We start from the raw sequence: 111565 nt of genomic DNA on the forward strand, positions 1-111565 counted from the left end.
GCGCGCTGCCAGCTCTCCAGCGAGGGCGTGGCCGAACCCAGCAGCACCGGCGCCCGCTCCAGCCGGCCGCGGTAGACGGCCAGGTCGCGCGCCGAGTAGCGCGCACCTTCCTGCTGCTTGTAGGAGGGGTCGTGCTCCTCGTCCACCACGATCAGGCCCAGCCGCGGCAGCGAGGCGAACACCGCCAGCCGCGTGCCCAGCACCAGGTCGGCCAGCCCCAGATGCGCCAGCAGCCAGTTCTTCAGGCGCTGCGCCGGGGTCAGGCCGCTGTGCAGCGACACGAGGCGCCGCCCCCTGAAACGCTCGGCGAAGCGGGCCTCCAGCTGCGGCGTGAGGTTGATCTCTGGCACTAGCACCAGCGCCTGCCGTCCCTGCGCCAGCGTGTGCGCCGCGGCCTGCAAATACACCTCGGTCTTGCCGCTGCCGGTGACGCCGTGCAGCAGGAAGGTGCTATCCGCGCCGGCCGTCACGGCCTCGACGGCGGCGCGCTGGTCCTCGGTCAGTGTCGGCTCAAGGCCCGCGTCCGGCACTGCCGGTTTTGCAGTCTCTGCCGATTCGGCCGCCGTGCCCGCGTCCGGGGTCGCGCCCTTTTCTGCCGACTTGCGCAGCTTGGCGATGCGGCGCGCCAGCTTCTCGTCGTCCAGCTTGCGCAACTCGGGCGGCAGCACCGACAGCGCCACCTCGCCCAGGCCGCGCTGGTAGTAGGCCGAGGTGAAAGCCACCAGCTGGCGCCAGGCGGCGGACAGCGGCGGCAGCGAGGACAGTACCTGCGCCACCGGGCGCAGCGCCTCGTCGGGCAGCGGCGCCTGCGCCGGGTCGGCCGGCGGCGCGTCCCATACCACCCCCGGCACCTCGCGCCGGCCCAGCGGCGCGCGCACCAGGCTGCCGGGCGGCAGCGGGCCGCCCAGGTAATCCAGCAGGCCGCCAAGGCCGCTGTACTGCGGCGCCTCGACGGCCACCGCCAGGCGGTGGGTCATGGGATCGGGTTGTGGATAACTTTGTGGGAAAGCTGCGTACCCCAGGTTCACAGCTTGTGTGCAGGTGCCGCGCTCACCGGGCACGAACCTGCAACACGGGGAAATTCATCAATCGCCTCAACGGTTTAGCGTCATTGAGCATCAACGAAACCGCTGGAAATGATGCGCGCGGCGGCTCCAGATCGCAGAGCTGATTCCGTGGACAAGTCAAGCCCTGCGTGTCAAGGACGCCGCCGCACCGGTGCGTCAGGCTTGGGCGCGCAGGCGGCGCGAGTGGGCGTGCACCGTGTCCACCAGCACCTGCACGTGCTCCGGCGGGGTGTACTGGCTGATGCCGTGGCCGAGGTTGAAGACATGGCCGCCATAGCCGCCGTCGGCGCGGCGCGGGGTACCGAAGCTGTCGAGCACGCGCTTGACCTCGGTCTCGATCGCGGCCGGCGGGGCGAACAGCACGTTCGGGTCCAGGTTGCCCTGCAGCGCGACGCGGTCGTCCACGCGGCGGCGCGCCTGGGCCAGGTTCACCGTCCAGTCCACGCCCAGCACGTCGGGCGCGGACTCGCCGCCGAGCATATCCTCCAGCCACAGGCCGCCGCCCTTGGTGAAGACGATGTGCGGGATGCGCTGGCCGTCGTGCTCGCGCTTGAGCTGCTTCAGCACGCGCTGGGTGTAGGCCAGGCTGAACTGTTGGAAGGCGCCGTCGGCGAGCACGCCGCCCCAGCTGTCGAACACCATCACCGCCTGGGCGCCGGCCTCGATCTGCGCATTGAGATAGGCGGCCACCGTGTCGGCATTGAGGGCCAGGATGCGGAGCATCAGGTCCGGGCGCGAATAGAGCATGGACTTGACCAGCCGGTAGTCGTCGCTGCCCGCGCCCTCGACCATGTAGCAGGCCAGCGTCCAGGGGCTGCCGGAGAAGCCGATCAGCGGCACGCGGCCGTTGAGCGCCTTGCGGATCGAGCTGACCGCGTCGAACACGTACTGGAGCTTGGCCATGTCGGGCACTTCCAGCTTCATCACCGCCGCCTCGTCGCGCACCGGGTGGGCGAAGCGCGGCCCCTCCCCGGCGGCGAAGCTCAGCCCCAGGCCCATGGCGTCGGGCACGGTGAGGATGTCGGAGAACAGGATCGCCGCGTCCAGCGCGTAGCGTTCCAGCGGCTGCAGCGTCACCTCGGTGGCGAAGGCCGGGTTGGTGGCCAGGCCCATGAAGCTGCCGGCGCGCGCGCGCGTGGCGCAGTACTCCGGCAGGTAGCGGCCGGCCTGGCGCATCAGCCAGACGGGCGTATGGTCGGTGGGCTGGCGCAGGCAGGCGCGCAGGAAGCTGTCGTTGGCGAGCGGTGCGGTCATCCCCCAATTATCCCGTGCCCTCATGCCCCCTCAGGCGCGCGAACTGCTGAGCTAGCATCGCCCGACAAACCCTTCACGGAGGAACGGATATGCGCTTGCGCTGGCTCCTGGCCTGCTTCATGGCCCTGCTGCTTTCCGGATGCGGCTACAACCAGTTCCAACAGCTCGACGAGCAGACCAACGCGGCCTGGGCCGAGGTGCTCAACCAGTACCAGCGCCGCGCCGACCTCGTGCCCAACCTGGTCAACACGGTCAAGGGCGAGGCCAACTTCGAGCAGGAGACGCTTACGCGCGTCGTCGAGGCCCGGGCCAAGGCCACCAGCGTCCAGGTCACGCCCGAGACGCTGAACGACCCGCAGGCGCTGCAGCGCTTCCAGCAGGCGCAGGGAGAGCTGTCCAGCGCCCTGTCGCGGCTGCTGGTGGTGAGCGAGCGCTATCCGAACCTGCGCGCCAACCAGGGCTTCCAGGACCTGCGCGTGCAGCTCGAAGGCACCGAGAACCGCATCACCGTGGCGCGCAACCGCTACATCAAGGCGGTGCAGGAGTACAACGTGCTCGCCCGCAGCTTCCCGAGCAACCTGACGGCCATGGTCTTCGGCTACAAGCCCAAGGCCAACTTCACGGTCCAGAACGAGGCCGAGATCTCCCGGCCGCCGACGGTGGACTTCGGCACCAACCCGGCGCGCCCGGCCCCGACCGCGCCGACGGCGCCCGCGCTGCCCGCCAGCCCCGCCTCGCGCTGACGCCATGCGCCGCCTGCTCGGGGTCCTGATGACGCTGCTGGCGGCGCTGTGTGCCCTGCTGCCCGGCACGGCCGCGGCGCAGGACGTGCTGCCGGTGCCCGCGCTCAGCGCGCGCGTCATCGACCAGACCAACACCCTCAATGCCGCGCAGCGCCAGGCGCTGGAGTCGCGGCTGGCGGCCTTCGAGAGCCAGCTGGGCACGCAGCTGGTGGTGCTGCTGGTGCCCAGCACCGCGCCGGAGGACATCGCCGCCTACGCGCAGCGCGTGGCCGACACCTGGAAGATCGGCCGCCGCGACGTGGGCGACGGGCTGCTGCTGGTGGTGGCCAAGAACGACCGTCGCGTGCGCATCGAGGTGGCCAAGGCGCTGGAGGGGGCGATTCCCGACCTGGCGGCGCGGCGCATCATCGACCGCGCCATCACGCCGGCCTTCCGCGCCGGCAACTTCGCCGGCGGCTTGCAGGCGGCCACGGACGAGCTGGAAGCCCTGGTGCGCGCCGAGAAGCTGCCCACGCCGGCCTCGGCGCCGGACGGCTGGTCGGTGAGCACTTCCGGGGGCGAGCGCGGCGCCGATTCGGGCCTGCAGTTCGGCGACCTGGCGCTGTTCTTCTTCCTGGGCGTGCCGGTCATCGGCGCGGTGCTGACGGCGATGCTGGGCCGCAAGCTGGGCACGCTGGTCACCGGCGGCGCGGTGGGCGGCCTGGCGTGGCTGTTCAGCGCCAGCGTGCTGCTGGCCCTCGTGGCGGCGGTGGTGGCGCTGGTGCTGGTGGGCGTGCTGGGCATCGGCTCCTCCGGCCGGCGCGGCGGTGGCGGGCGCGGCGGCTGGGGCGGGCCGCCGATCATCTTCCCCGGCGGCGGCTGGGGCGGAGGCGGGGGCGGCTTCGGCGGCGGTGGTGGGGGCGGCTTCCGCTCCGGCGGCGGTGGGGATTTCGGGGGCGGCGGCGCCTCGGGGAGCTGGTGATGAACCGTCTGCTGCGATTGATCAGGCACCGCCTCTTCGACGAAGACGACGCGCGGCGCGCGCTGGGCCACGCGGCGCTGCGGCGCATCGAGGCGCGCGTGCGCGAGAGCGAAGCGACGCACAGCGGCGAGATCCGTGTCGTGGTGGAGGCGGGGCTGCCGCTGTCCTACCTGTGGCGCGGCGCCGCGCCGCGGGAGCGCGCGGTGGCGATGTTCGGCAAGTTGCGCGTGTGGGACACCGAGGCCAACAACGGCGTGCTGATCTACCTGCTGCTGGCCGAGCACGCCATCGAGATCGTGGCCGACCGCGGCATCGACCGGCATGTGGGCGCGGCGCAGTGGCAGCACATCCTGCAAAGCATGCGCGAGCAGTTCCGCGCCGGGCATTTCGAGGACGGGCTGCTGGCGGCGGTGGAGGCGGTGGATGCGCAGTTGCGGCGGCACTTCCCGCTGCAGCCCGGGCAGCTCAATCCCAACGAGCTGCCGGATGCGCCGCTGCGGGTGTGATACGGATCGGACTTGGTTTTTGAATCTGTATTCCGTTCGTCCTGACCCTTCGGTACCTCAGGGCAGGGTCCGGCCGTTGGCTGGATCGAAGGATGAACGGCCCCAGCTGTGAGACAGGCCGCAAGAGCCTCACGGATTCGCACGTCGATACCTCAGTGCGAACGTCTCAGCGTGCCAGCGGTCTCGTGAGCACCGTACCAGCCTGACGGATTCGTCCTTCGATACCTCAGGACGAACGGGTCGTTTCACAAGCAAAGAAGAACTGGAATCAGTGTTCGAAAACTTGATGGGATGCGTATGAAGGGGAGAAAGGGTCAGCCGCCCTGCTCCAGCGCGCGCCGGATGAAGTTCTTCGGCACCGTCGGTTTGGGCACCCGCACGTCGAACCAGCTGCGCACGTCGGCCTCCACCAGGTTGCCGTGCATGAAGTTGTAGATCGCCTTCTTCAGCGCCCGGCCCAGTGCGTCGTGGTCGGTGCCGGTGGGGTCGATGAAGCCCACGTCGTTGCGCGCGAAGGCGCCTTCGGGCAGCGGCTTCAGCTGGATGCCGAAGGCTTCGGGGTTCTGGCCCACCGGCGAATGCACCGTGCAGGCGAAGCGGTGGAAGAAGCCCGAGTGGATGCAGCCGTTCTCGAACAGCTGGCGCACGTACTCCAGCGCGTCCACCGTGTCCTGCACCGTCTGGGTCGGGAAGCCGTACATCAGGTAGGCGTGCACCATCACGCCCGCGTCGGCGAAGGCGCGCGTCACGCGCGCCACCTGCGCCACCGACACGCCCTTGTTCATCAGTTTCAAAAGCCGGTCCGAGGCCACCTCCAGCCCGCCGGAGATGGCGATGCAGCCGCTGTCGGCCAGCAGTTCGGCCAGCTCGGGCGTGAAGGTTTTCTCGAAGCGCACATTGCCCCACCAGGAAATGCGCAGGTCGCGGCGCAGCAGCTCCTGCGCCAGCGCCTTGAGCGCCTTGGGCGGCGCGGCCTCGTCCACGAAGTGGAAACCGGTCTGCCCCGTCTCCTGCACGATGGCTTCGATGCGGTCGGCCAGCACGCTGGCTTCTGCGCCCTCGTAGCGCGCGATGTAGTCCAGGCTCACGTCGCAGAAGCTGCACTTCTTCCAGTAGCAGCCCTGCGCCACGGTGAGCTTGTTCCAGCGCCCGTCGCTCCAGAGCCGGTGCATGGGATTGAGCATGTCCAGCAGCGACAGGTACTGCCCCAGCGGCAGCCCGTCCCAGGTCGGCGTGCCGACCTCGGCGAAAGGGATGTCGGGCTCCACGAAATTCACGTAGCGCACCGCACCCTCCTCGCGCAGGTAGGTGCGCACCAGCCGCTGGCGCGAGCGCCGGCCCTGCAGATGTTCCAGCAGGGCCAGCAGCGGGCGCTCGCCGGCGTCCAGCGTCACGAAATCCACGGCATCGAACAGGCGCGGCTCCTTCAGCTCGCGCAGCTCGGTGTTGACATAGCCGCCGCCCAGCACGATGGCGATGCCCGGCCGTGCCGCCTTGATCACCTGCGCGATGCGCAGCGCGCCGTACACCGAGCCCGGGAACGGCACCGACAGCAGCACCACGTCCGGCCGGTGTTGCTCCAGCGCCTCCAGCGTCAGCTCGCGCAGCGTGTCGTCGATGAGGTTGGGCGGCGCCGCCAGCGCGTCGGCCAGCGGGTCGAAGCGGGCCTGCGCCGCGGCCAGCGACTCGGCGTAGCGCACAAACTCGAAGCGCGCATCGACGGCCTCGCGCAGCACGTCGGCCAGGTCGTCCAGGTACAGCGTCGCCAGGTGCTTGGCGCGGTCCTGCAGCCCCAGCGCGCCGAAGGCCCAGCCCAGCGGGTCGCCCTCGTCGTCCCCGTACACCTCCAGCGCCTGGAAACGCGGCCCCTCGGGCAGGAGGCCGCGTGCGGCGATGCGGTGCGCCAGCGTCGGGTCGCGGCCCTGCAGGAAGGCGATGACCCGGTCCGCCGTGCCGGCGTAGGCCTCGAACTGTTCCAGGAAGGCCGCCACGCGCTGCGTGCGCTCGGCCGCCGGTTGCGCCTCGATCACCGCGCGCAGCCGCCGCAGCCCCGCGCCGGACAGCAGCCGCAGCACGAGCTTCAAGGCCAGGTCGTCCTGCGCCGCCGGGATGCCGCGGCTGCGCAGGAAGCCGGTGAGATAGGCGGTGGAGGGATACGGCGTGTTGAGCTGCGTCATCGGCGGGATGAGCGACAGCACGCGCAGGCCGGGGGCGGCAGCGGTTTCGGGAACAGCGGGCATGGGGCTTCAGGCGGAGCAGCCGGGCGGAAAAGGCCGGCGGCGGAGAAAAACGGCCGCCAGTAAACACGAAGCCCGCCGGGCTTGCGCCGGGCGGGCTTTTGGGAAGCGGGGGCCTGGGGGCCGGGCCGCGAGAGAAGGCTTACTTGCGGCGGAACTTGCGCAGCGCCGCGAGCTGGGCCGCCATGGCGGCGAACTCGCTCTGGGCGGCGGCGAAGTCGATGTCGCTCTTGGCGTTCTTCATCGCTTCCTCGGCCAGGCGCTTGGCCTCGTTGGCCTTGGCCTCGTCGAGGTCATGGCCGCGGATGGCGGTGTCGGCAAGCACCGTGACGCCGTTGGGCTGCACCTCCAGGATGCCGCCGGCGACGAACACGAACTCCTCCTCACCGTTGTCGGCACGCTCGATGCGCACCGCGCCGGGCTTGATGCGGGTGATCAGCGGCGTGTGGCGGGGCAGGATGCCCAGCTCGCCGTTCTCGCCCGGCAGCGCGACGAACTTCGCCTCGCCGGAGAAGATCAGCTCTTCGGCGGAGACGACGTCGACGTGAATGGTTGCCATGTGCGGGGTCCTTGATGCGGAAGGAAAGAAGCTGCTGCGGGGATGAAGCGGCCACCGCCTTCAGCAGAAGGCCGCGGCCGCAACGCGCCGATTACGACAGCTTCTTGGCCTTCTCGAAGGCCTCGTCGATGGTGCCGACCATGTAGAAGGCCTGCTCGGGCAGGTGGTCGCACTCGCCGGCCACGATCATCTTGAAGCCGCGGATGGTTTCCTTCAGCGGCACGTACTTGCCGGGCGAGCCGGTGAAGATCTCGGCCACGTGGAAGGGCTGCGACAGGAAGCGCTGGATCTTGCGCGCGCGGGCCACGGTGAGCTTGTCCTCGGGGGCCAGCTCGTCCATGCCCAGAATGGCGATGATGTCGCGCAGTTCCTTGTAGCGCTGCAGGATGCCCTGCACGGCACGGGTCGTGGTGTAGTGCTCTTCGCCGATGACGTTGGGGTCGATCTGGCGCGAGGTCGAGTCCAGCGGGTCCACGGCCGGGTAGATGCCCAGCGAGGCGATGTCACGCGACAGCACCACGGTGGCGTCCAGGTGGGCGAAGGTGGTGGCCGGCGACGGGTCGGTCAGGTCGTCCGCGGGCACGTACACGGCCTGGATCGAGGTGATCGAGCCCACCTTGGTGGAGGTGATGCGCTCCTGCAGGCGGCCCATTTCCTCGGCCAGCGTCGGCTGGTAGCCCACGGCCGAAGGCATACGGCCCAGCAGCGCGGACACTTCGGTACCGGCCAGCGTGTAGCGGTAGATGTTGTCCACGAAGAACAGCACGTCACGGCCTTCGTCGCGGAACGACTCGGCAATGGTCAGGCCGGTCAGGGCCACGCGCAGACGGTTGCCCGGGGGCTCGTTCATCTGGCCGTAGACCATGGCCACCTTGGACTTGGACAGGTCCTCGTCCACCACCACGCCCGACTCCATCATCTCGTGATAGAAGTCGTTGCCCTCGCGGGTACGCTCACCCACGCCGGCGAACACGGACAGACCCGAGTGCGCCTTGGCGATGTTGTTGATGAGCTCCATCATGTTCACGGTCTTGCCCACGCCGGCGCCGCCGAACAGGCCCACCTTGCCGCCCTTGGCGAACGGGCAGATCAGGTCGATCACCTTGATGCCGGTTTCGAGCAGGTCCTGCGACGGCGACAGCTCGTCGTAGGCCGGGGCCTTGCGGTGGATGGAGGCGGTGAGCTCGGTGCTCACGGGGCCGCGCTCGTCGATGGGCGTGCCCAGCACGTCCATGATGCGGCCCAGCGTGGCCTGGCCCACCGGCACCATGATCGGGTTGTTGGTGTTGGTCACCACCATGCCGCGGCGCAGGCCGTCGGACGAACCCAGGGCGATGGTGCGCACCACGCCGTCGCCGAGCTGCTGCTGCACTTCCAGCGTCAGGGCCGAGCCTTCCATCTTGAGGGCGTCGTACACCTTGGGCATCTGGTCGCGCGGGAACTCCACGTCCACCACGGCGCCGATGCACTGAACGATCTTGCCTTGTGCCATTTGTATTTCCTTGAATTCAACGAATCGGTCAAACCGCGGCGGCGCCGCTCACGATCTCGCTCAGCTCCTTCGTGATCGCGGCCTGGCGGGTCTTGTTGTAGACCAGCTTGAGCTCACCGATCAGGTTGCCGGCGTTGTCGGTGGCGGCCTTCATCGCCACCATGCGTGCGGACTGCTCCGAGGCCATGTTCTCGGCCACGGCCTGGTACACCAGCGCCTCGATGTAGCGCGTGAGCAGCTCGTCGATAACGGTGGCCGCATCGGGCTCGTAGATGTAGTCCCAGCCGCCGGCCTGGCGCTCGGCAGCGGTCTGCTCCAGGCGCGAGGTCGTCAGCGGCAGCAGCTGCTCCACCACGGGCTCCTGCTTCATCGTGTTGATGAACTTGGTGTAGCAGAGGTACACCGCGTCCACCTTGCCCTCGATGAAGGCATCGAGCATGACCTTGACCGGGCCGATGAGCTTCTCGAGCTGCGGCGTGTCGCCGAGCTGGGTGGCGTGCGACACCACCGGAACGCCGACGCGGTTCAGGAAGCTGAAGCCCTTGTTGCCGATCGCAACCGCCTGCACCTTCACGTTCTCGCTCTGCAGATCACGCATCTTGTTCGTGATCGCGCGCAGGACGTTGGTGTTGAGGCCGCCGCACAAGCCCTTGTCGGTCGTCACGACCACGAAGCCCGCAGCCTTCGCGGAGCCTTGCGCGCGCATGTAGGGCGAGCGGTACTCCGGGTTGGCCTGGGACAGGTTGGCCGTGATGTTGCGAATCTTGTCGGCGTACGGGCGCGCAGCGCGCATCCGTTCCTGCGCCTTGCGCATCTTGGAGGCGGCGACCATTTCCATGGCCTTGGTGATCTTCTTGGTGTTCTCCACCGATTTGATCTTGCCGCGTATTTCCTTGCCTACCGCCATGGACTGGCTCCTTCTCGGACTTGTGCTCTGGCGGGACGACTTAAGCGAACGACTTCTTGAACGCGGCCACGGCAGCGGTCAGCTGGGCTTCCGCGTCCTTGTCCATCGCCTTGTCGCTCTCGAGCTTGGCCAGCAGCGGGGCATGGCTGGTCTTGAGGAACTGGTGCAGACCGCTCTCGAAGGCCAGGATCTTCTTGACGTCCACGTCGTCCATGTAGCCCTTGTTCACCGCGAACAGCGTGGCGGCCATCAGGCTGATGGGCAGCGGCTGGTACTGCGGCTGCTTGAGCAGCTCGGTCACGCGGGCACCGCGGTCGAGCTGCTTGCGGGTGGCTTCGTCCAGGTCCGAGGCGAACTGCGCGAACGCGGCCAGCTCACGGTACTGCGCCAGGTCGGTACGGATACCGCCCGAGAGGCCCTTGATCAGCTTGGTCTGGGCGGCACCACCGACGCGCGACACCGAGATACCGGCGTTGATGGCGGGGCGGATACCGGCGTTGAACAGGCTGGTTTCCAGGAAGATCTGGCCGTCGGTGATCGAGATCACGTTGGTCGGCACGAACGCGGACACGTCACCGGCCTGCGTTTCGATCACGGGCAGCGCGGTCAGCGAGCCGGTCTGGCCCTTGACGGCGCCGTTGGTGAACTTCTCGACGTAGTCGGCGTTCACGCGGGCGGCACGCTCCAGCAGGCGGCTGTGGAGATAGAACACGTCGCCGGGGAAGGCTTCGCGGCCCGGCGGGCGGCGCAGCAGCAGCGAGACCTGGCGGTAGGCCACGGCCTGCTTGGACAGGTCGTCATAGACGATCAGGGCGTCCTGGCCGCGGTCGCGGAAGTACTCGCCCATCGTGCAGCCGGAGTAGGCCGACACGTACTGCATGGCGGCGGACTCGGAAGCCGAGGCCGCGACGACGATGGTGTACTCCATCGCACCGTGCTGTTCCAGGGCACGCACCACGTTCTTGATCGACGACGCCTTCTGGCCGATGGCGACGTAGATGCAGGTCATGTTCTGACCCTTCTGGGCGATGATCGCGTCCAGGGCCACGGCGGTCTTGCCGGTCTGGCGGTCACCGATGATCAGCTCGCGCTGGCCGCGGCCCACGGGCACCATCGAGTCGATGGACTTGATGCCCGTCTGCACCGGCTGGCTCACCGACTGGCGCGCGATCACGCCCGGGGCCACCTTCTCGATGACGTCGGTCATCTTGGCGTTGATCGGGCCCTTGCCGTCGATGGGCTGGCCCAGCGCGTTGACCACGCGGCCGATGAGCTCGGGGCCCACGGGCACTTCCAGGATGCGGCCCGTGCACTTGACGGTGTCGCCCTCGGAGATGTGCTCGTACTCGCCCAGGATCACCGCGCCGACGGAGTCGCGCTCGAGGTTCAGCGCCAGGCCGAAGGTCTGCGCGCCGGAGGGGCTGGTGGGGAATTCGAGCATCTCGCCCTGCATCACGTCCGACAGGCCGTGCACGCGCACGATGCCGTCCGTCACCGAGACCACGGTGCCCTGGTTGCGGATGTCCGTCGAGGGCTGCAGGCCCTCGATGCGGCTCTTGATCAGTTCGGAAATTTCTGCGGGATTCAGTTGCATCGTGTTCTCCCAGACTGCCACCTCGGTGGGCGGACAGCGTGGCGGGCGGTGGCTGGCTGCGGGCTGTGCTCGGGGGCGGCGGAAACCCCCGCTGTGCTTAGGCCGTGAGCGCCACCTTCATCTGTTCCAGACGGGCCTTGACCGAGCCGTCATAGACCTCGTCGCCGACCACCACGCGGATGCCGCCGATGAGCGAGGGATCGATCTGCACCGTGGCGTTGAGCTTGCGACCGAAGCGCTTTTCCAGCGCGGCCAGCACCTCGGCGCCCTGCGCCTCGTCGATCGGGAAGGCGCTGTAGACCAGCGCGTCGGAGACCCCGCTGCCGGCGTTGACCAGCGCACGGTACTGCGCCGCCACCTCGGGCAGCGCCACCAGGCGGCCGTTTTCCAGCATGGCGCGCAGCAGGTTCTGCAGCGCCGGCCACAGCGGCGCGGGCAGCGCGCCGGTGATCACGTCGAACACCTGCTGGGTGCTCACGCGCGGGTTTTCGGCGAACTGGCGCACCTGCGGGTCGGCCGTCAGCGTCGCGAGCAGATCCAGCTGCTCGATGGCGCCGCGCTGCTCCGCGGGAGCGATCACCTTGAACAGCGCTTCCGCGTAAGGGCGGGCGATGGTTGCAAGCTCAGCCATGGTCAGAGCTCGCTCTTGAGGCGAGACAGCAGCTCGCCGTGCACTGCGGGATTGACCTCGCGGCGCAGGATGGCCTCGGCACCCTTGACCGCCAGCGCGGCGACCTCGTCGCGCAGTGCCTCGCGGGCACGCACGCTGGCCTGCTCGGCCTCGGCCCGGGCCGCGGCGACGATCTTGGCGGCCTCTTCGTTGGCACGGCCCTTGGCCTCTTCGACCATGGACTGCGCCAGGCGCTCGGCGTCGGCCAGGCGGCGGGCGGCGTCGTCACGCGCTTCGGCCAGCTGGGCCTCGACGCGCTTGTTGGCCGTTGCCAGCTCGGCCTTGGCCTTGTCGGCCGCGGCCAGCCCTTCGGCGACCTTCCGGGCGCGCTCGTCGAGCGCCTTGGTGATCGGCGGCCACACGAACTTCATCGTGAACCACCACAAGATCACGAAGACGACGATCTGCGCCAACAACGTTGCGTTCAGATTCACGGCTCGGACCTCTCTCGTTGAAAGACTACTCGGGGACGGACGAGAAAGAACCGGATCAGGCTGCGATCACGAACGGGTTGGCGAACGCGAACAGCATCGCGATACCGACACCGATCAGGAACGCCGCGTCGATCAGACCAGCCAGCAGGAACATCTTGGTTTGCAGCTCGTTCATCAGCTCGGGCTGACGGGCCGAGGCTTCCAGGTACTTGCCGCCCATCAGGCCGATGCCGATACAGGCACCGATAGCGCCCAGACCGATGATGACGCCGCAGGCCAGAGCGACCAGACCGAGAATGTTTTCCATGACTACTCCTAGAGTTGATTGAGTTGAGGAAAGGGAACGGGAGGGAAAGCCGCCGGTCAGTGCGCGTCGTGCGCCTGGCCCACGTACACCAGCGTCAGCATCATGAAAATGAAGGCCTGCAGCGTGATGATCAGGATGTGGAAGATGGCCCACGCGGAGCCGGCCAGCACGTGACCGATCCACAGCGCCACACCGCCCATGGAGCCGAAGCCCACCGCGCCCATCAGCGCGATCAGCATGAACACCAGTTCGCCGGCAAACATGTTGCCGAACAGTCGCATGCCATGAGAGACCGTCTTGGCGACGAACTCGATCATCTGCATGAGGAAGTTGATCGGCGCCAGCACCACGGCCATGAAGCCATGCGCATGGAACGGGGCGGAGAACAGCTCCTTGATCCAGCCGCCCAGGCCTTTCATCTTGATGTTGTAGTACAGGCACGACAGCAGCACCGTCACCGACAGCGCCAGCGTCGTGGACAGGTCGGCCGTGGGCACCACGCGCATGTAGGCATGGTGCGGGTCATGGCCGGCGGCGCCGTAGATCATTTCCCAGATGCGCGGCACCAGGTCCAGCGGCAGCAGGTCCATCGCGTTCATCAGGAAGATCCACACGAAGGCCGTCAGCGCCAGCGGGGCCACGGCCTTGCGCGACTGCTCGTTGTGCACGATGCCGCGCGCCTGCGTGTCCACCATCTCGACCAGGAATTCCACCGCGGCCTGCAGCCGGCCCGGCACGCCCGAGGTCACGCTCTTGGCCACGCGCCACAGCAGCAGGCAGCCCAGGAAGCCCAGCAGGATCGACCAGAACAGCGAGTCGAGCTTGAGCACCGGGTCCGACAGCGAGAAGTCGGCGATGCCCGACTGCGTGCGCGTCGTCAGGTGCTGCAGGTGGTGCTGGATGTATTCACCCGCGGTAGGTCCGTGTCCTTCGGCAGCCATGTCAGCTTCTCTTTTTCCTTGCTCGCGCCCGGCCCTGCCACAGCAGCGCCAGCCAATTGACCTTCATGCACAGCACCATCGTCACCAGCAGCGCCGGCCAACTCAGGTTGCGCACGACCACCGCCGCCGCCACCAGCATGGCGGCCGCGACACCGATCTTGATGAACTCCCAGAACAGGAACCCGAACACCGCGGTGCCGGGCTGCATGTCCCTGGTCCTGGCGAGGCCGCGGACCATCAACGCCCCCGGCACCACCACGGCCGCCGCGCCATACAGCGCCGACCAGCCGACCGCCCCACGGCCCGTGATCACCGCCGCGAGGACGGCCACCACCAGACCCACCGCGGCCTGAACCGCGACCACCCGCCACGGCGACAGCAGCGGGTACTGTTCGCGCAGGGCCTGGACTTGCTCACGCGTCATGGGCGCGCGCTCGTCCAACTCCTTGTCGTCGTCCGCCCAGCTGTCGCGGAACTCGGGACGCCGGGACCGCTCTTGCATGGCTTCAGACTGTCTCTATGCGCAAAACCGAAGGATTATAGGTGGAAAACCCTTAGCCTCCACTTACAACTCATGCCCCGTCGTCACACTGCGGCATACCTTGCATTGGCTCGCGTATTGAGCCAGCTCAATTCCTGAGCGCATCGGCGCCATGCCGCGCCGCGGCAGTATCCCCGATTGCATGCAGCACGCCCGCGGCGCCCGACAATCGCGCCAATACCCCTCCCGAGCTGCCCGTGGTCTTCGAATTCCTGCGCCGCATCGCGGCTTTTTCACTGCTGCTGGCGCCGCTGCTGGGCGCATCGGCCCAGACCGAAGTGCGCACCGAGCAGTTGCGCGCCGAACTGTTGGCGCACGCGCCCGAGGGCGTGGCCGCGGGCAAGCCGGTGTGGCTGGGCTTGCTGCTGGAGCACGCGCCGCACTGGCACACCTACTGGAAAAACCCGGGCGACTCCGGGTTGCCCACCAGGCTGCAATGGAGCCTGCCCCCGGGTGTGGACGCAGGCGAGATCCAATGGCCCGTGCCGCAGCGGCTGCCCGTGGGGCCGCTGATGAATTTCGGCTACGAGGGCCGCGTGCTGCTGCCGGTGCAAATCCAGGTGCCCGCCGGCTTCGACGCTGCCTCATTGAGCGTGCAACTCCAGGCCGACTGGCTGGTGTGCAAGGAGGTCTGCCTGCCCCAGAGCGGCCGCTTCAGCCTGCAGCTGCCCACGCATGCCGCCACGTCGATCAATGCGGCAGTGTTCGAAGAGGCGCAGCGGCGGCAGCCCCAATCCGTGCCCGGCGCGGCTGCCTCGGCGCGCATCGAGGAGCACCAGCTCGTGCTGGACGTGAAGGGCCTGCCCGCGGCGCTGCACGGCGCGCCGCTGGGCTTCTTCCCCGAGCAGCCCGGCATCATCGACAACGCCGCACCGCAGCAGGCGCGCTGGGACGGCGGCAGCTGGCAGGTGAAGGTGCCGCTGTCTCCCGAGCGCGACCAGAGCCCGCCGCGCATGGACGCCGTGCTGGCCGGCGCGCAGGGCGAGGGCGTGCAGCTGGGCTTCGAGGTCAGCGGCCCCTGGCCCGCGCCGGGCAGCACGCCGCGGCGCACACCGGTTGAGACGGAAACGGTTGCTCCTGCAACGTCGGTGTCCGGCACGCCCTCCCCCGCCTTCGGCCTGGCGCTGCTGCTGGCGCTGGGCGGCGGGATGCTGCTCAACCTCATGCCCTGCGTGTTCCCGGTGCTGTCGCTCAAGCTGCTGGGCTTCGTGGCGCACCACGGGCAGCGCGAGCGCGTGGCCGCGGCGCTGGCCTACACGGCCGGGGTGCTGCTGTCCTTCGTGGCGCTGGCCGCACTGATGCTGGCGCTGCGCGCCGGCGGCGAGCAGCTGGGCTGGGGTTTCCAGTTGCAGTCGCCGGCCTTCGTGACGGCGCTGGCCGTGCTGTTCACGCTCATCGGGCTGAACCTGGCGGGGCAGTTCGAGTTCGGCACGCTGCTGCCTTCGGGCCTGGCCGGGCTGCAGTTGCGCCACCCGCTGCTGGATCATGCGCTCACCGGCGTGCTGGCCGTGGCGGTGGCTTCGCCCTGCACCGCGCCGTTCATGGGGGCCTCGGTGGGCGTGGCGGCCACGCTGCCCACGGCCCAGGCGCTGGCCGTGTTCGGAGCCCTGGGGCTGGGCATGGCGCTGCCGTACCTGGCCGCGGCGGCCTGGCCGGGGCTGACGCGCGCGCTGCCCCGCCCGGGGCCGTGGATGGCGCAGCTGCGCACGCTGCTCGCCTTCCCGATGTTCGCCACCGTGGTGTGGCTGCTGTGGGTGCTGGGCCAGCAGACCGGGCTGGACGGCGCGGTGGCGCTGCTAGGGCTGCTGGTGGCGCTGGCCTTCGCGCTGTGGGCCCTGGCCGGCCCGGCCTTCAGGCACTCGCGGCGCGCGGCGCGCGCCGGCGTGGCGGTGCTGGCCCTGGCCGTGCTGGCGCTGACGCTGCACTGGGCCTTGCCGGCCTGGCGCGAGGCCCCCGCGGCCAACGGCATGGCCGCGGCGTCCACCGAGGGATGGGAAGCCTGGAGCGCCGAGCGCGTGCGCGCGCTGCAGGCCCAGGGCCGCCCGGTGTTCGTGGACTTCACCGCCGCCTGGTGCGTGACCTGCCAGATCAACAAGCGCAGCGCCCTGGCCGATGCGACGCTGCGCGCCGATTTCGAGCTGCACGGCGTGACGCTGCTGCGCGCGGACTGGACGCGGCGCGACGCCGCCATCGGCGCCGAGCTCGCGCGCCTGGGACGCAGCGGCGTGCCCGTCTATGCGCTGTACCCGGCCGGCGGCGGCGCGCCGCAGCTGCTGAGCGAGGTGCTGTCCGTCGCCGAGGTGCGCGCCGCGCTGGCCACACTGCCGGCCAAGCCCTGAGCCTTGCGGCCGGCAGCCGGGCCGGCCCGGCTCAGAGCCGCGCGAAGTTGACCGGCAGCCCCGGCACCGGGACGCGCATCTGCAGCACGCAGCCGGCCCAGGGATCGCGCGCCAGCTCCTCGGCCGGCCGGTGGTCGCGCGCGGTGCTCAGGTACAGCGTGCGCAGGTCCGGCCCACCGAAGCAAGGCATGGTCGGGCACTGCACCGGCAGTACGACCTCCTGGAGCAACTGGCCCGCGGGCGACAGGCGCAGCAGGCGCCGCCCCTCGTACATCGCCACCCAGTACGCCCCCTCGCTGTCCACCGCGGCGCCGTCGGGCCGGCCGCCATAGGGCACGCCGTCCTGGCGCGGCGCGAAGCGGGCGAACACGCGCTGGCGCGACAGGGTGCCCAGGTCCGGATCGAAGTCCAGCGCCCGGATCTCGTGCGCGCGGGTGTCGGTCCAGTACATCGTGTGTCCGTCCGGGCTCCAGGCCAGGCCGTTGCTGGTGGTGATGCCGCCGGCCATGCGCTCCAGCTCACCCTCGGCCCAGCGGTAGAGCGCGGCGCGCGGCTGGCGCTGGTCGTCGATGGTGCCCACCCACAGCCGGCCCTGCGGGTCGGCCTTGCCGTCGTTGAAGCGCTGCTGCGCCGGGTCGTAGGGCGGCTTGCACACGCGATGGCGCTTGCCGGTGTGGGGCTCGAAGCACCACAGGCCGTCACGCATGGCCAGCAGCACCCGGCCGCCCTGCAGCGGCGCGGCGCAGCCGGGCTCGGCTTCCAGGCCCCAGTGATCGTGGCGGCCGCGCGCGGGGTCCCAGCGGTTGAGGCGCCGGCCCGGGATGTCGCACCACCACAGCGCGCCCTCCTCCGGATGCCAGAACGGCGACTCGCCCAGCAGCGAAGGCGGCAATGGCAAGGGCTGGATCTCGAACAGGCGTTCAGCGGACATGGGCCCTCCCCGGACCGGCATTGAGCGAGGTCACGCGCTTCACGACGTCGATACCTCCAGCGCCATGAAGCCCTCGATGGCCTGCCCCGGCGCCACGGCGCGCAGCCCATGCGCCTCGGGCTCGGCCTGCTGGATGGCGTTGTTGAGATGGCTCACGGGCTCGACGCAGAAATGGTCGCGTACCGCCTTGGCGAAGACCACCAGGTAGGGCTGGTCGGAAGTCAGGCGCACGGTGAAATGGCCGTCGCCCACCAGCGCCACGCCGTCCCAGCCTTCGAAGACGTTGTCGTAGTCCATCTGCGTCACGTCGCCGTCGATGGGCTCCTGCGCCACGCGCCGCACCGGCAGCAGCGTCTCGTCCGGCTCCCAGCGCTGCGACACCCTGGCCTGCAGCCAGCAGCCCGGCCGCTTGGTGAAGTAGGGGTGCCAGCCGAAGCCCAGGGGCTGCACGCGGGCGTCGGTGTTGCGCACCGACATGCGCAGGCGCAGCGCCTGCGGCGTCAGCTCGAAGCGCTGGCGCGCCTCGAAATCGAAGGGCCAGTAGGCGTCGGCGCGGTGCGCGTAGCGCAGCTCGGCCTGGGTGGCGTCGGCCGACACCACGTCCCAGGGCCGCTGCCAGCCCACGCCGTGCAGCGAATTGGGCTCGTCCACGTTGGCGGCGAGCTCGTAGTCCTGCCCCTGCCAGTGGAAGCGCCGCTGGCCGATGCGGTTGGAGTACGGCACCAGCGGGAAGCAGGCCGAGGGGCGCGATCCCGCCAGCGTGGCGGGGTCGAAGCTGTGCAGCACCGGCCGCGGGCCGTGCCAGAGACCGGAGATGCAGCCGCCCAGGTCCGGGCGCAGGGCCAGGCGCAGCGCGCCGGCCTGGAGTTCGAGCACTTGAGTCATCAAGGTCCTGTTCTTGTGCGGGTCACTGAAAGGCCGGCCCGGGCGCAGGCGCGGGTCAGGCCGCGGTCGGCTCGGTGCGGGTGCCCGAGCTCAGCGAGTGCACATGCAGCTCGCCGTCGGGCGTGCGCAGCGCCTGCACCACGGCCTGCGCACCGCGCATGAGCAGCCCCAGGTCCGAGGCGACGGCGATGAAGTTGAAGCCCATGGCGCGGAACTGCGTCACCACGTCGGGCGAGGCGCCCACCGTGCCCACGGGGATGCCCAGGCGGCGGCAGCGCTGCGCCGCGTCGCCCATGAGCCGCATCACCTCGGGGTGCATGAGGTTGCCGGCATGGCCCAGATGCGCCGAGAGATCGGCGGGGCCGATGAAGACGGCATCGACACCCTCGACCTGCGCCACCGCTTCCAGCTGCTCCAGCGCCTGCGGCGTTTCCAGCTCCACGATCACGCCCACCGGCGCCGGCGCGGCGCCGGCCGCGCCGTAGCGCGTGGCGCGGCTGAGCGTGGCCATGCTGCGCACGCCCTGGGGCGCGTGGCGCGTGGCGGCCACGGCGCGTCGGGCATCGTCGGCCGACTGCACCAGGGGGAACATCAGCGTGGGCGCGCCGGCATCAAGCACGCGCTTGACCGCCACCGTCTCGTTGGCGGGCACCCGCACCACCGGCGTCATCTTGGTGTTGCCGATGGCCTGCAGCAGGTGCACCAGGTCCATGTAGTCCAGCGGCGCATGCTCCATGTCCACCAGGCCCCAGTCGAAGCCGGCATGCCCCACCGCCTCGGCCACGATCGGGCTGGCGGAGGTGATCCAGGTGCCGATGGGCGGATGAGCGCCGGCGGCCTTGAGCAATTGGCGGAACGAGGTCATTGACGGCTCCTTGTGGCCCGGGTCGGGCAGCGTTGGGAACGAAGGGCAGCCCAGTGTGCGGGCAGGCTCCGGGCCGCTCGATTGGGATGCGCCCGCATCCCCGTGCTCAGTCCAGCGATGCGCACAGGTAGTGCGCGCCCGGCACGGGGTTGTAGTAGTAGGGCGGCACGTCCTCGAAGCCCAGGCTGGCGTAGAGCCCGCGCGCGGCTTCCATCTCGTCGAGCGTGTCGAGCAGGATGCTGGAGTAGCCGGCCTCGGTGGCCCGGTCCATCAGTGCCTGCGCCAGCAGCCGCCCCAGCCCGAAGCGGCGGAACGGCCGGCGCACGTACAGCCGCTTCATCTCGCAGGCGTTGAGAGCGTCGGCCTCGGGCAGCGGGCGCAGCGCGCCACAGCCCGCCAGCGCGCCATCGACGAAGGCCAGCAGCAGCACCCCTTGCGGCGGGGCGTACTCGCCGGGCAGCTCGGCCAGCTCCTGCTCGAAGTTCTGGAAAGAGAGGTCGATGCCCAGGCCCTGGGCGTACTCGCGAAAGATCTCGCGCGTGGCCTGCAGCAGCTCCGGAGAGTCCGGCGTCAGCAGCTCGACCTGCGGCGGCGCCATGGTGCGGGCATTCATGCGTCGCAGCCCGGCAGCGCCGGAAAACAGGATCTCATCAGATTCGGGCGGCATCCATGCAAGGGGTGCAAAGATACCGCGCCGGACGATGCCCTTCCAGCCAAGCCGCAGCGGCGCGCAGGGCGGTCCCCGCTTTGCTGCAACCTGCCCCGCATTGAGCGACGACAAACCTGTAGCATGCCGTAACATCGCTTGATCAATTTCACGGTGATCGGGAGCAAGTCTGGTGAGCTTCGAATCGACCCTCCCCATGGGCGCACCGGAGCTGATGCGGGTCAGCGTGTTCAAGCGCTACCTGGACGAGCTGGCACCGCTCGACGAGTCCGACCCTCACCAGCTGCCCCCCTCACTGCTGCAGGACCTGCGCCGCTTCAAGGAGCATGGCCGCCACACCGAGCCGCTGGAAGTGCTGGCGGCGTCGATGCGCCACCTGCGCAACGTGGCGATGCACCTGCAGGACGGGGAGCGGGTGCTGCCGCTGACCCTGTTCCCGCGCCAGTGCCTGGCCCATTGCCCGCTGTCGCTGCACGAGCTGCTGCAGCTGCCCCTGGACAACTTGCAGGTGCTGCACGTGGAGCCCGCGGTACTGCGCCCGCCCGGTGATCCGCAGCGGGGGCTGGTCAAGGCGCTGCACCTGTACCACCCGCTGCCGCTGCTGAGCTGGGAGTTCGCGATGCGGGGCTCGCGCGAGCAGCTGCTGCCCGAGATCGCCGGCTACGCCGCCTACCGCGCCTCGGCCGTGCTGGACCTGCGGCCGCTGCCCATCCCGACGCCGCTGCGCAACTGCGTGCGCCGCCTGCAGCGCGAGACCACCAGCCTGCGCCAGCTCTCCGAATGGCCCGGGCTGGACCGCGCCGTGGCCTCGCGGCTGCTCAACGCGCTGTACCTGCAGGCCGGGCTGATCGTCAGCCGCTCGCATCCGGCGGCCGACACCGACGGCTGGTTCTGACGGCCATGCCGCAGCGCCGGGCAGCGGCACGGCGCTTCAACGCGAACTCAGCGCCTCCCAGCGCTCCAGCGCGGCCATGAGCTCGTCCTCGATCTGCGCCACGCGCTCGTGCATCTGCGCCGCGCGCTGGGGTTCGCGCACGTAGAGATCGGGGTCGCTGAGCTGCTCGGTGAGCGTCTTCTGCTCGGTCTCCAGGGCGTCGATGCGCGCCGGTAGCGCATCGAGCTCGCGCTGTTCCTTGTAGCCGAGCTTGCGCGGCGGCTTCGGCGCCGCGGCCGGTGCCGCAGCGGGCGCGGGGGCCGGCGCGGCGGCCTTGGGCGCGGCCGCCTCGGCCGCCGCCAGCGAGCGCGCCTTCTGCAGTTTCCAGTCCTCGTAGCCGCCCTCGTACTCGCGCCAGCGCCCCGGCGAGACGTCGCCCTCCCAGGCGATGGTGCTGGTCACCACGTTGTCCAGGAAGCGCCGGTCGTGGCTGACCAGGAACACCGTGCCGGGGTAGGACTGCAGCAGTTCCTCCAGCAGCTCCAGCGTGTCGATGTCGAGATCGTTGGTGGGTTCGTCCAGCACCAGCACGTTGGCCGGCAGCGCAAAGAGGCGCGCCAGCAGCAGCCGGTTGCGCTCGCCGCCCGAGAGCGTGCGCACGGGCGAGTTGGCGCGCGCCGGCGCGAACAGGAAGTCGCCCAGGTAGCTCATCACATGCTTGCGCTGGCCGCCGATCTCCACCCACTCGCTGCCCGGGCTGATGGTGTCGGCCAGCGTCGCGTCCAGGTTGAGCGCGCCGCGCATCTGGTCGAAGTAGGCCACCTGCAGGTTGCTGCCGCGGCGGACGCTGCCGCTCGTCGGTTCCAGCTCGCCCAGGATCAGCTTCAGCAGCGTCGTCTTGCCCACGCCGTTGGGACCGATCAGGCCCACCTTGTCGCCGCGCAGGATGGTGGCCGAGAAATCCTTGATGAGCTCCTTGTCGCCGAAGCGCATGCCCACGCGCTGCAGTTCCGCGACGATCTTGCCGGTGGGCACGCCGGCGTCGAGCTCCAGCCGCACCTGCCCCAGCGACTCGCGGCGCTGCGCGCGCTGTTCGCGCAGTACGTGCAGCCGGTTGACGCGGCTGACGCTGCGCGTGCGCCGCGCCTCCACGCCCTTGCGAATCCACACCTCCTCCTGCGCCAGCAGCTTGTCCGCGCGCGCGCTGGCCAGGGCCTCGGCTTCCAGCTCGCGCGCCTTGGTGCTTTCGAAGGCGGAGAAGTTGCCCGGATAGCTGCGCAGCACGCCGCGATCGAGCTCGACGATGCGCGTGGCCACGGCGTCGATGAAGGCGCGGTCGTGCGAGATCAGCACCAGCGCACCCTTCCAGGCCTTGAGCAGCTCCTGCAGCCACTCGATGGCGTCGAGGTCCAGGTGGTTGGTCGGCTCGTCCAGCAGCAGCACGTCGGGCGCGGCCACCAGCGCCTGCGCCAGCGCCACGCGCTTCCGGGTGCCGCCGGAGAGCGCATCGACCTGCGCCGCAGCGTCCAGGTTGAGGTGCTGCAGGGTCTGCTCGACGCGCTGCTCCCAGGTCCAGCCGCCGAGCTGCTCGATGCGCGTCTGCAGCGCGTCCAGGTCGTCGCCGCTGTCGTGGCGCTCGAAGCGCTCGCGCAGCGCCTTGGCCTCGGCCACGCCCACGCTCACGGCCTCGAACACCGTGGCGCCGGGCTCGAAGGCCGGCTCCTGCGCGACGTAGAAACGGCGCAGGCCCTGCTGCAGCTGCAGCAGGCCGTCGTCAGGCTTGTCCAGCCCGGCCAGGATTTTCAGGAGCGAGGATTTACCGGCACCGTTGCGGCCGATGAGTGCCACGCGCTCGCCGGCTTCCAGCGCGAAGGAGGCGCCGTCGAGCAGCGGCACATGGCCGAAGGCGAGATGGGCATTGGTGAGAGTGAGCAGGGCCATGGGCGGGATTGTCCCCTGCCCGGCCGGCCCCTCAGGCGGCGATGGCCGCTTCCAGCGCGTCGATGAACAGCGCCGGCACGTTGCAGCCGGTCTGGTTCGTGATCTCCTGGAAGCCCGTGGGACTGGTGACGTTGATCTCGGTGAGGCAGTCGCCGATCACGTCCAGCCCCACCAGCAGCAGCCCGCGCGCGGCCAGCACCGGCGCCAGGGTCTCGGCGATCTCGCGGTCGCGCGCGGAAAGCTCCTGCGCCACGCCCTTGCCGCCGGCGGCCAGGTTGCCGCGGATCTCGCTGCCCTGCGGGATGCGCGCCAGGCAGTAGGGCACCGGCTTGCCGCCGATGAGCAGCACGCGCTTGTCGCCCTGCGCGATCTCGGGCAGGTAGCGCTGGACCATCACGGTGCGCGTGCCATGGGCGTTGAGCGTCTCGATGATCGAGCCCAGGTTCAGCCCGTCGGCGCCGACGCGGAAGATGCCCATCCCGCCCATGCCGTCCAGCGGCTTGAGGATGATGTCGCGGTGCTCGTCGTGGAAGGCGCGCACCGCCTGCGCGTCGCGCGTCACCAGCGTGGGGCCGATCAGCGCCGGGAACTCCAGGATCGACAATTTTTCCGGGTGGTCGCGCAAGGCCGCGGGCTTGTTGAACACGCGCGCGCCCTCGCGCTCGGCCTGCTGCAGCAGGTGCGTGGCATAGAAGTACTCGCTGTCGAAGGGCGGGTCCTTGCGCATGAGCACGGCGTGCGCGTCGGCCAGCGCCATCTCGCGCTCGGCCAGCACCTCGAACCAGTCCTTGCCGCTGCTGCCCGTCAGGGCGATGGCGCGGGCGCTGCGCGCCACCACGCGCGCGCCGCGCCGCCACACCAGGTCGGACTGCTCGCAGGCCCAGACCTTGTGGCCGCGCGCGAGGGCCTCGCGCATCATCGAGAAGGTGGTGTCCTTGTAGGTCTTGAAGGTCCCCAGCGGGTCGGCAACGAACAGCAGATCCATGGCGCGCGGGCTCAGCGGAAAGTGGGGCGCCAGTGTTGCACAGCCAGCGCCAGCACCCCGGCGACGAGGCCCCAGAAGGCCGAGGCGATCCCGAACAGCGACAGCCCGCTGGCGGTGACGAGGAAGGTCAGCAGCGCGGCCTCGCGCGTCCTCTCCTCCTGCAGCCCCATCGCCAGCGCACCGCCGATGGTGGACAGCAGCGCCAGCCCCGCCACCGCCAGCACCAGCCCCTTCGGGAAGGCGCCGATCAAGCCCACCACCGCGCCGCCGGCCAGGCCCAGCGTGATGTAGAAAAGGCCCGCCATCACTGCCGCCATGTAGCGCTTGGCCGGGTCGGCATGGGCCTCGCGGCCCATGCAGATCGCCGCCGTGATCGCCGCCAGGTTCAGCGCGTAGCCGCCGAAGGGCGCCAGCAGCAGCGAGGCCAGCCCCGTGACCGTCACCGGCGGCGACACCGGGGTGTCGTAGCCCGCGGCGCGCTGCGCCGCCACGCCGGGCAGGTTCTGCGAGGCCATGGTCACCACGAACAGCGGCAGCGCCAGCCCGACGAGCGCCTGCACGCTGAAGGCCGGCAACGTCCACACCGGCTGCGCCAGCCGCCACTGCACCGCGCCCAGGTTGAGCGTGCCCTGCCCCGCCGCCACCGCCATGCCCGCCAGCAGCACGCCCGGCACCGCATAGCGCGGCCACAGGCGCCGGCCCAGCAGGTAGGCCGCCAGCATGGCACCCACCAGCACGGGACTGGCCTTGAGCGCCAGGCAGGCGTCGAAGCCGAAGCGCGTCAGCACCCCGGCCAGCAGCGCCGCGGCCAGCGCGCGCGGGATGCGGTCCATCACGCGGGCGAAGAAGCCGCTGGCGCCGGCGGCCACGATCAGCAGCGCGCACACCACGAAGGCGCCGATGCCCTCGGCCATGGAAAGCCCGCTGGTGCCCGCGATCAGCGCCGCGCCGGGCGTGCTCCAGGCGGTGAGCACGGGCTGGCGGTACCACAGGCTCAGCCCCGCGCTGGTCAGCCCCATGCCCAGGCCCAGCGCCCACATCCACGAGACGGTCTGCGCCGGCGTGGCGCCCAGCGCCTCGGCGGCATGGAAGACGATCACCACCGAGCTGGTGAAGCCCACGAGCACGGCCACGAAGCCCGCCACCACGGCGGACAGCGACAGGTCCCTCAGCACCACGGCAGCGGGCTCAGATCTCGACCTTGGAGCCCAGCTCCACGATGCGGTTGGCCGGCAGGTTCAGGAAGTCCGCCGCCGCCGAGGCGTTGCGGTGCATGCTGGCGAAGAGCTTTTCCCGCCACATCGCCATGCCCTGCTGGGCCAGCGTCGGGATCACGATGTCGCGGCTCAGGAAGTAGCTGGTGTCCATGTCGTCCAGCGGCACGCCGCGGCCCTTGAGCGCCTGCAGCGCCTCGGGCACGTCCGGGTCGTTCTTGAAGCCGAAGTGCAGCACCACCTGCCAGCAGTCATGGCCCAGCGGGCGCATGCTCGCGCGCTTGTCGAAGCCGATCCAGGGCACGTCGTGGTGCTGCACCGAGACGAACAGGTTGTACTCGTGCAGTACCTTGTTGTGCTTGAGGTTGTGCATCAGCGCGTTGGGCGTGAGGCCCTGCTCGGCCGCCAGGAACACCGCCGTGCCGGGCACGCGCTTGGGCGGACTCATGAACACCGCCTCCAGGAAGCCTTCGAGGTCGATGGCATCGTCGCGCAGCCGCTCGGCCACCAGCGCGCGCCCGCGCCGCCAGGTGGTCATGAGCGTGAACATGCCGACGCCGATGGCCAGCGGAAACCAGCCTCCGCCCACCAGCTTGAGCATGTTGGAGGCGAAGAAGGCCACGTCGATGACGAAGAAGAAGCCCGTGGCGCCCAGGCACAGCCACAGCGGGTAGCGCCAGCCGTAGCGGATGACGAAGAAGGTCATGACGGTGGTGATGGTCATGTCCAGCGTCACGGCGATGCCGTAGGCCGCGGCCAGGCGCGAGGAGGTGCCGAACAGCGCCACCGCCAGCACGATGAACGCGTACAGCCCCCAGTTCACGAAGGGCACGTAGATCTGCCCCGTGTCCTTCACCGAGGTGTGCTTGATGTGCATGCGCGGCAGCAGGCCCATCTGGATCGCCTGCTTGGTCACGGAGAACGCCGCCGTGATCAGCGCCTGCGAGGCGATGACGGTGGCGGCCGTGGCCAGGAACACCAGCGGCAGCCGCGCCCACTCGGGGGCCAGCAGGTAGAACGGGTTCTCGATGGCCTCGGGGTCCGCCAGCACCAGCGCGCCCTGGCCGAAGTAGTTGATCACCAGCGACGGCATCACCAGGCCGTACCAGGCGATGCGGATGGGCCGCTTGCCGAAGTGGCCCAGGTCGGCGTAGAGCGCCTCGCCGCCGGTGACGCACAGCACCACCGCGCCCAGCGCCAGGAAGGCCACCAGCTTGTGCTGCACCCAGAAGCCGACGGCGTAGGCCGGGTTGAGGGCCGCCAGCACGCTGGGATTGCCCAGCAGGTGCGGCAGCCCCAGCGCCACCAGCGTGATGAACCACACCAGCGTGATGGGGCCGAAGAAGCGGCCGATGTCGGCCGTGCCGAAGCGCTGCACCGCGAACAGCCCGGTAAGCACCACCAGCGTGATCGGCACCACGAAGGGATGCAGGTGCTCGGAGGCCACTTCCAGGCCCTCCACCGCCGACAGCACCGAGATCGCCGGCGTGATCACGCCGTCGCCGTAGAAGATGGCCGTGCCGAACATGCCCACCGCCAGCAGCGCCTGGCGCAGCCGCGGGCGCTCGCGCACCGCGTGCGTGGCCAGCGCCAGCATGGCGATCAGGCCGCCCTCGCCGTTGTTGTCCGCGCGCAGGATCAGCAGCACGTACTTCAGCGAGACGATGACCGTCAGCGTCCAGAAGATCAGCGACAGCACGCCCAGCACGTTGTCGGGCGTGGCCTCGACATGGCCGGCGTGGAAGATTTCCTTGAAGGCGTACAGCGGGCTGGTGCCGATGTCGCCATAGACGACACCCAGGGCGGCCAGCGTGAGGGCCGCCAGGGCAGACGGCGAGCGCGAAGAAGAGGAACTCACAGGACAGGACCCCGCTCAGGGGCCCGTTACGCAAAGCCCCTATTGTGGCGCCCGCGCGTTGTGCACCGCACAACGCGCAGCTGCCGGCTCACTCGTAGATCTCGGCGTCGGGGTCCGTGGCCTCGAGCTCGTAGCTGGCCGCCAGCATGGCCAGGCGGCCGATCACGCCGTACATGTAGAAGCGGTTGGGCGCGCTGGCGCCGGGCTTCTCGCCCGGGCGCGGCATGTGGCTGGCCTCGGCGAAGGCCAGCGGCACGAAGGCCGCGCCGGGGGCATTGAGGTTCTCGTCGATGCCGCGCTCGGCATGCACGCGGTAGAAGCCGCCCACCACGTAGCGGTCGAGCATGTACACCACCGGCTCGGCCACCGCGTCATTCATGCGCTCGTAGGTGGGCACGCCCTCCTGGATGATGACCTCGCTGACTTCCTGCCCTTCCTTGATCACGCTCATCTTGTTGCGCGTGCGGCGGTTGAGGTCTTCCAGGTCCTTGGGGTCGCGCACCGTCATGATGCCCATGCCGTAGGTGCCGGCGTCGGCCTTCACCACCACGAAGGGCTTCTCGTTGATGCCGTATTCCTTGTACTTGCGCCGCACCTTGGCCAGCAGCGCCTCGGCGTTGGACTGCACGCAGTCCACGCCCGTGCCGTCGGCGAAGTTGACCTGCCCGCACTGGCTGTACATCGGGTTGATGAGCCAGGGGTCCATGCCCAGCAGCTTGGCGAACTTCTTGGCCACCTCCTCGTAGCTCTGGAAGTGGTTGCTCTTGCGCCGCACCGCCCAGCCCGCGTGCAGCGGCGGCAGCAGGTACTGCTCGTGCAGGTTCTCCAGGATCTTGGGGATGCCGCCGGAGAGGTCGTTGTTGAGCAGGATGGTGCAGGGATCGAAGTCCTTGAGCCCCAGGCGCCGCGGCGTGCGCAGCAGCGGCTCCAGCGTCAGCGTGCCGCCATCGGGCAGCGTCAGCGTGGTGGGCTTGGTGATGGTCTCGTCCAGCGTGCCCAGGCGCACGTTGAGGCCGGCCTGGTTGAAGATCTGCGTCAGGCGCTGGACGTTGCTGAGGTAGAAGCTGTTGCGGGTGTGCTTCTCGGGAATGAGCAGCAGGTTCTTGGCTTCCGGGCAGATCTTCTCGATGGCTGCCATGGCGGCCTGCACGGCCAGCGGCAGCATCTCGTCGGTGAGGTTGTTCCAGCCGCCGGGGAAGAGGTTGGTGTCCACCGGCGCGAGCTTGAAGCCGGCGTTGCGCACGTCCACCGAGGAGTAGAACGGCGGCGTGTGCTCCATCCACTCCAGGCGGAACCAGCGTTCGATGGCCGGCATCGACTCCAGGATGCGCTGTTCCAGCTCGTTGATCGGGCCATTGAGCGCGGTGATGAGATGCGGGACCATGGTGCGGAGTTGTTGTGGACGTCGGAACTGCTGATTCTAGGCAGGCGGCATACCCGGCGGCGCCCACACCGAGCGCGGCGCCGATCAGCCCACCGCCACCTTCCGGGCGCGGTGTACTCCCGGGACGAGACGCTTTCGTGACAGGGGGCCGTCCCGGGCAGCCCGGGGCCGCACCGGCGGCGGTGCCATGCAGGCGCTCGCGCCGCTGCGGCAGGAAAGAAAAAGGCCACCCGCGAGGGGTGGCCCAAGTTCGCTACCGCAACCGCAGCGAAGAGACTGCTCTGGCGCGGGGGCGTGCGCTCGGCGCCGCCGCCCGCGGCTTTCAGGATCAGCGGTTGTACGCCGTCTCGCCGTGCGAGCTGATGTCCAGGCCCTCGCGCTCCTCCTCTTCGGACACGCGCAGGCCGATCACCAGGTCCACCAGCTTGTAGGCCACCACGGCCACCAGAGCCGACCACAGGATGGTCGTGCCCACGGCCTGGGCCTGCACCCACACCTGGGCGCCGATGCCGCCCCACTCGCCGCACTGGTTGCTGACGTAGTTGCAGATGCCCGTGCCGCCCAGGTCGGGCGAGGCGAACACGCCGGTCAGCAGCGCGCCCAGGATGCCGCCCACGCCGTGCACGCCGAACACGTCCAGCGAGTCGTCGGCGCCCAGCATGCGCTTGAGGCCGTTGACGCCCCACAGGCACACGAAGCCCGCCAGCAGGCCGATCACCAGCGCGCCGCCCACGCCCACGAAGCCGCAGGCCGGGGTGATGGCCACCAGGCCGGCCACCGCGCCGGAAGCGGCGCCCAGCATCGAGGCCTTGCCCTTCATCAGCGCCTCGCCGGCGATCCAGCTCAGCGTCGCGGCGGCCGTGGCCACCACCGTGTTGACGAAGGCCAGCGCGGCCACGCCGTTGGCTTCCAGGTTGGAGCCGGCGTTGAAGCCGAACCAGCCCACCCACAGCAGCGAGGCGCCCACCATGGTCAGCGTCAGGCTGTGCGGCGCCATCGACTCGCGGCCGTAGCCCACGCGCTTGCCCACCATGAAGGCGCCCACCAGGCCCGCCACCGCGGCGTTGATGTGCACCACCGTGCCGCCGGCGAAGTCCAGCGCGCCCTTGGCCCACAGCCAGCCCGCGCCGGCCGTCACGGCCGCCAGCGTCTCCTCGCTGGTGATGGCGTCCGGGCCGTCCCAGTACCAGACCATGTGCGCCACGGGCAGGTAGGCGAAGGTGAACCACAGCACCGAGAAGGCCAGCACCGCCGAGAACCTGATGCGCTCGGCGAAGGCGCCCACGATCAGCGCCACCGTGATGGCGGCGAAGGCGCCCTGGAAGCTCACGAAGGTCAGCTCATGCAGCACCACGCCCTTGCTGAAGGTCGCGGCCACCGACTCCGGCGTGACACCCTTGAGGAACAGCTTGTCCAGCGTGCCGATGAACGGATTGCCGCCGGTGAAGGCCGCCGAGTAGCCGTACACCACCCACAGCACGGAGATGAGCGCGAAGACCACGAACACCTGCATCAGCACCGACAGCATGTTCTTGCTGCGCACCAGGCCGCCATAGAACAGCGCCAGGCCGGGGATGACCATCAGGATGACCAGCGCGGTGCAGATGGTCAGGAAGGCGGTGTCGCCCTTGTTGGGCACCGGCGCCGCCGCGCTGGCGGCCTGCGCCACGGCCGTGGCCGCTTCCTGTGCCAGCACGCCGCTGACCGCACCCAGGCCCGCCAGGCCCACGGCCAGGGGAAGAAGAAGTTTTCTCATGGGTTGTCTCGAATGTCTGGGGACGCGCCGCTCGTCGTCAGAGGGCGTCGGGGCCGGTTTCGCCGGTGCGGATGCGCACCACCTGCTCCAGCGGGCACACGAAGATCTTGCCGTCGCCGATCTTGCCGGTGCGCGCCGAGCCTTCGATGGCCTCGATGACGCGCTCAACCACCTCGTCGTCCACCGCCGCCTCGATCTTCACCTTGGGCAGGAAGTCCACCACGTACTCCGCGCCGCGGTAGAGCTCGGTGTGGCCCTTCTGGCGCCCGAAGCCCTTGACCTCCGTCACCGTGATGCCCTGCACGCCGATGGCGCTCAAGGCCTCACGCACCTCGTCGAGCTTGAAGGGCTTGACGATCGCAGTGACCATCTTCATGGCTGTTCCTTTCAGAAGTTGTACTTGACGCCCACCACCAGGGCGGTCTTGCCGGTGAACTTGCCGGAGGGCGTGACGTAGAAGGACTTGTCGGCGTTGGTGCCCACGGCGGTGGCGCTGACCACGAAGCCGCTGAAGTCCTTGGACAGGCCCAGCGAGTAGTCGGTGTAGGAGCCCAGGTCATCGCTGGGGCCCTTGAGCTTCTGGTAGCCCACGTGCGGCACCAGGGTCCAGCCGTCAACGATCTCGAAGCTGCCCGAGAGGTCGATGTAGTGGCTGTTCTTGCTGTCCGGGTTGCCGAAGGTGTCGGTCAGCGCATGCGAGTACTTGGCCGTCACGGGCCCGAAGCTCAGGGCGCCGTAGACCTCGGTGGTGTCCGCCTTCTCGAAGGCCGGGTTGCGGTCGAGCTTGTTGCGCGGGTACCAGTACTGCAGCACGCCCACGTCGTAGCCCAGGCCCTGGGCCAGCGAGCCCTTGTAGCCGCCATAGAGGTCCACCTCGACGCGCGCGTTGCCGGCGTCGTAGCCGTTGATGCGGCCGGTGTCCTTGATCCAGCGGATCGTCGAGCCCCAGATGCCGGCATAGAAGCCGCCGTCGGCGCCCTGCACCCAGTCCGCGCCGCCCTGCACCGCGGGATCGAGCCGGCTCTGCGAGATGCCGCGGTAGCGGTAGTCGGTGACCGCGCCGACGTTGAAGCTCACGTCGGCCCGCGCCGGCACGGCGACCAGTGAGGCCAAGGTGGCTGCGGCAAGGAGTGCTTTTTTGATCATTGAGGTGGCTCCGGAAGGGGACACCGCCATCACTGCACCATCCGTGCCAACACCGCCTGCTGCATTCCCCAGGTGCCCCGGTGTAAGTACGCGTTTCAACTCGCACCAAGCTGGTGAAACAGCGCCCCGAGCCCCCGTTTGGTGCGCCTTGACAAGGGGCGCCTTGCGCTCTTCGTTGCGCCACACAATGACCTTGCGGGGATCAAAGGAGGACGCGGGATGTCGCTGGCCGTACTCAGCAGCCGGGCGCTGGACGCCCTGGAAGCGCCCGAAGTGCGCGTGGAAGTGCATCTGGCCAACGGGCTGCCCAGCTTCACGCTGGTGGGCCTGGCCGACACCGAGGTCAAGGAGGCGCGCGAGCGCGTACGCGCCGCGCTGGTCCACAGCGGGCTGCCCTTCCCGCACAACAAGCGCATCACGGTGAACCTGGCACCGGCGGACCTGCCCAAGGAGTCCGGGCGCTTCGACCTGCCCATCGCGCTGGGCATCGTGGCTGCGGCGGGCGAGCTCGATGCCGCGGCGCTGGCGCGCTTCGAGTTCGCGGGCGAGCTGTCGTTGGCCGGCGACCTGCGCCCGGTGCGCGGCGCCGTCGCGCTGGCGCTGGCGCTGCGGCGCGCCGGCAGCACGCGCACGTTGGTCCTGCCGCCGGACAGCGCCGAGCAGGCCGCGCTGGTGCAGGGCGTGGACGTGCGCCGCGCCGCACACCTGCTGGACGTCGTGGCGGCGCTGCGCCCGGGCGACGCGGCCGTGCCGCTGCCGCGGGCCCAGGCCCTCACGCTGCCGGCCAGGCCGGCGCTGCCCGACCTGCGCGAGGTGCGCGGCCAGGGCGCCGCCAAGCGCGTGCTGGAGATCGCCGCCACAGGCGCCCATTCACTGCTGATGGTGGGCTCCCCGGGCAGCGGCAAGTCGATGCTGGCGCACCGGCTGCCCGCGCTGCTGCCGCCCATGGACGAGGACGAGGCCCTGGCCAGCGCCGCGCTGCAGGGGCTCTCCAGCAGCGGCTTCAACGTCGCGCACTGGGGACTGCGCCCGGCGCGCGCGCCGCACCATTCGGCCAGCGCGGTGGCGCTGGTGGGCGGCGGCTCGCCCCCGAAGCCGGGCGAGATCTCGCTGGCCCATGGCGGCGTGCTGTTCCTGGACGAGCTGCCCGAATTCCCGCGCGCGGCGCTGGAGGCGCTGCGCGAGCCGCTGGAGAACGGCCGCATTACGCTCTCCCGCGCCGGCCGCCAGGCCAGCTACCCGGCGCGTTTCCAGTTGGTCGCCGCGATGAACCCCTGCCCCTGCGGCTGGCTGGGCTCCTTCGCCGCCACCGGCAAGCCCTGCCGCTGCACGGCGCAGGCCATCGCCCGCTACCAGGGCCGGCTGTCGGGTCCGCTGCTGGACCGCATCGACCTGCAGCTGGAAGTGCCCGCCGTGAAGCCGGCCGAGCTGCTGGCCGCGCCGGGAGGCGAGCCCAGCGCCGCGGTGGCGCAGCGCGTGGCGCTCGCGCGCGAGCGTGCCCTGGCGCGCCAGGGCGTGCCGAATGCGGAGCTAGACGCCGCGGGGCTGGACCAGCATGTGCGCCCCGATGCCGCGGCGCTGCGCTTCATCGAGCAGGCCGCCACGCGGCTGGGCTGGTCCGGGCGCAGCCTGCATCGCGCCCTCAAGGTCGCCCGCACCATCGCCGACCTCGAAGGCGCCGAGCAGCCCGGCGTGGCCCATGTGGCCGAGGCGCTGCAGTACCGGCGCGCACTGCCGGGCTGACCCATGAAAACGGCCGGCGCGCCCCTTGCGGAACGCCCGGCCGTCTCTCAAGCCGCGGCACCCTGGATGCCGCGCTCAACGGAGCTTCACTGCACGCGCAGCGTGCCGCCCTCGTCCACCACGCGCGTGCCGCTGGCAATGGGTTGAGACTGGGTGACGGTGCGCACGCGGCCGTCGTCCATGCGCACGCGCACCTCGTACACCGTCTGGCTGCGCACACGCTTCTCGATCTCGTGGCCGGCGAAGCCGCCGCCGACCGCGCCCAGCACCGTCGCCACCTTGCGGCCGTTGCCGCCGCCCACCTTGTTGCCCAGCACGCCGCCGATGACGCCGCCGGCGACCGCACCGATGCCCTGGGCCGGCCCTTCCTGGCGGATGGTCTGCACCGACTCCACCACGCCACAGCTGCGGCACACCGGCGCCGGCTGCACCACCGGAGCCTGCGCCACGGGCTGGACCGGGGGGGCCACGTTCACCGGCTGGCGCACCGGCTCGGCCGGCGCGGGCGCCCGCGTGGCATGGCGCTGCACCGGCGGCGGTGCCGGCGCGTGCTGCACGGGTGCGGGTGAGTGACGGGGGCTCTCGACCTCATCGGCCGGGCTGTCCGCCGGCGCGAGCCGGGACACGTTGGCCGCCGTCGGCGCTGCGACCGCCGCGGCCGGTGCCGTTGCGTCGCCCGCCACGCCCTGCGTCACCGCGGCCACGGGCGCCGCCGTCGGTGCCGGCGCCGGCCCGCGCATCAGCCAGCCACCGCCCGCGCCCAATGCTGCCACCAGCACCGCGCCGCCCACCAGGGCCGCCGGGGAGCGCAGCGCCGAAGCCGGGCGCGCCATCGTCATGTCACTCATGCCTTGCATTCCCAAACCGCCGAAGGGCGGTCCCTGCCTAGGCAACGATCGAGGCGGCGCGCCGGAGGACGCGTGCGGCGGCGGAGTTGCAACCAGATTTGAATGAGCCCGCAACGCCGGGGCCGGGAGCCCGGGCTGCGCCTCAGGGCGAACCGGGCATGGCCCTCACAGCAGCGGCGCCAGCGCGCGCCGCGCCGCGGCCTCGTCCAGGCCGTTGCGCGCGGCCCAGTCGGCGAGCTGGTCCGCGCCGATCTTGCCCACGTTGAAGTAGGTGGCCTGCGGGTGCGCGATGTAGAAGCCGCTGACGCTGGAGGCCGGCGTCATGGCCAGGCTCTCGGTCAGGCCCATGCCGATGGCCGGGGCGTCCAGCACGCGGAACAGGTCGCGCTTGGGGAGGTGGTCCGGGCAGGCCGGATAGCCCGGCGCCGGGCGGATGCCGCGGTACTTCTCGGCAATGAGCTCCTCGTTGCCCAGCGCCTCGTCCGGCGCGTAGCCCCAGAGCTCGGTGCGCACGCGCTGGTGCAGCCGCTCGGCAAAGGCCTCGGCCAGCCGGTCGGCCAGCGCCTTGAGCAGGATGGCGGAGTAGTCGTCGTGCGCGGCCAGGAACTCGGCTTCCTTCTTCTCCACGCCCTGCAGGCTCACGGCGAACATGCCGGCGTAGTCGGCCTTCACGCCGCGCGGCGCCACGAAGTCCGACAGGCAGCGGTTCGGGCGCTTCACGCCATCGACCACCGGCCGCACCGTCTGCAGGCGCAGCCCGTGCCAGCTCATCAGCGGCTCGCCGCGCGCCTCGTCGGCATAGAACTCGATGTCGTCGCCCACGGCGTTGGCCGGGTACAGGCCGATGACGCCATGCGCCTGCAGCCAGCGCCCTTCCACCAGGCGCTGCAGCATGCGCTGCGCGTCCTCGAACAGCCGCGTGGCGGACTCGCCCACCACCGGGTCCTGGAGGATGTCGGGGTAGCGCCCGGCCAGGTCCCAGGTCTGGAAGAAGGGCGTCCAGTCGATGCAGGCCACCAGCTCCGACAGGTCCTGGTTGCGGAACTGGCGCTTGCCGATGAACTTGGGCGGCGTCGGCGCGTAGGCGGCCCAGTCGATGGGCGTGGGGTTGGCGCGGGCCTCTTCCAGGCTCACCAGCGGCGTGGCCTTCTTGCCGGCGTGCTGCTCGCGCACCTTGGCGTAGTCGGCCTCCAGCTCGGCGATGTACTTGGCGGCGCGTTCGTCGCTGAGCAGCTCCGAGCACACGCCCACGCTGCGCGAGGCATCGGGCACGTACACCACCGGCCCTTCGTAGTGCGGCGCGATCTTCACCGCCGTGTGCACGCGGCTGGTGGTGGCGCCGCCAATGAGCAGCGGCGTGCCGCGCTCGCGGAAGTAGTCGTCGCGCTGCATCTCGGCCGCGACGTACTGCATCTCTTCGAGGCTGGGCGTGATCAGGCCCGACAGGCCGATGATGTCCGCACCCTCTTCCTTCGCCTTGGCGAGGATGTCCTGGCACGGGACCATCACGCCCATGTTCACGACCTCGAAGTTGTTGCACTGGAGCACGACGCTGACGATGTTCTTGCCGATGTCGTGCACGTCGCCCTTGACGGTGGCGATGACGATGCGGCCCTTGGCGCGCGCCTCGCCGCCGGCGTCGATCAGCGCCTGCTTCTCCGCCTCGATGTAGGGCAGCAGGTGCGCCACCGCCTGCTTCATCACGCGGGCGGACTTCACCACCTGCGGCAGGAACATCTTGCCTTGCCCGAACAGGTCGCCCACCACGTTCATGCCGGCCATCAGCGGGCCTTCGATCACGTGCAGCGGCCGCCCGCCGTCGGCACGGATGAGCTGCCACGCCTCCTCGGTGTCGGCGTCGATGAACTCGTTGATGCCCTGCACCAGCGCGTGCGCCAGGCGCTCGTTGACCGGCAGCGCGCGCCAGGCCAGGCGGGCGCTGTCGTCCTTGGCCTGGCCGCGCACCTGGTCGGCGATGGCCAGCAGCCGCTCGGTGGCGTCCGGGCGGCGATTGAGCACCACGTCCTCCACGCGCTCGCGCAGCGCCGGGTCGAGCTGGTCGTACACGCCGACCATGCCGGCGTTGACGATGCCCATGTCCATGCCGGCCTGGATGGCGTGGTACAGGAACACGGTGTGGATCGCCTCGCGCACCGGCTCGTTGCCGCGGAAGCTGAAGGAGACGTTGGAGACGCCGCCCGAGACCTTGGCGCCGGGCAGGTGCTGCTTGATCCAGCGCGTGGCCTCGATGAAGTCCACGGCGTAGTTGTCGTGCTCCTCGATGCCGGTGGCGATGGCGAAGATGTTGGGGTCGAAGATGATGTCCTCGGCCGGGAAGCCGACTTCCTCGACCAGGATGCGGTAGGCCCGCGCGCAGATCTCGGTCTTGCGCTTGAACGTGTCGGCCTGGCCCTGCTCGTCGAAGGCCATCACCACGGTGGCCGCGCCGTAGCGCCTGATCAGCTTGGCCTGGCGCTTGAACTCGGCCTCGCCCTCTTTCAGCGAGATCGAGTTGACGATGCCCTTGCCCTGGATGCACTTGAGGCCCGCCTCGATCACGGCCCACTTGGAGCTGTCGATCATGATCGGCACGCGCGCGATCTCGGGATCGGAGGCGATGAGGTTGAGGAAGCGCACCATGGCGGCCTGGCTGTCCAGCATGGCCTCGTCCATGTTGACGTCGATGACCTGCGCCCCGTTCTCCACCTGCTGGCGCGCCACGGCCAGCGCCTGCTCGAACTGCCCGGCCAGGATCATGCGGGCGAAGGCCTTGGAGCCGGTGACGTTGGTGCGCTCGCCGATGTTGACGAACAGGTGCCCCTCGCCGAGGGTCACGGGCTCCAGGCCCGACAGCCGCATCGGCGGCACGGAAGTGATGGCGTCGTTCATGAAGGACTCTGTGCTCAGGCCGCGACCAGGGAAGTGAACAGCGGGTCGGCCTTGCCGCGCGGGCGGTAGGCGCTGACCTTGCGCGCGATGGCGGCGATGTGGTCCGGCGTGGTGCCGCAGCAGCCGCCAACGATGTTGAGGAAGCCGCTCTTGGCGAAGTCCTCCATCAGCTTGGCCGTGACCTCCGGCGTCTCGTCGAAGCCGGTGTCGCTCATCGGGTTGGGCAACCCGGCGTTGGGATAGCAGCTGATGGCGGTGTCGGCCGCGAGCTTGGACAGCTCCTCGATGTAGGGCCGCATCAGCGCCGCGCCCAGCGCGCAGTTCAGGCCGATGGCGATGGGTTTCGCGTGCCGCACCGAGTGCCAGAACGCGCCCACGGTCTGGCCGGAGAGGATGCGCCCGGAGGCGTCGGTGACGGTGCCGGAGATGATCACCGGCAGCCGCTCGCCCGTGTCCTCCATCAGCTCGTCCAGCGCGAACAGCGCCGCCTTGGCATTGAGCGTGTCGAAGATGGTCTCCACCAGGAACAGGTCGGCGCCGCCTTCGAGCAGCCCCTCGGCCTGCTCGCGGTACGCGGCGCGCAGCTCGTCGAAGCTGACGTTGCGCGCGCCGGGGTCGTTCACGTCCGGGCTGATGCTGGCCGTGCGCGGCGTGGGGCCGATGGCGCCGGCCACGAAGCGCGGCTTGTCGGGCGTGGAGAACTTGTCGCAGGCCTCGCGGGCGATGCGCGCGGCGGCGACGTTCATCTCGCGCGCCAGCGGGGCCAGGCCGTAGTCCTCCTGGGCGATGGAGGTGGCGCCGAAGGTGTTGGTCTCGATGATGTCCGCGCCCGCGGCCAGGTACTGCTCGTGGATGCTGCGGATCACGTCAGGGCGCGTGAACTGCAGCAGCTCGTTGTTGCCCTTGAGGTCGGTCGGATGGTCCTTGAAGCGCTCGCCCCGGTAGTCGGCCTCGGTGAGCTTGAAGCGCTGGATCATGGTCCCCATGGCGCCGTCGATGATGACGATGCGCTGCGGCAGCAGCGCCGCCAGCGCGGCGCCCCGGGTGTATTGCGGTGCGTTCATCGCGGCATTGTAGAAAGCCGCCCCTTTCCGGCGCCGCCGCACGGCCAGCGCCGGGCCGCCCGCCTCAGCTGCGGAAGCCGATGCCGCGGCGCTGCCGCGCCTCGGGTTTCACGCGGTGCTCGCTCTCCAGCTGGCTCAGGAACTCGTCGGGCTCGAAGGCCTCGCCCAGCAGCTCCACCTGGCGCCGCACGGCGGCGAAGTCGCCCGGCGTGAGCAGGTCCAGCTGTGCCAGGCGCTGGCGCTGCTCGTCGCTCAGGCGCTGCGCGTCGCCGTCCAGCGCCTCGTTCACGAACATGCGCAGGCGCTGCTCGGGCTTGAGCGGGTGAAAGCGGATCTTGAAGGTGAAGCGCCGCAGCGCCGCTTCGTCCAGGTCGTCGAACAGGTTGGTGGTGCAGACGAAGATGCCGGCGAAGCGCTCCATGCCCTGCAGCATCTCGTTGACCTCGCTGACCTCGTAGTGGCGCTCGGCCATGCGGCGGCTGCGCAGGAAGCTGTCGGCTTCGTCCAGCAGCAGGACGGCGCCCTCGGACTGCGCCTCCTCGAACATGCGCGCCATGTTGGCCTCGGTCTCGCCCACGAACTTGCTCATCAGGTCGCTGGCCTGGCGGATCATCAGCGGGCGCCCCAGCTGCTGCGCCAGGTGCTCGGCCAGCGCGGTCTTGCCGCTGCCGGGCACGCCATGCAGGCACAACGTGCCGTGGCCCTTGCGGCGCAGCGCCTCCACGATGCGCGGCAGCTCGAAGCGGCACTCGACGTTGAGCAGGTCCAGCGCGTAGCGCGTCACCGGCACGCGCGCGCCGGCGCCCGCGCTCTGGCCCAGCGCGCGGTCGGCGTTGAGCAGCTGGCGCTCGATCAGCGCCTCGATGCTGCTTTCGTCGTGCGCGGCCAGCCGCGCGAAGCGCACCGCGGTGCGGATCTGCGCCGGCGTCAGGCTGCGCCGCTCGGCCAGCCGCGCCACGAAGCCCGGGCTGACCGTGGCGCCTTCCAGCGCCCGCGCCACCAGCCCTTCGCGCGCGCCCGGCGGCGGCGACTTCAGCTCCAGGTGATATTGGAAACGGCGGCGGAAGGCGGGGTCGATCTGCTCGATGCGGTTGGTGACCCATAGCACCGGCACGGGGTTGGTTTCCAGGATCTGGTTGACCCAGGCCTTGCCGCTGACGCTGCCCGACAGCGGCGCGTCGCCGCTGTCCAGCCGCGCCATGAGCTGCGCGGTGTCGGTGGAGATGGGCGGAAAGACGTCCTCCACCTCATCGAACAGCAGCGCCACATGGCCGCTGCCCTTGAGGAAGACCTGGCTGATCTGCAGCGAGCGGTAGCGGTCGCGCCCGGACAGCGAGTTGCCGTCGCGGTCGGCGTACTCCACCTCATAGAGCTCCAGCCCCGCGGCCTGCGCCACCACCTTGGCCAGCTCGGTCTTGCCCGTGCCGGGCGGGCCGTACAGCAGCACGTTGACGCCGGGCTCGCGCTGCGCCACCGCGTTCCTCAGCAGCGCCGTGAGCATGCGCACGTCGTCGCCGACGAAGGCGAAATCCGTGGCCGTGAGCTCGGTGTGCCGCGCCGGGCGGGTGAACACCGCCATCAGCTCGCTGGGCTCGCGGTACTCGCGCATGAGCACCGGCGGCAGCTGCTCGCTGACCTTCATCAGGTCGGCCAGGTCGGTGATGTTGTGCTCGGAGATGAGGTTTTCCACCATGCCGATACGCTCCAGGCGCGAGCCCGCGCGCAGCGCCTCGGCCACCTCCTGCTCGTTGACGCCGGCCACCGCGGCGATGGCGGCATGCGCCTCCTGGGCGCTGGAGACCTTGAACTCCACCAGCAGCCCGCGCAGGTCGCGCTGGTAGCGCGCCAGCGTGCCGTACAGCAGCAGCGCGCGCTCCGCGGGATTGAGCTGCAGCAGCGCGGCCAGGGCGTCGATGTTCTGCTGCACCCGCGTCTGCTGCTTCTTGAGGCTCTTTTCCAGCCACTCGGCCGTGGCGCCGATCACGGCCAGCAGGTCCTTGGGCGCGTCCTTGATGTACTCGTCGATGTAGAAGAAAAGCGTGCCTTCTTCATACGGCCCGCGCCAGCTGCCGTGGCGCTGCAGGAAGGCGACGTCGGACAAGGTTTCGTGGCCGCGCCAGAGCTCGTTGTCGCGGCAGCGCCGCGCCAGGAACTGACGCAGCCGCCCCAGCGCTGGCGCCGGCCACACCAGATGGCGTCCCACCAGGGACAGCAGGCTGCTCCAGTCGCGCCGCAGGTTGAAGCGGCCGGCCTGCTTCATGGTCAGGGCCAGCACGAACTGGGAGCACATCAGATCGAGCACCGGAGCCTCGGTCAGCCCCGGCGAGGGCAGCAGGCGCGCATCGGCTCGACTTCTCACCGCAACTCCTCGCGCTTGTCAAAGTGCGCGCGATCTTGTCGCAGCCCCTGACCAGGGGCAAGCCCTGGGGGCTTGCAAGGTTGCAACCGCGGCGCCAAGCGGGCTCAAAAAGCACCGGGCCCGCACGCGGCGGGCCCGGCAGGGGTGTCGGACGCGGCAGCGCCCGGCGCTCAGTGCAGCGTCACCGGCTGCTGCGCCAGCTGGGTGTAGCCGGCGATGAACTCGTCGAGCGCCTCCTCGGTGGGCTCGGTTTCGACCAGCCGGTCCACGCCTTCGCGGAAACACTGCGCCAGGGTCCCTTCCAGGAAGATTTCCTTGCGCGCGAACTTGTCGACGATCTCGTAGCCGCCGCGGCGCTCCTCGCCGGCCACCGCGCGCTCGTCTTGCGCGGCGGGCAGGTCGAACTGCAGCACCGCGAAACTGTCCGAGTTGTAGAGCATCAGCATCTCAAATCCTCCTGAAACGCAATTGGGAGGAGTCAGGCAAGTTTCAAGCCCGTCAGGGCAGTTTTTCTTCGGACTCCAGCATCAACTCCAACGCGTCACCCCCACCGGCGGACGACAGCCGCGCGCGCACGGGCAGGTAATGCCGGGCCGGGTCCAGCCAGAACTCCACCCGCGTGTCGTACTTCTTGCGGGGCTCGCGCGAGATTTTCAAGGCCTGCACCTCGCCGTCCGGGCCGGCCACGCGCGCCTCGCCCTCGACGTGGAAGCTCCAGGCGTCGGCGTCCGCACGCGAGCCGCTGACAAAGACCTGGATGCGCGCGCCCGCCACGCCGAAGCGCTGCGGATCGGCCGCGACGATGGCCGGGATCTGCAGCAGCACGGTGAGCCGGTCCTGCGTGCCCGCGGGCAGCGGGAACTCGGTGGTCGGGCCGGAATAGGTGATCTTGCCGGCCTCGCGTTGGAAGTTGGCGGCCTGCGGATCGCGCCCGCGCCGGCGCACCACGTAGCGCTCGGGCGCGATGCCCGCGGCGTCGATGGCACCGCCGCTGCGCCAGTCCAGCACGTTGATGCCCGCCACCTCGCCGCTGAGCGAGGCCTCGTAGCGCCCCGCGCCGGGTTGCCAGCGCAGCTCGCCCGTGCCCCACAGCAAGCCGCGCTCCAGCCGGTAGCGCCGCAGCAGCGGCGGGGGCAGCGCCGTGGCATAGACCGGCGGCGCCGGCAGCGCGCCCGGCGCGTCCGAGGCCGCGGGCGTTGCAGCCACGGCGGAGGCCGCCGGCTCGGGCTCGGGCTCGGGCACGACCACGGCCGAGGCCGCTTCCGCCGGCACGACAGCCACCGGCGCTTCGGGCGCCTCCGCCGCTGAGGCCGCCGGCGCCCCGGTCAGCTCCTGCGCCTGGGACGCGGCGCTGTCGGCGGCCGACGCCGCCTCGGCCACGGCCGGCGGAGCCTCGGGCATGGGTGCGGGCTGAGCCGGCTTGGGCGCCGGACGCGGCGCGGCAGCCCGCGGCACCGGCGGCACCGGCGGCGGCGGCGGGGCGGGCGGGGCCGGCGGCGCCGCGCGCAGCTGCACCGACACGCTGGGCGCCGACTCGGGCTCCGGGAGATCGTCGTCGGGCTCGGCGCGGCGGCCCAGCAGCAGCCAGGCATGCAGCGCCGTCACGCCCGCCACCGTGAGCAGCAGGGCGAGCCGGCGGCGCCGGCCCCGACGGCGCGGCGCCGACAATGGCGGGTTCTGCAACGGTGACAAGGGCTATGAAACTGGCGACCTACAAGGACGGATCGCGTGACGGTCAACTGGTGGTGGTGTCGCGCGATCTCGCGCGCGCCCATTTTGCGACCGGCATCGCCACCCGCCTGCAGCAGGTGCTCGACGACTGGAACTTCATCACGCCGCAGCTGCAGCAGCTCTACGACGCGCTCAACCGCGGCCAGGTGCGCCACGCCTTCGACTTCGATCCGCGCCTGTGCGCCGCGCCACTGCCGCGCGCCTTCCAGGTGGCCTGGGCCACGGTGGCCGGCACGGCGCAGGAGCCCGATGCCCCCGCGCCGCTGCGCCTGGAGCTGGCCGCCGGCGACGCGCTGCTGGGCGCGCGCGACATCGCCGAGTTCGCCAGCGACGGCTGGGACATCGACGCCGAGGCCGGCCTGGCCGTGCTCACCGGCGACATCGGCGCCGGCACGCCCGCGGCGCAGGCGAGCGAAGGCGTGCGGCTGCTGACGCTGATGTGCCGCTGGCGGCTGCGCGCCCTGGACGGCGCGGACGCCGGCTTCAGCCCCGCGCCGGCCTTCGGCCCGGTGGCGGTGACGCCCGACGAGCTGCAGCAGGACTGGGACGGCGCCCGCGTGCGCGCTCAATTGCAATGGACCTGGAACCAGCGCCGGCTGGCGCGGCGCGACGCCGCCGAGGCGCTGCCCTGGCCCTTCGGCCAGCCCCTGGCGCGGCTGGCGCACACGCGCATGCTGCAGGCCGGCTGCATCGTGGGCTGCGCGGCGCAGGCCGACGCGCCCGACGAAGCCTTCAGCCTGCAGGCGCTGCGCGCGCTGGAGGCCGCCGGCGCCGGCACGCCGCGCACCGGCTTCCTGCGCCATGGCGACCGGCTGCGGCTGGAGCTGCTGGACGCGCGCGGCCAGGCGCCGCTGGGGGCCATCGAGCAGGCCGTGGCCATCGGGCGCGGCTGAGCCGCGGCGCGCCCGGGACCGCGCCCGGCTTGATGCCGGCCCGGCCTGGCACCATCTGTCCCGGTTCCCGCCTCCTGCCGGCGCCACGGCGCCTCCGCCATGTCCGACTTCCCCCGCTCGCTCAAATTCGCCACCGTCTGGCTGCTCATCGGCGGCGCGCTGTTCCTGGCCGTGCAGTGGTGGCAGGCCGAGGCCGCGCGCACGCGCTTCACGCAGCAGGACGGCGTGGTCGAGCTGCGCCGCGGCCCGGACGGCCACTACCACTGGCCCGGCAGCATCGGCGACCAGGCGGTGGACTTCCTGGTGGACACCGGCGCCACCAGCAGCGCGCTGCCGCTGGCGCTGGCCCGGGAGCTGGAGCTGCGCGAGGTCGGCCGGGTGCGCACCCAGACCGCGGGCGGCGAGGTCACGGGCATGCTGGTGCTGGCCGACGTGAGCCTGGACGGCGGCGTGCGCGTGCAGCGCCTGCGCATGGCCGCCCTGCCCGGCCTGGGCGACAAGCCGCTGCTGGGCATGGACGTACTGGGCCGGCTGCACTGGCAGCAGCGCCAGGGCGTGCTGCGCATCGAGCTGCAGGGGCAGTGAGCCGGCGGCCGGCTCGCGCCGGGGCCGCTGGCTCAGGCACCGAACTGTCAACTTCAGGGGAACAGTTTTCTCACCTTCCGGCCTCTGAGTGCGTCAGTCGTCATCCCAAGGGAAACAATCCGGCCGATTGTTGAGCCGCGGGGTGGCTGGTGCGCGGCGGCTGCGCCGGATACGGCACGCGCAGGATCGCCCGTGCCTCGTATGTCGGCGCAAGCGCCGTCGTCCCGGCGCGCCGCCACGGTTGCGCCGGCAACGCTGCGGCCTCGGCGCCTCACTTGCCGCAGGCACAATCGTCCGTCCCTGGAGACCCCCACATGGCCGACCAACCCGATTTCGCCAAGCTCGTTCCCGGATTCGACTTCCTGCAGAAGCTCATGGGCGGCGCCAACGCCGCCATGCCGGCCATGGGCCAGTGGGTGGCGCCCACGCTCAATCCCGAGGAGCTGGAAAAGCGCATCAGCGAGCTGCGCACGGTGCAGTTCTGGCTGGAGCAGAACGTGCGCATGCTTGCCGCCACCATCCAGGCGCTGGAGGTGCAGCGCATGACGCTGACCACGCTCAAGACCATGAACGTGCAGATGGGCGACCTGCGCGACGCGCTCAAGGTCCGCCTGCCCGACCCGCCCGCCCCGGCGCCAGCCGCCGCCCGGGCTCCGGCGCCGCCGGCCGCGGCCCCGGCACCGGCACCGGCCACACCGTCGGGCGAGGCGGCGGCCGAGCCGGCCAAGCGGCCCGCCGCCGCGGTGGACCCGATGCAGTGGTGGGGGGCGCTGACGCAGCAGTTCGGCCAGCTTGCCGCGCAGGCGTTGCAGGAGGGCGCCGCCGCCGCCGATGCCGCGCGCACCACGCTGGCCAACTCCATGGCCCAGGCCTCCGCCTCCACCACCGCCGCCGCCGCCGCCAAGAAGACCCCTGCCAAGCCGGGCGAGGAGCCGGCGGACAACCCCGCGGCCGGCGCCAAGACGGCCGCCCGCAAGCGCACCACGAAGTAATCGGGCCGGATTGACCCCGCGCCGCTCCTGGCGCCCGGTTTGCCCATGCCTGCGGCATGACCCGGCGCGGCTGCGGCAGCGCCGCATGACAGCCCCGGCTCCGCGTTCCACACTGCACCATGGACACTTTCCTGCACGCCCACGCCACGCACCCGGACTGGCGCTATGCGCTGGAGCTCGCCAACGCACAGTTGCGCGCGCAGCGAGCCGCGCAGCGGCGCACCAGCGCGCCCAACCTGGGCTTCGTCTACTTCACCGATCTCTACGCGCCGCAGGCCGAGGAGCTGCTGCAGACGCTGCGCCAGGACTGGCCGGGCGTGGCCTGGGTGGGCGGCACGGGCGTGGGCATCTGCGGCAACGGCGTGGAGTACATCGACGAGCCCGCACTGGTGCTGATGCTGGCGCGGCTGCCCGCGGGCAGCTTCCAGGTCTTCTCGGGCACGCGGCCGCTGTCGCTGGCTGCCCACACCGCGCTGGTGCATGCCGACCCGGCCACGCCGGAGCTGTCCGAGCTGGTGGCCGAGATGAGCGAGCGCACGGCCTCGGGCTACCTCTTCGGCGGCCTGGCCTCGGGGCGCTCGCAGGCGCTGCAGGTGGCCGACGGCGTGTTCCGCGGCGGGCTCTCGGGCGTGGCCTTCACCAGCGAGGTGGGGTTGCTGTCGCGCGTGACGCAAGGCTGCACGCCGGTGGGCCCGGTGCGGCGCGTGACGGCGGCGCAGGACAACCTGGTGCTGGAGCTCGACGGCGCGCCGGCGCTGGACGCGCTGCTGGCCGACACCGGCGTGAGCCTGTCGCAGCCCACCGTGGCGCTGCCGCGGCTGCGCGCCACGCTCGCGGGCGTGAGCGACGCGCGCGAGGACACCCTCTCGCGCGGCGGCCAGTTCGGCGAGAACACGCGCGTGCGCCACCTCATCGGGCTGGAGCCCTCGCGCCGCGGCGTGGCGCTGGCCGAGGCGGTGGAAGTGGGCCAGCAGGTGACCTTCTGCCACCGCGACGCCGTGGCCGCGCGGCGCGATCTGGTGCGCATCTGCGCCGAGATCCGCGAGGAGATCGAGGCCGGCATCGAGGCCCCGGCCGCGCCGCCTTCCGGGGGCGCGGAGCTGGTGGCGGCCTCGCGCATCGCCGGGGCCATCTACATCAGCTGCGCCGGGCGCGGCGGCGCGCATTTCGGCGCGCCCTCGGCCGAGCTGCAGATCGTGCAGCACGCGCTGGGCGACGTGCCCCTGGCGGGCTTCTTCGCCGGCGGCGAGATCGGCCACCACCACCTCTACGGCTACACCGGCGTGCTGACGGTGTTCACGGCATCGTGAGGCGGGTGCGTGTCCGGGCACTGCCTGAACCTATGACACTTGCCCGGCCACCGCGAAGCGCCCGGCACGCCGGCCTCCCCTCGCCCGCACCGCGGGAGAGGGGCAGAACACAAAGCCCGGCGCTCTGAGACGCATCCCGCCCATGCCCCCGCCGCGCATCCCGCCCATCCACTGCCTGCTGAGCTTCGAGGCGCTGGCGCGGCTGCGCAGCGTGACGCTGGCGGCCGAGGAGCTCAGCGTCACGCCCAGCGCCGTGAGCCACCGCATGCGCCAGCTCGAATCGCAGCTGGGCGTGCGGCTGTTCGCGCGCGGGGATTTCGCGCTCACCGCCGACGGCGCGGCCTACCTCGCGCATGTGCGCCAGGGCCTGCAGGCGCTGCAGCAGCTCCCGGGCAGCGCCACGCGCACCGGCGCGCCCACGCGGCTGCGCCTGGCCGTCACGCCCACCTTCTCGCGCGAGATCCTGCTGCCCAAGCTGGCCCTGTTCCGCCACGCCTACCCCGAGGTGGAGCTGATCATGCAGGTGGCCATCCCGCTGTCGAACGTGAAGGCCGAGGAGGCCGACCTGGAGGTCCGCTACGGCACCGGCCCCTATGCCGACGTGGAGCAGGTGTGCGTGCTGCGCGACGAGGTCTGCCCGGTGTGCAGCCCCGACTACTTCAACGAGGCCGGCCCCTTCAACGGCTTCGACACGGCCGAGGTGGTGTCGCGCGCGCGGCTCATCCGCAGCCCGCTGGAGCCCTGGGGCACGTGGTTTCGCGCCTGCGGCATCAACCTGGCCGAGCCGCGCAGCGGCGGCACGCAGTTCAACGACGTGGGGCTGCTGCTGGACGCCGCGGCGGCGGGCTTCGGCGTGGCGCTGGCGCGGCTGCGCCTGGCGCAGAGCTGGCTCGACACCGGACGCCTGCTGCGGCTGTCGGCACGCGTTGTGCCCTCGCCGCAGCACCACTTCCTGTGCTGGAAGCCCGGCACGCTGGAGCGCTGGGAGTGCGCCGCGTTCGTCGAGTGGCTGAAATCGACGCTGGCCCGACAAAGCTGACGCGTGGCTGACTGGTCTTGAAAATCGCTCATGCCGGGTATGAAGAATCTTCATTCCCCCGGCGAGCTTGCTCTTTACAGTCGCGCCCCCAGTGGGTGACGTGCTTGGCGCCATCCACGCAGCTTTTCCAAGAACTCCGGGAGACAAGCCATGGTCTGGCAACAGGTCTACGACCCCTTCGGCAACATGTTCATCTCCACCTTGCTGGGCGCGATCCCGGTGGTGGTGATGCTCGTGTGCCTGGGATTCCTGCACATCAAGGCGCACATCGCCGCGGGCCTGGGCCTGCTGGCGGCCTTCCTCATCGCGGTCTTCGCCTACGGCATGCCCGCGTCGATGGCGGGCAACGCGGCCTTCCTGGGCGGCCTCACCGGCCTGCTGCCCATCGGCTGGATCGTGCTCAACATCATCTTCCTGCACCAGCTCACCGAGCAGAACGGCAGCTTCAAGATCCTGCAGGACTCGATTGCCGGCATCACGCAGGACCGCCGGCTGCAGCTGCTGCTCATCGCCTTCGCCTTCGGCGCCTTCTTCGAGGGCGCGGCGGGCTTCGGCACGCCGGTGGCGGTGACGGCGGCGATCCTCATCGGCCTGGGCTTCTCGCCGCTGGCGGCCTCGGGCCTGTCGCTGATCGCCAACACGGCCCCGGTGGCCTACGGCGCGCTGGGCACGCCGGTGATCACGCTGGCCCAGGTGCACGGCTACGACCTGCAGGAGGTCTCGGCCATGATCGGCCGCCAGCTGCCCTTCTTCTCGCTGCTGGTGCCCTTCTGGCTGATCTGGGCCTTCGCCGGGCGCAAGGCCATGCTGGAAATCTGGCCCGCGATCCTGGTGACGGGTGCCAGCTTCGCCATCGCGCAGTTCCTGGTCTCCAACTACATCGGCCCGGAGCTGGTGGACGTGATCGCGGCCATCGTGTCGATGGTGGCGCTGGTGTCCTTCCTGCGCGTGTGGAAGCCCAAGAAGATCTGGACCTCCGTCTCGCTCAAGGGACACGAGAGCGACAGCGGCGAGGCCAAGCCCGTCACGGCGCCGACCCAGCACCCCACGGCCGACGTGATCCGCGCCTGGCTGCCCTGGGCGATCCTGACGCTGTTCGTGTTCATCTGGGGCCTGCCCGAGGTCAAGAAGTTCTGGAACGGCATCTACGCGCCGCGCTTCCCGATCGAAGGCCTGCACAACCTGGTGGAGAAGGTGCCGCCGGTGGTGCCCACGCCGCACAAGGAAGCCGCCATCTACACCTTCGGCCTGCTGTCGGCCACCGGCACGGGCATCCTGCTGTCGGCCATCGTCGGCGGCCTGGCCATGGGCTACGGCCCGGTGGGCCTGGTGAAGACCTTCTTCCGCACGCTGTGGCTGGTGCGCTACTCGCTGCTGACCATCGTGCTGATGCTGGCGCTGGGCACGCTCACGCGCTTCTCGGGCACCGACACCACGCTGGGCCTGGCCTTCGCCAACACCGGCTGGATGTACCCCTTCTTCGGCACGCTCATGGGCTGGCTGGGCGTGGCGCTCACGGGCTCGGACACGGCCTCCAACGTGCTCTTCGGCGGCATGCAGAAGGTCGCGGCCGAGCAGCTGGGCCTGTCGGCCAACCTCATGGGCGCAGCCAACAGCTCCGGTGGCGTCATGGGCAAGATGATCGACGCACAATCCATCGTCGTCGCCTCCACCGCCACGCGCTGGTTCAACCACGAGGGCGACATCCTGCGCTACGTCTTCTTCCACTCGGTGGCCCTGGCCTGCCTGGTGGGCATCTTCGTGACGATGCAGGCCTACGTCTGGCCCTTCACGCTGATGGTGGTCCACTGATCGCCTGACGCCATCGACCGGCCCTGCGGGGCCGGTTTTGCTTTCAAGCCCGCGTTTTCATTCCCTCATTCCCACTTCCAGGAGGCCGTCCATGAACGCTTCCCAAGACACGCCCTCCGCCGCCGAGCGCGGCCAGCGCCGCGAGCAGGTGCTGGCGGCGCTGCGCGCGGCGCTGCCCGAGCACGCGCTGCTGTGGCGCGACGAGGAAACCAACCCCTACGAGTGCGACGGCCTCACCGCCTATCGCCAGTCGCCGCTGCTGGTGGCGCTGCCCGAGAACGAGGCGCAGGTCGCGGCGGTGCTGCGCATCTGCCACCAGCTCAATGTGCCGGTGGTGGCGCGCGGCGCCGGCACGGGCCTCTCCGGCGGCGCCATGCCGCACGCGCTGGGCGTGACCCTGTCGCTGGCCAAGTTCAACCAGATCCTCAAGGTCGATCCGGTGAGCCGCACGGCGGTGGTGCAGTGCGGCGTGCGCAACCTCGCCATCAGCGAGGCCGCCGCGCCGCACGGCCTGTACTACGCGCCCGACCCCAGCAGCCAGATCGCCTGCACCATCGGCGGCAACGTCGCCGAGAACTCCGGCGGCGTGCACTGCCTGAAGTACGGCCTGACCGTGCACAACGTGCTCAAGGTGCGCGGCTTCACGGTGGAGGGCGAGCCGGTGGAGTTCGGCTCCGACGCGCTGGACGTGCCGGGGCTGGACCTGCTCACGGTGATCGTGGGCAGCGAGGGCATGCTGGCCGTCACCACCGAGGTCACGGTCAAGCTGGTCCCGAAGCCCCAGCTGGCGCGCTGCATCATGGCCAGCTTCGACGACGTGCGAAAGGCCGGCGACGCAGTCGCCAACATCATCGCCGCGGGCATCATTCCTGCCGGGCTGGAGATGATGGACAAGCCCATGACGGCGGCCGTCGAGGACTTCGTCCACGCCGGCTACGACCTCCATGCCGAGGCCATCCTGCTGTGCGAGAGCGACGGCACGCCCGAGGAGGTCGAGGAGGAGATCGGCCGCATGGTGCAGGTGCTGGAGACCAGCGGCGCCATCGCCATCGAGGTCAGCCGCGACGAGGCGCAGCGCCTGAAATTCTGGAGCGGGCGCAAGAACGCCTTCCCGGCCTCGGGGCGCATCAGCCCCGACTACATGTGCATGGACTCGACCATCCCGCGCAAGCGCCTGGCCGACATCCTGCTGGCGATCCAGGACATGGAGAAGAAGTACGGCCTGCGCTGCGCCAACGTCTTTCACGCCGGCGACGGCAACCTGCACCCGCTGATCCTGTTCGATGCCAACGACCCCGACCAGCTGCACCGCTGCGAGCTGTTCGGCGCCGACATCCTGGAGACCAGCGTCGCCATGGGCGGCACGGTCACGGGCGAGCATGGCGTGGGCATCGAGAAGCTCAACTCGATGTGCGTGCAGTTCAGCCCCGGCGAGCGCGAGCAGATGCTGGCGCTCAAGTCCGCCTTCGACCCGGCCGGCACGCTTAATCCCGGCAAGGTCGTGCCCAGCAAGCACCGCTGTGCCGAGTACGGAAAGATGCATGTGAAGAAGGGGCTGCTGCCCTTCCCCGAGCTGGAGCGCTTCTGAGATGAACGCCATGAATGACACGCCCGGGGCGACGGACCCCGTGCTGGCCCGCCTGATCGACCAGGTGCAGACCGCGCGCGCCGCCAAGGGCACGCTGGAGATCCGCGGCCACGGCAGCAAGCGCTTCTACGGCGAGGCGCCGCGCGGCGAGCTGCTGGACACCCGGCCGCTCGCGGGCATCAGCAGCTACGAGCCCACCGAGCTGGTGGTGACGGTGCGCGCCGGCACGCCGCTGGAGGAGCTCGAAGCCGCGCTGGCCGAGCAGAACCAGTACCTGCCCTTCGAGCCGCCGCGCCTGCCCGGCGAGGGCGGCCGCGGCACGGTGGGCGGCATGGTCGCCGCCGGCCTGGCCGGCCCGGCGCGCGCCAGCGTCGGCACCGTGCGCGACTTCGTGCTCGGCGCCACGCTGCTCAACGGCCAGGCCGAGGTGCTGAGCTTCGGCGGCCAGGTGATGAAGAACGTGGCCGGCTACGACGTGGCGCGCGTGCTGGCGGGCTCGCTGGGCATCCTGGGCGTCATCTGCGAGGTCTCGCTCAAGGTGCTGCCCGTGCCCGTGGCCACGCGCACGCTGCGCTTCGACCTGGACCAGGAGCAGGCGCTGCGGCACCTGAACCTCTGGGGCGGCCAGCCGCTGCCGGTCAATGCCAGCGCCTGGTGGAACGGCACGCTGGTCGTGCGCCTGTCGGGTGCGCGCGCGGCGGTGGACGCCGCCGGCGCCAAGCTCGGCGGCGAGGTGCTGCCCGAGGACCAGGCCACCGCGTTCTGGACGGGGCTGCGCGACCAGCGCGACGACTTCTTCCAGCTCGCCTTCACGGCCGTGACGCAGGGCACCCGCTCGCTGTGGCGGCTGTCGGTGCCGCAGACCGCGGCGCCGCTGGCGGAGCTCGGCGGCGGCCAGCTGGTCGAGTGGGGCGGCGCGCAGCGCTGGCTGCTGAGCGAGCTGCCCGCCGCGCAGGTGCGCCAGGCCGCGCAGCGCGCCGGCGGCCATGCCGTGCTGTATGCCGGCCTGGACAAGTCGGCCGGTGTCTTCGCCCCGCTGTCGCCGGCGCTCTCGCGCATCCATCGCCAGATGAAGGCGGCTTTCGATCCCGACCGGGTGTTCAACCCCGGCCGGCTCTATCCGGACCTTTGATTTCCCAGTCCTGATGCAAACCAATCTCGCTCCCGAATTCCGCGACACGCCGGAGGGCCAGGAGGCCGAGGCCATCCTGCGCAAGTGCGTGCACTGCGGCTTCTGCACCGCGACCTGCCCGACTTATCAAATCCTGGGCGACGAGCTCGACGGCCCGCGCGGGCGCATCTACCTGATGAAGCAGGTGCTCGAAGGCAAGGAGCCCACGCGCGCCACCCAGCTGCACCTGGACCGCTGCCTGACCTGCCGCAACTGCGAGAGCACCTGCCCCTCGGGCGTGAACTACGGCGCGCTGGCCGACATCGGCCGCAACATCGTCGAGAAGAAGGTGCAGCGCAGCGCCGCGGACCGCGCCAAGCGCTGGGCGCTCAAGGAGGGCCTGACCTCGCCGCTGTTCGCGCCCGCGCTCAAGCTCGGCCAGGCGCTGCGCCCGCTGGTGCCCGGCGTGCTCAAGGACAAGCTGCCCGCCAAGACGCCTGCCCGCGCGCACCAGTGGCCGAACCGCCAGCACGCGCGCAAGGTGCTGATGCTCGCCGGCTGCGTGCAGCCGGCGATGGCGCCCAACATCAACGCCGCCACGGCGCGGGTGCTGGACGCCGCGGGCATCCAGGTGCTGGTGGCCGAAAAGGCCGGCTGCTGCGGCGCGATCCGCTCGCACCTGTCGGACGTGGAGGGCGGCCTCAACGACATGCGCCGCAACGTCGATGCCTGGACCCCGCTGCTGGATCAGGTCGAGGCCATCGTCATGAACGCCTCGGGCTGCGGCGTGATGGTCAAGGACTACGGCAAGGCGCTCAAGCACGACCCGGCCTATGCCGAGCGCGCCGCGCGCATCTCGGCGCTGACCAAGGACCTGTCCGAGCTGCTGCCCGACCTGGTGCCGCTGCTGGCGCCGAAGCTGGCCGCCAACGGCCAGAGCCCGCACCGCCTGACCTTCCACCCGCCCTGCACGCTGCAGCACGGGCAGCAGCTGCGCGGCGGGGTGGAGTCGGGGCTGCGCGCGCTGGGCTTCGAGGTCAGCCTGGCCGCGGGCGAGGCGCACCTGTGCTGCGGCTCGGCCGGCACCTACTCGGTGCTGCAGCCCGAGCTGTCGCACCAGCTGCGCGACCGCAAGCTGGGCCAGCTCCTGCCCACCAACCCCGAGGCCATCGTCTCGGCCAACGTGGGCTGCATCCAGCACCTGCAAAGCGGCACCGACGTGCCGGTGCGGCACTGGGTGGAAGTGGTGGACGAGGCGCTGGCGGCGGGGTGAGACCGGCCGCTGGTGCGGGCCGGGAGGCCCGCACGCCTCGTGGGCGTCAGCTCCTGGCGCCCACCACCACGTCGCGGCTGTCGAAGTAGCCCTGGAAGTCCGCGATGCGGCCGTCCTCGCCCAGCCGCAGCAGCGTGACGCCGTCGTATTCGACGGGCTTGCCGCTGGAGTCGGTACCGCGCGAGCGCCAGAACAGGCCGGCGGCATGGTCGTTGGCCGTCACTTCCGAGAACTCGGAGTGGATGTCGCCGAAGGAGCCGCGGTACTGGCGCCAGAAATTGGCGATGTCGTTACGGCCGCGGCGCTCCTGATGCTCGCGCTGGAGGATCGGATTGCGCAGGCAGGCATCGTCGGCAAACAGGCCGAGCAGGCCGTCCAGGGCCGCGTCGCCCTGGTCTTCGAGCTGGTGCAGGGCCTGGATGAAGCGCTGGGCGAGGTCCTGGGATTGCTGGGAGGTGGGCATGGCGGCTCCTTGGGACAAGAGGGTCGCCGGGGGCGGCAAGGGGGGTGCCGTCAGCCCGATGAACAGGCATTGACCCGGTTTGGCCCTGCGCCGGATGCGGCCTCGACCGGCACCATGCCGGGACAGCTCAAGCCGCCACCCGCTCCGGCCGCACCCGCAGCGCCCACATCACCCCCGCCACCAGCAGCGCGATGCCGGCCAGCGTGGTGGGCGGGGGCGGCGCGCCGCGCAGCAGGAAGGCGTAGCTCAGCGCCGCCAGCGTCTCGAACACGATCAACTGGCCCGCGATGGCCGTGGGCAGGCGCTGGCTGGCCTCGTTCCAGCACAGCGTGCCCAGCCAGGAGGCGAAGAGGCCGATCGTGAACATCAGCGCCACGAAGCGCAGCGGCTGCGGGCCGAAGGGCATGGCGAAGTCGCTGCCGCTCGCGCCGGACCACAGCCAGAAGCCCGCGTAGCCCAGCAGCGCCGGCACCAGCGTGGCCACGCCCTGCGCCGTGGCCCAGCTGCGCGGGCTGCGGTCCGGGTGCGCGCGCAGCCAGTCGGCATTGCGGATCGGGTACCAGGTCCAGCACGCCACCGCGAACACCGCCAGCAGCGCGCCCAGCGCGTAGCGGCCCGGGTCGGCCTCCGGGTCGGCGCGCAGCTGCGCCAGCTCGGCCTGGTTCACCAGCGCAATGCCGCAGCCGATCAGCGCCAGCGAGGGCGCCAGCCGCGCCCAGGGCAGCCGGCCGTCGCGCCAGGCATTGCGACGGTTGGAAATGACGGCGATCACCACCGGCAGCGTGCCGATGATCATGGTCGGCAGCGGCCCGCCCGCGCGCTGGATCGCGCCGGCCAGGCACAGGTAATAGAGCAGGTTGCCCACCAGGGCGAGCTTCAAGGCCTCGGTCCAGTCGGCGCGCGTGAGCTCACGCAGCCGCGCGCGGTCCAGCCAGGCCAGGGGCAGCGCGATCAGGCCGAAGGCCAGGTAGCGCCCGAAGGACTGCAGCGCCGCCGGGTACTCCGGCAGCAGCAGCGGCGACACGAACACCAGGCCCCACATCAGTCCGGCGGCCATGGCGAAGAAGGTTCCCATCCACATCGGCCGGATTGTCGGTGGCCGCCGCGGGGCGGCCGGGCGCGCGGGCCGCGCCGGGGGCTCAGAGCTTGGGAATGTGCAGCGTCTTGCTGATCATCAGCGAGCCCGAGAGCACGAACAGCAGCACCAGCGGGTGCAGCGTCCAGGGGCCGAGGTCGAAGGCGCCCAGCCACAGGTCGTCGCCCAGGCGCTCCTGCCAGCCGGCCACGGCCAGGATCGCGGTGAGCAGCACGCTGGTGGGAATGGGCGTGCCCTCGAAGTACTTCACCTTGTCGCCGCCCTCGGACAGGCTCTCGGCCGTGACGTTGAAGCGCGCCAGGCGGCTGACGCCGCAGCACACGAAGTAGATCAGCGCCGCCACGTCCCAGCCGCCGTTCATGCCCGCGGCGTAGGCCAGCACCGCCGGCGCCACGCCGAAGGACACCACGTCGGCCAGCGAGTCCAGCTCGCGCCCCAGCGCCGAGGCCTGCCGGCGCCAGCGCGCGACGCGGCCGTCGAGCACGTCGAAGGCCAGCGCCAGCGGCGCCATCGCCGCCGCGAGCAGGAACTGCCCGATGTCCTGGTCGCCCATGAAGGCCATGGCCAGCAGCACGCCGGCCATGCCGCAAGCGGCGTTGCCCAGGGTGAAGAAGTCCGCCAGCGCAAAGCCGCGGATCATCGAAAAGTGGCGCGTCGTCGTCATGGTGGTGGAGCCTTTCCTCATGGGTCGCTTCAGGGCATGTCGCTTGCCTGCCTTGGCGTCAGGAGACTGCCATGAGAGCGAGCACTGCACGTACCGAGCCGGCCCGGGGGGCCATGGGTTCCACGCTGATGACGGCGCTGGCGGCTGGCTTGGCCGCCGGCGTGCTGGCCGGCTGCGCCGCCACGCCCGACGCGACCTGGTCCGATCCTCAGCTCGGCGCCAAGCCGCTGCAGGGCGCGCGCGTGCTGGTGGTGTGCGAGGCCAACGAGACCACGCTGCAGCAGGTGTGCCTGGACCGCATGGCCGAGGAGGCCACGGCGCGCGGGCTCACGCCGGTGCGCTCCGCCCCTTCGGGCTCCGGCGTGGGCCGCGGCGCCCAGGCCTACGTGGGCGCGGCGCGCGCGGCCGGCGCCTCGGCGCTGCTGCTGACCTCGGTCACGCCCGACGCCACGCAGGTGGTGCGGCCGGCGCCGTTTTCCATCGGCATCGGCGGCTTCGGCGGGGGCAGCCGCGTGGGCGTGGGCGCGGGCGTGTCGCTGCCCATCGGCGGCGGCGGTGTGAGCAGCAACCCCGGCTTCGCCGCCAACAGCAGCTTCACCGAGGTGGGCAGTGGCCGGCTGCTGTGGTCGGCCCGCGCCAGCAGCTCCAACAGCGACTTCAACAGCGGCATGGGCGACATGGCGCGCACGCTGCTGGGGGCGGCGGAGAAGGCGGGGGTGTTTTGAGGGGCCACTGACGCGGTGGCGAGGGAGCCGCACTGCAGCATCCGCACCTCGCCGCCAACCACCTCCTAGCACGCCACCGAGCTCACCTCCACCCTCCCCCACTCCCGCGCACACCACGCTGCCACGCGCGAGCGCGCCGCGGCGTCCATATGCAGGCCCAGCTTGGTGCGGCGCCACAGCACGTCCTCGGCCGTGGCGGCCCACTCGTGGCGGTGCAGGTAGCGCAGCTCGGCCTCGAACAGCCCCGGTGCCACCTCGGCGCCGAGCTGCGGCAGTGCCGGGCCGGGCCGCAGCAGCAGCTCGATGCGCGCGCCGTACAGCCGGGCCCAGCGCCGGCGCAGTGAGGCGGGCAGGTCGGGCCAGCGCCCGCCCAGCGCCAGCTCGAACTGCCGCAGCGCCTGCGCCGGCTCACCCCGTGCCGCCGCGCCGATGAAGGCCGAGAAGTCGCCCCCCGGCAGCCAGGCGCCGGCCGTCCACGGGCCGCCCGAGGCGCCCAGCCGCGGCGCCAGCAGCTCCGCCGCCTCCTGCGCCAGCACGCGGAAGGTGGTGATCTTGCCGCCCCAGACGTTGAGCAGCGGCGCGCCTGCGGGCGGCGCCTCCAGCTCCAGCCGGTAGTCGCGCGTCAGCGCCGTGGCCTCGCGCGCGCCGTCGTCCAGCAGCGGGCGCACGCCGGCATAGCTCCACACCACCTGCGCCGGCCGCACCGGCGCGCGGAAGTAGCGGCCGGCCTGGGCGCACAGGTACTCCACCTCCGCCGCGCTGGCCTGCGCCGCGCTGGGCTCGCCGCTGGCGGGCAGCTCCACCTCGGTGGTGCCCAGCAGCGTGAAATCGTCCTCGTAGGGAATGGCGAACAGCACGCGCCGGTCGGTGCTCTGGAAGACGTAGGCGAAGTCGTGCTCGAACAGCCGCGGCAGCACGATGTGGCTGCCCCGCACCAGGCGCAGCACCTGCAGCGGGCCCTGCAGCTGCCGGTGCAGGAAGCTCGCCGCCCAGGGCCCGGCGGCATTGACCAGCGCGCGCGCCTGCACGCGCAGTTCGCCCGCGCGCCGGCCGCCCACGCCGGCCTCGCTGGCGCCCTCCGCGGCCTGCAGCGTCGCGCTCCAGCCCGGCCCCGCGCGGCGCGCGCCGGCGCAGTGCCAGCGGGTGAGCACGCGCGCGCCGCGCTCGGCGGCGTCCAGCGCGCACAGCAGCACCAGCCGCGCGTCGTCCACCCAGCCGTCGGCGTAGGCGAAGCCCTGCTCGAAGTCCGGGTGCAGCGGCGCGCCGGCCGGATGCGTGCGCAGGTTCAGCGTCCGCGAGGCCGGCAGCAGCTCGCGCCGCGCCAGGTGGTCGTACAGGAACAGCCCGGCGCGCAGCATCCAGGCCGGGCGCAGCTCGGGCACATGGGGCAGCACGAAGCGCAGCGCGCGCGTGATGTGCGGCGCGCTGCGCAGGAACAGCTCGCGCTCGGCCAGCGCCTTGCGCACCAGCGCGAACTCGCCGTGCTCCAGGTAGCGCAGCCCGCCGTGGACGAGCTTGGTCGAGCACGAGGAGGTGTGCTGCGCCAGGTCGCCCTGCTCGCACAGCAGCACCCGCAGCCCGCGGCCGGCCAGGTCGCGCGCGATGCCCGCGCCGTTGATGCCGCCGCCTACGATCAGGACATCGCAGTGCAGCTCGGTGGCGGGAAATGAAACGTTCACGCGCAGACTCCGTCAGGGCCTGAACCATGGTGCGCCGCCTGCTCGCCCCGAGGCAAGCCGCCTAAGCTGGACGGACATGGACGCCAAGAAACCGAAGGAGACACCACCATGAGCTTCATCCTCGCGTTGGACCAGGGCACCTCCAGCTCGCGCAGCATCGTCTTCGACACCGCCGGGCGCGTGGTGGCCCTGGCCCAGCGCGAGCTGCGCCAGCGCTATCCGCAGCCGGGCTGGGTCGAGCACGACCCGATGGAGATCTGGCGCACGCAGCTCGACACCGCGCGCCAGGCGCTGGCGCAGGCCGGGCTGACGGCGCGCGAGGTGATGGCCATCGGCATCGCCAACCAGCGCGAGACCACGCTGCTGTGGGAGCGCGCCAGCGGCCGGCCGCTGCACCACGCCATCGTCTGGCAGGACCGCCGCGGCGAGCCGATGTGCGCGGCGCTGCGCGCCCAGGGCCTCGACGCGCTGGTGCGCGAGCGCACCGGGCTGGTGGTGGACAGCTACTTCTCCGCCACCAAGATCCGCTGGCTGCTGGACAACGTGCCCGGCGCGCGCGGGGCCGCCGAGCGCGGCGAGCTGGCCTTCGGCACCGTGGACAGCTGGCTGCTGTGGCAGCTCACCGGAGGCCATGTGCATGCCACCGACGTGAGCAACGCCTCGCGCAGCATGCTCTACGACATCGGCCGCCAGCGCTGGGACGAGGAGCTGCTGCAGGCCTTCGACATCCCGGCCTCGCTGCTGCCCGAGGTCATGCCCTCCAGCCACCGCTACGGCGGCACCGACGCGGCGCTGTTCGGCGGCGCCATTCCCGTGTGCGGCATGGCCGGCGACCAGCAGGCCGCGCTGTTCGGCCAAGCCTGCTTCACCCCGGGCATGGCCAAGAACACCTACGGCACCGGCTGCTTCCTGCTGATGCACACCGGCCACCGGCTGCAGCGCTCGCGCCACGGCCTCATCGCCACCGCCGCGGCGCAGCCCGGCGCGGCGGCGCAGTACGCGCTGGAGGGCAGCGTGTTCGTGGCCGGCGCGGTGGTGCAGTGGCTGCGCGACGGGCTGCAGGCCATCAACGCCAGCTCCGAGGTGGAGGCCCTGGCCACGAGCGTGCCCGACAGCGGCGGCGTGATGTTCGTGCCCGCCTTCACCGGGCTGGGCGCGCCGTACTGGGACGGCGAGGCGCGCGGCGCGATCCTGGGCCTGACGCGCGGCAGCACCGCCGCGCACGTGGCGCGCGCGGCGGTGGAGAGCATCGCCTACCAGAGCGCGGCGCTGCTGCAGGCCATGAGCCGCGACGCGCAGGAGGGCGGCGGCCCGCCGGTGAGCGAGCTGCGCGTGGACGGCGGCGCCTGCGTCAACGATTTACTGATGCAATTCCAGGCGGACCTGCTGGGCATCCCGGTGCTGCGCCCGCGCGTCACCGAAACCACCGCCCTGGGCGCCGCCTACCTGGCCGGGTTGGCGGCCGGGGCGTGGCAGGTGCTGGACGAGCTGGCGGCGCAGTGGCAGCCCGAGCGCGTGTTCACGCCCACCATGGACCGCGCCCGCGCCGAGGAGCTGATGGCGCGCTGGGAACGCGCGGTGCGGCAGGCGACGGCGGCGTAGCGGCCGGGCAGCCGGTGCGCGGGTGGCGGCTCAGGCCCTGAGCAGCGCCGGATAGCTGAAGCCCACGAAATGCGCCGCGTTGAGCACGAAGTGCGCGGCGATCGCCGCCTCGATGCGCCGCGTGCGCGCGTAGGCCCAGCCGTAGCCCAGGCCGGCCAGCGTGGCCAGCGCGACGTAGCCCCAGCCGCCGGGAAAGTGCGCCAGGCCGAACAGCCCGGCCGCCACCAGCAGCGGCAGCGCGTGCAGCGCCGGGCGTGAGGCGATCGCGCCCCAGGCCGCCAGCCGCTCCTGGATCACGCCGCGAAAGAAGGCCTCCTCCAGCACGCAGGTCCACAGCAGCATCTTCAGCAGCCAGGCCGCGGCGAAGCCGGGCCATTTCAGGTCGGGCCGCACCTGGCCCACGGCCCAGCCGGCCATGAGGACCACCGCGGCCGTGCCCAGCGCCACCGGCAGCGCGCGGCGCAGCACCACGCCCGCCTCGGCCAGGCCCTGCACGCGACGGCAGAAGCACAGCGCCAGCACCAGGCCGGCGAGGCCGGCATCGGCATTCACGGCAAAGCGCATGGGCGCCGCGTCGGGGCTGAGCCGGACGCCGTCAAGGAAGACCATCGGGCTGAAGCCCGGCACCAGGCGCAGGCCCAGGGCGAAGGCCAGCAGCACCGCCGCCACGGCCAGCAGGCGGCGCGGCCAAGGTGCGGCGACGGCCCGGGAAGCGAGCCCCAGGGCCGCCAGCGCCACGGCGGCCACGGCACCGCGCGCGTCCACCACGCCGGCCTGCAGCCCAGCCAGCAGCGCCGCCGCAGCCAGCGGCAACGATGGCGGCACGGCGACGCGGCCCAGTCGCAACGCGGGCAGCCAGACGGCGGCGATGGCGAGGGCGAGGAGGACGGTGGTGAGGAGCATCAGGGGGTTATCGAGCTGTTGGTGCGGGTCTTGACCTCGACCAGGGTCCGGACCGTCAAGGCAGGCCGCGCGCAGCCCATGCAGGCCGCAGGAGAAACGTCGTCATGCCGGCGCGTGCACCGCTGTTCTGGGAAGCAGTACCCCCACGGTGGCCCGGAGGCTGATGCGCTACATCCTCTACCTCGTCATTCCCGCGCAGGCGCACTGCTGTCCGGTGAAAGTAGCAGCCGGACCGCATCAGCTCGCGGCCGACGGTCAATCACGTTCTCCGGACAGCAGTGCGCCTGCTTCGGGCACGACAACTGGGTGGGCCGACAGCCTGCGTTTTCCGCCCGCGTGGGCTCGGATCAGCCCTGCCCGGCCCCCAGCACCCGCGCCAGTGCCGCCACCGCCTCCTGCACGCTCGCGTGCATCGAGCACGAGCGCGCCAGCATGAGGTTGAGCGGCTGGCCGAAGTCCTCGATCAGCAGCCCGTAGGTGGCGTCGTACTCGGCGCCGCCCTCGTCCCCGCTGGAACTGAAGGCCTCGCGCACGCGCTCGGCCAGGGAGCGGCCGAGCTGCGGGTGGTACAGCGCCACCGGCTTGCCCAGCGCCACGGCGGCGCCGATCTCGAACACCGTGCCCGAGTCGGGCTCGACGGGATTGCGGAAGGCCATGACGTTGGCCAGCACCGCGTCGGCGCCCTGCAGCAGCGCCATGTTGGCGCGGTAGATGTGCTCGGCCTGCGCAGCCTTGTCCAGGTTGGGGGGCAGCGGCGCGCCATCGACGGGCGCCACGCCCCGCAAGCCATGCGCGGCGCACAGCGCGCGCAGGTGGTCGTAGCGCGCGGCGGCGTCGCGGAAGAACACGTCGGGGCCGGCGAGGTAGATCGTTTTCATGGTGGTCTGCTTCAGGGCAACGCCGGACAACGCAGGGGTCCGGCGCCGTGGGTCCCCAAGGTGATACAGAGAGCGGAGTGGCGGCGCGCATTGTTACCGCTCATCCCGCCTGTTCCCGTCCTCCGCTCGCTCCGGCAGCGACGTACCGGGTTGCCCAGCCCCAGGGCCTCAGCCTCGTGCCGCCAACGGCAGTGGCGATCCGCTCAAGCCCCGCTGTAGCACCCGGGCAAGGCTGCCCGCGATGCGTGGCCCGGCCGCTGCGGCGGCGCGATGCCGGCTTTCAGCGCCAGAACGGCACCACGCCCGGTACCCGGCGGCTGTAGGCCTCGTAGGCCTCGCCGAAGCGCTCGCGCATCCAGCGCTCCTCCAGCCGCCACTTGCGCCACAGTGCGGCCCAGAAGATGAGGAAGCCCAGGAAGCCGCGCCACTGGCCCAGCGACACGGCCGAGGCCAGGAAGGCCGTCAGCAGCCCGGTGTACATGGGGTGGCGGGTGATGGCGTAGGGGCCGGTGGTGACCAGCTCATGGCCGCGCTTGAGCGTGACGGCGACGCTGGCGTTGCGGCCGATGTGCGCCCGCGACCACACCGTGAACACCAACCCCGCGGCGGTGACGGCCGCCGGCACCCAGAACTCCCAGGAGGCCCAGGGGTACAGCCGCCGGTTGAGCACCTCCAGCACCGGCAGCCGCGGCAGCGCCAGCAGCAGCATCGCCAGCGCGATCGGCCCCATGTGCAGCAGCCAGGAGCCCCAGCTTTCCCGGCGCTCGACGGGCTTGCCGCCAAGGGCCAGGAACCACACGGAGCACAGTCCGGCCATCCACATGACCGGGAACGCGGCACGGTAGAAAGCAAGCATGGGAGGCAGCGTAGAACTGCCGCCCCACGGCGAGGCCCATGCCGCTCATGCCGTGTCAGTCATTACTGACCAAGGTCATGGCCCGGGCCGCCGGCCGGCGGCTCCAGGCCCCGGCCGGCGGGCGGGAACGGGCACTCAGCCGCCGCTGTACTCCCCCACCCAGTCCGCGTAGGGCCCGTGCACGCGCTCCAGCGCCACGCCGTAGATGGCCGGCAGCGTGTACGGGTGCAGCTCGCGGATGGCCTCTTCCACCGCGGCGTAGCGCGAAGCGACGGTCTTGCACACCAGGCGGTACTCGCCCTCCTGCTGCAGCGCGCCTTCCCACATGTAAACGCTCTCGATCTGCGAGATCTGCGCGCAGGCCACGAGGCGGCGCTCGACCAGGGCGCGCGCCAGGCGCCGGGCGTCCTCGACGTTGGCGACGGTGGTGACGACGGCAATGGGCTTCATCGGCAGGCTCCTCTCTCCAGTGAAGGAACGGGTGATCGGACCAGCGGCCGCTCAGCGCGGCTGGGTGGCGGCCGGCGTGGGTTCCGCGGCCATCGGCGCGGGCTCCTTGGCGGGCGACGGCTCGGTGGGCGACGGCACGGGCGAGGAGGCCGGCGCGGACGCGGGCGCCGCGATGGGCGAGGCCGCCGGCACCGCCGGCGTGCCGGCCAGCGCCGACACCGTCAGCCGCTGCGCCGCGCCCAGCGCGCCGAGGTCGCCGGCGGCCTTGAGGTCGCCCGCGATCACGCCGCGCAGCGCCTGCGGCGCCCAGTACTTCTGCGCGAAGCCCTGCACCTGCTGCGGCGTGACGGCGCTGATCTCCTCCACGAAGCCGCGCAGCTCGGCCAGCGGCCGGTCCTGCGCCACCTGCCCGGAGACGGTGGCGGCCAGCCCGCCCACGCTCTCCAGCCGGCGCGAGAAGCTGCCGATGAGCGTGGCCTTGCGCGCCTCCAGCTCCTCGCGGCCCGGCGCCTCGCGGCGCAGGCGCTCGACTTCCTCGCGCATGACCTGCAGCACCTGGGCGGCGGTGCTGTTCTGCGTCTGCGCGCTGGCGCTCCACATGCCGCCGCCGGGATGGGCCTCGGCGTCGCTGCCCGCGCCGTAGCTCAGGCCGCGCTTGATGCGCACCTCCTGGTTCAGGCGCGCCGAGTAGCCGCCGCCCAGCAGCACGTTGGCCGCCTGGCCGATGCGCCGGGTCTGGCGGTCCTCGCGGTCCAGCGCCACGAAGGGCCCCACCACCATCACGCTGCTCTGGCCGGCGCCGGGCATGTCCACCAGCACGTTCGATTCGGCCTGCGGCCGGGGCTGCGCGCTCACCAGCGGCGGCACCGGCGTCCTGGGCGCGCGCCAGTCGCCGAAGTGGCGCCGCGCCAGGCGCATGGCCGTCTCCAGGTCGATGTCGCCGGCCAGCACCAGCGCCGCCTGGTCGGGCCGGAACTGCTGTGCGTGGAAGCGCCGGATGTCGGCCGTGGAAATCTTCTGCAGCGAGGCCGGCGTGACGGGCACGCCATAGGGCGAGTCGCCCCAGTAGGCCTGGCGCGCGGCGATGCCGGCCACGGTGCCGGGGCTGGACAGGGCCACGCGCAGCGAGTCCAGCGCCTGCGTGCGCGCGCGCTCCAGCTCGTCGGCGGCCAGCGTGGGGCGGCGCGCCACGTCGGCGATGAGCGCCAGCGCGGCGTCGAGCTTGGGCGTGGTCACGGTCATGGACACCGTGGTGGAGCGCCAGCCGCTGCCCGTGTCCAGCGAGCCGCCCAGCGCCTCGGCCTGCTGCGCCAGCGTGGTGGCGTCCACCGCGCGGCCCTGGCGGGTGGCGCCCTTGGACAGCAGCGTCGCGGCCATGGAGGACAGGCCGGCCAGCTCGGCCGGGTCGGTCTCGGGGCCGGCGCGCACCAGCAGCCGCGCGCTGACCAGCGGCAGGTCGGTGCGCGGCGCCACGATGACGCGCAGCCCGTTGGGCAGCCGCTCCTCGGGCATGGGCGGCAGCACCACCGGGCGCGGCGGCTGGGCCTCGGGCGGAGCGTCCACGCCGGGCGTGGCGGCGCGCGCCACCGCGCTGACCAGCAGCAGCGCGGCGGGCAGGAGGCGCAGGCGGGGAAGCGTTCGGGAGGAGGAGTCCATCAGGCCTTTTTCTCCGTGTAGTCGAGGGTCACGCGCGGACGCTCCAGCACATGGCTCTTGAGCACGCGCTGCACGTCGGCGGCGCGCACGGCCTGCAGCTCGGCCAGCTCGCGGTCGGCGGCGCGCGGGTCGTTGCGCTGGATCACGGCCCAGCCCACGCTCTGCGCGCGGCCGTGCGGCGTCTGTCGCCCGGAGAGCTCGCCGGTGAGCAGCTGGGTGCGCACCTTCTCCAGCTCGGCATCGGGGATGCGGCGGCTGGCCAGCCGCTCGATCTCGCGCAGCAGCGCCTGCTCCAGCTGCGCCGTGGAGCCCTTGCCCGCGGCGATGGCGTAGGCCACCAGCAGCCCGGCGTCGGTGTTGAGGTCGGCGCTGAAGCCCGCCGACTGCGCCGTCTGCTCGCGGTAGACCAGCGCCTCGTTCAGCCGCGAGGACTCGCCGCCGGAAAGCAGCGCGGAAGCGACGTGCAGCGCCGCGGCGTCCTTGCTGTCGGCGCGCGGGCCCTGCCAGATCAGCGCCACCGCCGGCAGCGGCACGTTCGGGCCGAACACCTCGGCGCGGCTGTTCTCGGTGCGGCGCGGCTCCTGCACCGTCACGCGCGGGATGGGGCGCTCGGGCCGGGCGACGGGGCCGAAGTAGCGGTCCACCCAGGCATCGAGCTGGGCCGGCTCGAAGTTGCCCGAGACGATCAGCGTGGCGTTGTCGGGCCGGTAGTAGGTGGCGTGGAACTGGCGCACGTCCTCCAGCGTCGCGGCGTTGAGGTCCGCGATGCTGCCGATGACGGGGCGCTTGTAGGGATGCGCGATGTAGCCCTGCTGCGGCAGCGCGTTGAACAGCCGCCCGTAGGGATTGGCCAGCACGCGCTGGCGGTACTCCTCCTGCACCACGGCGCGCTCGCTGTCGAAGTTGGCCTGGTCCACCACCAGGTTGCCCATGCGCTCGGCCTCGGCCCACAGCAGCCGCTCCAGGTGGTTGGCCGGGATGGAGCTGAAGTAGGCGGTGACGTCCTCGGCGGTGAAGGCGTTGTTGTGGCCGCCCACGTCCTCGGTGAGGCGGTCGAAAGTGTGCGGGCCCATGTGGCGCGAGCCCTTGAACATCATGTGCTCGAAGAGGTGAGCGAAGCCCGAGCGCCCGCTCGGGTCGTCCTTGCCGCCGACGCGGTACCAGACCTGCACGCTGACGGTGGCGGTGTTCTGGGCGGGCAGCGCCAGCACCTGCAGCCCGTTGTCCAGCCGGCGCTCGCGCAGCGGCAGCGGCGGCACGCGGATCGGCGCGGGCGGGGCGGCGGCCCACGCCGGCAGCGCGGCCAGCGCTGACAGGGCGACGAGACATTCGCGGCGACTTGGCATCGGCGGCTCTCCTGTGTGTGTCCAGTGGCCGGCCATCGTAGCCGGGTGCCTGGGCACAATCCCCCGACCAGGGCCAAGCCCGCGCCGCCACGCCGGCCGCGCTGGCCTTCCCTCCCCTCTGACGCCCACGCCCGCGCGATGCAGCTCTACTACCACCCCGGCAACGCCAGCATGGCGCCGCACCTGCTGCTGCAGGAGATCGGCCAGCCCTTCGAACTGAAGTACGTGGACCGCGACCGCGGCGAGCACCGCTCGCCGGAGTACCTGCGCCTCAATCCCAACGGGCGCATCCCGGTGCTGGTCGATGGCGAGCTGGTGCTCTACGAGTCCGCCGCGATCTGCCTGCACCTGGCCGATCGCTTCCCCGAAGCGCGCCTGGCGCCGCCGCCGGGCACGGCGCAGCGCGCGCGGCTCTACCAGTGGATGCTGTGGCTGAGCAACACGCTGCAGGCCATGCTGCTGCACTGGTTCTACCCGGAGCGCATGGTGGACAGCGGCGACGCCGCGGCCGCCGCGCAGGTGCGCGCGCAGGCCGAGGAGCAGATCCAGCAGATGCTGCAGCTGCTGGACGCGCAGGTGGCGGCCTCGGGCGGGGATTGGCTGCTGGGCGCCGACTACGGCATCGCCGACGCCTTCACGCTGATGCTGTGCCGCTGGACCCGCAACTTCGACCGCCCGGCGCGCGAGTTCCCGCACCTGGGCCCGTACCTGCAGCGGCTGCTGGCGCGGCCGGCGGTGGGGCGCATGTTCGAGGCGGAAGGGCTGCAGGCGCCGCTGGTGTGAGGCCAACAGCGGCCCCACAAAAGGCTTCGGGCCCTGAACGGGCCCGAATGTCATGGCAAGGGCCGCGTCACGCGGCCCGGGTCGGCATGCTCAGCCGATGTAGTGGCGCTCGTAGCGGTCGGCGGCGCACATCAGCTCGGCCGACAGGCGGGGGTCTTCATTGCGCAGCGAGTGCGCCAGGGCTCGCACCTCGGCCACTTCCTGCTCGAAGGTGCGCGGCGCGGGCGCGAACATCGCGCGCAGGCCGGTCCAGACACGGGTAAAGACCTCGGCCGCGATCACGGCGCCCCGCGGGGCATTGCGGCGGAAGGCAGAAACAGTGATGGCAGTCATTTCAGGACCTCTTCAGAAACACATCGATCTTTCGATGGACTGAAGATTAGGGTTTCCCCCTAATTTACGCAATTGAAGAGTAGTCAAGGTCGGTATAAACAAACCGCATACCATTTCCCAGCATGAACTTCCGCACACTGGACTTGAACCTGCTGCGCGTTTTCGACGCCGTGATGGCCGAGGGCAGCCTGACCCGGGCGGCGACGGCGCTGTCCATGACGCAGCCGGCGCTGAGCCATGCGCTCAAGCGGCTGCACCAGTCCGTGGGCGAGGAGCTGTTCACGCGCGGCGCGCGCGGCATGCAGCCCACGCCGCACGCCCAGGCGCTGTGGCCGCAGGTGCGCGCGGCGCTGGCCTCGCTGCGCCAGGCGCTGGCGCCGGACGAGTTCAGCCCGCAGGCGGACGCGGTGAACTTCCGCCTGGCGCTGGCCGATGCCACCGCGGCGCTGCTGGCACCGGCGCTGGTGGCCACCATCGAGCAGGAGAGGGCGCTGGCCAACCTGGAGTTCGTGCCGCTGACCACGCGTGACCCGCGCCCGCTGATCGAGCATGGCGAGGTGGACCTGGCGCTGGGGCACTTCCCCTGGGTGCTGCCGGCGCTGCAGGCGCAGGGGCCGCAGGCCAAGCTGCGCCACGCGCGGCTGTACGAGACGGACTACGTGTGCGCGATGCGCCGCGACCATCCGCTGGCGCGGCAGCCGCTGACGCTGGACGCCTTCTGCGCCGCGCACCACCTGCTGGTGAGCTATTCGGGCGCGCCCTACGGGCTGGTGGACGAGGCGCTGGGCACGCTGGGCCGGCAGCGCCGCATCGTGCTCACCGTCAACCAGTTCTTCACCGCCGGGCGCGTGGTCACGCGCTCGGACCTGCTGACGGTGCTGCCGCGGCATTTCCTGCCCGCCACGGGCTTCCAGGAGGAGCTCACCGTCCAACCGCTGCCGCTGACGCTGGCCCCGGTGCAGGTGGAGATGCTGTGGCACGTGCGCCAGGACACCGACCCGGCGCAGCGCTGGCTGCGCCAGTGCGTGCTGGAGGCCGCCGCGGCGCAGTGAGACGGCCGCCGGCGCCGCCGGTCCGCCCCCGCGGTGGCCCGGCCGGCAATGAAAGTTTGCCGCCCGGACAATGACTTACAGACGCCACCCCGGCCCCGGTTCCTAGACTGCTGCTCCATTCGTTGCCGACGTTGGAGGTGGACATGCGCTTCATCCACGGTCTGGTCGCCACGGCTGCCGCCCTGGCGTTCTCGCTGCCGGCCCAGGCCGGGGCCTACTACCTCTTCGACGGCGACTGGCCGGAGGCCTTCGTCTTCTCCACCGACACCGGCGCCACCATCGGCCGCTTCGCAACCCCACGGCTGGCCTATCCCGCCGCCATCCGCTCCAGCATCTGGCTGGGCGAGCGCGACGACGACGGCGGCTGGGAGTACACGCTGCAGGGCAGGCCCACCGGCCGCACCTCCCAGGGCGGCCACCGGTTCTCGCAGCTGCTCGACGGCGCCACCGGCCGGGGCCGGAACTACGGCGTCGAGTGCTGCGGCGAGGTCAATTCGGTGACGGTCGCCAACGCCGACTGGTCCGGGCAGCGGGTGCTGTTCAAGCTCCAGTTCAGCGGGGCCGGGATCGCCTTCGACCCGCGCGACCGCTCGCTCTACGTCAGCGAGCTGCGCGGCACGCGCATCCGCCAGTTCAGCCTGGACGGCAGCCTGCTCAACAGCTTCGACTTCCAGAAGGCGCTGGTCGGCCTGGCCTACGACACCGCCACCCGGAGCTTCTGGGGCTTCAACCGGGAGAGCAACAGCCTGGTGCAGTTCGACCGCCGCGGCACGGTGCTGGCCGACCTGCGCATCACCGACGCCTTCCCGAGCAACCCGTACGGCGGCGAGATGCAGGTGCTGGCCGTCCCGGAGCCGGGCGCCCTGCTGCTCGCCGCGGCCGGAGTGCCGCTGCTGGCCGGTGTGGCGGCACGGCGCCGCGCGCGGCGCCACGCCGCCTGAATCCGCGGCCCGCGGGCCGCGCCGGTTCAGGCCAGCACCGCCGCCATGGCGTCGGCCACGGCCTGCACGTTGCCAGTGTTGAGGCCGGCCACGCACATGCGGCCCGAGCGCACCAGGTAGACGGCGTGCTCCTCGCGCAGGCGGTCCACCTGCTCGGCCGACAGGCCCGTGTAGCTGAACATGCCGCGCTGGGTCAGGAAGTAGTCGAAGCTGCGGCCCGGCAGCTTGGCGGCGAGCACGCCGTGCAGGCTGCGGCGCATGGCGGCGATGCGCTCGCGCATTGCCGCCACCTCGGCCTCCCACTGCGCGCGCAGTTCGGCGTCGCCCAGCACCCGCGCCACCACCAGCCCGGCGTGGATGGGCGGGCTGGAGTAGTTGCGGCGCACCGTGGCCTTGAGCTGGCCCAGCACCAGATCGGCTTCCGCGGCGTCGGCGCACACCACGCTCAGCGCGCCGGCGCGCTCGCCGTAGAGGCTCATGCTCTTGGAGAAGGAGTTGGCGACGAAGAAGCGCAGCCCCGCGTCGGCCAGCGCGCGGATCGCGAAGGCGTCCTCCTCGATGCCGTCGCCGTAGCCCTGGTAGGCCAGGTCCAGGTAGGGCAGCAGCTTGCCTTCCTTCAGGATCGGGATGAGCTGCAGCCACTGCTCGCGCGTGAGGTCCACGCCGGTGGGGTTGTGGCAGCAAGCGTGCAGCAGCACCACCGAGCCGGCCGGCAGCTCGCGCAGCGCGGCGCACATCGCGTCGAACTTCAGCCCGCCGGTGGCGGCGTCGTAGTACGGGTAGCAATTCACCGGCAGGCCCGCGCCTTCGAACATGGCGCGGTGGTTGTCCCAGGTCGGGTCGCTGACCCAGACGGCCACGTTGGGGAACCAGCGCTTGAGGAAGTCGGCGCCGACCTTGAGGCCGCCGCTGGAGCCCACCGTCTGCAGCGTGGCGACGCGGCCGCTGGCGACGGCCTCATGCGCGGCGCCGAACAGCAGCTTCTGCACCTCGGCGCGGCAGGCCGCGGAGCCCTCGATGGGCAGGTAGGACTTCGGCGCGCTCTCGGCCAGCAGTTGAGCCTCGGCGCGGCGCACGCTCTCCAGCACCGGGATGCGGCCGGCATCGTCGAAGTAGATGCCGATGGAGAGGTTGACCTTGTGGGGGCGGGGGTCGGTCTGGAACTGCTCGTTCAGGCCCAGGATGGGATCGCCGGCGTAGGGCTCGAGGTGCTGGAACATGGGGGTGCTTCTCCGAAGAACCCGGGATGATAGGCCGCGCACTCCGGCCCCTGCCCTGGCGCCGGCGCCGCGCTATCCCAGCGCCTTCTCGATGTCCGCCTCCAGCCCGTCGGGCGACTCGGTGGGCGCGTAGCGGCGGATGGGGCGGCCGTCACGGCCGACCAGGAACTTGGTGAAGTTCCACTTGATGGACTTGCTCCCCAGCAGCCCCGGCGCCTGCGCGCACAGCCACTTGTAGAGCGGGTGGGCGTGCGCGCCGTTGACCTCGATCTTGCTCATGAGCGGGAAGGTGACGCCGTAGCGGGTGCTACAGAAGTCCTGGATCTGCTGCTCGCTGCCGGGCTCCTGGCCGCCGAACTGGTTGCAGGGGAAGCCCACCACCACCAGGCCGCGCGCGCGGTAGCGCTGCCACAGCGCCTCCAGCCCGGCGAGCTGGGGCGTGAAGCCGCAGCGGCTGGCGGTGTTGACGATCAGCAGCACCCGGTCGTGGTACTCCATCAGGGACACCGGGCGGCCGTCGATGGCGTGGGCCTCGAAGTTGTGAACGGTGGTGATGTCGTTCATGGGGCGGGCTTCTTGGTGGCCTGGGGACGGGCATCGTAGCGCCGCCCCGCGCGTCCTCGGCTCAATGCGCCGCCCTGGGCCGCCGCGCCGCCAGCACCACGGCCGTGACGATCAGCGCGCCGCCGGCCAGCAGCCGCCAGGTGAACGTGCCCGCACCCAGCGCGAAGGCCGACACCGAGGCGAACAGCAGCTCGCTGAGCATGACCACCGCCGTCACGTTGGCCGGCAGCCGCGAGGCCCCGTACTGCAGCGCCAGGTTGCTGGCGATGAAGCACAGGCTGAAGGCCACGGCGGCCAGGCCCCAGGCCGGCGTGGGCAGCGTCGGCGCCGGCGCGTGCCCGGCGGTGGTGAGCAGCGCCGCCAGGCTGCCGGCCACCACCGCGCCGCCCAGGAACATGGCCAGCCCGCGCGCGGCCGCGGGCTGGTGCGCCTCGCGCCGCAGCATCACGTTGTTGAGCGCGAAACAGAAGCCGCCCAGCACGCCCAGCGCCTCGGCCAGGCTGCGCGGCAGCGGCAGCCCGCCCTGGTCGGGCCACAGCACGATGGCCGCCCCGCCCAGCGCCAGCGCCATGCGCAGCCCCGCGGCGGTGTCGATGCGCTCGTGCAGCAGCACGCGCGCCAGCAGCAGCGCCCACAGCGGCATCAGGTAGAACAGCAGCACCACGCGCACCACGTCGCCGATGGCCACGCCCCAGTTGAAGGCGGCGTTGGTGCTGCCCGAGGCCAGCACCAGCACCCACAGCACCGGCGTGCGCGCCAGGTGCGCCAGGGCGCGCGGCTGGGCCGCGGCGATGAGCAGCACCGCCAGCGCGTAGATCAGCGCCGTGGTCCACAGCGGGTGCAGCCCCTGGGCCTGGAACTGCCGGAACGGCCACCAGGACACGCCCCAGACGAAGGCGTTGAAGGTCAGGGCCAGGGCGGGGAGGACCGAGGAAGAAACGGGTGTGGAGCGCAGAGTCATTCGCTACGCCCGTTCGCCCTGAGCCTGTCGAAGGGCTCGCCGCCCGGATGGCCAGCAGGGCTTCGACAAGCTCAGCCCGAACGGGTGTTTTCGTTCAAGCCTGAGGGAAATCGCTCAATGCCGGTCGCTGCGCGCGATGGCCAGCAGCCGCTCGACCTCGTCGCTGTGGCGCACGGCGTTGCGCCGGTGCCAGCGCCCGATCAGCGCCATGGTGGCGGCCACGACCAGGCCGAAGATGGTGATGGCGCCGAAGGCCGAGAGGCCGAGCTTGGTCATGCCGGTGTAGAAGGCGCCCAGGCCCAGGATGCAGGCCTGCTCGTTGAAGTTCTGCACGGCGATGGAGCGCCCCGCGCCCATGAGGTTGTGGCCGCGGTGCTGCAGCAGCGCGTTCATCGGCACCACCAGATAGCCGCCGATGCCGCCCAGCAGCACCAGGAAGGGCGCGGCGACCCACACGTCGCTGATGAAGTTCATGCCGATGACCAGCAGCCCCATCAGCACGCCCAGCGGGATGACGCTGGCGGCGCGCTCCAGCCGCATGGCCAGCGAGGCCACGATCGCGCCCACGGCGGTGCCGATGGCCACCACGCCCACCAGCGAGGAGGCCTGCGTGGTGCCGTAGCCCAGCGCCGCGGCGGCCCAGGCCAGCACGATGTAGCGCAGGTTGCCCGACACGCCCCAGAACAGCGTGGTGGTGGCCAGCGAGATCTGGCCGAGCTTGTCCGACCACAGCCGGGCGTTGCAGTTGGAGAAGTCGCGGACCAGCCCGGCGGGGTCGAGCTCCAGCGGCTGCAGTTCGGCCTCGGTGCGCGGGATGCGCAGGTTGAACAGCGCCGCGATGACGTAGAGCAGCACCATCGAGGCGATGGCGGCCTCGGCCGGGGTGTCCACGCCGGTGTCCATCAGCGGCAGGTCGAAGCCCAGCAGCAGGCCGCCCAGGCGCGCGCCCACCAGCTGCCCGCCCAGCAGCACGCCCAGGATGATGGAGCCGATGGTCAGGCCCTCGATCCAGCCGTTGGCCTTGACCAGCTGCGACGGCGGCAGCAGCTCGGTGAGGATGCCGTACTTGGCCGGCGAGTACGCCGCCGCGCCCAGGCCCACGATGGCGTAGGCCGCCAGCGGGTGGGTGCCGAACAGCATCATCAGGCAGCCCACGACCTTGATGCTGTTGGAGACGAACATCACCTTGCCCTTGGGCACGGCGTCGGCGAAGGCGCCCACGAAGGGCGCCAGCACCACGTAGAACAGCGCGAACATCGGCACCAGCGCCGCGCGCTGCCACTCGGCAGCGCCCGAGGTCCTGAGCAGTTCGACCGCCGCGACGAACAGCGCGTTGTCAGCCAGCGAGCTGAAAAACTGCGCTGACATGATCGTGTAGAAGCCTTTTTTCATGCGCGGCGGGCGATGGGCACGCGCCGGCCGGGCCGGACGCGCGCGCCAGGGAATACTGAAGCGGGCTGGGGGCCCTGGGGGCCAAAGCGCGGGGTTATAGCACGCGGTCTTCGGGCCTCCCGCATGGTGAAAGCGGGCACCGCGCCAAAGGCAGAATTGCTGCTCACTTTGCCCGCCGCCTGCCGTATGCCGCGCCCCATCCAAGCCCTCATCCACACCGAAGCGTTGACCCACAACCTGGCGCGCGCGCGCGCCGCCGCGCCCGATGCGCGGGTGTGGGTGGCGGTCAAGGCCAACGCCTACGGGCACGGCATCGAGCGCGTGTTCCAGGCCCTGCGCGGCGCCGACGGCTTCGCGCTGCTGGACCTCGACGAGGCGCAGCGGCTGCGCGCGCTGGACTGGCGCGGCCCGATCCTGCTGCTCGAAGGCTGCTTCGAGCCGCGCGACCTGGAGCTGTGCTCGCGCCTGGGCCTGTGGCACGCCGTGCACCGCGAGGCGCAGATCGACTGGCTCGCGGCGCACAAGACGCACCAGCCGCACCGCGTCTTCCTCAAGCTCAACAGCGGCATGAACCGGCTGGGCTTCCGACCGCAGGCCTTCAGAAGCGCCTGGACGCGGCTCAACGCGCTGCCGCAGGTCGATGAGATCTCGTTCATGACGCACTTCTCGGACGCCGATGGAGCGCGCGGCGTGGAGCACCAGGTGCGCCGCTTCATCGAGGCCACGGCTGACCTGCAGGGCGAGCGCAGCTTGAGCAACAGCGCCGCCACGCTGCGCCTTGCCGGCGATGCCCGGGTGCGTGCCGACTGGCTGCGCGTGGGCATCATGGTCTACGGCAGCTCGCCGGACTTCCCCACGCACGACATCGCCCACTGGGACCTGCGCCCGACCATGACGCTGCGCTCGCAACTGATCGCGACGCAGCAGCTGCAGCCCGGCGACACGGTGGGCTATGGCAGCACCTTCACGGCCGAGGCGCCCATGCGCATCGGCATCGTCGCCTGCGGCTATGCCGACGGCTACCCGCGCCACGCCGGCACGGGCACGCCGGTGCTGGTCGAGGGCGTGCGCACGCGCACCATCGGGCGCGTGTCCATGGACATGCTGGCGGTGGACCTGACGCCCGTGCCCGCGGCGCAGCCCGGCGCCGAGGTCACGCTGTGGGGCCAGGGGCCGCGCGGCACGGTCCTTGCGATCGACGAGGTCGCGCACGCGGCCGGCACGCTCGGCTATGAATTGATGTGCGCCCTCGCCGCCCGCGTGCCGGTGCTCACCGTCTGACTCTCCCTTCCAAGGCTGTACCCATGAACCACCTGCCGGCCCACCAGCTCACGATGACGGTGCTGATGACGCCCGACACCGCCAACTTCTCCGGCAACGTGCACGGCGGCGCCATCCTGAAACTGCTGGACCAGGTCGCCTACGCCTGCGCCAGCCGCTACGCCGGGCGCTACGTGGTCACGCTCTCGGTGGACCAGGTGATGTTCCGCCAGCCCATCCACGTGGGCGAGCTCGTCACGTTCCTGGCCAGCGTCAACCACACCGGCACCTCGTCGATGGAGGTGGGCATCAAGGTCATCGCCGAAGACATCCGCTCCCAGGTGGTGCGCCATGTCAACAGCTGCTTCTTCACGATGGTGGCGGTGGACGACGAGCGCAAGCCCGCGCCGGTGCCGCCGCTGCGCCCGTTCACGCCGGACGAGAAGCGCCGCTTCGAGCAGGCCAAGGTGCGGCGCGCGCTGCGCCAGGAGCTGGAGCAGCGCTACCAGACCATGCGCGAGACGCCCGCCCCTGTGGCCGCACCGCCGGCCCGGCTGCCCGGCGCCTGACGCCGCCATGAAGCCCAGCCTGCGCGTCCAGCCCCACGAGGTGCACTGCACCGCCGTGCGCGCGCAGGGCGCGGGCGGGCAGAACGTCAACAAGGTCTCGACGGCCATCCACCTGCGCTACGACATCCACGCCAGCTCGCTGCCGGAGGACGTGAAGCAGCGGCTGCTGGCGCTGGGCGACGCGCGCATCACGCGCGAGGGCGTGGTGGTGATCAAGGCGCAGGAGCACCGCAGCCAGGAGATGAACCGCGCCGATGCGCTGACGCGGCTGCAGGCGCTGGTGGACAGCGTGGCCGAGGTCCCCAAGGCACGCCGTCCCACCCGGCCCACGCGGGCCTCGCAGCGCCGGCGCGTCGAGAGCAAGGCGCGGCATGGGGCGGTCAAGGCGCTGCGGGGACGGGTGGAAGTCTGATCTTTCCTTTGCGCGGAGGCTGTCCATGTCCAAGACCCAGCACAAGAAGGCATCCCAGCAGCGGCACAAGGACGAGGCGCCGCGGCCCACAGCGCCCTAGCGCTGGAAGCGCTGGGCACCATCGCGCGGGACGCCGGGCTGGGTGCCCTGGAAGCCCTGGCCCTGCTGCGCCAGCAAGCCCTGGACGAGGGCACGGCCGAGCCGCCGCTGCCGGACACGTCCATCGCCACGCCGCCGGGCCCGCTGAGTCCTGGGCGGGCCGGACGAGGAGTGCACGCGGCTGCGGCAATGGCTCGATCAGCACGGGCTGCACGACCCGGACACGCCGGTGCGCATGCGCGCGGCGGATTCGGTGCGGGATGTGCGGTCGGTCAGCCTGCACATCACCACCGAGCCCCGGCCCAGCCCGCTGCCGCCCGCCAGCCTGGCGCTGGCCGAACGCATGAACGCGGCCGGGCGGCGCGGCGACCTGGCCAAGGCCCGGACACTGGGGCGGCAGCTGCTCGAACGGCATCCCGACGAACCCATGGTGCTGAGCAACCTCGCCGGCGTCGAGCAGGCCCTGGGCGCCGCGCCCGATGAGGTCGAGCGGCTGTACCGCGAGGCCCTGGCGCGCGATCCGGACTACCTGTTCGCCCGCCGCGGCCTGGCGCACGGCCTCGTGAAGAAAGGCCGGCTGGAGGAGGCCCGTGCGCTGACCGATGGCCTGCTCGACCGCGGGGAGCTGCACGTCAGCGAGTTCCGCGCCTTGTTGATGGTGCAGCGCGCCATGGCGCAGGCCCAGGGTGACGACGCCACCGCGCAGGGCATCGACAAGATGCTTGCGCGAGCCCGAACGGCAGCTCGGTTGAGTCAGGGCCGGGCCCGCGGCGGCGCGCACGCCGCGGGCCCGGCGCCGGTACGGCTTACTGCGGCAGCGGCGCCAGGGTGCAGCCCCGGGCGGCGGCGTTGCAGGGGCGCGAGCCCGAGGGCGCCAGCCAGCCCGCGCGCGTCATGGTGTCCGTCACCACCCGCGCCAGCAGCTGGTAGCCGTAGGGCGTGGGGTGCACCTCGTCGGCGAACCAGTATTTCGACACGTCGGCGGCCACGGTCGTGGCCGGGCTGCACAACAGCACGGTGGGCAGCGCCGGGTCGCACGCCGGTGTCGTGGCATTGCCCAGGCCGTACTTCGCCGGGTCCAGCTTCTGAAGCTCGCTGGCCGAGAAGGCGTCCACCAGCAGCACGCGCGGGTCGCCGGAAAACGCGTTGAGCAGCGGCACGTTGAACGCCAGAGAGAGCTGGGTCAGCTGCTGGGCAAACTGCGCGCGCCGTTCGACCGGCTGCGTCGCCACCAGGGGCGAGACGCCAATGTCGGGCAGCAGCACCAGCACCACGCGCTGCGCGCCCTTGGCCAGGATCTGGTCTCGGACCAGGGCCACCAGCTCGGCACCGGCCGTTTGCACGGCAGCGCCCACTTGCGCCGGGGCCCGCTCGACCAGCGACCTGAAGATGTCGTTGCCGCCGGCCAGCACCGTGACCAGGTCGGTGGTGGAGAAGCTGCCGCCCGAGAGCGCCAGATGGCGGGCGATCTGGTCTTTCACCGGCTGGGTCAGTGCTCCAAGCTGACCCTGGGGATCGGGCAGCAGCGCAGCGTTGCCCGGCCCTACGCGGTTCGTCACCCGCGCCCCGCCCTGCGCGTAGTTGGTGCAGTTCACGTGGTCCGTCACTGGCGCGGCCAACACGGCAAAGTCTCCCGATGACTGCAGCCCGGTGCGCGCCGCACAGGGCGCCGACAAGGCCAGCTCGCGCGCGAGCTGCTCGGTCCAGTTGGTGCCGCCCTGCGGACTGTTGACAGTGAACTGGCCGCCGCCGAAGCGCTGCTGCACGCCCGGCGTGCGGTAGCTGCCCACGTCGCTGAGGCTGTCGCCGAAGCTCACCATCCGCGCGTACCTGGGCGCGGCCGGCGTGTCGTCGCCGCCGCCGCAGGCCGCGAGCAGCCCCGCGGCCACCGCCAGCGCCATGGCGCTCCTGAGCGCTTGCTTCATGCCCATGCCGAATCTCCTCCAGGGTGGAAAGCGGCCAGTGTGCCGAGGCCGCCCCGGGCCGCGCCACCGGCTTTGCCTGGGTTGCGCAGCGCCGCGCCTTGGCCGGGCACCGGCGCGGGCATGGGCGAGCCCGGACAATGGCGCATGGCAAAAGACAAGAGCATCTACACCTGCAGCGAATGCGGCGGCACCAGCCCCAAGTGGCTCGGCCGCTGCCCGGCCTGCGGCGCCTGGAACACGCTGGTGGAAGGTCCGGCGGAAGGCAACAGCGGTGCCTCCAAGAACCGCTTCCAGGCCCTGGCCAAGAGCCAGCCGGTGGCCACGCTCAGCCAGATCGAGGCCGCCGACGTGGCGCGCACGCCCACGGGCCTTGAGGAGCTGGACCGGGTGCTGGGCGGCGGCATCGTCAGCGGCGGCGTGGTGCTCATCGGCGGCGACCCGGGCATCGGCAAGTCCACGCTGCTGCTGCAGGCCGTGGACGCGCTCTCGCAGCAGATGCCCGTGCTCTACGTCACCGGCGAGGAGTCCGGCGCGCAGGTGGCGCTGCGCGCGCGGCGGCTGGGGCTGGAGGGGGCGCGCGTGCGCGTGCTGGCCGAGATCAACCTGGAGAAGATCCTGGCCACCATCGAGACCGAGCGGCCGGCGTTCTGCGTCATCGACTCGATCCAGACCGTGTATTCCGAACAGCTCACCTCCGCGCCGGGCTCGGTGGCGCAGGTGCGCGAGTGCGCGGCGCACCTCACCCGCACCGCCAAGGGCGGCGGCACCAGCATCGTGCTGGTGGGCCATGTCACCAAGGAAGGCGCCCTGGCCGGCCCGCGCGTGCTGGAGCACATGGTGGACACGGTGCTGTACTTCGAGGGCGACACCCACTCCAGCTTCCGGCTGGTGCGCGCCATCAAGAACCGCTTCGGCGCGGTCAACGAGATCGGCGTCTTCGCCATGACGGAGCGCGGCCTCAAGGGCGTGGCCAACCCCAGCGCCATCTTCCTGTCCACCCATGGCGAGCCGGTGCCGGGCTCGTGCGTGCTGGTGACGCTGGAGGGCACGCGCCCGCTGCTGGTGGAGGTGCAGGCGCTGGTGGATGCCGGCGGCCCCAGCCCGCGGCGGCTGTCGGTGGGCCTGGAGCGCGACCGGCTGGCCATGCTGCTGGCGGTGCTGCACCGGCACGCGGGCGTGTCCTGCATGGACCAGGACGTGTTCGTCAACGCCGTGGGCGGCGTGCGCATCACCGAACCGGCGGCGGACCTGGCGGTGCTGCTGTCCATCCACAGCAGCCTGCGCGGCAAGCCGCTGCCGCGGGGCTTCATCGCCTTCGGCGAAGTGGGCCTGGCCGGCGAGGTGCGCCCGGCGCCGCGCGGCCAGGAGCGGCTCAAGGAGGCGGCCAAGCTGGGCTTCAGCGTGGCGGTGGTGCCGCGCGCCAACCTGCCCAAGAAGCCCATCGAGGGCCTGACCATCCATCCGGTGGAGCGCATCGAGGAAGCGATCCAGGTGCTGCGCGGGCTGGACTGAACGACAAGCAGAAAGAAGGGGAAGACGATGAATCCGTGGATCGGATGGGTGCTGGCGCTGGGCGTGTTGGCGCTGGGCTATGTGCAGTACGGCTGGCGCGGCGCGGTGCTGGGGCTGACGCTGGTGGTGTTCTGGCTGGTGCTGCAGTTCAACCGGACGGTGAAGGTGATGCGCAACGCCAACCAGTTCCCGGTGGGTTACGTGGAGAGCGCGGTGATGCTCAACGCCAAGCTCAAGCCGGGCATGCGCATGCTCGACATCGTGACGCTCACGCGCAGTCTGGGCCAGCGCCTGGAGGGCGGTGACGGCGCGCCGGGGGCCGAGTGCTGGCGCTGGCGCGACGCCGGCGGAGCCGGCGTCGAGGTGCAGATGCGCCGCGGCCGCTGCGTGCGCTGGACGCTCACGCGCGAAGCCGACGTGGCGTAGTACCGGCACCGCGCACGCTGGATCTGCGCCACGCGGCCGGCCGGGTGCGGGCCGCCTCGTAGAATCTTGCGTTTTTCGTCACACCAAATTCCTTCGGAGTCCACGATGTCCATGCACGACCGCGACGGCAAGATCTGGATGGACGGCGAGCTCGTCGACTGGCGCGACGCCAAGATCCATGTCCTGACCCACACGCTGCACTACGGCTGCGGCGCCTTCGAGGGCGTGCGCGCCTACAACACGGTCAACGGCACGGCCATCTTCCGCCTGCGCGAGCACACCGAGCGGCTGTTCAACAGCGCCAAGATCCTGCGCATGAAGATTCCCTTCTCGATCGAGCAGGTCGAGGAGGCGCAGCTCGAGGTGGTGCGCGCCAACAAGCTGGAGAGCTGCTATCTGCGCCCGCTGGTGTGGATCGGCTCGGAGAAGCTGGGCGTGAGCCCCAAGGGCAACCAGATCCACGTGATGGTGGCGGCCTGGGCCTGGGGTGCGTACCTGGGCGAGGAAGGCCTCAAGCGCGGCATCCGCGTCAAGACCAGCAGCTACACGCGCCACCACGTCAACATCACGATGACGCAGGCCAAGGCGGTGAGCAACTACAGCAACTCGATCCTGGCCAACATGGAAGCCACGGACGACGGCTACGACGAGGCGCTGCTGCTGGACTCGGCGGGCTTCGTCAGCGAGGGCGCGGGCGAGAACATCTTCGTGATCAAGAACGGCGTGGTGTACACGCCCGACCTTTCCGCCGGCGCGCTCAACGGCATCACGCGCAACACCATCTTCGCCATCTGCCAGGACCTGGGCCTGAAGCTGGTGGAGAAGCGCATCACGCGCGACGAGGTCTACATCGCCGACGAGGCCTTCTTCACCGGCACCGCCGCCGAAGTGACGCCCATCCGCGAGCTCGACCGCATCGAGATCGGCCGCGGCAGCCGCGGTCCCATCACCGAGAAGATCCAGGCCGCGTTCTTCGACATCGTCAACGGCCGCAACGCCAAGTACGCCGAGTGGCTGACCAAGGTCTGAGTTGAAGGAGAGCGTGATGAGCACCGAAGCCAAATCCGTCGTTGAAGTCAGCGCGTCCGAGCTGCAGGGCCCGGGCGTGGTGTTCTGCCCGAACCCGAAGATGCCGCTGTGGAGCAACCACCCGCGCGTCTTCATCGACGTGGCCACCACGGGCGAGGGCTGGTGCCCGTACTGCGGCACCCACTACCGCCTCAAGGCCGGCGAGAAGGTGTCGGCCCATCACTGACGCCGCCCGGGCGCCCTTGGGCGCCGAAGCCGCACAGCCGCCCGCGGGGCGGCTTTTTTGCGCCCGCCACCCGCGGCGCGGCGCGGGGTCTTCGCCGGCGGGCGCCGCGGGGCGGGTCCCTACAATCCGGCCCAAGGATCATCTGCCATGCCCCGCGATCAGGAATTCATTCTCACCCTCGCCTGCCAGGACCAGCCCGGCATCGTTCATGCCGTCTCGGGTCTGCTGTACCAGGCGGGCTGCAACATCATCGACTCCCAGCAGTTCGGCGACGTGGGCGCCGAGGACGCCACGGGGCTGTTCTTCATGCGCGTGCATTTCGAGGCGCCAGCGCACCTGGCGGACGCCGCGACGCTGGACCGGCTGCTGGGCAACATGCGCCAGCAGTTCCGCATGGAGGCGCACCTGCACGCCGTGACGGCGCGGCCGCGGCTGCTGCTGATGGTCAGCAAGTTTGGTCACTGCCTCAACGACCTGCTGTTCCGCTGGCGCAGCGGCCAGCTGGCGGTGGACATCCCGGCCATCGTCTCCAACCACCCGGACTTCGCCGAGCTGGCCGGCAGCTACGGCATTCCCTTCCACCACCTGCCGCTGGCCACCGGCGCGGGCGCCGAAGCCAAGCGTGCGCAGGAGCGCGAGATCGAGGCGCTGATCGAGCGCGAGCGCATCGACCTGGTGGTGCTGGCGCGCTACATGCAGATCCTCAGCCCCGAGTTCTGCCAGGTGCTGCACGGCCGCGCCATCAACATCCACCACAGCTTCCTGCCCAGCTTCAAGGGCGCGCGCCCCTACGCGCAGGCGCATGCGCGCGGCGTCAAGCTCATCGGCGCCACGGCCCACTACGTGACGGCCGACCTCGACGAGGGCCCGATCATCGAGCAGGACGTCGAGCGCGTGGACCACGCGCTCTCCGCCGAAGACCTCACGGCCGTGGGCCGCGACGTCGAATGCGTGGTGCTGGCGCGCGCGGTGCGCTGGCACGTCGAGCACCGCGTGCTCATGAACGGGCACAAGACGGTGGTGTTCCGCTGACGAGTTGCAAGGAAGGAGCCGGCCATGGCGCGTCCCAAGTCCCAGACCGCCGCGCTCATGGCCTCGCCCGAGGAGATCGAGGCCGAGTTCTACGAGGCGCTGCAGCGCGGCGACATTGAACGGCTGATGGCGGTGTGGGGTGACGACGACGAGGTGTTCTGCGTGCATCCCGGCGGCCCGCGCGTGGTGGGCCCGGCGGCGGTGCGCGCCACCTTCGAGGCCATTTTCGCCAACGGCCCGGTGCGGGTGCGGCCCGAGCAGGTGCGGCGCGTGCAGGGCCCGGGCTGCGCGGTGCACAACCTCCTGGAGCGCGTGGAGCTGCTCAGTGACGAAGGTCCCTTGACCGCATGGGTGATGGCCACCAACGTCTACGTGAAGGGGCCCCAGGGTTGGCGCCTGGTGGCGCATCATGCCAGCGGAGGCTCACGCGAAGAGCCTCCCGAGATCTCCGAAGTTCCTTCCATCCTGCACTGACCGAGATGGACTACAGCGCTCCGTACTGGCTGCCTGGCGGTAACTTGCAGACCATCTGGCCGGCGCTCTTCTCGCGCCGCTTCGAGGGCCCGGCTCCGGACTACCGACGCGAGCGCTGGCGCACGCCCGACGGCGACTTCATCGACGTGGACTTCCAGCAGGGTCCCACCGGCGGCGCGCCGCTGCTGGTGCTGTTCCATGGCCTGGAGGGCTCCTCGCGCAGCCACTATGCGCAGGCCTTCGCCGCCACTGCGCGGGCGCTGGGCTGGAGCTACGCGGTGCCGCATTTCCGCGGCTGCTCCGGCGAGATCAACCTCGCGCCGCGCGCCTACCACTCGGGCGACCATGTCGAGGTCGGCTGGATGCTGCAACGCCTGCGCGAGCGCCATGGCCGGCCGCTGATGGCGGTGGGCGTGTCGCTGGGCGGCAACGCGCTGCTGCGCTGGGCCGAAGAAAGCGGGATCAGCGCCGCGCGCACGGTGCAGTCGGTGGCGGCCATCAGCTCGCCGCTGGACCTCGTGGCCGGCGGGCGCCACATCGGCGAAGGCTTCAACCGGCTGGTCTACACGCGCATGTTCCTCAACACCATGAAGCCCAAGGCGCTGGCCAAGCTGGCGCAGCACCCGGGCCTGTTCGAGCGCGAGAAACTGCTGGCCGCGCGCACGCTCTACGAGTTCGACAACGTCTTCACCGCGCCGGTGCATGGTTTCAGGGACACCGAGGATTACTGGACGCGCGCCTCCGCCAAGCCGCATCTGCATTGCATCCGCGTGCCGGCGCTGGTAGTCAATGCCCGCAACGACCCCTTCATCCCGGCCTCCAGCCTGCCCACGCAGAAGGACGTGGGCGACTGGGTGACGCTGTGGCAGCCGCTGGACGGTGGCCATGTGGGCTTTCCGCATGGCGCGTGGCCGGGCCATGTGCTGACCCTGCCCAGCGCCGTCACGCGCTGGCTCAGCGCGCCACGCTGAATATTTCGAGGACCACCATGGACGAGATCGTCAAGGCCGCGCTGCGCAAGTGGCCCGATGTGCCGCATGCCCGCGGCTGGCTGGGGCTGGATGCGCGCGGCCACTGGTATCTGCGCGACGAGGCCACGCAGGCCGCCGGTCCCTTTCCGCAGTCGCGCGGCAGCCGCATCGAGCACGGGCCGCTGTGCGCCTTCATCGGACGCAACTACCTGTGCGACACCGAGGGCGCCTGGTTCTTCCAGAACGGCCCGCAGCGCGTGTACGTCGAGCTGGAGGCCGCGCCCTGGGTGTGGCGGGTGGACGAGCGCTTCGAGCTCCAGGCCCACACCGGCGCGCCGGCGCAATGGCGCGGCGCCTGGCTCGATGAGCAGGGCCGCCTCTTCCTCGACACCAATCTGGGCCTGGGCTTGGTGCACACGCAGGACATGCTCCTGGCGGCGCAGGCGCTGGAACAGGGCCGCTGGACGCTCAACGGCGAGCTGCGCTTCGAGGAGCTGCCCGCCCGCTTCAATTACCGCCTGAGCCCAGCGGGGATCGTGGACCGCTGGGAGCAGGACGCCCGGCGCTCCGCGCCTCTCCGCGGCTGAGCCTGCGGCGGGCAACAAAAAGCCGGCCCTCGGGCCGGCTTTTGCATGGAGCGGACGCGCTTACTTGGAGGCGTTGACCATGTAGGTCACGACGGCCTTGATGTCGGCATCGGGGGCGGCGGAGCCGCCCTTGGGCGGCATCGCGCCCTTGCCCTTGATGGCATTGGCGGTCAGCGCATCGATGCCTTGGGCCACGCGCGGCGCCCAGGCCGCCTTGTCGCCCACCTTGGGCGCGCCGGCGACACCGGCGGCGTGGCAGGCCTGGCAGGTCTGGGTGTAGAGCGCCGGAGCGGCAGCGCCGGCCGCGGCAGCCGGCGCAGCGGCGGTCGTCGTGGCGGCAGCCGCGGGTGCGGCGGCAGGCGCCGCATCGGTCGGGGCAGCGGCAGTCGCGGCGCCGGCAGGGGCCTTGGGCTCCTCGAACTTCGCGCCGCCCTTGTTGGCCATGTAGACCACGGCACGGCCGATTTCCACTTCGCTGAACGCGCCGCCGCCCTGCGGCGGCATGGCGTTCTTGCCCTTGAGCGCCGAGGCCAGCAGGGCCTCGTAGCCGTTCTTGATGCGCGCGGCCCAGGCGCCTTCGTCGCCGAACTTGGGCGCGCCGGCGGCGCCGGTGCCATGGCAGGCCGCGCACTGGGCCTGGAACACCTGCTCGCCGGTCTTGAGCGCGCCACCGCCGGCCACGGCCTGGCGGATCTCGACTGTGCCCACGGGCTGGATGCGGCGGGCCACGGCCTCTTCGGCCATGAAGTCGGTGCCCGCGCCGGGCTTCTTGCCCGCGCCGACGTAGGTCACGAGCAGGATGATGCCGAGGATGGGGATCAGGAACGCGAACAGCACAGCCCAGATCAACTGCTTCGGCGTCTTGATCGGACCGTCGTGCGGGGCTTCGTGGTCGGGAGTGTGGTGGCTGTTGCTGGTCATAGATCCTCGAAAGACTCCGGCTGCGGCCGGGAACGGCTGCGCGCGAGCGAGGCGCAAAACCTTGGAATTATATCGGCGCCCCCCCCCCGAGCCCCGGGAGTACCCTAGGGGCTTGCCTTGCGGCGCAGCTGCATCGCTGCGCCGTCCGGGATCGACGTGCCGCAGCCGTTTTTTGCGGCCCGCGCCGACGTCGCACCGCGGGCAAGGCTACAATGGTGGTTTCGGCGCCTGTAGCTCAATGGATAGAGTACTGCCCTCCGAAGGCAGGGGTTGCTGGTTCGATCCCAGCCAGGCGCGCCATCTACATCAAGCACTTACAGACGTTCTAGGGCCTGCAATGGGCTCAATGTATGAAAAACGTCTGAAAAAGTCCTCCCGCTAGAGCCTCTTGGTTGCGTCAGGATGACGCCCAGCTTTCTGCTCGCTGGGTTGGCAAAGCGGCTTTGAAGCAGTCATGCGCTGGGAGCCGGGTGGTCCACGAGGCTGGCACTGATGGCTCTTGGCTGTTGTCTCTGCTTTGGCGTCTTAGCGCGTTCACGAAAGCTGCTCGTCCTTGTGAACCTCCGAAACGTTTAGTTCAGAGAAGCGCTTGATCAGAGATCAGCAGCAACCAGTGCGTAAAAGCGCGCTCTCACCCAGTCGGTCCAGAGGGTCCCCAAGGGTCTGGTAATAGCCGACATGACTGTCTAGTCATTCGCGCACAGCGTTGTGCAAAAACTTGTGGATAACTTGTTCCTGATGTGTGGACAGATCAATGTCAAGCCGTTGATTCATCGAATGATTAGAGACATTGATACCTAGAGAGGGCTAGCTGCTCGTCCTTTGAGCACACCACATGCAGGCTGCATTCTTACATTCGGATGCTTGCTAAGTCCTTGATTCCAATGAAGAATGATTCCATCTTTCCATTCGTTACACAGCGGGAGCTGCTGGAATGAAGGGTTGGAACGCTGAAGAACAGAGCGTACATGTGAGAAGCACCATTTGAGGGTGCTGCTGGGCATAAGGGATGCTCAAGAGAAACGAACAATGGGAGCACGTATGGAAGCCAAGTCGCTGGTCAAGGGTCTGGTCACAGTCCATTCGGTTCGCTCGGCCAACGGTAAGCTGATCTCCCAGTCCCAGAGCGGGGCCGCCCCTGCTCGTGCTGTTCAAAGTTTTCGAGTCATGGCAAAGCTGGGTAACATTGCTGCTTCCGGCGAACGTGCCATGCAATCGATGAAGAAAAAATGAGCGCGCAGCCGCTTGCAAGCGGCTCCATCACTCCTCCTACTCCTCACACGACTTACTCCTCGCTCGTAGAGAGCGACGCTGACCTTGTCGGTCACGTCGCTTACGCCTTCTACAAGCGTGACAAGCTGAAGTTCTGTGAGCACATTCGCGCAACCCATGGACGTTCCCCTACCCAACAAGAGGTAGATGTCTTCATCCAAACGTGCAATTTGGACACGCGTCTTCAAGGCTATCGTGCCGAGGCCGAAGTCCTGCTAGAGCGTTTCACCGAGTACCAACTTGAGGATGCTGTTGAGGAAGTTCGCCGCGAATCAAATGAACGGTTAGCGGCGAAGCTGAGTGAGTCGAAGTCATGGGGCCGTTCTATTGCAGAGGCTTTGGTCGGAAGCCTGTTCGTAGCGATGATGTGGGCCCTGCTTGTCGTCCTGCTCTATGCCAACAAGGTCGGCACTGACAAGATGGCGAAGGACATTTTCAGCATTGACTTGAACTCCTCGCCGCAGCAATCAAGCCCGCAGCCTGCTTCAAAGTAGCCGTGAGGTTGGTGTAGTCACCTACTCGCCCCGTACGCGCCGGTGCCTGCTCTAGAACCGGCCCCATACAGCGCTCCTCCAGGCCTTATCCAGCTACGGTAGTCCCGGAGCCGGACCTCGCCCGCAGTGCCTCGTACAGCTGCGCCGGGCCAAGAAGGATGTCCTTCAACCCATCGCGCACCCGCTCAGACCCTAGAGCCTGCGTGCTCATGGTCTGGTGCGCTTCCAGCGCATCCATGATGGCTCCCAGCAGCGCGTCCTTCAGGTCCGGCGAGTTGGCGAACTGCTCCTTGCTATTGCTGGCCGCCTGCTGCACCAGCATTTCGTTCTCCAGCAGTTTGCCTTTGAGCACACCGTTGACGTAGAGGAGCTGGTCGTTGTCGGTCAGCTCGCCCTCGAACAGGCCGTTCACCTTTTGGATGATCTCGGTCAGGTAGTCCTTCTGCTTCTCCTGGACCGCGCCGCTGCCCATGGCGTCCATGGGTTGCAGCTTGTAGCTGCCGTCCGGGTTCAGTCCCATCGTCTGGGCGCCGCGGTTCTTCAGCGTGTGGTGCGTCAGTACCACCTTGCTCAGATCCACCGTGTCGCGCTCGCGCCCGAAGTCCAGCAGCGGGATGAGCCGCTTGTAGAACAGGAAGCGCTTTTCGATGTCGGTGTTGCCGTAGTCGAAGATCTGGCTCAGGAACGCGTACAGGCGCACGTAGGCGCCCATGTCGTTCTTGAACAGCAGCAGTGCGTCCAGCGTGTCCTTGGCAGCCTTGGCCGCCTTCTCGTCGCCCTGCGCCTCGGCCTCGTTGTGCTCTTGCTGCGCGGCCTTGTAACGCTTCAACAGCCGGTCGGCCACCGGCGCGATGGCCGCGTCCAATGCCTTCTGCGTCCCGTTAGGGTCTAGGTCCACCTTAGCCACCCGGTCCACCTCGAAGTCGTCGTAGTAGCCGGTGGCGTCGAGCTTGGCGCGCAGGTCGTAGACCAGGTGCGGATCGGTCGTGGCCTCTAGCTGCGCCGTCTCGTAGTAGGTCTGGAAGGCCTGGAGGATGGCGTCCGGCTCGTTGACGAAGTCGAGGATGTAGGTCGTGTCCTTGCCCGGATGCGCGCGGTTCAGGCGCGAGAGCGTCTGCACGGCCTGGATGCCGCCGAGCATCTTGTCCACGTACATGCCGCACAGCAGCGGCTGGTCGAAGCCGGTCTGGAACTTGTTGGCCACCAGCAACAGGTGGTAGTCGGGCTCTGCAAAGGCATCGCGGATGTCGCGGCCCTTGAGTCCGGGGTTCAGGTCCTTGCTGGCCTCGGTGACTGGTGCGGGGAAACTGTCAGGGTCATTGACCTCGCCGGAGAAGGCAACCAGCACGCCCAGCGGGTAGTTCTGCTTCTCGATGTAGGCGCGGATGGCTTTCTGCCAGCGCACCGCCTCCTTGCGGCTGCTCACCACCACCATGGCCTTGGCCCGGCCGACGAGCAGCGGCTGCACGTTTTCGCGGTAGTGCTCGACGACGATCTGCACCTTCTGCGCGATGTTGTAGGGATGCAGCCGGACCCACTGCATGATTCCCTTCATCGCGGTACTGCGCTCGACCTCCTGCTCGTCGAACTCCTTGCCGTCGTGCGCGAGCTTGAAGGCGAGCTTGTAGCTGGTGTAGTTCTTGAGCACGTCGAGGATGAAGCCCTCCTCGATGGCCTGGCGCATCGAGTAGACGTGGAAGGGCCGGGGCAGCCCGTCCTCGCCCTTGCGGCCGAACAGCTCCAGCGTCTTGGCCTTGGGCGTGGCGGTGAAGGCCACGTAGGTCAGGCCCTTGGCGTCGGCGCGCGCTTCCATCTGCGCGGCCAGCAGTGCCTCGGTGTCGATCTCGCCGCCGTCCTGCAGATCGGCCCACTCTTGGGCCGACAGCAGTGCCTTGAGCTTGGCCGCAGCCTCGCCGGTCTGTGAGCTGTGGGCCTCGTCGGCGATCACGGCGAAGCGCTTGCCTTCCGTGGCGGCCAGCTCCTGCACAGCGGCCAGCGCGAAGGGGAAGGTCTGGATGGTGCAGACGATGATCTTCTTGCCGTCTTTGAGCGCCTGCGACAGCTGCGCACTCTTGCTGCCGTGCTCGCTGGTGATGCTGGCCACCACGCCGGTGGTGCGCTCGAAGTCGAAGATGGCCTCCTGCAACTGCGCATCCAGCACGTTGCGGTCGCTCACCACCAGCACGCTGTCGAAGAGCTTGTGGTGCTGGGCGTCGTGCAGGTCGGCCAGGAAATGCGCGGTCCATGCAATGGAGTTGGTCTTGCCCGAGCCGGCCGAGTGCTGGATCAGGTAGCGCTCACCAGGGCCGTTCGCCAGGACGTCGGCCACGAGCTTTCGCGTCGCGTCGAGCTGGTGGTAGCGCGGGAAGATGACGGCCTTGAGCTGCTTCTTGTCGTCGCGCTTGCCGATGAGGTAGCGGTGCAGGATGTCGAGCCAGCTCTCCCGCTCCCACACCTGCTCCCAGAGATAGGCCGTGGCAAAGCCTTCCGGGTTGGGCTCGTTGCCCGCGCCGCCATTGTTGCCGCGGTTGAAGGGCAGGAAGGTGGTGGCTGGCCCCGCCAGCCGCGTGCTCATCATCACCTCGGACTGGCTCACCGCGAAGTGCACAAGCGCCCCGCCGGGGAAACCCAGCAACGGCTCCAGCACGCCGCCCTTTGGACTCGGATGGCGGTCGAAGCGGTACTGGTCCACGGCATCGTGCACGCTCTGCGTGAAGTCCGATTTCAGCTCGGCGGTGGCCACGGCGATGCCGTTGAGGAACAGCACCAAGTCCAGTGCGTCCTTCTGGTTGTTGGGCGAGTGGTTCACCTGCCGCACCACGCGCAGCCGGTTGGCGGCGTAGCGCGCCTGCGTTTCGGGGTTGAGCGCCAGCGCCGGCTTGAACTGGGCCAGCAGCAGCGGCTCCTTCAGGCCCAGCATCTCCACGCCACGGCGCAGCACGTCTAGCGTGCCGCGCTCGTTGAGGCTCTTGCGCACGCGCTCGGCCAGCACTTTGGGCAACGCAGCGCCGTGGGTCTTGGACAGCTTCTGCCAGCTCTGGGCTTGAGTGCCTTCGACCCAGGCCAGCAGGTCGGGCAGGAACAGGCCGCTGGCGCGGTCAAACAGGGCACTGTCGCCGTCGGTGTACAGCCAGCCGTGGGCGGCCAGGTGGTGGCAGATTTCGGCCTCGAAATAGACTTCCTTGTGCAGCGCCATCACTCCCCCTGTGCTTCGCGCGCCAGCTGCCGCGGGTCCCACACGCGGTCGGCAAGCTGCCGGTAGAGCGACTGCCGCTCTTCCATCTCGGCCTTGCCGAACTGGGGCAGTGCCCGGAACGGCAACTCCGCCTGGCGGATGTAGGCGAGGAAGCCAGGGTGCCGCTCGTAGCACTGCTCGTGCAGCGAGCGGGCCAGCAGGTTCTGGCTCACGTAGTGCGGCCGCTTGTCGGCGTAGGGCAGATCGCCATAGCTGGCGTTGAAGATCTTGGGCAGCAGGAGCAGCCCGCCGAAGCGGTTGCGCCATTCAGCGAACTCGGCCGGCGACGCGAATTCGTCGGTGTGCCGCTCGGGGTGGTCGGCCCAGATGTGTTCGATCTCGAACCGGCCACGCCCTTCCACGAGGTAGTCACTGGTCTGGCTGCGCATGCCCGACACGGCTTCGAGATGCGCCGTCATGCGAGCCAGCAGCACTTTGATGTAGCGCATCGACCACTGGTTGAGCCCGAAGCCGGCAAAGCCGCTGCGCCGGCGGTCGCTGGTGCCGTCGAAGTCGCAGCCCTGCTCATCCAGCTTGGCCATGAGGATGCTCACCAGCTCGTCCAGCGCCTTGCCGCGGATGTCGCGCAGGATCAGGAACGCCGCATAGGACATGGCTGCGAAGGTCATGCTCAGGTAGTTCACCGCGCGCCGGGCCAGCAGGATGTCCAGGAAGATCGCCACAGCACGCACCTTGCGCTTCACGGTCTCGGGCGAGTCAGTCACCTGCAGCGGGGCCAACAGCAGCGGGTACTGCAGGGTGAAGTTGAAGCAGGCCACGTGGTAGACCGGCTCCAGCCCTTCTTCGGGCTTCAGCGACACCTTGCGGATGCGCTCGTACTGGCGCGTGTAGAACACGAAGTCTTGGCAGACGAAGCGGAAGTAGTCCTCGCCCTGGCGTAGCCCCAGGGCTTCGGCGTGCTGGCCCACCCAGCGGTGGAACTCGGTGCCGATGCGCTCAAAGTCTTTGTTCTCGGCGCCGCTGCGGCGCTCGCGCACGCTGTTGGCGTAGCGGCCCCGCAGCCAAGCCTTCACGGCGTCGGTGTCCTCGTCCTTGCCCAGCTTGCGCAGGGCCTCAATGCGTTCGCGCCAGAGTCGCGCCGCCTCGTTGCGCTGAACAACGTCGGTGATGTTGGCCAGCAGGTAACCCTTGAGCATGTCCAGCGGCGACAGCGACAGGCCCCGGTCGTTCATCGTTTCGAAGATGGTGTATGCGTCTTCGTCGGATGCAGCCGTTATTTCAATCAGGTATACATTGTCCGTTAGCCAATCGCAGAAATATGGCAAAGCTTCATCGTCAAGCTCGTTGCCTAATTCCTTCAGCAATCCATCCAAATCCTGGTAGCGCGCGACGATGGTTTGCACCGATTCCGAAGCTTCGCTGGTTTCAGGCACATCGCCGTTGAATAGCGCTGTCATGATAGCAAGTCGGTCATCAACAGCAATATTGAACGCCTTCTTGCCGTAGCGCTCTGAATAAATGAGTTCTTCCAAATGCACGCGGTCGGGCCGGTCACCCTGCCTCCGGTGTAGCAGCAGCAGCAGCAGGGTTAACGTGGTTAGCCGCTGCTGACCGTCCACAATGTAAAGCTGGCCGTCGCGCTTACTGAGAATAATGGAGCCCAAGAAGTAGTTGCCGTACTCTTCGACTGCCTCGCGCGCATTACTTGATCGATGCCACTGAAAAAACTGCGACGTCAAGTCGTCGATCAGTTCTTTGGCCTGTTTGTGTTGCCAGCGATACTCCCGCTGGTAATAATCAATCTTGTAGCGCTTACCTTTGAGAATCTCGCTGACAGTGCGTGCTTCGCCATCAATGGTTTTCATGCGAAAAGCGCCTCCTTTGCAGGGATTTCCTGTGTCACGACATCTCGCACGTCGATCTGGCCGGTAACGGCGGCGGCGATCAAGGCACTGCGGCGCTCTTTCAGGAGGTTCATGGCGCGCTCGGATTCGGCTTGAAGTCTGTCCATCTTGTTGACTGCATCGTCAATGTATTCTGCGATGGCCTGCTGCTCCTCTCTCGGAGGAACCAATATCAAAAATGACAGGAGACTGGACTGGGGAAGGTTGTTGGCCATCCCATTACCACCACTCAAGGAGTTTTCGATTTGAATGCGCAGAGCCCGGGATCGCAGCGCAGCAGCAAAGTATGCTGGAACCATGAAGGAATTCAAGCGGAGCCTGAATATCTTATCGGACAGCAGCAGACGAGGACGGGCGATCATTACCAAGGCTGTTGAGCCCACAAGCTCTGGCGAGCCACTGGCCCGCGACATTAATAGGTCACCGGCGTGAATCTCGTAGCTCGGATCAGGCGACAACTCAGGCGGCAATGCCTTATTCTCGGTCGGCCGAAAAATGCCGCCGTTCAGGCACCCGGCCTTTAGCACACCCCATTCACCTTCCTCAGCTTCGCGTGCATGGCACTCTGGACTCCACCCTTGCTCAATCGCTGATATTACGCGGCGCAAGGAGCAAAGTTTCCAATGCGCTGGCACATCCCCCAACCACGCCACGCCGGAATCCGTCATCGGCACATTCGGATTGAGTCCCTTGGTGACCGCGTGAGAGATAGTGGCTTGGCGCTTTTCGGCCAGCAAGGCGATGAGATTTTCCTGCTCGGCAATCAGGGTGTCGATCTTGGCGGTTTCACGGTCGAGGAAGGTGGCGATGGCGACTTGCTCATCAAGTGTAGGCACGTAGACCAGTTGTCCTAGACTTTCCTTCTTAATGTGGCGCATGGTGCTTCCATGGGCATCTAGGTCAGCTAGCTTCGGAGCAAGGAATTTGATGAGGTAAAAGAGATAGGACTTAGTTGCCTCTTCCGTGGGGGAGACTTTGAAGATGTGCTGATTCAGCCATGCATCGCCGGCGCGCCAAATGAAACTGTCAATCGTTGCTGACCAAGAGAAGAGCAAATCACCGGTCGAGACACGAAGCCTGCCATCAAGCTCGCCAGCAAAATAGTTGGGTTCCGCATCACTTGTGAGTTGCGCAATTCGGATAATCGGTTGCCCCTCGGCCGCCCAATCCTCGGGCTTGAACGCGAAACCGTTTTGATAGGTCGCCAAGCGCTTTAGGGCTGAACGAGTCCAGTGCGCAGGGACAGAGCCAATCAAATTGTCGCCGGTATCCACGCGATTGGGGTAGATCGGCAGGCTCATTCCGCCAACTCCCCCATCATCGCCATGATCCGCACCGACACCGCCTTTAGGTCCTCGTCGATGGCGTGCAGGCTGCGTGGCGGCTCAAAGACGTAGAAGTGGCGGTTGAACGGGATCTCATACCCCACCTTGCTCTTCTCGTCGTCGATCCAAGCGTCAGGCGCGTGCGGCAGCACCTCGCGCTTGAAATACTCACCAATGTCTTCGGTCAGCGGCACATTCTCGGTGTCGCGCAGCGCGGAATCCGGCTGTGGCTTGCCTTTTTGCTTGCCTTTGACCCCCAGCACCGGCTGGCCCTTTTCGTCGCGCAGCGGGCGCTCTACGGTGATGGTCGTATAGCCGAACTCTTCGTTGCGGAAGATGCGTGAGATCGGCACGCGCTTGAGCCGCCCCCCTTCCGGTGCCACGGGCGGCATGTCGGTGTTGGTGACGAGCTTTGGCTCGCCCAGCGGCTTCCCGTCAACATCCAGCACGGTGATGAACTCAGCCTCGGTGAACTCGCCGAACAGCCGCGTCACGGTGGCGATGTGCTCCTCGCTCATCTCCTTGCGCTTGGAGCCCAGGCTCTTGCGCATCTTCTGCCAGAAGCCGCTGGCGTCGATGAGTTGCACCAGGCCGCGGCGGTCCTCGGTCTTGCGGTTGGAGATGATCCAGACGTAGGTGGCGATGCCGGTGTTGTAGAACATGTCAGTGGGCAAGCCCACGATGGCCTCCACCAGGTCGTTCTCCAGCACGTAGCGTCGGATCTCGCTCTCGCCGCTGCCCGCGCCGCCGCTGAAAAGCGGCGAGCCATTAAGCACGATGCCAAAGCGGCTGCCGCCGTCCTGGGTCGGGCGCATCTTCGACACCAGGTGCATCAGGAACAGCATCGATCCGTCATTGATGCGCGGCAGGCCGGGGCCGAAGCGGCCGTCGAAGCCCTTCTGTTCGTGCTCCTGGCGCACCATCTTCTCGACTTTCTTCCACTCCACGCCGAAGGGCGGGTTGGAGAGCATGTAGTCGAACTTCTGGTGGGCGTGGCCGTCGTCGCTGAGCGTGTTGCCGGCGACGATGTTGCGCACGTCCTGGCCCTTGATGAGCATGTCGGCCTTGCAGATGGCGTAGGACTCGTCGTTGAGCTCCTGGCCGTACATGGTCAGCCGCGCGTGCGGGTTGTGCTCCAGCAGGTACTCGCCGGCGACGGAGAGCATGCCGCCGGTGCCCGCCGTGGGGTCGTAGATGGTGCGCACCACGGCGTTGCCGGGCGTGAGCACGTCGTCGTCCGCGATGAACAGCAGGTTCACCATGAGGCGGATGACCTCGCGCGGCGTGAAGTGCTCCCCCGCCGTTTCGTTGGAGATTTCCGCGAACTTGCGGATCAGTTCCTCGAACACCAGTCCCATGCTGGCGTTGTCCACGGTCCCCGGGTGCAGGTCGATGTTGGCGAACTTCTCGACGACCAGGTACAGCAGCCCGGCCTTGGCCAGCCGCTCGACCTGCGTGTAGAAGTCAAAGCGCTCGAAGATGTCGCGCGCCGCCGGCGAGAAGGCCTGGACGTAGGCGTAGAGGTTCTGGCGGATGTGGTCCTGGTCACCCAGCAGCTTGCCCAGGTCCAGCGGCGAGGTGTTGTAGAAGCTCTGCCCCGCTTTGCGCAGCAGGAAAGGGTCAGGGTTGATGCCGGCCTTGGTCTTGGCCTCGTACTCGGCCAGCACTGCGGGCTTGGTGCTCTCCAGCACGCAGTCCAGGCGCCGCAGTACGGTGAAGGGCAGGATGACGCGGCCGTATTCGCTTTGCTTGTAGTCGCCGCGCAGGAGGTCGGCGACGGACCAGATGAAGGACGACAGGGCTTGGTGATTCATGGGTTTCCTGAGGGATACGGGCGCCGGCTGGCGACGCACTCTCATTCTCCCTTAGACCACTAAGGCCAAACATTGCGGACGCATCAGGCACTGTCACTGGTCATCCGCTCACCCCAGAGCGCAAAGGCGCCAGGATCGCGGGCGTGATGCAGAAACTAGAGGCGTGGATGGTGGACGCCCTCAAGGCTTAGCCCACCGAGCAGTCCGGGAGACTGAGCAGTCATCAGCCTTCTAACCGTCGGATGCTGATGCTGCCCATTGCCCGCGTACTGCCGTGCCTGTGTAAACGCTCCTGTAAACCGTCTGTAAACCTGGCTTCGCCGCGTCCACACGGCTTGATTTGTTGAGGCCGACCGAAAAGTGAGCCACTTCTAATGGCCGTGCCGACTGAAAACTGAGCCAGGTGAACACCTACCCTGCCGCTTTTTTGTGCAGCAGGGAATCGAGGAGTGATCACCATGGATCAGATCGGATGGATCCGGCGGCTGCACCGCCGGGAGAACAAGAGCGAGAGGGAGATCTCGCGCATGACGGGGCTGTCGCGCAACACGGTGGCCAAGTGGCTGCACGCCGACGTCAGCGAAGCGCCGAAGTACCGGCGCGCGCCCCAGCCCTGCAAGCTCACGCCGTTCGTGGAGATGGTCAAGCAGGCGCTGCTGGCCGATGCCCGGCGTCCGAAGCAGGAGCGGCGCACGGCCAAGGCGTTGCACGCCGAGCTCAAGGCCGCTGGCTACGGCGGCGGCTACACGCGGCTGACGGACTTCATCCGCGACTGGCGCGCCGGCGAAGGTCAGGCCGCCAGCGTCCACGCCTTCGTGCCGATGGCCTTCGAGCTCGGCGAGGCGTTCCAGTTCGACTGGAGCGAGGAAGGGCTGGTGGTGGGCGGCATCTACTACCGGCTGCAGGTGGCGCACATGAAGTTGTGTGCCAGCCGCGCGTTCTGGCTGGTGGCCTACCCGAGCCAGGGCCACGAGATGCTGTTCGACGCGCACACGCGCTGCTTCAGCGCGCTGGGCGGGGTCGCCAGACGGGGCATCTACGACAACATGAAGACCGCCGTGGACAAGGTCCACAAGGGCAAGGGGCGACAGGTCAACGCCCGCTTCGCCGTGATGTGCGCCCACTACCTGTTCGACCCCGACTTCTGCAATGTGGCCAGCGGCTGGGAGAAGGGGGTTGTCGAGAAGAACGTGCAGGACAGTCGCCGGCGCATCTGGGTCGAGGCGGCCAAGCGGCGCTTCGGCTCCTTTACCGAGCTCAACGCCTGGCTCGGGGAGCGCTGCCGCGCGCTGTGGCAGGAGATCCGCCACCCGCAGCATGGGCGCTTCAGCGTGGCCGAGATGCTGGAGCACGAGCGGCCGCACCTCATGCCCATGCCGGTACCGTTCGACGGTTACGTCGAGAAGCCCGCGCGCGTGAGCAGCACCTGCTTGGTGACGGTGGCGCGCAACCGCTACTCGGTGCCGTGCGAGCTGGCCGGGCAGATGGTCAGCACGCGGCTGTACCCGGGGCGCGTCGTGGTGGTGGCCGGCGACGACGTGGTGGCCAGCCACGAGCGGCTGAGCGACCGGGGGCAGACCCACTACGACTGGCAGCACTACGTGCCGCTGCTGCAGCGCAAGCCCGGCGCGCTGCGCAACGGGGCGCCCTTCGTCGAGATGCCCGAGCCGCTGCTGCGGCTGCGCCGGGCGCTGTTGCGCGAGAGCGGCGGCGACCGCGTCATGGCGCAGGTGCTGGCCCTGGTACCGGGCGCCGGACTCGACGCCGTGCTGGTGGCGGTGGAGCTGGCCCTGGAGAGCGCGCCGCCCTCCGGGCGCGTGAGCATCGAGCACGTGCTCAACGTGCTGGGGCGGCTCAACGCCGCGCCGGTGCCGCAGGCCGTGGCCACGCCGCTGCAGGTCAAGACGCCGCCGCTGGCCGACCCGGGCCGCTACGACCGGCTGCGCAGCCGCGCCGGCGCCGTCGTGCCGGCCCACGGCGAGGAGGCCGGCCATGCGTGACCTTATTGCCGAGCTCAAGGCGCTGCGGCTGCACGGCATGGCCGGCGCCTGGGCCGAGCTGCAGGAACAGGGCCAGAACGCCGGCGTGGAGACCTCGCGCTGGCTGCTGGAGCACCTGCTGCAAGCCGAGGCCACCGACCGCGCCATGCGCTCGGTGAGCTACCAGATGCACGCGGCGAAGTTCCCGATGCACCGCGACCTGGCCGGCTTCGACTTCGACGTCTCGCCGGTGGACCGCAAGCTCGTGACGCAGCTGGCGACGTGCGAGTTCACCGAGCACGCGCACAACGCCGTTCTCGTGGGCGGGCCTGGAACCGGCAAAACGCATCTTGCGACCGCCATCGGCGTGGCCGGCATCACGCGCCACGGCAAGCGCGTGCGGTTCTACTCGACGGTGGACCTGGTCAACGCGCTGGAGCAGGAAAAGGCCCAAGGCAAGGCTGGGCGCATTGCCGCGACGCTGCTGCGCATGGACCTCGTTGTATTGGACGAGCTGGGATATTTACCCTTCAGCCAAGCCGGCGGGGCGTTGCTGTTCCACCTGCTGTCCAAACTCTACGAGCACACCAGCGTGCTGATCACCACCAATCTCGACTTCGGTGAGTGGTCAACGGTATTCGTGGACGCAAAAATGACAACCGCGCTGCTGGACCGCCTCACGCATCACTGCCACATCGTCGAAACGGGCAACGAGTCGATCCGCTTCATGCGCAGTACCGAGCAGGCCAAGCAGCGCATCACGGCTCGCGAGCAGGCGCGCCGGGTTGCCAGGGCGCCAGTGCCAGAAGAGATTCCTTGATGAACCGCCGCGCGGGGCCAGACGCTGCGGGCTACGCCCTTCGCGTCTGGCCCCGCGCGCGCAACACAGCGCCTAGGAGGTCAAACACCAGAGCTTGGACCTACACTTATCCACAGCCGGCCTTCAAAAACCGGCTTCCGCCCCTGGCTCAAAGTTCAGTCGGCACGGTGGCTCAGAATTGCGTCGGCCCCGACACTTGATTCTCTTTCGGTGTTCCTAGTGTTCCGCAGTGTTCCCTAGAGGGGAAACGTCGGAACACCGGCAGTGTTCCAGCGGTGTTCCGTGGTGTTCCTGACCCGGCCACACTCCTGAGCAGCCTACTTCAGGAACACCAGGGAACACTGGCCGCAAGCCCCGGTGTTCCAGCGTTTCCAGAGGAAGAACACCGGGAACACCAGGAACCTGGCGAAATGCAGCACTTCAGCGGAAGTGCTGCCGCGAGCTGTTATTCGTCGGCCTCCATCAGCTTGCCCGTGAAGGCGTACACCCGCACTTTCTGGCCCAACGCTCGCGGTGTGAGTGTGCGGCTGCTCTTGCCGTCTGCGCCGGGCTGGATCACGCCAGCAGCTACCAGTGCAGCCGCCGCGGCCTTGTGGTCGAAGCCGGCGCACAGCTCACGCCGGAACACCTCGGGCATTACGAAGAACTGCCGTGAACCATCCGCGCCAGTACGGAAGAAGCCCGCCCGGTTGATGATGCGCTCTCCTGCGTCGTCCACGTCCTGGAAGCGGCTGGAACCGTGGGCCTCGAAGAAGGCGCGCACCTGCTGCAGTAACGCTCGATCCTCGCGCCGGCCCGGTCCGCCGAAGGACTCCAGCCAGGAATCGAAGCAGCGCCCCGCAGCGGCCTCAGCCTCGCCCGGTTGCCAGCCGGTCAGTCCGTATCGTGTCGCCAGCTCGCCCGCCTCTGCCACCAAGCCGAAGCGCCGGGCCACGCGCAGCACTTGTCCGGCGGCTTCCTTAGGAACGTGATCGTGGACGAACTCGCGCACCGCCGCGCCGATGGTGTCGGCCAGCTCGGCACGGTCACGCGCCAAGTGCTTCAGCCACTCCACGCCCACGGCACCGAAGCAGCGTCCCACGGCCTCCTTGATCGCCAGCGCCAACGCTGCTGCGCTCGGCTGGCCGTTCAGGCAGTCGAAAGCGCCCAGCCCTGCACCGGCGTCAGCCTCGATGTCGGCCAGGCGGATCTCCTGCCCCGCGTTGGCCTTCTTACCGGCGCGGGCCATCAGGCCGGAAAGCGACTCCTCCCCGGCGCTGAGGAACAGCAGCGTCCAGCGGGCTGCCGGCTTGGCGGTGCCGCTGCGGCTCGCCCGCGTCTTGCCCTGGCCGTTGGCGAGCATGTAAGCCGCGTCGCCAGCCTCGCGCGGGTCTACCTGGGACAGCTCATCCAGGATCAGCAACCCGTGGTTGTGCAGCGCCGCCAGCCCCTCAAGACCGTTGGCCGTGGTCCGCCAGAGCCGCGGGTACTCCTGCGGGTTTCCCCAGACGGACGCAGCCAGCGCCAGCGCCGTGCTCTTGCCGCAGGACGATGGGCCGCGCAGGTGGAATCCACCGGCGTCATCGCTGGTGATGCCCAACAGCGGCCCGGCAAGGGCGCAGGACAGTGCGAACACCATGCGAGAGTTGCCGGCTGCCAGCGCTGCCACTTCGTCGCGCCACTGCGACGCGGTGCCCAGCGTGGACAGTGCTGGCTCCAGGCCATGGGCGTTCTGGAACACCACCCGCTCGCCGTTGCCGCCGATAGCTTGGTCCGGCAGCACGTACACGCCGCCACACCAGCCCAGCCGGTCCACGCAGCGCGCGCGCTCTGTCACCGGCCATACCTGCAGGTACGTCGCCAGCATGTCGCGCGCGGCCTTGCCGGGGGCTATACGCTGGCCCCGCCGGGCCAGTTCACGCAGCACCTCCAAGCCGTCGCCTTGCAGCAGCTCCATGGGCATCGCCCATCGGTGCTGCACGCCGTCCGCGTCGTCCCACTCCAGCAGCCGGCCCCACTCGAACGACTTGGCGCCACGCGTCATCGCCAGGATGCGCAGCGGGGAGCACAGCCACTGCGGGGACTTCTCGTTGCCGTCCTTATCCTTGCCGATGAAGTACACGCCCGCGGCTTGGTCTGCGGTGTGCTCACGCAGCTCGAAGCGCATACCGCCCACCTCGTAGCGGGTCAGCGGCTGCGGCTTGGCCTGCAGCGCCGCCGCAGCCATGGCCAAGTCAGCGCACACGTCGGCGCTGTCCAGTACCGCGCTCATGCCCCGCCTCCTTCCTGGTGCGCCGGCTCGAAGGCATCTGTGATCGACTCGGCCACGCGGTCCAGCTCGGCACCTCCACGCGCGGCCCACACGTCGCACCAGTCTGCGCTGGCCGTGCTGGGGGTCAGCACGTCACACCGCACCAGGGCGCTGGCCGCGCGCGCCTTGAGTACCTGTGCCGCACGTTGTCCTGCCTCGCCGGGGTCTGCGAACACCACCAGGCGTCGCACGTCCGGCGACCACACATAGGACTTCATGCCCAAGGCACTGTAGGCGGACACCGTGGCTACGCCAGACGCCAACTGGGCAGCCAGTGCCGTCTCGATTCCTTCGGCTACGCCCTGCACCCCGGCCTCGGGCTCGTACAGGCGGATCGCCGCGCCAGCCAGCGGCCCGGCCGTGCCGGTCAGCTTCTTGACCGCGGGAACGTTCGCCTTGCGGCCGTCCGCGCTGAGGTACGTGCGATGCAGCGCCAGCACCTCGCCGGTTGGGCTTACCAAGGGGGCCACCAGAGCCGGGAAGCGGCCCAGCTCCTGCCCTTCGTGCCAGTACGGCAACGCTGAGTGAAAGCGCAGGCACGCCGGCAGGGGCCACAGATCGGCCTTGAGACGGTGCTGCAGGTAGCGGGTGGCCGGATCGTCGGCGCCCAGCACCGCGCACTGTGCCCAGATCGCCGCGTTGCGCTGGGCGTTGGCGGCCCAGCGCTGGCGCTGCTCGGCTTCACGCTCGGCTCGCGCGGCTTGCACCCGGTGCTGCAGTTCAGCACGCTCCGCGGGCGTCATGCGCTTGCGGTCGATGGCTGTCCACACGCTGCTGATGCCTTGGCGGTAGCAGCCGAACACGCCGCCGCGCAGGTCCTCGAACAGCAAGCACCAGCCGGCCTTGTCGCCGCGTCGGCCGTTGGTCGAGAAGCGCACGATGCGCCCGGGCTGGATCGTCTCTGGGGCATGGCCCAGCAAGGCCAGAATTGCTGAGAGGAAATGGCTGAGGAAGTCACACATCGTTGACTCCTCCCGTCAGCACTTTGACCGCGACCACGGCACGGTCGAGGCACTTGATGACGTCGGATTCGTGTTGCTGCGAGTTGATTGCCCGGATCAACTCAAACAACGCGTTGTAAGCCCCGATTTCCAGATAGCGCGCTTTGATGTTCGGGATATACCGCGGCTCTTCGACCAGCTGAGCCACCGCGGCCGCGACCTTCATCACCAATATCTCCTGGAACCACGCCGATCGCGGGCTACGCGCCGCCGCTTCCAACTTGCGCACCACCTTGGCGGTGTTGATTTCCAATGACTTCATCTTGCTGGCGCGGGTGGCGACGCGTTCCTTCACCAGCAGCTCCACCGCGGTTGCCAAGCGTATGACCGGGGACATGCTCGACGACTCGACGTGCTGGGCACGCGCTGCTGCCACGAGATTGCTCGCGTTTTCGAGGGCAGCAGCGTCGGCGGGATTTGCGACCGCGATCCAGGAATAGCGGGTGTCTTCCAGCAGCAGCTTCACGGCGGTCGCGACGCGTCCGACCAGCGCGCTGTTTAACAAGGGCGTGGGCTGCTGGGTGTAGATCGAAGCGACCAATTCGTTCACCGCTTGGATAGCCTCAGCTCCTAACGGCGATATTTTCTTGGCTGAGGCATAGCGCCACTCTTGCTTCAGCATCTGCTTTACCGCGTCGCGCACGACTGCTTCGAAATCCCGGGGCTTGAGGTATTTGGCCTGCACCTTGATCACCAATTGGCGCATGGCTCGGACGATCTGATCCTCCAAGAGTTTGAAATTGCGGGTTTTTGCGGGTACGGGCGTGCGTTGTCCCGCCCCCAGGGCGTAAAAATCTTGCATGTCAGTCTCCGATTAGGTGTTGGCGGCGTCGCGCTGGCGCTGCAGCCAGGCGTCGAGGTCGGCACGCAGCACGCCGGACGCGCGGCCGCCGAGGCGGACGCGCGCCAGCTCCTGGCGACGGATCAGCGTGTAGAGGTGGGAGCGGGAGCAGCCCAGATAGGCGTGGGCTTGGGAAATGCGCAGCACCGGGCTTTGCGGTTGCTGTGCGGGGGTGGGAATGTTGACCTTTTTGGCCATAAGTCCTCGTGTTGAGTTAACAACCGAGCCCCGCAGCAAAAGGCCTCCACTGCCCGCGAACGGAACGATGGTGGAAAATCCTGGGGTCTGGGTCCAATCAGACACCGGGCTCTTGCGTTGGTGCTCGGTATGGAGCCCCCAGAGTCCTCGAACGACTCTCGGGGGTTTCCACCTCAGGACTTGCTTGTTTGCCGCCCTTTGTCGAGGTGTGCGCTGATGCTAAGAGCGGTTTTGACTGCTTCTGCGCGTCTCACTAAGGGCATGACCGTCTTTGCTGAGGTAGCGAATCAACGAAACGTTGGTACGCCAACAAAACGTTGATCACTTCAGCAAATTGTAAAAATAAGTAAAACATGGTCACAGCGTCAGCTGCGCTAGTGCATTCCTTGCGTGCTCCTGCTGCAAGTGTGCGTAGTGCTTGGCGATCATTTCGACCGACGTGCCGGCCAATGCCGCTACCGTGGCAAGGTCCAAGCCGTGCCGTGAGACCAAGTCCGTGATGACGGAGTGCCGCAGCGTGTATGCGGTCACAGACTCCGGCAGTCCTGCTGCCGACACCGCGGCCTTGATAGGCCATTTCCAACTGTCCTTGTCCCAGCGTCGGCCGCTTGCGTCGGCAAACAGCGGCGCTTGCGGCAGCTTGTCGCGCGCTGCTTCGATCAAGAGCCCAACCGTTGCTGCCGGAAGCGGAATGCGACGGTCGGCGCCGGCCTTGTCGGTCCCCACGCGCAGCGCGCCCAACTTGGGATTGAAGTCGCTGACGTTGAGTTGCGCCAATGCCCCCGGGCGCAATGGCAACGCGCACAGAGCCTTCAGGAAGGGCTGCAAAGCAGGCTGCGCCGCGTCCACGAGACGGCGCCTCTGGTCAGGGTCAAGGTAAGTGTCGCGTCGTCCATCGGCCCCAGGAATCGGCCGCAGTGCCTGTTCCCAAGCGTGCGGGCTGGTCACCAAGCCGTCGGCCAGCGCGAGATTGAGCGCGGCGCGGAAGCTCGCCATGTCGCGGTTCAGCGTGGCGTCGGCGCGCCTCGCGCCCTCTTTGCCGGCCACAGGGGTGGCGGCCAACTTACGACGCCAGTCCTTCAGGTGCGTGGCAGTCAACTTCTTGATGTCGAAGCCGGCCAGCTTCTCGTCATAGACATAGCGCCTGAAGCGGGCAGCTGCTTCGTCGGCCTTCGCGCCGCCCGACTCGTGCCGCAGGTGCTCCACGTAGCGCTCGCACGCGTAACGCACGGTACAGTTCGCATTGCTGCCACCCCTGCCCAGGTGCTCGAACCACTCGCGCGCCGCCCGTTGCGCCGCATCGAAGCGCTCGCTGGCCGGCAGGTGGTCGAGCGCACCAAGCGTGGTCCATCGGTTCTTCGCTGCTGCTTCGTCGTAGAAGCGCGCCAGCCAAGTGCCGGGGGTTGCCGTGCTCATGCGCCGGTAGCCCACGTATCGCCCCTTCTCGATGCGCTGCCAGTACGGATCGCGCCGCACTGGCAAGGCATCGCGCGCGGCGACGGTATTCAACTTCACTCTCATGGCCCGGACAGGTATGAAATCGGTATGAAGAACACTAGCGCACTTTCATACATCTCAATAGATGCACCTAGAGGGAAATGAAGTGCGCGGATGTCGCCTGAAGTCCAAATTCCCTGCCCTCCGAAGGCAGGGGTTGCTGGTTCGATCCCAGCCAGGCGCGCCAATCACTCAAGCAGTCACAGACGTCTCCGGCCTGCAACGGGCCCCGGTTGAAAGAGATGTCTGAATCAATCTCTGCAGTTCCACGGATCGGGGTCGCCTAGCCCGTCGCAGCCCGCAGCGCGGCTCGCGCAGACGACCGGTTGTCAGCATCTGTAGGGCTGCCTTGGTGTAGGGTGCCGCCGATGCAACGCTCCACGAACCTCCTCGCCGGCGTGCTGCTGGTCCTGCTGAGCGGCTGTGCCGCCAATCCGGTGTCAGCCGACGCCTCGCCCCAGCTCCCGCCCGGGCCGCCGCCGCAGGTGGCCCGCGCCGACGCCAACGAGGCCGTGCCGGTCCAGGCCGATGTGCAGCCGGTGGCGCTCCGCAAGCGGGTGCAGCGCGGCCAGGCCTCCTGGTACGCGCACCGCTTCCACGGCCGGCGCACGGCCAGCGGCGAGCGCTACAGCCGCCATGGGCTGACCGCGGCCCATCCCACGCTGCCCATTCCCAGCTACGCGCGGGTGCGCAACCCGGCCAACGGCCGCGAAGTCATCGTGCGCATCAACGACCGCGGGCCCTTCAGCCGCGGCCACGTCATCGACCTCAGCCATGCCGCAGCCACGATGCTGGGCATCGTGCGCGGCCCGCGCGTGGTGGAGATCGAACAGGTCACCGACGTGGAACGCCGCGGCAGCTCCTGGCCCCAGGAGCGCGCCGCCGCCCCGTCGCAGCCGCGCACGCTCACGGCCCAGGCCGAACCGGCGCGCTGACGCGTCCGCCCGGGACGCCGCGCGCGCTTGTCAGCCGCGTCCCACAACAGCGCAAGCCTGCGCCTGACAGACCCAAGCCCGGCAGCGCCTTAGCCTGTCGCGCATCCGAACGGGTTGGAGATCTCGATGAAGCGGTCCGGGCAGATGGCAGTGTTGTGGCTGGCACTGTGTGCCGGCACAGCTTGGGCGCAGCCGGCCCCGGCCGATGCGGGCGCGGCAACCGCCACGCCCGCTGCCGTGAAGTACCTCAGCGGCGGCGCCGGCGACGAGGAGCGCTCGCAGCTGATGGTGCAGTGGCCGCAGTACCCGCTGCTGATCGTCTTCAGTGCTGCCGGCGGCGCCTACGCGGTGGCCGACAGCGTGCGCATCACCAACACGCAGGGCGCCGTGCTGCTGGAGGTGCCGCAGGCCGGGCCGCTGCTGATGGTGAACCTGCCGCCGGGCGAGTACCGCCTCCAGGCCCGCGTCGGCGACGCGGCGCCCCAGGAGCGCAACGTGCGCCTGGACACGCAGCCCCAGCGCCTGGACTGGCGCATCTGAAACATCTGAACCAGGAGCCGCGCTCCGGGCCTGCCCAAAAAAAGACGCCCGCCCCTTGCGGGGAGGGCGTTTGAAGTCCTCGCAAAAGGACGTCGTTGGGACCGGCAGGCCGGGCGCGCGCGGCGCCTCGGGTATCAAGAGCAATTTAGGCAAGAGCTTGGGGGAACCGTCCCCCGACACAGGGGACAATGCCGTCATGATCCCGCGTTCTGCCCCCGAAGTTTCCCCACTGGACGAGCGCGAGCTGGCCGAGCTGGAAGAGTTGCTCGATGCGCTGCCCGCGCCGCTGGAGCCGCTGGACGTGTCGATGACCGACGGCTTCCTTGTCGGCGTGCTGCTGCAGCCGCAGACCGTGCCCGCCGCGCAGTGGCTGCGCCACATCACCGACGTGGACGGCCGCGAGCCGCCCGCCGGCCCCGCGCTGCAGCGGCTGCACGCGCTGGTGCGCCGGCGCCACGCCGAGCTGGAGCGCGCCATCGCGCAACGCCAGTGGTTCGATCCCTGGGTGTGGGAGCTGGACGAGGACGCCAGCCCCTCCGAGGCCGTGATGCCCTGGGTGGCGGGCTTTGCCACCGCCATGGAGTTCTTCCCCGGCCTGATGCGCCTGGACGGCCCTGCCCTGCTGGAGCCGCTGGCGCAGCTGTTCATGCACCTGGACCCCGAGGACCTGGAAGACGCCGACGAGCTGCTGGCCGAGATCGAGACGCTGGAGCCGCCCGAGGACATGGCCGAGGCCGTGGAGATGCTGGTGCGCGCCAGCCTGCTGCTGGCCGACGTCTCGCGCCCGCGCAAGGTCCAGCCGCCGGCGCGCAAGACGCCGCAGCCGCGCCCCGGCGCGCCGGGCGGCCGGCGCCCGCCGCCGCGGCGCTGATAGAAGTCCCACGAAAAGTCTGTGAACTCCCGCCTCCCGTTCGGGTTGAGCCCTTCGACAGGCTCAGGGCGAACGGAAATGAGTCAGTGCGCGACGCCGAAGCAGCGCGCCGCGTGCAAACCTAAACCCTGGGCCACGCTGGCGAAGCGCTCGCCGCGCACGGCGCGCGCCGCCGGGAAGGCGGCGGCGATGCGGTCGGTGAGCGGCTTCAGGCCCGTGGAGCCGCCGGTGAAATAGAGCGCGTCCACGGCTTCCGGCGCCACGCCGGCGCGGCGCACCGTCTCCAGCGCGGCCTCGGCGATGCGCTGCAGGTCCGCGTCCAGCGCCTGCAGCGCTTGCGCCTCCTCCAGCGCCGCGCGCAATCCCGGCTCCAGCAGCGACAGGTCGATGTCCGCGCGGCCCTGGCGCGCCACGTCGATCTTGGCGCCCTCCGCCAGCGCGCCCAGCGCGTGGCCCAGGTGCTGCTGCACCACCTTCATCAGGCGCCGGTGCTGGGCGGCGTCGGCGTAGAAATCCTTCATGCCGCGCAGCTCGGCCACGCGCGGCGGTGTGTAGACGGTGTTGATCAGGTGCCAGGTGGCGAGGTCGTGGTAGACGCGGCTGGGCACCTCGCGCCCGCCGGGGCCGCGTCCGCGGAAGCCGCAGCTCGGCAGCACCGCCTCCAGCTCGACGCGGCGGTCGAAGTCGGTGCCCGCCACGTGCACGCCGTGGCTGGCCAGGATGTCGTCCTGCCGCTGCAGCTTGTCCTGGCGCCGCGGACCCACGCGCACCAGCGAGAAGTCCGAGGTGCCGCCGCCGATGTCGGCCACCAGCACCAGCTCCTCGCGCGCCGCGGTGCGCTCGTGGTCCAGCGCGGCGGCGATGGGCTCGTACTGGAAGCGCAGCTCCTCGAAGCCCACCGCGCGCGCTGCCGTGGCGAGTGCGTCCTGCGCCGCGGCATCGCGCGCGGGGTCCTCATCCACGAAGAACACCGGCCGGCCCAGCACGGCGCGGCGGATCGGGGCGCCCGTCTGCGCCTCGGCCTGCACCTTGAGGTGGCGCAGGAAGGCGGTGATCACGTCCAGGTACTTGACGCGGTGGCCGGCGCCGAGGTCGGTGTCCTGCGTCACCAGCGGCGAGCCCAGCACGCTCTTCATCGAGCGCATGAGCCGGCCGTCGAAGCCGTCCACGTAGGCGGCCAGCGCGGCGCGGCCGTAGTGCAGCTCCGGCGGCTGCGGCGAGCCGGGCTCCACCGCGTAGAACACCGCCGTCGGCATGGTCGATTGACCGGCTTCGAGCGCGATGAGCCGCGTGCCGCCACCGGCTTCGGGCACGGCCACGGCGGAGTTGGAGGTGCCGAAATCGATGGCGCAGAAGGTCATGGCGGTGGGCCGCGCCCACCCGGGCGCCGGAAAAAAGGGCGCGATTGTAGGGGTCGCGCTCAGCGACCCAGCGCGGGCTGGGGAGAAATTGCCAACCTGCAGGCAACGGATTTCCCACACAAGGCCACTGGGCGAGCCAGCTGGTGATTGACAGGAAACAGTGCCAGCCCGAGCCCAGGCAGCCGGGCCGATCAGGAAAAGCCGCGCACCGCTCCCGCCGCCACCCCCAGCCGTCCCCGCGCCGGCAGCGCGCCGCAAAAGTGGAAATCCAGCGCCGGGCGCCGGCCGCTGATCAGCTCCGCCAGCGCACGCCCGGAGCCCGCGCCATGCGTCCAGCCCAGCGTGCCGTGGCCGGCGTTGAGCCACAGGTTGCCGATGCGGCTGCGGCCGATGTAGGGCAGGTTCGTGGGCGTGCTCGGCCGCAGCCCGGCCCAGAAATGCGGCTCCGACAGGTCGGCCACGCCGGGAAAGAGCTGCTCGTAGCGCTCCAGCAGCGCCTGGCAGCGGCGCCACGCGGTGGGGGTGTCCAAGCTCGCGTCGTAACCCGCCAGCTCGGCCGTGCCGGCGATGCGAATGTGGTCACCCAGCCGCGAGATGGCGATCTTGCGTTCGTCGTCGAGCAGGCTCACCACGCTGGCGTGCTCGGGACGCTTCAGCCGCAGCGTGGCCGAGTAGCCCTTGGCCGGAACAATGTCCAGGTGGATGCCCAGCGGGCGCAGCAGCGGCGCGGTGAAGCTGCCCAGCGCCGCGACGTAGTGATCCGCCTGCAGCACCCGGGCCTCGCCGCTGGCGCGGTCCAGCACGCGCACACCCGCCACGCTGTGGCCGGCCTGGTTGAAGCCGCGGATCTCGTGGTTGAACAGCAGCCGCGCGCCGCGCGCCGCCGCCTGCCGCGCCAGCTGCTGCGTGAACACGCGGGCGTCGCCGGATTCGTCCGTCGGCGTGTAGGTGCCGCCGGCAATGCGCGGCCCGAAGCTGGCCAGCGCCGGCTCGATGGCCAGCACCTCCTGGCGCGACAGCACGCGCCGGTCCACGCCATGGCGGCGCATCAGCGCCGCGGCGGCGGCGCCGGCCTCGAAGTCGGCGCGCGAGCCGAAGAAATGCAGGATGCCGCGCTGCAGCCGCTGGTACTCGATGCCGGTGTGCGCCACCAGTGCCTGCAGCGCCTCGTGGCTGTAGCGCCCCAGCGCCACCAGCTGCGCCACGTTGCGCGCGAAGGCGTCGTCATGGCATTGCGTCAGGAAGTGCAGGCCCCAGCGCCACTGCTGCGGGTCCAGCCGTGGACGGAACAGCAGCGGGGCATCGTCGCGCAGCAGCCACTTCGCCACCTTCCAGGGCGCCTCCGAGTTGGCCCAGGGCTCGCAGAAGCTCACCGAGATCTGCGCGCCGTTGGCAAAGCTGGTCTCCAGGGCGGCATCGGGCTGGCGCTCCACCACCGTTACCTCATGGCCCTCGTCGAGCAGGTACCAGGCGGTGCTGATGCCGATGATGCCGGCGCCCAGGACGAGGATTTTCATGGCGGTTCGCTCCTTCAGCCGCTGAGCAACTGCCAGGCCACGGCCGCCATCGCCAGCGCCACCAGGGCGTCGATGCAGCGCCAGGTGCGCGGCTGCGCCAATTTCGGCGCCAGGGCCGCAGCGCCGACGCCCAGCGCCGTGAACCACATCAACGAGGCCGTGGCCGCGCCCGAGGCGAAAGCCAGCGGCTGCGCCTGCTGCGCGCCCAGGGCGCCGATGAGCAGCACCGTGTCCAGGTAGACATGGGGATTGAGCCAAGTCAGCGCCGCCGTGGTCAGCAGCACGCCGGTGCGGCTCTGCGCGGCCCCGCCAACGGCCAGGGCGCCGTCGGCGCGCCAGGCGCGTCGCGCCGCCTGGACGCCGAACCACAGCAGGTAGGCCGCGCCGGCCCAGCGCAGCGGCGCCATCAGCGCCGGCGCGCCCTGCAGCAGCTGGCCCAGGCCGAACACGCCCGCGAACACCAGCACCGCGTCCGACGCCGCGCACAGCGCCACCACCGGCGCCACATGGGCTCGCAGCAGGCCCTGGCGCAGCACGAAGGCATTCTGAGCGCCGATGGCGACGATCAGTCCCGCCATCGCAAGCCAGCCCTGGAAGAAAACGGAAGAAGCAGCAGACATGCGCGGCATTGTCCGAACAGCCGACGCTTTCATGAAGCTGCTTTAAAACTTCTGCGTTTCCATCAGGAGCGCTAATGAACAACGTGGACACGGCGGGCCTCGACTGCCTCGCGGCCCTGGCCGACGAAGGCAGCTTCGAGCGCGCGGCGCAGCGGCTGGCGCTGACGCAATCGGCGGTGTCGCAGCGGCTGCGCGCCCTGGAATCGCAACTGGGCCGGCCGCTGGTCATTCGCGCCCGGCCGTTGCGCCTTACTGACGCCGGGCGCGTGCTGCTGCGGCTGGCGCGCCAGTGGCAGGCGCTGCGCGTGGACGCTGCCGCCGAGCTGGGCCTGCCGCTGCCGCGCCAGAAGGTGCCCATTGCCGTCAATGCCGACAGCTTGGCGACCTGGGTGCTGCCGGCGCTGGACACCCTGGTGCAGGGCGAGGATGGACTGGCGCTGGAACTGGTCGTGGACGACCAGGACTTCACCCACGAATGGCTGCGCGACGGCTCGGTGCTGGGCTGCGTGAGCACCCTGGGCGAGCCGCTGCGCGGCTGCAGCGTGCGTCCGCTGGGCCTGATGCCCTATGGCGCCTTCGCCAGCCCGGCGTTCATGGCCCGCTGGCTGCCGCAGGGGCTGCATGCGGGCAACTTCGCGCAGACGCCTTTCGTGCGCTTCAACCGCAAGGACGAGATGCACGTGCGCTGGGTGGAGCAGGTGCTGGGCGTGCGCGCGCCGCGCCTGCTGGAGCGCCATGTGCCGGCCAGCGAGGCCTACCTGCAGGCGACGCGCATGGGCTGGGGTATCGGCGTGCTGCCGCTGTTGCAGGCGCGCGAGGCCGTGTCGCGCGGCGAGCTGGTGGCGCTGCATCCGGAGCTGAAGCTGCCGGTGGCACTGTACTGGCACCAGTGGGTGCTGGAGAGCGCTTCCGGCGCGCCGCCGCTGCTGGACCGCATCGGCCGCGCGCTGGAGGATCAGGCGCGGCGGGTGCTGGAGCAGTCTGCCGCTTGATTGTTCGGTTTATCTGGACAAAAGCTCCACTGTGCGGAGCCTTTGTCGAACCTTTCTGACCAATGCGGTGCGTGCACCGCCGCTGCGCTCTGCTTAGCGCACCAGCAGCACCGGCGTCTTGGAGTTGGCGAGGACCTTGGTCGCGACCGAGCCCATCACCAGATTGCCCAGCGCGCCGTGGCCGTGCGAGCCCATGATCAGCAGGTCGAACTTGCCCTTGTCGGCCAGGGCGGCGATGTGGTCGGCGGCATGGCCAACCTTGCTGACGCAGGCGGCCTCCACGCCGTTCTTCTTGAGGAAGGTGCGGATCGGCTTGAACACCTTCTCGGACTCGTCCTCGTAGTAGGCCTTGACCACGTCCCGGTCGAGCGCGGCGGCGGCGCGCGGCGGCACCGCGGGCACCACGTGCAGCACGGTGAACTCGTTGGTGCCGGCCAGCCACTGCTCATGCGCCGCCAGGTAGGCCAGCATGTGCTTGGTGTACGGGCTGCCGTCAACGGCGACGAGGATCTTCATCAGCTTGCCTTCCAGGGGGTTTTTGGTCGGGCCAGTGTCGCACGCGAGTCCCGGCGCCCCTTGTCCAAAGTCAAGCCGGGCGGCCTACAGCCCGATGAGCCGCAGCGGTTCGAAGCCCTCGGGCTCGCGCTTGTCGGCCGCGCCGCGCGCCTGGCTGACCACGCGCGTGCGGCGGCCGTCCGGGTGCTCGACCACGTAGTCGTGGCGGCGGTGCACGTGGCCGTGCAGCCACAGGTCCACGCCGGGGAAGAGGTCGTCGTCGGCGTTGCAGAAGCTGGCGGTGCTGGCCTGGTGCCCGTAGCGCGGGTCGGCGCTGCGCAGGCTCGGGGCGAAATGCGTCACCACCACGGTCGCGTCCCAGCGGCCCTGCGCCGGCTCGGCCAGCTCCCGCGTCAGCCATTGCCGGCAGGCCAGGCCTTCCTCGCGCACGGCGGCGGCGTCGAAAGGCGCGCCGCCGCGCGTGGAGCGCTGCACGCGCGCGAAGTAGCCGCCCGCGCGCAGCGCCTTGATGCGCTGCGCGGCGCCGAAGACCCCGAAGTCGCTCCAGCGCACCGTGCCGACGAAGCGCACGCGCCGGCCGTCGGCGGCGTCCCAGACGAAGCGCTCGCACTCCAGCAGCCGCAGCTTCAATTCGGCGCAGCGCGCGCGCAGCCCGGCCCAGGCCTCATCCAGGTCGCGGCCGTCGAACTCGTGGTTGCCGGCGACGAACAGCACCGGCACCGGCCAGTGCGCGAAGCGCTCCAGCGCCTGCCAGCGGCTGTCGATGTCGCCGGCCAGCACCAGCAGCTCCGCGCCCGGGGCGGGTTCGGGGTTGAACTCCTCGGTTTCGAGGTGCAGGTCCGACAGCAGCTGCAGGCGCATGCGTTCAGGTCAGCTCTTGCCGTGGCACTGCTTGAACTTCTTGCCGCTGCCGCAGGGGCAAGGGTCGTTGCGGCCGACCTTGGGCGTGTCGCGGCGTACCTGCTCCACGGCGTAGCGCTGGTCGGAGGTCAGGTCCCACAGCTCGGCCACGGCCATGACCAGGTCGTCGATGGCCTCGTCCACGCTGGCCAGCGGCAGCTCGCGCTGCATGGTGTCCAGCACCTCGCGCTCCTCGTCGGTCTGCGCGGGCAGGTGGCGGAAGACGCGCGCCAGCGTCAGGTCCACCGCGTCGTCCTCGGACTCCATCAGCTTGGGGAAGCTCAGCGCCGCATGCTGGAAGCCCACCACCCAGGGCATGAGCGGGCGCGAGGCCTCGGGCAGCGACTCCTGCAGCGCCTTGGCGTCGGCGGCGGCCTGCTGCTCGTACTCGCTCAGCGGCAGCTCGTCCTCGGCGCCCTCCCCGTCCTCCGGCTCGGACTCGGGATCGAGGATGACGGGATCGAAGGCGCCGTCCTCGGCCAGCGCGCGGTTCAGCGCCTCGTAGCGGCGGCGGATCAGGGCGCTGCAGCGCTGCAGCCACTCGGCATCGACGTCATCGGGCAGCGGGCGCTGCTCGATGTCGAAGATGGGAGGCAGCCACTGCGCCTCGTCCAGCAGCTCAGGCTGCACCAGCACGCCGCAGAGGTAGCCGTCGAGCATCACGATGTCCAGCGGCTGCAGCGGCTCGGGCGTGGCGGCAAGGAGTTCGTCGAGCTCGGCGAGCTCTTGATCAGTGAGGTCTTGTTTCATGGGCGGATTGTCGGCCATGGCACCGGCCCGTCCTGCGGCAAGGCCGGTGCCACCAGGAAAGAGAAAAGGCCCGCGCGGGGCGGGCCTTCACAAGGGAGCGCGAAGCGCCGGGCGTCAGGCCGCCAGATGCTGCTCCAGGCGGGCCTTGGCGGCGGCCAGCTCGGCGGGCAGGTGGCTCTTGAGCAGTTCGAACAGCTCGTCGTGCAGCTTCACCTCGTGCAGCCAGGCCTCGCGGTCGATGCTCGTGACGCTGGCGAACTGCTCGCGCGAGAACTCCAGGCCTTGCCAGTTGAGGTCCTCGTAGCGCGGCGTGGTGCCGAACAGGTGCTCCTCGCCGGCCGGGGCGGTGCCGTCCACGCGGCCCAGAATCCACTGCAGCACGCGCATGTTCTCGCCGTAGCCCGGCCAGGTGAACTTGCCGTCGGCGCCCTTGCGGAACCAGTTGACGCAGAAGATGCCGGGCAGCTTGGCGCCCTTGTCCTGCAGTTGCGCGCCCAGGTTGAGCCAGTGCTTGAAGTAGGCGCCCATGTGGTAGCCGGCGAAGGGCAGCATCGCGAACGGGTCGCGGCGCACCACGCCCTGCTGGCCGGCGGCGGCGGCGGTGGTCTCGCTGCCCATGGTGGCGGCCAT

Annotated in this window: 102 protein-coding genes, 1 tRNA gene and 1 pseudogene (2 of these 104 only partly in view); 41 read left to right on the forward strand and 63 right to left on the reverse strand. The window is 70.0% G+C overall.

Going from position 1 to position 111565, the window contains the following annotated elements; translation table 11 throughout:
- Together HHL10_RS02145 and hemE are read right to left on the reverse strand one after the other, a co-directional pair.
- Window positions 1–977: the 5' portion of a primosomal protein N' gene (locus HHL10_RS02145; protein WP_169158673.1), read on the reverse strand. Its footprint begins 1123 nt before the window's first position; only the first 977 of its 2100 coding nucleotides appear in the window; it begins with the start codon at window positions 975–977; the stop codon falls past the left edge of the window.
- Window positions 978–1223: 246 nt separating this feature from the next.
- The gene (gene hemE, locus HHL10_RS02150) at window positions 1224–2321 is read right to left on the reverse strand and encodes a uroporphyrinogen decarboxylase (RefSeq protein WP_169158674.1); all 1098 of its coding nucleotides are present in this window, start codon (window positions 2319–2321) and stop codon (window positions 1224–1226) included.
- A gap of 89 nt (window positions 2322–2410) precedes the next feature.
- Here hemE and HHL10_RS02155 point away from each other — a divergent pair, with 89 nt between their 5' ends.
- Genes HHL10_RS02155 through HHL10_RS02165 form a run of 3 tightly spaced genes read left to right on the forward strand, consistent with a single transcriptional unit; the run spans window position 2411 to window position 4531 of the window.
- Complete coding sequence (locus HHL10_RS02155) at window positions 2411–3064, forward strand: LemA family protein (protein WP_205832864.1); 654 nt, start codon at window positions 2411–2413, stop codon at window positions 3062–3064.
- A gap of 4 nt (window positions 3065–3068) precedes the next feature.
- A complete protein-coding gene (locus HHL10_RS02160) occupies window positions 3069–4025 on the forward strand; it encodes a TPM domain-containing protein (protein WP_169158676.1) in 957 nt (318 codons plus the stop codon).
- Window positions 4025–4531: a TPM domain-containing protein gene (locus HHL10_RS02165; protein ID WP_169158677.1), complete on the forward strand. Its 507-nt coding sequence runs from the start codon at window positions 4025–4027 to the stop codon at window positions 4529–4531. The genes HHL10_RS02160 and HHL10_RS02165 overlap by 1 nt, the downstream gene beginning before the upstream one ends.
- Before the next feature lie 314 nt (window positions 4532–4845).
- On the opposite strand, the gene HHL10_RS02170 is transcribed toward HHL10_RS02165, so the two are convergent.
- The 10 genes from HHL10_RS02170 to HHL10_RS02215 all read right to left on the reverse strand — a co-directional run bounded on the left by HHL10_RS02170 (window position 4846) and on the right by HHL10_RS02215 (window position 14174).
- Window positions 4846–6771 (reverse strand): B12-binding domain-containing radical SAM protein, encoded by a 1926-nt coding sequence (locus tag HHL10_RS02170; RefSeq protein WP_169158678.1) that lies wholly within the window; start codon window positions 6769–6771, stop codon window positions 4846–4848.
- 139 nt (window positions 6772–6910) lie between these two features.
- Entirely contained in the window at window positions 6911–7327 is a 417-nt protein-coding gene (locus HHL10_RS02175) for a F0F1 ATP synthase subunit epsilon (protein WP_169158679.1), read from the reverse strand.
- Between the two features lie 91 nt (window positions 7328–7418).
- The gene (gene atpD, locus HHL10_RS02180) at window positions 7419–8819 is read right to left on the reverse strand and encodes a F0F1 ATP synthase subunit beta (RefSeq protein ID WP_205832865.1); all 1401 of its coding nucleotides are present in this window, start codon (window positions 8817–8819) and stop codon (window positions 7419–7421) included.
- A 28-nt stretch (window positions 8820–8847) separates the two neighbouring features.
- On the reverse strand, window positions 8848–9726 hold the full coding sequence (gene atpG, locus HHL10_RS02185; RefSeq protein ID WP_169158680.1) for a F0F1 ATP synthase subunit gamma: 879 nt from the start codon (window positions 9724–9726) through the stop codon (window positions 8848–8850).
- 40 nt (window positions 9727–9766) lie between these two features.
- Complete coding sequence (gene atpA, locus HHL10_RS02190; protein ID WP_169158681.1) at window positions 9767–11320, reverse strand: F0F1 ATP synthase subunit alpha; 1554 nt, start codon at window positions 11318–11320, stop codon at window positions 9767–9769.
- 97 nt (window positions 11321–11417) lie between these two features.
- On the reverse strand, window positions 11418–11951 hold the full coding sequence (locus HHL10_RS02195; protein ID WP_169158682.1) for a F0F1 ATP synthase subunit delta: 534 nt from the start codon (window positions 11949–11951) through the stop codon (window positions 11418–11420).
- A gap of 2 nt (window positions 11952–11953) precedes the next feature.
- Entirely contained in the window at window positions 11954–12424 is a 471-nt protein-coding gene (locus HHL10_RS02200; RefSeq protein WP_169158683.1) for a F0F1 ATP synthase subunit B, read from the reverse strand.
- A 55-nt stretch (window positions 12425–12479) separates the two neighbouring features.
- Complete coding sequence (gene atpE, locus HHL10_RS02205) at window positions 12480–12731, reverse strand: F0F1 ATP synthase subunit C (RefSeq protein ID WP_169158684.1); 252 nt, start codon at window positions 12729–12731, stop codon at window positions 12480–12482.
- A gap of 56 nt (window positions 12732–12787) precedes the next feature.
- Window positions 12788–13672: a F0F1 ATP synthase subunit A gene (atpB, locus tag HHL10_RS02210; protein ID WP_169158685.1), complete on the reverse strand. Its 885-nt coding sequence runs from the start codon at window positions 13670–13672 to the stop codon at window positions 12788–12790.
- 1 nt (window position 13673) lies between these two features.
- Window positions 13674–14174 carry an ATP synthase subunit I gene (locus HHL10_RS02215; RefSeq protein WP_169158686.1) on the reverse strand — a complete coding sequence of 167 codons (501 nt, stop codon included), beginning with the start codon at window positions 14172–14174 and terminating at the stop codon, window positions 13674–13676.
- Window positions 14175–14410: 236 nt separating this feature from the next.
- On the opposite strand from HHL10_RS02215, the gene HHL10_RS02220 reads away from it, so the two are divergent.
- Window positions 14411–16552, forward strand: a complete 2142-nt coding sequence (locus tag HHL10_RS02220; protein WP_310734507.1) for a protein-disulfide reductase DsbD family protein — start codon at window positions 14411–14413, stop codon at window positions 16550–16552.
- A gap of 31 nt (window positions 16553–16583) precedes the next feature.
- Here HHL10_RS02220 and HHL10_RS02225 read toward each other — a convergent pair whose 3' ends face one another.
- The 4 genes from HHL10_RS02225 to HHL10_RS02240 all read right to left on the reverse strand — a co-directional run bounded on the left by HHL10_RS02225 (window position 16584) and on the right by HHL10_RS02240 (window position 19846).
- A complete protein-coding gene (locus HHL10_RS02225; protein ID WP_169158687.1) occupies window positions 16584–17483 on the reverse strand; it encodes an SMP-30/gluconolactonase/LRE family protein in 900 nt (299 codons plus the stop codon).
- A gap of 39 nt (window positions 17484–17522) precedes the next feature.
- On the reverse strand, window positions 17523–18368 hold the full coding sequence (locus tag HHL10_RS02230) for an aldose 1-epimerase (protein ID WP_169158688.1): 846 nt from the start codon (window positions 18366–18368) through the stop codon (window positions 17523–17525).
- A 55-nt stretch (window positions 18369–18423) separates the two neighbouring features.
- A complete protein-coding gene (locus HHL10_RS02235; protein ID WP_169158689.1) occupies window positions 18424–19233 on the reverse strand; it encodes an HpcH/HpaI aldolase family protein in 810 nt (269 codons plus the stop codon).
- Window positions 19234–19339: 106 nt separating this feature from the next.
- A complete protein-coding gene (locus HHL10_RS02240) occupies window positions 19340–19846 on the reverse strand; it encodes a GNAT family N-acetyltransferase (protein WP_375138927.1) in 507 nt (168 codons plus the stop codon).
- Window positions 19847–20072: 226 nt separating this feature from the next.
- Between HHL10_RS02240 and HHL10_RS02245 the strand changes: the two genes are divergently transcribed.
- Complete coding sequence (locus HHL10_RS02245) at window positions 20073–20795, forward strand: hypothetical protein (RefSeq protein WP_310734508.1); 723 nt, start codon at window positions 20073–20075, stop codon at window positions 20793–20795.
- 36 nt (window positions 20796–20831) lie between these two features.
- Here the strand turns inward: HHL10_RS02245 and HHL10_RS02250 are convergent, their stop codons facing one another.
- From HHL10_RS02250 to HHL10_RS02285, 8 genes are all read right to left on the reverse strand, one after another.
- Complete coding sequence (locus HHL10_RS02250; RefSeq protein WP_169158690.1) at window positions 20832–22715, reverse strand: ATP-binding cassette domain-containing protein; 1884 nt, start codon at window positions 22713–22715, stop codon at window positions 20832–20834.
- 31 nt (window positions 22716–22746) lie between these two features.
- On the reverse strand, window positions 22747–23700 hold the full coding sequence (gene gshB / locus HHL10_RS02255; RefSeq protein ID WP_169158691.1) for a glutathione synthase: 954 nt from the start codon (window positions 23698–23700) through the stop codon (window positions 22747–22749).
- An 11-nt stretch (window positions 23701–23711) separates the two neighbouring features.
- On the reverse strand, window positions 23712–24878 hold the full coding sequence (locus HHL10_RS02260; protein WP_169158692.1) for a benzoate/H(+) symporter BenE family transporter: 1167 nt from the start codon (window positions 24876–24878) through the stop codon (window positions 23712–23714).
- Window positions 24879–24888: 10 nt separating this feature from the next.
- Window positions 24889–26772, reverse strand: a complete 1884-nt coding sequence (locus tag HHL10_RS02265) for a potassium transporter Kup (RefSeq protein WP_169158693.1) — start codon at window positions 26770–26772, stop codon at window positions 24889–24891.
- Window positions 26773–26860: 88 nt separating this feature from the next.
- Window positions 26861–28156 (reverse strand): glutamate--cysteine ligase, encoded by a 1296-nt coding sequence (gene gshA / locus HHL10_RS02270; RefSeq protein ID WP_169158694.1) that lies wholly within the window; start codon window positions 28154–28156, stop codon window positions 26861–26863.
- A 328-nt stretch (window positions 28157–28484) separates the two neighbouring features.
- Window positions 28485–29912 carry an ammonium transporter gene (locus HHL10_RS02275; RefSeq protein ID WP_169158695.1) on the reverse strand — a complete coding sequence of 476 codons (1428 nt, stop codon included), beginning with the start codon at window positions 29910–29912 and terminating at the stop codon, window positions 28485–28487.
- A gap of 37 nt (window positions 29913–29949) precedes the next feature.
- Window positions 29950–30288 (reverse strand): P-II family nitrogen regulator, encoded by a 339-nt coding sequence (locus tag HHL10_RS02280; protein WP_028997364.1) that lies wholly within the window; start codon window positions 30286–30288, stop codon window positions 29950–29952.
- An 11-nt stretch (window positions 30289–30299) separates the two neighbouring features.
- Entirely contained in the window at window positions 30300–31088 is a 789-nt protein-coding gene (locus HHL10_RS02285) for a TorF family putative porin (protein ID WP_259373206.1), read from the reverse strand.
- 189 nt (window positions 31089–31277) lie between these two features.
- On the opposite strand from HHL10_RS02285, the gene HHL10_RS02290 reads away from it, so the two are divergent.
- Window positions 31278–32801 (forward strand): YifB family Mg chelatase-like AAA ATPase, encoded by a 1524-nt coding sequence (locus tag HHL10_RS02290; RefSeq protein ID WP_169158697.1) that lies wholly within the window; start codon window positions 31278–31280, stop codon window positions 32799–32801.
- 86 nt (window positions 32802–32887) lie between these two features.
- Here HHL10_RS02290 and HHL10_RS02295 read toward each other — a convergent pair whose 3' ends face one another.
- The 6 genes from HHL10_RS02295 to HHL10_RS02320 form a co-directional block, all read right to left on the reverse strand.
- Entirely contained in the window at window positions 32888–33649 is a 762-nt protein-coding gene (locus HHL10_RS02295; protein ID WP_235970979.1) for an outer membrane lipoprotein, read from the reverse strand.
- 165 nt (window positions 33650–33814) lie between these two features.
- The gene (gene metH / locus HHL10_RS02300; RefSeq protein WP_235970982.1) at window positions 33815–36538 is read right to left on the reverse strand and encodes a methionine synthase; all 2724 of its coding nucleotides are present in this window, start codon (window positions 36536–36538) and stop codon (window positions 33815–33817) included.
- Window positions 36539–36552: 14 nt separating this feature from the next.
- Window positions 36553–37602, reverse strand: a complete 1050-nt coding sequence (locus HHL10_RS02305) for a homocysteine S-methyltransferase family protein (protein WP_169158698.1) — start codon at window positions 37600–37602, stop codon at window positions 36553–36555.
- Window positions 37603–37666: 64 nt separating this feature from the next.
- Entirely contained in the window at window positions 37667–39961 is a 2295-nt protein-coding gene (locus HHL10_RS02310) for an ATP-binding protein (protein WP_310734509.1), read from the reverse strand.
- A 170-nt stretch (window positions 39962–40131) separates the two neighbouring features.
- On the reverse strand, window positions 40132–40407 hold the full coding sequence (locus HHL10_RS02315; RefSeq protein ID WP_169158699.1) for a BTH_I0359 family protein: 276 nt from the start codon (window positions 40405–40407) through the stop codon (window positions 40132–40134).
- A 52-nt stretch (window positions 40408–40459) separates the two neighbouring features.
- A complete protein-coding gene (locus tag HHL10_RS02320; protein WP_205832866.1) occupies window positions 40460–41629 on the reverse strand; it encodes a DUF3108 domain-containing protein in 1170 nt (389 codons plus the stop codon).
- Between the two features lie 29 nt (window positions 41630–41658).
- Between HHL10_RS02320 and HHL10_RS02325 the strand changes: the two genes are divergently transcribed.
- From HHL10_RS02325 to glcF, 9 genes are all read left to right on the forward strand, one after another.
- Window positions 41659–42585 carry a fumarylacetoacetate hydrolase family protein gene (locus HHL10_RS02325; RefSeq protein ID WP_169158700.1) on the forward strand — a complete coding sequence of 309 codons (927 nt, stop codon included), beginning with the start codon at window positions 41659–41661 and terminating at the stop codon, window positions 42583–42585.
- 99 nt (window positions 42586–42684) lie between these two features.
- Window positions 42685–43170, forward strand: coding sequence for a retropepsin-like aspartic protease family protein (locus HHL10_RS02330; protein WP_169158701.1), 486 nt, complete (start codon window positions 42685–42687; stop codon window positions 43168–43170).
- A gap of 314 nt (window positions 43171–43484) precedes the next feature.
- A complete protein-coding gene (locus tag HHL10_RS02335; RefSeq protein ID WP_169158702.1) occupies window positions 43485–44162 on the forward strand; it encodes a PhaM family polyhydroxyalkanoate granule multifunctional regulatory protein in 678 nt (225 codons plus the stop codon).
- A gap of 119 nt (window positions 44163–44281) precedes the next feature.
- Entirely contained in the window at window positions 44282–45472 is a 1191-nt protein-coding gene (locus tag HHL10_RS02340) for an FIST signal transduction protein (RefSeq protein WP_169158703.1), read from the forward strand.
- Between the two features lie 142 nt (window positions 45473–45614).
- A complete protein-coding gene (locus HHL10_RS02345) occupies window positions 45615–46511 on the forward strand; it encodes a LysR substrate-binding domain-containing protein (protein ID WP_169158704.1) in 897 nt (298 codons plus the stop codon).
- 150 nt (window positions 46512–46661) lie between these two features.
- A complete protein-coding gene (locus tag HHL10_RS02350; protein ID WP_169158705.1) occupies window positions 46662–48323 on the forward strand; it encodes an L-lactate permease in 1662 nt (553 codons plus the stop codon).
- 91 nt (window positions 48324–48414) lie between these two features.
- On the forward strand, window positions 48415–49911 hold the full coding sequence (locus tag HHL10_RS02355) for an FAD-linked oxidase C-terminal domain-containing protein (protein ID WP_169158706.1): 1497 nt from the start codon (window positions 48415–48417) through the stop codon (window positions 49909–49911).
- 1 nt (window position 49912) lies between these two features.
- Window positions 49913–51043 carry a glycolate oxidase subunit GlcE gene (gene glcE, locus HHL10_RS02360; protein WP_235970984.1) on the forward strand — a complete coding sequence of 377 codons (1131 nt, stop codon included), beginning with the start codon at window positions 49913–49915 and terminating at the stop codon, window positions 51041–51043.
- A gap of 13 nt (window positions 51044–51056) precedes the next feature.
- A complete protein-coding gene (gene glcF / locus HHL10_RS02365) occupies window positions 51057–52295 on the forward strand; it encodes a glycolate oxidase subunit GlcF (protein ID WP_169158707.1) in 1239 nt (412 codons plus the stop codon).
- 46 nt (window positions 52296–52341) lie between these two features.
- Here the strand turns inward: glcF and HHL10_RS02370 are convergent, their stop codons facing one another.
- The 3 genes from HHL10_RS02370 to HHL10_RS02380 form a co-directional block, all read right to left on the reverse strand.
- Window positions 52342–52758: a nuclear transport factor 2 family protein gene (locus HHL10_RS02370; protein ID WP_169158708.1), complete on the reverse strand. Its 417-nt coding sequence runs from the start codon at window positions 52756–52758 to the stop codon at window positions 52342–52344.
- A gap of 127 nt (window positions 52759–52885) precedes the next feature.
- Entirely contained in the window at window positions 52886–53839 is a 954-nt protein-coding gene (locus HHL10_RS02375; RefSeq protein WP_169158709.1) for a DMT family transporter, read from the reverse strand.
- Between the two features lie 58 nt (window positions 53840–53897).
- Window positions 53898–54539: a CDP-alcohol phosphatidyltransferase family protein gene (locus tag HHL10_RS02380; RefSeq protein ID WP_235970986.1), complete on the reverse strand. Its 642-nt coding sequence runs from the start codon at window positions 54537–54539 to the stop codon at window positions 53898–53900.
- Window positions 54540–54589: 50 nt separating this feature from the next.
- Between HHL10_RS02380 and HHL10_RS02385 the strand changes: the two genes are divergently transcribed.
- Window positions 54590–55243, forward strand: a complete 654-nt coding sequence (locus tag HHL10_RS02385; RefSeq protein ID WP_169158710.1) for a hypothetical protein — start codon at window positions 54590–54592, stop codon at window positions 55241–55243.
- Window positions 55244–55308: 65 nt separating this feature from the next.
- On the opposite strand, the gene glpD is transcribed toward HHL10_RS02385, so the two are convergent.
- Window positions 55309–56922: a glycerol-3-phosphate dehydrogenase gene (glpD, locus tag HHL10_RS02390; RefSeq protein ID WP_310734510.1), complete on the reverse strand. Its 1614-nt coding sequence runs from the start codon at window positions 56920–56922 to the stop codon at window positions 55309–55311.
- 108 nt (window positions 56923–57030) lie between these two features.
- On the opposite strand from glpD, the gene glpK reads away from it, so the two are divergent.
- Window positions 57031–58524 (forward strand): glycerol kinase GlpK, encoded by a 1494-nt coding sequence (gene glpK / locus HHL10_RS02395; RefSeq protein ID WP_169158711.1) that lies wholly within the window; start codon window positions 57031–57033, stop codon window positions 58522–58524.
- Between the two features lie 30 nt (window positions 58525–58554).
- On the opposite strand, the gene HHL10_RS02400 is transcribed toward glpK, so the two are convergent.
- The 6 genes from HHL10_RS02400 to HHL10_RS02425 all read right to left on the reverse strand — a co-directional run bounded on the left by HHL10_RS02400 (window position 58555) and on the right by HHL10_RS02425 (window position 64613).
- Window positions 58555–59427 (reverse strand): CPBP family intramembrane glutamic endopeptidase, encoded by an 873-nt coding sequence (locus HHL10_RS02400; RefSeq protein ID WP_169158712.1) that lies wholly within the window; start codon window positions 59425–59427, stop codon window positions 58555–58557.
- A 347-nt stretch (window positions 59428–59774) separates the two neighbouring features.
- Complete coding sequence (locus HHL10_RS02405) at window positions 59775–60305, reverse strand: nucleoside 2-deoxyribosyltransferase (RefSeq protein ID WP_169158713.1); 531 nt, start codon at window positions 60303–60305, stop codon at window positions 59775–59777.
- 280 nt (window positions 60306–60585) lie between these two features.
- Entirely contained in the window at window positions 60586–61161 is a 576-nt protein-coding gene (locus HHL10_RS02410) for a methyltransferase family protein (RefSeq protein WP_169158714.1), read from the reverse strand.
- 135 nt (window positions 61162–61296) lie between these two features.
- On the reverse strand, window positions 61297–61611 hold the full coding sequence (gene cutA, locus HHL10_RS02415; protein ID WP_169158715.1) for a divalent-cation tolerance protein CutA: 315 nt from the start codon (window positions 61609–61611) through the stop codon (window positions 61297–61299).
- A 51-nt stretch (window positions 61612–61662) separates the two neighbouring features.
- Window positions 61663–63267: a M16 family metallopeptidase gene (locus HHL10_RS02420; protein WP_169158716.1), complete on the reverse strand. Its 1605-nt coding sequence runs from the start codon at window positions 63265–63267 to the stop codon at window positions 61663–61665.
- Window positions 63267–64613, reverse strand: a complete 1347-nt coding sequence (locus HHL10_RS02425; RefSeq protein ID WP_169158717.1) for a M16 family metallopeptidase — start codon at window positions 64611–64613, stop codon at window positions 63267–63269. The genes HHL10_RS02420 and HHL10_RS02425 overlap by 1 nt, the downstream gene beginning before the upstream one ends.
- 138 nt (window positions 64614–64751) lie before the next feature.
- On the opposite strand from HHL10_RS02425, the gene HHL10_RS02430 reads away from it, so the two are divergent.
- Complete coding sequence (locus tag HHL10_RS02430; protein ID WP_169158718.1) at window positions 64752–65396, forward strand: glutathione S-transferase family protein; 645 nt, start codon at window positions 64752–64754, stop codon at window positions 65394–65396.
- A 90-nt stretch (window positions 65397–65486) separates the two neighbouring features.
- Here HHL10_RS02430 and HHL10_RS02435 read toward each other — a convergent pair whose 3' ends face one another.
- Window positions 65487–65729: a hypothetical protein gene (locus HHL10_RS02435; protein WP_169158719.1), complete on the reverse strand. Its 243-nt coding sequence runs from the start codon at window positions 65727–65729 to the stop codon at window positions 65487–65489.
- Between the two features lie 122 nt (window positions 65730–65851).
- Here HHL10_RS02435 and HHL10_RS02440 point away from each other — a divergent pair, with 122 nt between their 5' ends.
- Both HHL10_RS02440 and HHL10_RS02445 read left to right on the forward strand, forming a co-directional pair.
- Window positions 65852–66781, forward strand: a complete 930-nt coding sequence (locus HHL10_RS02440; RefSeq protein WP_169158720.1) for a LysR family transcriptional regulator — start codon at window positions 65852–65854, stop codon at window positions 66779–66781.
- Between the two features lie 143 nt (window positions 66782–66924).
- A complete protein-coding gene (locus HHL10_RS02445; RefSeq protein WP_169158721.1) occupies window positions 66925–67722 on the forward strand; it encodes a PEP-CTERM sorting domain-containing protein in 798 nt (265 codons plus the stop codon).
- A 26-nt stretch (window positions 67723–67748) separates the two neighbouring features.
- Here the strand turns inward: HHL10_RS02445 and HHL10_RS02450 are convergent, their stop codons facing one another.
- The 4 genes from HHL10_RS02450 to lplT all read right to left on the reverse strand — a co-directional run bounded on the left by HHL10_RS02450 (window position 67749) and on the right by lplT (window position 71859).
- Window positions 67749–68942 carry an amino acid aminotransferase gene (locus HHL10_RS02450; protein ID WP_169158722.1) on the reverse strand — a complete coding sequence of 398 codons (1194 nt, stop codon included), beginning with the start codon at window positions 68940–68942 and terminating at the stop codon, window positions 67749–67751.
- 72 nt (window positions 68943–69014) lie between these two features.
- A complete protein-coding gene (locus tag HHL10_RS02455) occupies window positions 69015–69497 on the reverse strand; it encodes a glutathione peroxidase (protein ID WP_169158889.1) in 483 nt (160 codons plus the stop codon).
- 70 nt (window positions 69498–69567) lie between these two features.
- Window positions 69568–70467 carry a DMT family transporter gene (locus HHL10_RS02460; RefSeq protein ID WP_169158723.1) on the reverse strand — a complete coding sequence of 300 codons (900 nt, stop codon included), beginning with the start codon at window positions 70465–70467 and terminating at the stop codon, window positions 69568–69570.
- Window positions 70468–70581: 114 nt separating this feature from the next.
- Entirely contained in the window at window positions 70582–71859 is a 1278-nt protein-coding gene (gene lplT / locus HHL10_RS02465; protein ID WP_169158724.1) for a lysophospholipid transporter LplT, read from the reverse strand.
- A 186-nt stretch (window positions 71860–72045) separates the two neighbouring features.
- Between lplT and alr the strand changes: the two genes are divergently transcribed.
- The 4 genes and pseudogenes from alr to HHL10_RS31310 form a co-directional block, all read left to right on the forward strand.
- Window positions 72046–73140 (forward strand): alanine racemase, encoded by a 1095-nt coding sequence (gene alr / locus HHL10_RS02470; protein ID WP_169158725.1) that lies wholly within the window; start codon window positions 72046–72048, stop codon window positions 73138–73140.
- A gap of 23 nt (window positions 73141–73163) precedes the next feature.
- Window positions 73164–73688 (forward strand): acyl-CoA thioesterase, encoded by a 525-nt coding sequence (locus HHL10_RS02475; RefSeq protein ID WP_169158726.1) that lies wholly within the window; start codon window positions 73164–73166, stop codon window positions 73686–73688.
- 7 nt (window positions 73689–73695) lie between these two features.
- Window positions 73696–74100: an alternative ribosome rescue aminoacyl-tRNA hydrolase ArfB gene (gene arfB, locus HHL10_RS02480; RefSeq protein WP_169158727.1), complete on the forward strand. Its 405-nt coding sequence runs from the start codon at window positions 73696–73698 to the stop codon at window positions 74098–74100.
- A gap of 526 nt (window positions 74101–74626) precedes the next feature.
- Window positions 74627–74839 (forward strand): annotated as a pseudogene (locus HHL10_RS31310) (tetratricopeptide repeat protein); the annotation flags it as partial.
- Window positions 74840–75005: 166 nt separating this feature from the next.
- Here the strand turns inward: HHL10_RS31310 and HHL10_RS02485 are convergent.
- Window positions 75006–76130, reverse strand: coding sequence for an SGNH/GDSL hydrolase family protein (locus tag HHL10_RS02485; protein ID WP_235970988.1), 1125 nt, complete (start codon window positions 76128–76130; stop codon window positions 75006–75008).
- A gap of 138 nt (window positions 76131–76268) precedes the next feature.
- Here HHL10_RS02485 and radA point away from each other — a divergent pair, with 138 nt between their 5' ends.
- The 8 genes from radA (at window position 76269) to HHL10_RS02525 (ending at window position 82381) form a co-directional block, all read left to right on the forward strand.
- Window positions 76269–77636, forward strand: a complete 1368-nt coding sequence (gene radA, locus HHL10_RS02490; RefSeq protein WP_169158728.1) for a DNA repair protein RadA — start codon at window positions 76269–76271, stop codon at window positions 77634–77636.
- 27 nt (window positions 77637–77663) lie between these two features.
- Entirely contained in the window at window positions 77664–78062 is a 399-nt protein-coding gene (locus HHL10_RS02495) for a hypothetical protein (protein ID WP_169158729.1), read from the forward strand.
- 105 nt (window positions 78063–78167) lie between these two features.
- Window positions 78168–79091 carry a branched-chain amino acid transaminase gene (locus tag HHL10_RS02500; RefSeq protein ID WP_169158730.1) on the forward strand — a complete coding sequence of 308 codons (924 nt, stop codon included), beginning with the start codon at window positions 78168–78170 and terminating at the stop codon, window positions 79089–79091.
- Between the two features lie 16 nt (window positions 79092–79107).
- Window positions 79108–79317, forward strand: a complete 210-nt coding sequence (locus HHL10_RS02505; RefSeq protein WP_169158731.1) for a zinc-finger domain-containing protein — start codon at window positions 79108–79110, stop codon at window positions 79315–79317.
- Between the two features lie 147 nt (window positions 79318–79464).
- Window positions 79465–80349: a formyltetrahydrofolate deformylase gene (gene purU, locus HHL10_RS02510; protein WP_169158732.1), complete on the forward strand. Its 885-nt coding sequence runs from the start codon at window positions 79465–79467 to the stop codon at window positions 80347–80349.
- Window positions 80350–80373: 24 nt separating this feature from the next.
- Window positions 80374–80823 carry a YybH family protein gene (locus HHL10_RS02515; protein ID WP_169158733.1) on the forward strand — a complete coding sequence of 150 codons (450 nt, stop codon included), beginning with the start codon at window positions 80374–80376 and terminating at the stop codon, window positions 80821–80823.
- A gap of 5 nt (window positions 80824–80828) precedes the next feature.
- Window positions 80829–81794: a YheT family hydrolase gene (locus HHL10_RS02520; protein WP_169158734.1), complete on the forward strand. Its 966-nt coding sequence runs from the start codon at window positions 80829–80831 to the stop codon at window positions 81792–81794.
- Between the two features lie 17 nt (window positions 81795–81811).
- The gene (locus HHL10_RS02525; RefSeq protein WP_169158735.1) at window positions 81812–82381 is read left to right on the forward strand and encodes a DUF2946 family protein; all 570 of its coding nucleotides are present in this window, start codon (window positions 81812–81814) and stop codon (window positions 82379–82381) included.
- A gap of 60 nt (window positions 82382–82441) precedes the next feature.
- Here HHL10_RS02525 and HHL10_RS02530 read toward each other — a convergent pair whose 3' ends face one another.
- A complete protein-coding gene (locus HHL10_RS02530) occupies window positions 82442–83302 on the reverse strand; it encodes a c-type cytochrome (protein ID WP_169158736.1) in 861 nt (286 codons plus the stop codon).
- Window positions 83303–83526: 224 nt separating this feature from the next.
- Between HHL10_RS02530 and HHL10_RS02535 the strand changes: the two genes are divergently transcribed.
- The 3 genes from HHL10_RS02535 (at window position 83527) to HHL10_RS02545 (ending at window position 85068) form a co-directional block, all read left to right on the forward strand.
- Window positions 83527–83602 (forward strand) — tRNA-Arg (locus HHL10_RS02535).
- A 684-nt stretch (window positions 83603–84286) separates the two neighbouring features.
- The gene (locus HHL10_RS02540; protein ID WP_169158737.1) at window positions 84287–84535 is read left to right on the forward strand and encodes a hypothetical protein; all 249 of its coding nucleotides are present in this window, start codon (window positions 84287–84289) and stop codon (window positions 84533–84535) included.
- Window positions 84532–85068, forward strand: coding sequence for a hypothetical protein (locus HHL10_RS02545; protein ID WP_169158738.1), 537 nt, complete (start codon window positions 84532–84534; stop codon window positions 85066–85068). The genes HHL10_RS02540 and HHL10_RS02545 overlap by 4 nt, the downstream gene beginning before the upstream one ends.
- Before the next feature lie 85 nt (window positions 85069–85153).
- Here HHL10_RS02545 and HHL10_RS02550 read toward each other — a convergent pair whose 3' ends face one another.
- Genes HHL10_RS02550 through HHL10_RS02565 form a run of 4 tightly spaced genes read right to left on the reverse strand, consistent with a single transcriptional unit; the run spans window position 85154 to window position 93307 of the window.
- Complete coding sequence (locus tag HHL10_RS02550; RefSeq protein WP_169158739.1) at window positions 85154–88264, reverse strand: type I restriction endonuclease subunit R; 3111 nt, start codon at window positions 88262–88264, stop codon at window positions 85154–85156.
- Complete coding sequence (locus tag HHL10_RS02555; RefSeq protein WP_169158740.1) at window positions 88264–90129, reverse strand: DUF262 domain-containing protein; 1866 nt, start codon at window positions 90127–90129, stop codon at window positions 88264–88266. Before HHL10_RS02555 ends, HHL10_RS02550 begins: the two co-directional genes overlap by 1 nt.
- Window positions 90126–91469, reverse strand: a complete 1344-nt coding sequence (locus HHL10_RS02560) for a restriction endonuclease subunit S (RefSeq protein WP_169158741.1) — start codon at window positions 91467–91469, stop codon at window positions 90126–90128. The genes HHL10_RS02555 and HHL10_RS02560 overlap by 4 nt, the downstream gene beginning before the upstream one ends.
- Entirely contained in the window at window positions 91466–93307 is a 1842-nt protein-coding gene (locus HHL10_RS02565) for a type I restriction-modification system subunit M (RefSeq protein ID WP_169158742.1), read from the reverse strand. Before HHL10_RS02565 ends, HHL10_RS02560 begins: the two co-directional genes overlap by 4 nt.
- A gap of 458 nt (window positions 93308–93765) precedes the next feature.
- On the opposite strand from HHL10_RS02565, the gene istA reads away from it, so the two are divergent.
- Together istA and istB are read left to right on the forward strand one after the other, a co-directional pair.
- Window positions 93766–95307 carry an IS21 family transposase gene (istA, locus tag HHL10_RS02570; protein WP_169158743.1) on the forward strand — a complete coding sequence of 514 codons (1542 nt, stop codon included), beginning with the start codon at window positions 93766–93768 and terminating at the stop codon, window positions 95305–95307.
- On the forward strand, window positions 95300–96106 hold the full coding sequence (gene istB, locus HHL10_RS02575) for an IS21-like element helper ATPase IstB (protein WP_169158744.1): 807 nt from the start codon (window positions 95300–95302) through the stop codon (window positions 96104–96106). Before istA ends, istB begins: the two co-directional genes overlap by 8 nt.
- A 445-nt stretch (window positions 96107–96551) precedes the next feature.
- Here istB and HHL10_RS02580 read toward each other — a convergent pair whose 3' ends face one another.
- From HHL10_RS02580 to HHL10_RS02600, 5 genes are all read right to left on the reverse strand, one after another.
- A complete protein-coding gene (locus HHL10_RS02580) occupies window positions 96552–98357 on the reverse strand; it encodes a DUF927 domain-containing protein (RefSeq protein WP_205832868.1) in 1806 nt (601 codons plus the stop codon).
- Complete coding sequence (locus tag HHL10_RS02585) at window positions 98354–99358, reverse strand: DUF7146 domain-containing protein (RefSeq protein ID WP_169158745.1); 1005 nt, start codon at window positions 99356–99358, stop codon at window positions 98354–98356. The genes HHL10_RS02580 and HHL10_RS02585 overlap by 4 nt, the downstream gene beginning before the upstream one ends.
- Window positions 99351–100199, reverse strand: coding sequence for a hypothetical protein (locus tag HHL10_RS02590; RefSeq protein WP_169158746.1), 849 nt, complete (start codon window positions 100197–100199; stop codon window positions 99351–99353). Before HHL10_RS02590 ends, HHL10_RS02585 begins: the two co-directional genes overlap by 8 nt.
- A 12-nt stretch (window positions 100200–100211) precedes the next feature.
- Window positions 100212–100436, reverse strand: a complete 225-nt coding sequence (locus HHL10_RS02595) for a helix-turn-helix transcriptional regulator (RefSeq protein WP_169158747.1) — start codon at window positions 100434–100436, stop codon at window positions 100212–100214.
- A gap of 357 nt (window positions 100437–100793) precedes the next feature.
- A complete protein-coding gene (locus HHL10_RS02600) occupies window positions 100794–101945 on the reverse strand; it encodes a tyrosine-type recombinase/integrase (protein WP_169158748.1) in 1152 nt (383 codons plus the stop codon).
- A 356-nt stretch (window positions 101946–102301) separates the two neighbouring features.
- On the opposite strand from HHL10_RS02600, the gene HHL10_RS31100 reads away from it, so the two are divergent.
- The 3 genes from HHL10_RS31100 to HHL10_RS02615 all read left to right on the forward strand — a co-directional run bounded on the left by HHL10_RS31100 (window position 102302) and on the right by HHL10_RS02615 (window position 104279).
- A complete protein-coding gene (locus HHL10_RS31100) occupies window positions 102302–102868 on the forward strand; it encodes a septal ring lytic transglycosylase RlpA family protein (protein WP_169158749.1) in 567 nt (188 codons plus the stop codon).
- A gap of 126 nt (window positions 102869–102994) precedes the next feature.
- On the forward strand, window positions 102995–103408 hold the full coding sequence (locus HHL10_RS02610) for a hypothetical protein (RefSeq protein WP_169158750.1): 414 nt from the start codon (window positions 102995–102997) through the stop codon (window positions 103406–103408).
- Between the two features lie 196 nt (window positions 103409–103604).
- Complete coding sequence (locus HHL10_RS02615; RefSeq protein ID WP_169158751.1) at window positions 103605–104279, forward strand: YecA/YgfB family protein; 675 nt, start codon at window positions 103605–103607, stop codon at window positions 104277–104279.
- Between the two features lie 83 nt (window positions 104280–104362).
- Here the strand turns inward: HHL10_RS02615 and HHL10_RS02620 are convergent, their stop codons facing one another.
- The 3 genes from HHL10_RS02620 to HHL10_RS02630 all read right to left on the reverse strand — a co-directional run bounded on the left by HHL10_RS02620 (window position 104363) and on the right by HHL10_RS02630 (window position 107777).
- Window positions 104363–105640 (reverse strand): Hsp70 family protein, encoded by a 1278-nt coding sequence (locus HHL10_RS02620; protein ID WP_169158752.1) that lies wholly within the window; start codon window positions 105638–105640, stop codon window positions 104363–104365.
- Window positions 105641–105831: 191 nt separating this feature from the next.
- Window positions 105832–107157 carry a D-amino acid dehydrogenase gene (locus HHL10_RS02625; protein WP_169158753.1) on the reverse strand — a complete coding sequence of 442 codons (1326 nt, stop codon included), beginning with the start codon at window positions 107155–107157 and terminating at the stop codon, window positions 105832–105834.
- A gap of 14 nt (window positions 107158–107171) precedes the next feature.
- Window positions 107172–107777 (reverse strand): LysE/ArgO family amino acid transporter, encoded by a 606-nt coding sequence (locus HHL10_RS02630; protein ID WP_169158754.1) that lies wholly within the window; start codon window positions 107775–107777, stop codon window positions 107172–107174.
- A gap of 74 nt (window positions 107778–107851) precedes the next feature.
- On the opposite strand from HHL10_RS02630, the gene HHL10_RS02635 reads away from it, so the two are divergent.
- Complete coding sequence (locus HHL10_RS02635; protein WP_169158755.1) at window positions 107852–108769, forward strand: LysR family transcriptional regulator ArgP; 918 nt, start codon at window positions 107852–107854, stop codon at window positions 108767–108769.
- Window positions 108770–108862: 93 nt separating this feature from the next.
- Here the strand turns inward: HHL10_RS02635 and HHL10_RS02640 are convergent, their stop codons facing one another.
- The 4 genes from HHL10_RS02640 to HHL10_RS02655 all read right to left on the reverse strand — a co-directional run.
- A complete protein-coding gene (locus tag HHL10_RS02640; protein WP_169158756.1) occupies window positions 108863–109285 on the reverse strand; it encodes a universal stress protein in 423 nt (140 codons plus the stop codon).
- Between the two features lie 84 nt (window positions 109286–109369).
- Window positions 109370–110146, reverse strand: a complete 777-nt coding sequence (locus HHL10_RS02645) for a metallophosphoesterase (RefSeq protein WP_169158757.1) — start codon at window positions 110144–110146, stop codon at window positions 109370–109372.
- Window positions 110147–110155: 9 nt separating this feature from the next.
- Window positions 110156–110935: a YecA/YgfB family protein gene (locus HHL10_RS02650; RefSeq protein WP_169158758.1), complete on the reverse strand. Its 780-nt coding sequence runs from the start codon at window positions 110933–110935 to the stop codon at window positions 110156–110158.
- A gap of 114 nt (window positions 110936–111049) precedes the next feature.
- Window positions 111050–111565, reverse strand: the end of a protein-coding gene (locus HHL10_RS02655) for a phosphoenolpyruvate carboxykinase (GTP) (RefSeq protein WP_169158759.1). Its footprint extends 1353 nt past the window's final position; only the last 516 of its 1869 coding nucleotides appear in the window; its start codon lies off the right edge, out of view; the stop codon is at window positions 111050–111052.

The sequence above is a fragment of the Azohydromonas caseinilytica genome (genome assembly GCF_012927045.1).
Taxonomy (GTDB): domain Bacteria; phylum Pseudomonadota; class Gammaproteobacteria; order Burkholderiales; family Burkholderiaceae_C; genus Azohydromonas; species Azohydromonas caseinilytica.

What these genes read in the sequence shown, in the direction of transcription:
- hemE (WP_169158674.1), bottom strand. Translation starts at nt 2,321, where the DNA reads ATGACCGCACCGCTCGCCAACGACAGCTTCCTGCGCGCCTGCCTGCGC.
- HHL10_RS02155 (WP_205832864.1), top strand. Translation starts at nt 2,411, where the DNA reads ATGCGCTTGCGCTGGCTCCTGGCCTGCTTCATGGCCCTGCTGCTTTCC.
- HHL10_RS02160 (WP_169158676.1), top strand. Translation starts at nt 3,069, where the DNA reads ATGCGCCGCCTGCTCGGGGTCCTGATGACGCTGCTGGCGGCGCTGTGT.
- HHL10_RS02165 (WP_169158677.1), top strand. Translation starts at nt 4,025, where the DNA reads ATGAACCGTCTGCTGCGATTGATCAGGCACCGCCTCTTCGACGAAGAC.
- HHL10_RS02170 (WP_169158678.1), bottom strand. Translation starts at nt 6,771, where the DNA reads ATGCCCGCTGTTCCCGAAACCGCTGCCGCCCCCGGCCTGCGCGTGCTG.
- HHL10_RS02175 (WP_169158679.1), bottom strand. Translation starts at nt 7,327, where the DNA reads ATGGCAACCATTCACGTCGACGTCGTCTCCGCCGAAGAGCTGATCTTC.
- atpD (WP_205832865.1), bottom strand. Translation starts at nt 8,819, where the DNA reads ATGGCACAAGGCAAGATCGTTCAGTGCATCGGCGCCGTGGTGGACGTG.
- atpG (WP_169158680.1), bottom strand. Translation starts at nt 9,726, where the DNA reads ATGGCGGTAGGCAAGGAAATACGCGGCAAGATCAAATCGGTGGAGAAC.
- atpA (WP_169158681.1), bottom strand. Translation starts at nt 11,320, where the DNA reads ATGCAACTGAATCCCGCAGAAATTTCCGAACTGATCAAGAGCCGCATC.
- HHL10_RS02195 (WP_169158682.1), bottom strand. Translation starts at nt 11,951, where the DNA reads ATGGCTGAGCTTGCAACCATCGCCCGCCCTTACGCGGAAGCGCTGTTC.
- atpE (WP_169158684.1), bottom strand. Translation starts at nt 12,731, where the DNA reads ATGGAAAACATTCTCGGTCTGGTCGCTCTGGCCTGCGGCGTCATCATC.
- atpB (WP_169158685.1), bottom strand. Translation starts at nt 13,672, where the DNA reads ATGGCTGCCGAAGGACACGGACCTACCGCGGGTGAATACATCCAGCAC.
- HHL10_RS02215 (WP_169158686.1), bottom strand. Translation starts at nt 14,174, where the DNA reads ATGCAAGAGCGGTCCCGGCGTCCCGAGTTCCGCGACAGCTGGGCGGAC.
- HHL10_RS02225 (WP_169158687.1), bottom strand. Translation starts at nt 17,483, where the DNA reads ATGTCCGCTGAACGCCTGTTCGAGATCCAGCCCTTGCCATTGCCGCCT.
- HHL10_RS02230 (WP_169158688.1), bottom strand. Translation starts at nt 18,368, where the DNA reads ATGACTCAAGTGCTCGAACTCCAGGCCGGCGCGCTGCGCCTGGCCCTG.
- HHL10_RS02235 (WP_169158689.1), bottom strand. Translation starts at nt 19,233, where the DNA reads ATGACCTCGTTCCGCCAATTGCTCAAGGCCGCCGGCGCTCATCCGCCC.
- HHL10_RS02240 (WP_375138927.1), bottom strand. Translation starts at nt 19,846, where the DNA reads ATGAATGCCCGCACCATGGCGCCGCCGCAGGTCGAGCTGCTGACGCCG.
- HHL10_RS02250 (WP_169158690.1), bottom strand. Translation starts at nt 22,715, where the DNA reads ATGGCCCTGCTCACTCTCACCAATGCCCATCTCGCCTTCGGCCATGTG.
- gshB (WP_169158691.1), bottom strand. Translation starts at nt 23,700, where the DNA reads ATGGATCTGCTGTTCGTTGCCGACCCGCTGGGGACCTTCAAGACCTAC.
- gshA (WP_169158694.1), bottom strand. Translation starts at nt 28,156, where the DNA reads ATGGTCCCGCATCTCATCACCGCGCTCAATGGCCCGATCAACGAGCTG.
- HHL10_RS02275 (WP_169158695.1), bottom strand. Translation starts at nt 29,912, where the DNA reads ATGAGAAAACTTCTTCTTCCCCTGGCCGTGGGCCTGGCGGGCCTGGGT.
- HHL10_RS02280 (WP_028997364.1), bottom strand. Translation starts at nt 30,288, where the DNA reads ATGAAGATGGTCACTGCGATCGTCAAGCCCTTCAAGCTCGACGAGGTG.
- HHL10_RS02285 (WP_259373206.1), bottom strand. Translation starts at nt 31,088, where the DNA reads ATGGCGGTGTCCCCTTCCGGAGCCACCTCAATGATCAAAAAAGCACTC.
- HHL10_RS02290 (WP_169158697.1), top strand. Translation starts at nt 31,278, where the DNA reads ATGTCGCTGGCCGTACTCAGCAGCCGGGCGCTGGACGCCCTGGAAGCG.
- HHL10_RS02295 (WP_235970979.1), bottom strand. Translation starts at nt 33,649, where the DNA reads ATGAGTGACATGACGATGGCGCGCCCGGCTTCGGCGCTGCGCTCCCCG.
- metH (WP_235970982.1), bottom strand. Translation starts at nt 36,538, where the DNA reads ATGAACGACGCCATCACTTCCGTGCCGCCGATGCGGCTGTCGGGCCTG.
- HHL10_RS02305 (WP_169158698.1), bottom strand. Translation starts at nt 37,602, where the DNA reads ATGAACGCACCGCAATACACCCGGGGCGCCGCGCTGGCGGCGCTGCTG.
- HHL10_RS02315 (WP_169158699.1), bottom strand. Translation starts at nt 40,407, where the DNA reads ATGCTGATGCTCTACAACTCGGACAGTTTCGCGGTGCTGCAGTTCGAC.
- HHL10_RS02325 (WP_169158700.1), top strand. Translation starts at nt 41,659, where the DNA reads ATGAAACTGGCGACCTACAAGGACGGATCGCGTGACGGTCAACTGGTG.
- HHL10_RS02330 (WP_169158701.1), top strand. Translation starts at nt 42,685, where the DNA reads ATGTCCGACTTCCCCCGCTCGCTCAAATTCGCCACCGTCTGGCTGCTC.
- HHL10_RS02335 (WP_169158702.1), top strand. Translation starts at nt 43,485, where the DNA reads ATGGCCGACCAACCCGATTTCGCCAAGCTCGTTCCCGGATTCGACTTC.
- HHL10_RS02340 (WP_169158703.1), top strand. Translation starts at nt 44,282, where the DNA reads ATGGACACTTTCCTGCACGCCCACGCCACGCACCCGGACTGGCGCTAT.
- HHL10_RS02345 (WP_169158704.1), top strand. Translation starts at nt 45,615, where the DNA reads ATGCCCCCGCCGCGCATCCCGCCCATCCACTGCCTGCTGAGCTTCGAG.
- HHL10_RS02350 (WP_169158705.1), top strand. Translation starts at nt 46,662, where the DNA reads ATGGTCTGGCAACAGGTCTACGACCCCTTCGGCAACATGTTCATCTCC.
- HHL10_RS02355 (WP_169158706.1), top strand. Translation starts at nt 48,415, where the DNA reads ATGAACGCTTCCCAAGACACGCCCTCCGCCGCCGAGCGCGGCCAGCGC.
- glcE (WP_235970984.1), top strand. Translation starts at nt 49,913, where the DNA reads ATGAACGCCATGAATGACACGCCCGGGGCGACGGACCCCGTGCTGGCC.
- glcF (WP_169158707.1), top strand. Translation starts at nt 51,057, where the DNA reads ATGCAAACCAATCTCGCTCCCGAATTCCGCGACACGCCGGAGGGCCAG.
- HHL10_RS02370 (WP_169158708.1), bottom strand. Translation starts at nt 52,758, where the DNA reads ATGCCCACCTCCCAGCAATCCCAGGACCTCGCCCAGCGCTTCATCCAG.
- HHL10_RS02375 (WP_169158709.1), bottom strand. Translation starts at nt 53,839, where the DNA reads ATGTGGATGGGAACCTTCTTCGCCATGGCCGCCGGACTGATGTGGGGC.
- HHL10_RS02380 (WP_235970986.1), bottom strand. Translation starts at nt 54,539, where the DNA reads ATGAGGAAAGGCTCCACCACCATGACGACGACGCGCCACTTTTCGATG.
- HHL10_RS02385 (WP_169158710.1), top strand. Translation starts at nt 54,590, where the DNA reads ATGAGAGCGAGCACTGCACGTACCGAGCCGGCCCGGGGGGCCATGGGT.
- glpK (WP_169158711.1), top strand. Translation starts at nt 57,031, where the DNA reads ATGAGCTTCATCCTCGCGTTGGACCAGGGCACCTCCAGCTCGCGCAGC.
- HHL10_RS02400 (WP_169158712.1), bottom strand. Translation starts at nt 59,427, where the DNA reads ATGCTCCTCACCACCGTCCTCCTCGCCCTCGCCATCGCCGCCGTCTGG.
- HHL10_RS02405 (WP_169158713.1), bottom strand. Translation starts at nt 60,305, where the DNA reads ATGAAAACGATCTACCTCGCCGGCCCCGACGTGTTCTTCCGCGACGCC.
- HHL10_RS02410 (WP_169158714.1), bottom strand. Translation starts at nt 61,161, where the DNA reads ATGCTTGCTTTCTACCGTGCCGCGTTCCCGGTCATGTGGATGGCCGGA.
- cutA (WP_169158715.1), bottom strand. Translation starts at nt 61,611, where the DNA reads ATGAAGCCCATTGCCGTCGTCACCACCGTCGCCAACGTCGAGGACGCC.
- HHL10_RS02420 (WP_169158716.1), bottom strand. Translation starts at nt 63,267, where the DNA reads ATGGACTCCTCCTCCCGAACGCTTCCCCGCCTGCGCCTCCTGCCCGCC.
- HHL10_RS02425 (WP_169158717.1), bottom strand. Translation starts at nt 64,613, where the DNA reads ATGCCAAGTCGCCGCGAATGTCTCGTCGCCCTGTCAGCGCTGGCCGCG.
- HHL10_RS02430 (WP_169158718.1), top strand. Translation starts at nt 64,752, where the DNA reads ATGCAGCTCTACTACCACCCCGGCAACGCCAGCATGGCGCCGCACCTG.
- HHL10_RS02435 (WP_169158719.1), bottom strand. Translation starts at nt 65,729, where the DNA reads ATGACTGCCATCACTGTTTCTGCCTTCCGCCGCAATGCCCCGCGGGGC.
- HHL10_RS02440 (WP_169158720.1), top strand. Translation starts at nt 65,852, where the DNA reads ATGAACTTCCGCACACTGGACTTGAACCTGCTGCGCGTTTTCGACGCC.
- HHL10_RS02445 (WP_169158721.1), top strand. Translation starts at nt 66,925, where the DNA reads ATGCGCTTCATCCACGGTCTGGTCGCCACGGCTGCCGCCCTGGCGTTC.
- HHL10_RS02450 (WP_169158722.1), bottom strand. Translation starts at nt 68,942, where the DNA reads ATGTTCCAGCACCTCGAGCCCTACGCCGGCGATCCCATCCTGGGCCTG.
- HHL10_RS02460 (WP_169158723.1), bottom strand. Translation starts at nt 70,467, where the DNA reads ATGACTCTGCGCTCCACACCCGTTTCTTCCTCGGTCCTCCCCGCCCTG.
- lplT (WP_169158724.1), bottom strand. Translation starts at nt 71,859, where the DNA reads ATGAAAAAAGGCTTCTACACGATCATGTCAGCGCAGTTTTTCAGCTCG.
- alr (WP_169158725.1), top strand. Translation starts at nt 72,046, where the DNA reads ATGCCGCGCCCCATCCAAGCCCTCATCCACACCGAAGCGTTGACCCAC.
- HHL10_RS02475 (WP_169158726.1), top strand. Translation starts at nt 73,164, where the DNA reads ATGAACCACCTGCCGGCCCACCAGCTCACGATGACGGTGCTGATGACG.
- arfB (WP_169158727.1), top strand. Translation starts at nt 73,696, where the DNA reads ATGAAGCCCAGCCTGCGCGTCCAGCCCCACGAGGTGCACTGCACCGCC.
- HHL10_RS02485 (WP_235970988.1), bottom strand. Translation starts at nt 76,130, where the DNA reads ATGGGCATGAAGCAAGCGCTCAGGAGCGCCATGGCGCTGGCGGTGGCC.
- radA (WP_169158728.1), top strand. Translation starts at nt 76,269, where the DNA reads ATGGCAAAAGACAAGAGCATCTACACCTGCAGCGAATGCGGCGGCACC.
- HHL10_RS02495 (WP_169158729.1), top strand. Translation starts at nt 77,664, where the DNA reads ATGAATCCGTGGATCGGATGGGTGCTGGCGCTGGGCGTGTTGGCGCTG.
- HHL10_RS02500 (WP_169158730.1), top strand. Translation starts at nt 78,168, where the DNA reads ATGTCCATGCACGACCGCGACGGCAAGATCTGGATGGACGGCGAGCTC.
- HHL10_RS02505 (WP_169158731.1), top strand. Translation starts at nt 79,108, where the DNA reads ATGAGCACCGAAGCCAAATCCGTCGTTGAAGTCAGCGCGTCCGAGCTG.
- purU (WP_169158732.1), top strand. Translation starts at nt 79,465, where the DNA reads ATGCCCCGCGATCAGGAATTCATTCTCACCCTCGCCTGCCAGGACCAG.
- HHL10_RS02515 (WP_169158733.1), top strand. Translation starts at nt 80,374, where the DNA reads ATGGCGCGTCCCAAGTCCCAGACCGCCGCGCTCATGGCCTCGCCCGAG.
- HHL10_RS02520 (WP_169158734.1), top strand. Translation starts at nt 80,829, where the DNA reads ATGGACTACAGCGCTCCGTACTGGCTGCCTGGCGGTAACTTGCAGACC.
- HHL10_RS02525 (WP_169158735.1), top strand. Translation starts at nt 81,812, where the DNA reads ATGGACGAGATCGTCAAGGCCGCGCTGCGCAAGTGGCCCGATGTGCCG.
- HHL10_RS02530 (WP_169158736.1), bottom strand. Translation starts at nt 83,302, where the DNA reads ATGACCAGCAACAGCCACCACACTCCCGACCACGAAGCCCCGCACGAC.
- HHL10_RS02545 (WP_169158738.1), top strand. Translation starts at nt 84,532, where the DNA reads ATGAGCGCGCAGCCGCTTGCAAGCGGCTCCATCACTCCTCCTACTCCT.
- HHL10_RS02550 (WP_169158739.1), bottom strand. Translation starts at nt 88,264, where the DNA reads ATGGCGCTGCACAAGGAAGTCTATTTCGAGGCCGAAATCTGCCACCAC.
- HHL10_RS02555 (WP_169158740.1), bottom strand. Translation starts at nt 90,129, where the DNA reads ATGAAAACCATTGATGGCGAAGCACGCACTGTCAGCGAGATTCTCAAA.
- HHL10_RS02560 (WP_169158741.1), bottom strand. Translation starts at nt 91,469, where the DNA reads ATGAGCCTGCCGATCTACCCCAATCGCGTGGATACCGGCGACAATTTG.
- HHL10_RS02565 (WP_169158742.1), bottom strand. Translation starts at nt 93,307, where the DNA reads ATGAATCACCAAGCCCTGTCGTCCTTCATCTGGTCCGTCGCCGACCTC.
- istA (WP_169158743.1), top strand. Translation starts at nt 93,766, where the DNA reads ATGGATCAGATCGGATGGATCCGGCGGCTGCACCGCCGGGAGAACAAG.
- istB (WP_169158744.1), top strand. Translation starts at nt 95,300, where the DNA reads ATGCGTGACCTTATTGCCGAGCTCAAGGCGCTGCGGCTGCACGGCATG.
- HHL10_RS02580 (WP_205832868.1), bottom strand. Translation starts at nt 98,357, where the DNA reads ATGAGCGCGGTACTGGACAGCGCCGACGTGTGCGCTGACTTGGCCATG.
- HHL10_RS02585 (WP_169158745.1), bottom strand. Translation starts at nt 99,358, where the DNA reads ATGTGTGACTTCCTCAGCCATTTCCTCTCAGCAATTCTGGCCTTGCTG.
- HHL10_RS02590 (WP_169158746.1), bottom strand. Translation starts at nt 100,199, where the DNA reads ATGCAAGATTTTTACGCCCTGGGGGCGGGACAACGCACGCCCGTACCC.
- HHL10_RS02595 (WP_169158747.1), bottom strand. Translation starts at nt 100,436, where the DNA reads ATGGCCAAAAAGGTCAACATTCCCACCCCCGCACAGCAACCGCAAAGC.
- HHL10_RS31100 (WP_169158749.1), top strand. Translation starts at nt 102,302, where the DNA reads ATGCAACGCTCCACGAACCTCCTCGCCGGCGTGCTGCTGGTCCTGCTG.
- HHL10_RS02610 (WP_169158750.1), top strand. Translation starts at nt 102,995, where the DNA reads ATGAAGCGGTCCGGGCAGATGGCAGTGTTGTGGCTGGCACTGTGTGCC.
- HHL10_RS02615 (WP_169158751.1), top strand. Translation starts at nt 103,605, where the DNA reads ATGATCCCGCGTTCTGCCCCCGAAGTTTCCCCACTGGACGAGCGCGAG.
- HHL10_RS02620 (WP_169158752.1), bottom strand. Translation starts at nt 105,640, where the DNA reads ATGACCTTCTGCGCCATCGATTTCGGCACCTCCAACTCCGCCGTGGCC.
- HHL10_RS02625 (WP_169158753.1), bottom strand. Translation starts at nt 107,157, where the DNA reads ATGAAAATCCTCGTCCTGGGCGCCGGCATCATCGGCATCAGCACCGCC.
- HHL10_RS02630 (WP_169158754.1), bottom strand. Translation starts at nt 107,777, where the DNA reads ATGTCTGCTGCTTCTTCCGTTTTCTTCCAGGGCTGGCTTGCGATGGCG.
- HHL10_RS02635 (WP_169158755.1), top strand. Translation starts at nt 107,852, where the DNA reads ATGAACAACGTGGACACGGCGGGCCTCGACTGCCTCGCGGCCCTGGCC.
- HHL10_RS02640 (WP_169158756.1), bottom strand. Translation starts at nt 109,285, where the DNA reads ATGAAGATCCTCGTCGCCGTTGACGGCAGCCCGTACACCAAGCACATG.
- HHL10_RS02645 (WP_169158757.1), bottom strand. Translation starts at nt 110,146, where the DNA reads ATGCGCCTGCAGCTGCTGTCGGACCTGCACCTCGAAACCGAGGAGTTC.
- HHL10_RS02650 (WP_169158758.1), bottom strand. Translation starts at nt 110,935, where the DNA reads ATGAAACAAGACCTCACTGATCAAGAGCTCGCCGAGCTCGACGAACTC.